Below are 115,343 nucleotides of genomic sequence, written 5' to 3' on the forward strand. Positions count from 1 at the left end.
GACTCCACGACGCCAACAAGCCCAACGGTGTCGCCGAAGGCACCGGCAACGGCATCTTCGCCGGCGCCGCCAGCTACAACGAGGTCGGAGAGGAGCACCTGGCCGAGTCCGGGGACTCCATCGGATCCCAGTACCAGGCATACCGGGCGATGTCCGACCTGGCCGCCGCCAAGGGCGACCAAACCCTGTCCAAGGAGTTCCAGCAGCGGGCCGACAGCCTCAAGGCGTACTTCAACGACACCTGGAGCGGCTCCGGCTCAGGGGCCGCCATGGTCCGCGGCTACACCACCGACGGCAAGGCGCTCACCGGCTGGGGCAAGGAGAACAGCTGGTTCATGCCCATGAAGCAGATCATCAATCCGGGGGCGCGCGCCGACGCCTACCTCGACTATGTCGACGAGCAGGCCAGCGGCAGCGGCAAGCCGTCCAACATCGAGGCGATCAGCTACCTGCCGGACACCTTCTTCGCCTACGAGCACAACGACACGGCCTGGAAGTGGATGCAGTACGTCTACGACAAGCGGAACGACCAGCACCCGGTGTCCAAGCAAGGCCCCAACGGCGACTACCCCGAGGTCTCCTACACCCTGCTGAGCCAGACCGTCGAGGGCCTCATGGGCGTGCAGCCCAACGCCCCGGGGCACGCCCTGAGCACCCAGTCCCGCATGCCTGCCGGAATGGGCTGGCTGCAGATCAAGGACATCAAGATCGGCGGTAACACCTTCACCCTGCGTCATGACGGCGCCACCAAGTCGACCCTGACCAACGCCACGGGTTCGGCCCGCTACAAGTGGGAGGCCCGCTTCCCCGGCAGCCGCTCGACGATCAAGGTCAACGGCGTCCCCCAAGCAGTCAAGACGAAGACCGTCAACGGAAAGACCTGCACCTACGCAAAGGTGTCCGTCGCACCCGGACAGAAGGTCACTGTGCAAGTCTCGTAACGAGAAAGTGTCATGAATTAAGCACTGCAGCAGTGCTTGAGGTGACGAGGTCGCAGTTCATGGGCTGTGGCCTCGTACACCTGGACGATCTGGAGCACCGACGAGCGGGCAAGTGTCTGGGGTGAGAAGCAGGCCTCCGCCGGCGAGTCTGGCGCCCTGTGCGAGCTCGTCCACCGGATGCGGCTGAGTACCGAACACGAGAGGACGCCGAGGTACCGACGCCCCAGACGCCGGGGGCGGCACGACAACTCGCACGAGGGATCGTCAAGCCCTACCGGCGAGCACCGCTTCGAGCTCAATCCCGCGGACGACCTCGGCACTGGCTTCGCCCTGTGGTAGCCGCCCCGCCGACCGGCTGAGCAAGCGCGTGCGCGGTGCCGGAGTCCCGCTTACGCCTCTCACTCTCAGGGTTGTGGGCTGAGTTTTTTTGGGGCCAACCCCACCCGGTTTCGGGGGCTTTCCCGGAGTGTGCCGAGGTGTCCGCCGCCCCTAGGGCGTGTATGTCAACTGCCCTACGCATCAAGGCCTTCGCGGCATGCGTGGCGGTGCTCGCCGTCACCGCGACGACCACCGCCACCGCCACAGCCGCTGACCCGGACCCGTTGGCCCGCTTCCACGGCCAGCATGTCGACTGGCACGCCTGCACCGTCGGCGCCGGCGACGAGCTCGGCCAGAAGCTGGACGCCGCCGGCGCCGACTGCGCCGACATCACCGTGCCGCTCGACTACGCCGACCCCGGCGGTCGCACCATCACCGTCGCCATATCCCGCCTGAAGGCCACCGACACCGCCCACCGTGTCGGCCCGCTGCTGCTCAACGACGGGGGACCGGCCGGCCCCAGCCTCCACATGCCACTGACCAAGTCGGAGGTGATGGGAGAGGTCGCCGACCGCTACGACCTGATCGGCATGGACCCGCGCTTCGTCGGCCGGAGTACCCCGCTGGACTGCGGCTGGGACCTCGGCTCCGCCCTCGTCCGCTCCGCGGGCGCCGACCTGGCGGCGTACCGCGAGGAAGTCGCCGTCGCGCGCGAGCTGGCCCGGCGGTGCAAACGCGCTCACGGCGACGTGCTGCCGTACGTCACCACCCGCAACACCGCCCGCGACATGGACGTCATCCGCGCCGCCCTCGGCGAAAACGCACTCTCCTACCTCGGCTACTCCTACGGAAGCTACCTCGGCGAGGTCTACACCCAGCTCTTCCCCGGCCGCACCGACCGCATGGTGCTCGACGGTGTCAATTCCCCTGAGCACTACAGCCACAGCCTGCTGCACGGCGCCGAGGCGGCCGACGAGGCGGCCCTGCGCGCGTGGGCGTCGTGGGCCGCCGCACGGCACGGCACCTACGGGCTGGGCGCCACGCGCGTCGAGGTCCTGGCGACGGTGGAGCACATCCTCGGCGCCGCTGCGGAGGAGCCGCTGCGGATCGGAAAGGCGTACCTGCTGGACGAGTACGTGCTCCCCTCCGTCTTCTTCGACGGCCTCGGCAGCGACCTCGACGAGCGGCGCGCCGACCTGGCCGGGACCGTACGTCTCCTGGCGCGCGCTGCGGACCGAGAGCCGGTCGAGCCGTCCGAAGAACTCGCCGGGCAGTTGGAGTTCCTGCTGACCGGGGCAAGCTCGGCCTCCTCCAGTCAGATGACCGCGATCGTCTGCGGCGACGTGGCCGAGCGGCGCGGCGTCGGCAGCTACTGGCGCGCAGTCGAGGAGTCCCGCGAGCGGTTCCCCCTCGCCGGGCCGCTGGCCAACAACATCACCCCCTGCGAGTTCTGGGACCGGCCCACCGAGGCGCCGACCGTGCTCGACAACGACGTTCCGGCCCTGCTCGTCAACGCCACCGGCGACCCCCGCACCCTCTACGCCGGCGCCGAGGCCATGCGCGAGCAGTAGCCGAGCTCCCGGCTGCTCACCGTGGAGGGCGCCCGCCAGCACGGCCTGTACGGCGAGTACGGCAACGCCTGCGTCGACGAGCGCGTCAACGCCTACCTGCGCACGGGACGACTCCCCGCACACGGCCTGACCTGCGAGGCGTAGCCCTGGCAGCGGTACCCGGCGACGCGGGCGGTGCCGGCGTCGCCGGGGCGCACACACCGAGACCGGCCGTGGGGAACATCGGCACAGCGGTCTCAGCGACGAAGGTCCGAAACGGCTCGGGCAGCACGATCCCGTGTTCTGCCTCAAAGGCATGGACTGCCTCCCAGCCAAGAGCCAGGTCGCCCCATGATCTCAGCGACGCCAACCGCCCTCTCCGCCCGGAAGCCGATGGGGCGTTTCCCTTTCACCAAGCAGAAAGCCTCTCCGCGCAGGAGCGAGAGAAGTTCAACGAGATCACGCGCTCGCCGCACCTTCCGTAGCGGCGGCGGCCGTAACGTGTCCGGCCCGCAACAACGGGGCGGAAAGGGCTTCTGTGAGGCGGTCCAGCCGCGTGTGGAGGGTCCGCACGAGCCGGGCACGGTTCTGGGCGCAGCAGGCAGTTCCTTCCAGCGGTGCGGACGGGCGCCCGGCGGTTTGGCGAAGGACGATGTCGGCGAGGGCGCCGCGGCCGTCGTTCCTCGGCAGGGAGGCGACGTGGCGCCGGACGTCGTCGGCAACCGCGCGGGCGTGTCCGGTCGACTGAAGAGCGATCTGCTCGTAGTCCCGGGGTGCCAGGTGCGGGTCCTTCCACGCGAGCACGGCGGTGACGAGCGCTTCGTACCGGGCGCGGTCCAGGGGGAGTTCGGCTTCGATCAGGCCGTGGGGGCCGTGGAGCGCGGTGTGGGTGCCGCTCACCTTCGCCTCGCCGTGTCGTCGTGGTCGCCGATGCTGTCGTCCGGGGCCTGGGTGGTGTGGGCAAGGAAGCGGGCGTAGCCGCCTCCGTTGCTGGTGCGCCGGTGTCGTTCGACGCTATGGAGGATGCGGCCTCCCGTTCAACGAGATTGCGAAGAATTGCGGAGGTTTACTCCAGGGCGTCGATCGCGGCCTGGACGAGCGCGCGGGCCGTGTCCCCGTAGACCGCCATCTCCGCGAGGCTGGTGAACGCCTTCGCGTAGTCGGCGAGTTCGCGCGGCTGTTTCACCTTGATCTCTGCCGTGAGGGTCTCCACCACGGCCTCGGTGTCGTCGTGGAGGTGGAACGCCTCCAGCGGCCATACGGTGCGTTGTGCGGTGAACGGGATGATGCCGAGGGAGACGGACGCGAGGGGCATCACGGCCAAGAGGTGGCGCAGCTGGCCTTTCATGGTGTCGGGTCGGCAGTGCGGTAGCGCAGGACGGATTCCTCCATGAGGACGACGTAGCGGTGGCCGCCCTCGTAGAGGAAGCGGGAGCGGGCGATCCGGGCGGCGACCGCTTCGGAGACGTCGTTGGGGGTGCCCTGGAAGCGGGTGAGCTGCTCCATGAGGGCGGTGGCGAAGCCGGGCGTTTGGAAGAAGCCCGGCGGCACGTTGGAGACGTGGACCCGGCGGACGCGGGTGCGCTCGTGGACGGCGTTCCAGTGCTGTTGGACGTTGCGCATGCCGTTGCGGTGCAGGCGGCGCCATTCCAGGTACATGGAGTCGACCGCGCGGACGGTGGCTATGAGGTCGTCGGTGCGCTCCTTGCCGTCCGGGGCCCCGTCGCCGGTGCCGGTGAAGTGGTGGAACGGCACGATGCGGCCGTCCAGGAGCCAGAAGTCGTTGCCTGGCAGCGGGATGTCGCTCGCGTGCCGACGAGACAGCCGGCGCACGTCTTCCCCGACTTGGAGGTTGAGCGGGGTAATGGCGTGCTCGTAGCGGATGTGGTCGGTGACCGGCTCGGACACGATGCGGGCGCGGCGCATGACCACGCCGCGGGCGACCGCGTCCTTGACGAGCGGCATCCACTGCGGCCAGAACGAGCGGGCCGGATCCAGGTTCGGCATGCCGGTGCGCAGAAAGTTCTCGAAGTCCTCCCGCTCGTCGCCGACCGCGTAGACGTCGCGCATCTCCAGATGGACGGCGCTGCGGTGGGTGGCCGCAAGAAGGTCAGCGAACGTCGCGGTGTTCAGCGGCTCGTTCTGCCGCATCGCACGCCTCCGTCAAGAACGGCACCATGCGGGCCGGAATCCGGATCACCCGCTCGTGAGCGGGGACCCCCGTCGTATGGCCGGGCACCCACTGGGTGGAGCCGACCTCGGCCTTGAGGAGTTCATCGGCCGCCGCACCCTGGCGGACCAGATCCGCGCTCTCCTCTTTCACCCACACCGTCGGCACCCCCTCTCCTCCGGTGCTCGGGTAGACGCCGACGAACCGTAACGCCATGATGCTCTCCCCCGTCGAGTCCATTGCGTGTAGTTGCGCAACAACCGTCCCGCGCTGAGGTGTCAAGGCTCAAGGGCACAGACAGCACCGCGACCGGTTCGTGTGACGCCCGGGACCGGTTCGTCGTCGGCCTGTGCGACTCCAGGAACCGGGCCCCGGAGCTGTCGTGGCTGATCCCCAGCGCGCTCACGGTGCCGGTGACGGCGACGGCGCAGATCTGGGAGGCATCCGTGGGGGCCTGGGGTGATGTGGACAGGGGGCGACAGCTGGGGTTGAGCATGGATCCGGGCTCGCCAGTATTCGGGCCGGTGGCATACAAGCTGACACTCTCACAGGTGGCCCCGGCGGGCCGCACGGGGCCTGCCGGGGAAGGTTCGGGGGCAGTTCTTAGCCCGACCGTGTGAGGTGCCCGGCCGAAATACAGCTGCGTTGCGCGCCGGTCTGTCCCGCCTGCGGCGCAGGGTGCTTTCGTCTGGGGCCGGATGTGCGACGGCTCCTGGGTCTGTCCTGGCGGCCGGCCGACGTCTGGCCTTCCCCAGGCGCTCGCCCGTTCCCTGAGTGCGTGCCGTCCGAAACGCCGAGAGGAGAGGAGAGGTCGTGGTGGCAGGAAAAGCCGACGAGAACAGTGGGGCAATGTCCGCGCAGCTGCTCAGGGGCCAGAAGGCGCTGGTGACCGGTGCCAACTCGGGTATCGGCGAGGCGACTGCCATTGCTCTGGGCCGGGCCGGAGCGGACGTGGTGGTGAATTACGTCGTCGGTGCGGACGAGGCCGAGAAGGTCTGTGCGCAGATCGAGGGCTTCGGGGTTCGCGCCTACGCCCACGAGGCCGACGTGTCCAACGAGGACCAGGTGGTCGCCATGGTCGCCCGGATGGTCGAGGAGTTCGGAACCATCGACGTCCTGGTGGCCAACGCCGGCCTCCAGCGGGACTCGGCCGTGACGGAGATGACGCTCGCGCAGTGGCAGAAGGTCATCGACGTCAACCTGACCGGGCAGTTCCTCTGCGCTCGGGAGGCCGCCAAGGAGTTCATGCGACGCGGCGTGGTGGAAGAGGTGTCCCGGTCGGCAGGGAAGATCATCTGCATGAGCTCGGTCCACCAGATCATCCCATGGTCGGGGCACGTGAACTACGCCTCCTCCAAGGGTGGAGTGGGGATGTTGATGCAGACCCTCGCCCAGGAGCTTGCCCCCCCATCGGATCAGGGTCAACGCGATTGCACCCGGCGCCATTCGCACACCGATCAATCGCAACGCCTGGTCAACCCCCGAGGCCGAGGCCGACCTCCTGCGGCTGATTCCGTACCGCCGCGTGGGCGACCCGGACGACATCGCCAACGCCGTCGTCGCCGTGTCCTCGGACCTGCTCGACTACGTCGTCGGCAGCACGCTCTACGTCGACGGTGGGATGACGCTCTTCCCCGGCTTCGCCACCGGAGGCTGATCCTCTGTGCAAGACCATGTGACGCCCGCCGGGTGGTGATCCTCGGCGGGTTTCGCCGGGTTGTTCGCCGCTCGCACGCCGCAGCGGTCACCGGTCGCGGTGGGCGATCCGCGGCGTCGGCCTTCAGCCCAAGGCATTCGACCTGGGCATCAGACCGGTCTCCACACTGATCGACGCCCCCAATGTCTTCTCGGTCGTCGTCGCGGTCCTGGCCGGCATCGTCGGGATCATTTCGCTGACCCAGGCCAGGACTAACGCGCGGCTCGGCGTCTTCATCTCAATCACCACCATCCCCACGGCCGCCGGCAGCGGCGTCTGTGCGTTCTCCTGCTGGAGCGAGGCGCGTGGCTCCCTGGTCCAACTCCTGCTCGATATCGTGCTGCTGGTCGTGGTCGGCGTGCTGATGTCAGATTCCAGCGGGCTGTCCGGCGGTTCATCAGCCGGCGCAGCGGGCGCTCCGGCGGCAGCTGAAGCCGCCGTCCTGTCCGGTAGGGGCACATCCCGTACTCCGAGCAGCCGTCCTCGCAGCCGGGCGGAGCGGTTGCTCCGCCGCCTGCGGCCCCGGTGGGCGAACGTGCCGGGCGATCGGGTCGGCAGGAACGTGTCGCGCTTGACCGGGCCGGTGCGGATCCGCAGGCTCCAACGAGTAGGCCAAGACCGCAGGCCACCATCACGCCCACGTTCGAGGACGTCGGCCGGGCGAACCAAGGAGGCCCCGCGTGCAGGAGAGCCGCACCGGATGGCAGCTGACCCTGCGCCGCGGCGCGCACAGTGTGGTCGTCGTCGAGCTGGGCGCGGCGCTGCGGTCGTACTTGGTCGGTGAACGCGCCGTGATCTACGGATTCACCGCAGAGGACCGGATCACCGCCGGGCGCGGCCAGATCCTGGTGCCGTGGCCCAACCGGGTCCGGGACGGCCGGTACCGGTGGGGCGGGCAGGACCTGCAGTTGCCGCTCACCGAGCCGGCCGGCGGCAACGCCATCCACGGACTGCTCCGGTGGACCTCGTGGCAGGTCGTGGAGGCGAGCAACAGCCGGGCGGTCCTCGACACTTCGCTGTGGCCACAGCCGGGCTACCCTTTCCATCTCCACGTCCGGGTCCAGTACGCCCTGGGTGAGGGCGGGCTCGAGGTCACTGTCACCGCGCGCAACCTCGACGAGAGCGCCGCACCCTACGGCTTCGGCCAGCATCCCTATGTCACGGCGGGCACCGCGGTCGTCGACCAGTCGGTGCTGACCGTCCCCGCCCGGACGTGGCTGCGCACCGATGAGCGCGGCCTGCCGGTGAGCGCCGAGCCGGTTGCCGGGACGCCGTACGACCTGCGTACGCCGCAGGCTGTCGGAGCGCGCCGACTGGACACCCCGTTCGCCGACCTCGACCGGGACACGGACGGGCGGGCCGTGGTTCGCCTGGCCCATCCGTCGGGTTCGTTCGGTACGGACGTGTGGCTCGGTGAGGGAACCGACTACGTGCAGCTCTACACCGGCGACACCCTCCCATCGGGGGAGCGGAGCCGCGCGGTCGCCGTCGAACCGATGACCTGCCCGCCGGACGCGTTCCGCAGCGGCACGGCGCTCGTCCGCCTCGGCCCGGGTGAGCGGCACCGTCCGGTGGGGGATTACGCCGTGGGGGGAATGACGGCGCAGTCATGGCCCTCGACTCATTGGGCCGGGGACCACCTCACCCTTCGACGTGGCCCTCGGAGGGACGCCGCACTCGTACGACCCGGGTAAGGGCTGTCCCGTAATCCCTGGCGGGCGTGCGACGACAGCTACGGCACCTCGCCGCGTTGTCGGAACGCCCGAATACATCCAGTATTCGGGCGTCCCTCCGCCTTGCGATGCACCGCATCTGACGCCGCACGCTGATCCACCAGGGATTACGGGACAGCCCTTATGCCTGATCGCCACAGCTACAGCCGTCATTCGGTAGTCGCACGTCGTTCGGTAAACCTCCTTGCGGGCCCGCATAGGGGGCATGCTCGGCGGTGACCCGCAATTCCAGAGGCCTCCGGCAGTGCTTCCTGGACCGCATTGGGCAGCCCCTTCAGCAGGCCCCATCCGCCCAGCTCAGAGGCATACTTCTCCTATTCGGTCAGCCCTCGGACGCCGGGGAGACGGACGTCCGCACGTCCCTTGTTCCGGGGTGCGGACGTCGTGCGCGCGGGATAGGCTACTCAGGGCAAGGTCAGGTTCTCCGGGTGGTTCTACAGACGCCCGGTCCGCATTCGCGGTGATCAATTCTGCCTGCGGAGACCTTTGATGTGCGTGGTGCACTCCTTCGTATTCGCAGGAGTGAGTAACTGCCGATTCCCTTCTTCGAAGGCGTGCCTCGCGCTTTGGGCGCCGTGGTGGTGCTTCCTCAGGGTCCGCAGCTTTGTGTCCCTGAAATGGAGTTCGGGATGAGAGTTGTCGTTGATCTTTCCCGGTGTCAGGGGTATGCGCAGTGCGCGTTCCTGGCTCCTGACACGTTCCGGATGCACGGTGAAGAAGCGCTGATGTACAACCCGAACCCCGACGATGGTCAGCGCGAGCAGGTGCTGCGTGCCGCGGCAGCCTGCCCGCTCCAGGCGATTCTGGTCGAGCAGTTGGAGGGGCGGGACGCGCCGGTGGGGACGTCGCAGTCATGACCAGCGCCGATACCCTGAAGGGGTTCAAGCGCGACGGCCGCGTCGTGATCGTCGGGGCGTCACTGGCGGGACTGCGAGCCGCGGAGGCTCTGCGCGATGAGGGGTTCACCGGATCCTTGACCATGATCGGTGACGAGTTGGGTGAGCCCTATGACCGGCCCCCGCTGTCCAAGCAGGTGCTGACGGGGTGGGTGCCGGCCGGGGGCACCACGCTGCCGCGACGTCGTGACATCGATGCGGAGTGGCTGCTGGGTGTGCCCGCCGACGGGCTGGACCTGGCGACCAACCATGTGCATCTCGCCGACGGCCGCGAGGTTCCTTTCGACCGAGTTCTGATCTCCACCGGGGTACGGGCCCGGCCTTGGTTCGTCGAGACCGAAGCGGCCCTGGACGGAGTGTTCGTCGTGCGTACGCGCGAGCACGCCGACGGCCTGCAGCGAGCCCTCGCCTCCGGGCCCTCCCGCGTGCTGGTCATCGGCGCGGGCTTCACGGGCTCCGAGATCGCCTCTATCTGCCGCGAGCGGGATATCCCGGTGACCGTCGCCGAGCTCGCGCCGGCCCCGCTGGTCGGGGCGCTCGGCGCCGTGATCGGTGATGTCGCGGCGGACATGCAGCGCGCCCATGGCGTCGACCTGCGCTGCGGTGTCAAAGTCACCCAGCTGGAGGGCGACGCGCAGGGGCGCTTTCACCGCGCCCACTTCGACGACGGCAGCGCCATCGACGCCGACGTGGCGGTGGTGGCGCTCGGCGGCATCCGCAACACCGAGTGGCTGCGCGACTCGGGACTGGCGGCAGGCCCATGGGGTATCGCCTGCGACACGGGCTGCCGCGCCCTCGATCTCAACGGCCTGATCACCGACGACATCTTCGTCGCCGGAGACGTGGCACGTTGCCCGAACCCGATCTACGAGTACCGGCTCATCTCGCTGGAGCACTGGGTCAACGCTGTGGAGCAGGCCCAGGTCGCGGCGCACAACATGGTCAGCGCTCAGGCGGACCGCTGGCCGCACCTGTCCATCCCGACGTTCTGGTCGATCCAGTTCGGCGTCAACATCAAGTCCGTTGGTGTACCGACTTTCGCCGACGAGGTCGTCGTCACCCAGGGGTCGGTGCCCGACCGCCGCTTCGTCGCCGCGTACGGCTACCAGGGCCGCGTCACCGCGGCGGTCAGTTTCAACAACGCGAAGTGGCTGGACCACTACCGGCAGTTGATCGAGACGGCCGCGCCCTTCCCGCCGCCCTGCCCCACGCCCGACGAACCCGTCGACGCGAAGCCGGTGCCTGTCGACTTCCCCGGCCCCAGGCTGCTCGCCCAGGGCGCCACGGTGGTCGTCACCGGCCACGACCCGGGCGAGCGGCGCGTCACGGCCGCGTGGCAGCACCGGTAGGAGGGAAAGCGACATGACCACGACCGAGACGCCCGACATCCTGCGCCGGATCCTCGATTACTCCGCCCGGGCTGACCCGTATCCGCTGTACGCCGAGCTGCGCGAGACGCCGGTGGCCCTGCAGGAGGATGGCAGCTACGTCATCAGTGCCTACCGCGAGCTCACCGGCATACTGCACGACCCGCACCTGAGCTCCGATGTCCGCCACCTGTCGCGGCCGATGGCCGCGGCCGAGGCACGTACCACGCCGTCGTTCATCAACCTCGACCCGCCCGAGCACGACCGCCTGCGGCGCCTGGCGATGCGTCACTTCGGCCCTCCGCACACCCCGGGTCTGGTGACCGGCATGGAACCCGACCTGACCGCCACCGTCAGCGGCCTGATCGACGACTTCGCGGGCAAACAGCAGATCGACATCGTCGACGACTTCGCCTACCCGTTCCCCGTCACCGTGATCTGCCACCTGCTCGGCGTGCCGCGCGAGGACGAACCGCAGTTCCACGTGTGGGTGAACGCCATCATCGACTCGCTCGACTACGACCCCAAGACCGACCCGAAGGAGAAACTGGACAACGGCATGCAGGCCACCACAGACCTGCGCGAGTACCTCGGCGGGCTGCTGGAGCAACGCCACGGCCGGCCCGGCGACGACCTGCTGACACGGCTGGCCAACGATGACGGGCCCGACGGGCGGATGACCGACGACGAAATCGTCAGCACCGCGAACCTACTGCTCATCGCCGGCCACGAGACCACCGTCAACCTCATCGCCAACGGCATGCTGACGCTCCTGCGCCACCCGCGGGTGCTGCAGCGGCTACGCGACGAACCGGACCTGATCGTGCCGCTGGTCGAGGAACTGCTGCGCTACGAACCCCCCGTGCACATCATTCCCTGGCGGGCGGCGTACAGCGACATCACCGTCGCCGACACCGTCATCCCCAAGGGCTCGCAGATCATGCTCATGCTGGCCTCGGGCAGCCGCGACCCGGACCGCTTCCACGATCCCGACCGCTTCGACCCCGATCGCCAGGACAACCAGCACCTGGGCTTCGGCAGCGGCATCCACCTGTGCTTCGGCGGCCCGCTGGCCCGACTGGAAACCCAGATCGCGCTGACCGAACTGGTACGCCGCCTGGACCGGCCGAGGCTGGTCGCCGACCCGCCACCGTACCGGCCCAGCCCCATCCTGCGAGGTCCCATCCATCTGCGCATCGAGCAGAGCTAGTGGTGAACGCGGCAGCCGAGAGCAGCAGCAATGCGCGGCAACGCCTCGCTCACCTCAGTGGTGACCTCTACCTGGAGAAGATCCCTTCCGAGACCTCGGAGCCGCAATGGACCGTTACCCTCCCATCGCCGAACACGGCCTGGTGGGTGACCTGCAGACCGCCGCGCTCGTCTCGTCGCAGGGGGTCGTCGACTGGTTCGCCGCTCCCAGGTTCGATTCGCCCAGCATCTTCGCGGCCCTGCTCGACCACGACCGCGGCGGGTACATGCGGCTGGCCCCCGAGCATTCCGACGGGACCTGCAAGCAGCTCTACTACCCTGACACCGCCATCCTCGTCACCCGATTCCTGTCGCCGGACGGAGTGGGCGAGGGGGTCGACTTCATGTCCCCGGACCGGACCCGCGCCGCCACCGACCGGCACACCCTGGTCCGCGGCATCCGTACCGTGCGGGGGACCGTCGACTTCACCCTTGAGTGCCGGCCGCGCTTCGACTACGGCCGGGCCGAGCACGAGCTCGAACTCGGCGGGAACGGCGCTCTGTTCCGGGCCCCCGGGATCGACGGGCACCTGCAGTCCACCTTTCCGCTGGAGCGGGACGGCCGGGACGTGCGCGGAAGGGTGACACTGAGCGCCGGCGGGTCCGGCGGTGCCGTCTTCACCGTCTGCGCGTCCGACGGCGAGGCGCCCGCACCCCTCACGATCGAAGGGCTCAACGGGCAATTCGATGAAGTCGCCCAGTTCTGGCGGCACTGGCTGAGCCGCTCCCGCTACCGGGGACGGTGGCCCGAGCTGGTGCACCGCTCGGCCATCACCCTCAAACTCCTCACCTACGCCCCCACCGGCGCGCTGATCGCGGCGGCCAACACGGGCCTGCCCGAGCAGGTCGGCGGAGAGCGGAACTGGGACTACCGGTTCACCTGGGTACGCGACGGCTCGCTGTCCGTGCGGGCCATGCTGGACCTCGGCTTCGTCGAGGAGGCCACCGCCTTCGTCCACTGGCTGGTCAACAGGCTGCGGGAGCGCAAGGGCAAGGAGGAGGAGCCGCTCCAGACCATGTACCGGATCGACGGCAGCCCCGACCTGCCGGAAGAGACACTCGATCACTTCGAGGGCTACCGCGGCTCTTACCCCGTCCGCATCGGCAACGGCGCCGCCGACCAGCTCCAGCTGGACATCTACGGCGAAGCCCTCTACCTACGCGGTGTCCCAGGGTGCCGAGATCGCGCAGCAGGCCAGTTTCGAGGGATGGCAGGCGCTCACCAGGACGCTGGACTGGTTCGCAGACGCCTGGGACCGGCCGGACGAGGGCATCTGGGAGACCCGCGGCGGTCGCCAGGACTTCACCTACAGCCGGGTGATGTCGTGGGTTGCCTTCGACCACGGGCTGCGTCTGGCCGAGTCCTTCCGCAGGCCGGCCGCCCTGGAGCGGTGGCGCAAGGCGAGGGACGCCGTATTCGAGCAGATCATGGAACGCGGCTGGAGCGAGAAGGAGCGCGCCTTCGTCCAGCACTACGACGGCAAGGTCCTGGACGCCTCGCTGCTGCTCATGCCCAGGCTTGGCTTCATCGCTCCCCGGGACCCGGCGTGGCTCTCCACGCTCGACGCGATGGACCGCAAGCTTGTCTCCGACAGCCTTGTCTACCGCTACGACCCGGCGGCATCGCCGGACGGGCTGCGCGGCTCGGAGGGCACCTTCAGTCTGTGCACCTTCCTCTACGTCGACGCGCTGGCGCGGGCGGGGCGGCTGGACCAGGCCCGCTACACCTTCGAGAAGATGCAGACCTACGCCAACCACGTAGGGCTGTTCGCCGAGGAGGTCGGCCCGAGCGGGGAGCAACTGGGCAACTTCCCCCAGGCGTTCACCCATCTGTCCCTGATCATGGCCGCCATCACCCTCAACGAGGCGCTCGACGCGGAGAAGGCGCTGAGCTGACCCACGGTCACGCATGCGTGTCCGGCAGGCGGCCCACAGCTGACCGCGGCGGGGTTCGATGTGCTGTACCGGCGACTGCTCTCGCGCGCACCGCGTCGCCCAGGGCAACCGGACAACCAGGTCGCCGCCGAGCCGCCACAGCTAACATCCGCAAACGCGCCGACAAGCTCACCGAACATCGCCGTGCGGATCTGGATGCCCACGACATGCGTTGGTAATACGGGCAGGAGGGGCAGAGGGGTGCTCCGAGACCTGAGAGGGCTCGCATCGACACCGGATCCGTCCCGCTTCGCGTCGTCCCGAACTCGGATGGTCCAATCATCAGGATGTTCTGTGTATCTTTTGCTGTGAACGGCGGCGAACGGACAGGGAGGTGTCGCGGATGGTGCGTCTGACCCGGGCTCAGCAGCAGGAGCGCACGCGCGCGGCCGTACTCGCCGCGGCGAAGGCGGAGTTCACCGAGCGCGGCTACGCGGCGGCAAAGGTGGACGAGATCGCCGAGCGGGCCGAGCTGACGCGTGGCGCGGTGTACTCGAACTTCCCGAGCAAACGCGCTCTCTATCTGGCGGTGCTGGTCGACATGGTCGAGCGTGCCGCCACGGCTGAGCACAGCGGCACCGCGGAGCGGGGCGGCACGACGGAGCAGAACGCCATCGCGGAGTCTGACACCGCCAGCGCGGTCCCGCAGCCTCCGACACCGTCTGCGGGATCCATCGCCGACGCGTTGGGCGCATTCGCCCGGACCTGGCTCGAACGAATGCCCCTGGCCGACGGCACCCCCTCCTTCGGCCAGGTGCATCTCCGCTCGCCGGCCGGGGTTCTCGACGACGGACCGATCCGCGACGCGTTCGTACAGGTGACCCACCTCGAGGCTCTGCTGCTGGCACTCGCGCTCGAGTCGCACGCGCCCGCCGATGCCCCGTCCGTGCGTCAAGTCCGGCGGGCCCAACTGGTCCTGAGACTGCTGGAGGGCCCGGGTGCCTCGGCGGATCCGGCGCTCGGCTTCGGCGACCCCTTCGACATCGTTCAGGCCTGCGCGCATCTGGGCGGGCTCACCCTCGCCGACACCTGGAACCCTCCGCACCTGCCCTACGTCCCGCCGGCCCGAGCCTGCCGGGACCGCTGGTCCCCGCCGCAGGAGCTGCAGGATCTCATCACGCACCGCCCCGTCGGCTTCGCCGAGGACGGGGTGATCACACTTCTCGGCGCCAACCGGCTGAAAGCCGCCGAGGAGGCTGTCCGCGCCGCACGGACCGGCGACCGGATCACCGTGGTCGTCACGACGGCGGACCCGGCCGAGACCGGCCGCCTCGTACAGCTGAGGGCCGGCGGCTTCGCCCGGTGCCTGCGGCGCGTGTTCGAACCCGGCGCCTGGCCACGCCTCCGCCTCGTCCTGGACGAGCGCGGTCTGCTGGCGTCGGCCGTCGGCGTACCCGATGCCGACGACGCCACCGAGTACGCGGTACGCGTGCAGCACGGCACGATCGTCACCCGAGCCCAAGGACCTGGTGCCGCCCATGGAGCGGCCACCTTCGATCTCATGACCGCAGATGTCTCCCACACCACACCCGATGGGGCCGCGCCATGACCCAGCCTGTTTCGTCCCACGCGACCAGCACCGACCTCCTGGTGCTTCACACCCTCCGCTGCATCGGCTTCTCCGGCCTCTCCGGGGTGGCCAGGGCCTCGGGACTCCTCGAGTCCGACATCGAATCGGAACTGATCGACCTCGCCGTGGACGGACTCGTCACCCATGCCGCGGGCGACTTCGGCGGATGGGGCCTTACGGAGGAGGGCCGAGCCGCGGACGCCGGGCGGATCGCCGACGAGTTGGAGGAAGCCGGAACCCGGGCCCGACTGACCGCGGCGTTCGACCGGTTCCTGGTGCTCAACCCCGAGCTGCTAGATATCTGCACGGCGTGGCAGACCCGCACCGTAGACGGCTCCATGACGATGAACGACCACAGCGACCCCTCCTACGACGCCGGGGTGCTCGACCGGTTCACGGAGTTCCACCAGCGTGCCGAGCCCCTCTGCACCGAGCTGTCCGCGGCGCTGCTCCGCTTCCAGCGCTACCCCGTCCGGCTCGCCGACGCACTCGCCCGGGCGAGGGCCGGCGCTCTGGAGTACGTGACGGACAGCACGTCCTCGTATCACACCGTGTGGTTCCAGCTGCACGAGGACCTGCTGGCCACCCTCGGTATCCCGCGCCATTGAATCCGCCGCCCGCCACCCCGCGCACGGCGCAGGACCCGCGGCCGAATCAGCAGAGGCGACGCAGAGATGACCACGCGATGACCTGGATTCACCCTATTTCGGCTGAGGTCGAGGAGACGGCGGAAGTCCTCGGCGGCAAGGCACTCGGTCTCGTCGTGCTCCGCCGTCTGGGACTGCCCGTGCCGCCGGGCTTCGTCATCAGCACGGAGGCGTGCCGCGCCTTCCTCCGTACCGGACGGCTGCCCAGCGGCCTTGACACCGAACTGACAGCCGCCGTCGCCGGCCTCGAAGCCGCCACGCACCGCAGGCTCGGCGGTCCACAGCGGCCGCTTGCGGTGTCCGTCCGCTCCGGCGGCAGCGTGTCGATGCCCGGCATGATGAGCACCGTCCTCAACCTCGGGCTCACCACCGGGGCGACCACCACCCTGGCCGACGAGACGGGCGACCTGCGGTTCGCACTCGACTCGCGGCTGAGGTTTCTGACCAGCTTCGCCTCCCAGGTCGTCGGCGTGGGCCCGGAGAGCCTGGCAGGCATCGACCGTGCGCTCGCCGGACAGAACACCGACACGAGCCGCCTCGCCGAGGCGATCCAGGGCGTCGAGCAGCTCATCGCAGAACGCAGCGGCGACAGCGTGCCCGAGAACGCCACCCGCCAGTTGGAGCTCGCCGTCGAAGCCGTGTTCTCGTCGTGGAACACACCGCGCGCGAAGACCTACCGCGAACTGCACGGCATCCCGCACGACCTCGGCACCGCCGTGACCGTACAGGCGATGGTGTTCGGCAATCGTGACCACCGCAGCGGGACGGGCGTCGCGTTCAGCCGTGATCCCAACACCGGCGAGCATGTCCCCTTCGGTGAGGCCCTGTTCGGCCGCCAAGGCGAAGACGTCGTCTCGGGCTCGTCACTGACCGAGCCCCTGAGCGAACTGGCCGACCGGGAACCCGAGGTGTGGACCCGCCTGCTGTCCGCCCTGACCCGGCTCGAGGAGAACTACCGCGACGCGTGCTATGTCGAGTTCACCTTCGAGGCGGGTGAACTGTGGATCCTGCAGGTGCGCCGCGGTCGGTTCGTCGGGCGCGCCGCAGTCCGGGTCGCGGTCGACCTGGCCGACGCGGGAACGATCGGGCGCGACGAGGCGCTGCTCCGCGTTTCACCGCAGCACCTCACCCACGTACGTACGCCTCGGATCACGGCGATCGACCCCCGCGACCTGTTCACCCGAGGGCTGGGCGCCTCCCCGGGAGTCGCTGTCGGCCAAGTGGCGACCACCGCCGACAGCGCGGCCCGGCTCGCCGCGGGAGGGCCGGTCGTCCTGCTGCGGCCCGAAACCTCCCCGCTCGACATGCACGGCCTGGCCGCCGCCGCCGGGGTGGTCACCGCTCGCGGCGGCCCGACGAGTCATGCGGCCGTGGTGGCGCGGTCGATGGGGAAACCCGCCGTCGTGGGGGCCGCGAACCTCACCGTCGACGCCGCCGACGGCTGCGTCCGGGCAAGCGGACGCACCCTGTCCGAAGGCACCCTCATCGCCGTTGACGGAACGGGCGGAGAGGTCGTCGTCGGCGAGCCCCGCATCGCCGCGTCCTCGACCGACCCACAGCTGCACCGGCTGCTGGGCTGGGCCGACGACGTCGCGGGCGACAGGACCACGGGCCGCAACGAATCCGAACGCCTCACCTCGGCACAGGCCGCCCTCCGGCGGACCGGAGAGCTGACGGCGTAACGAAGAGATCGCGAAGGTAAGCGCCGATCTCAACACGACTACAGCGAGCTGAATACGACTCTCGGACTCGACCACTTCGAGGGCCGCTCATTCACCGGATGGCACCGCCACGTCACCCTCGTCACCGCCGCCCACCTCTTGCTGACCGAACAGCGGACCTGCCCAAAAGTCCCTGCCAGGGCCTGACCGTCTACCAGGCCCTGGGCCTCCCCCAACACCTGATACCAACCTCGACCGGCACCTGCCCCACATGCCGACAACCCACCCCATGGCAGCCCTACGACACCACCCGACAAAGCCGCTACCAGCCTCCGAGTGCGTGACCCGCTCGATCGCGCCGTGCGGCCGATCAGCTTTCCCGTGCCCCGGTCGGACGAAGGGATCAGCGCAGTCCGGCGAAGAGATCGTTCTCGGGTACGGCCGCGCCTGTGGCGTCCTTGACACGTACGAAGGTCTCCATGCCCATCAACTCGCCGAACCTCTCCTTGCCCATCTTGAGGAAGAAGATGTTCTCGCCCTGACTGGCGTGCGCAGCCAGCGCATCGAACTTCTGACCGCTGAATGCGGTGGTGTCCACCCACGTGGTGATCTCATCGTCGGGGAGGCCGATCTCGGCCATCGCGGTGGCCTCGGCAGGATCCGGCTCCGGCATGTCCTCATGAAACTCGCGCATGGTCTCCCCGAACCGCTGCATCATCGAGCGGGGCATCGTGGTCCAGTACACCTTCGGTGTCAGCGCGGTCATCTCCAGCGCCGCCATCGTGATGCGGTTGGCCTGGATGTGGTCGGGGTGGCCGTAGAAGCCGTTCTCGTCATAAGTGACGACCACATCGGGTCGGTAGTGCCGCATGAGTTCCGCAAGTCGGACAGCGCCTTCCTCCACGGGGGTCTGCCAGAAGGATCCGGGGGCATCGTTGCTCGGCCAGCCCGTCATCCCGGAGTCGGCATAGTCCAGCATCTCCAGATCGCTGATCTTCAGGACGTCACAGCTCGCCTTGAGTTCTTGGCGGCGTATCGAGGCGACGACCGCCGGATCGTGCCCGGGATCGCCCGGCTTGACGCCCCCCGTTCCGTCACCGCAACCGCCGTCGGTACATGTCACGAGAACGGTGCGGATGCCTTCCGCCGCGTACCGCGCGAGGACCCCTCCGGTTCCGGTGGCCTCGTCGTCGGGGTGGGCGTGCACTGCCATGAGCGTCAACGGCCGGTCAGTCATGAAACAGTCCTCCTGCAGAAATACGTCTTGGTCCGAGTGCTCGGCGGGCGCGCCGCGATCTTGGAGCCCGGACCCTGGTGGGGCGGCCGGCCCTGTGGTCTCCGTGTTCTCCGCCCGTGCGGCGCCGGTTCCTCGGTCGATGCAACCGTACCGGCCCGACCGGCTGTTCCCGGCGCAGCCCATTGGTCTTCCAGGCATCGGAGTTTCAACGCGAACGAGGTACAGGCGCGATCTGTACGCCTCAGCGCAACGTCGGCCTCTGCGGACCGACATCCTGCGCTGCGAGGTCGGCGACGACTCCCAGGCAGCTGTCTCCGCGGGCAGCGACTAGCTCGGCCCTGATGCGGAGCTGTCCAGCACTGATCGGCACCCCCGCCCATCCACCGCACAAGAGACTGCGCAATCAACGTTTGAAAGCACCGGCACGGTAAAGACGGTCCTTGACACCGCTTTTTATACCACCAGGTAGGAGAGGCGCTATGGGCATCATTGCTTGGATCATCATCGGGTTGCTCGCGGGCCTCATCGCCAAGGCGCTCATGCCGGGCAAGGACCCGGGCGGCATCGTCATCACGATGCTCATCGGTATCGCGGGCGGTCTGCTCGGCGGCTGGCTCGGCAAGGTCATCCTCGGCGTCGACTCCATCGACGGCTTCTTCGACCTCTCCACCTGGATCGCCGTCATCGTCGGCTCGCTCATTCTCCTCGTGCTGTACCGCGTCATCACGGGCAACCGCCGCCACGCCTGACCCGTACGCCCACCACCGCGAGACGGCTCCGCCCTACCTGGGCGGAGCCGTCTCGCGCACCACAAGCATTTTGTCATCGCGGTGGACTGCGGAGAGTGCCGTCGACACCGGACAAGGACCGTAGACACTTCAGCGCAGTACTCATCCTGTTCCTCGCCTTCGTCGTCCTGTCACCCCCATCACCGACGTCAAGATCCTCGCCACGGCACTCGCGTTCGGTTGATCGCTCTGTGATCAAGGCGCGACACGTCGCCGAACGCACAACCGCCGCCGGCACCAGCCAACGGGGGCCGCAGGGGAGGCTGGACCGTTATTGGGCGGGTTCTCAGGCGGTGGTGACCATGGCGGTGCGGAGGCGGGGTGCCTGCATCTGCGAGATGCCCAGTGCCTGACTGCGTGGATCAGCCGGTTCACGACGACCAGGGCCGGCAATTCGCGTTCCGACAAGGGCAGTGAACGCAGCCGTGCCACGGCTCCGCTCAGGCGATCGTCCGGCAGCAGCCGTGCGTACAACAGGACTGCATTCGCTGTGTCTTCCGGCACCAGTTCCAGTACGGCCAGAGCCTCCTCCGTACGGCCCGACACCTCCAGCGTCCACGCCCAGGCGGCTCGGGCCTCAGCCAGACCTGACGCGACGGCTTCTCGGAAGAATGCGTCGGCGTCCGACCAGTCCTCATCCGGCACGGCAGCGTAGGACTCGAAGAGGTGGTTGGTACGCCCGGTGGTGACGGCAGGCTTCAACCACGCCTTGGCCTCGCGCGAGCGGCGGGAGTGGACAGCGTTGACGCAGGCCGATTGGTAGGCATCGAGGTTCCCGTCCTGGACGGCCCTCTCGAAGTAGCGCAGAGCCTCGTCCCACAGGTCCACATCGGCCAGTCGCCAGGCGGATTCCAGGGCGGCTCGGCCGTCCGGGAACCGGTCGATAATCCACACCACGCCTGCGCCCGCTCCGTGTCTCCGCACTCGTAGAGGTGGACGGCGGCATCGACGAGCGGCTGTGCGTCCGCCGCGGCGTCCACTGCCTTGGCGAACCACGCGTCGCCCGCGGCATCTGTCTCCCACCACCGGGAAGCGATCCACCCCAGCGCAGCCGCGCCCCCGGCCCGGGCGGCAGCCTCGGTCCAGGCATCGGCCTCGGGGATACGTTCCTGATACCGCAGGAACTCGGCCGTCTGCCACAACGTAAGTACGGCAACGGGCGCTGTGGTCGAGAGGCGGGCATTGGCCGGTTGCTCGTCCCGTGCCAGGCGTCGCCATGCAAACCATCGGTCGACCGAGAGAATTGCTGGCGCCAGATGGTTCGGAGGGGGCAGGCTCTGGCTCCGTCGAGCCTGCTCTGCCGTACGGACCAGGGCGATGACGACGCGCTCGTTGGGCACGTTCTTGCCTGAACACCAGTCACTCAAGCGCTGCTCCGAGAAACTCGGAGCGTTCCTCGGAGGCTCCGCTAGTCTCCGCTCGACCAGGGCCGCCTGCCGCGCGAACTCGGCTCGTGTCAGCCCCACAGAGTTGATCAACTCGACCATACGCGCGGCGAACTGCCGACGACCCGACGGCGGTGCGTTGTCCGTCAATCCCGCCTCCGGATCTCTCCGGTCCGGATCCGCTCAGGACAAGCCGACCATAGCGGCTACCGGCTGCGGTTCTGGTTCTCGTCGTCACCGATCTGGATGCCCCCACATCCGATCCGGTGACCGACGAGCAGCACACGACAGGATCGTGTACCGGCGCCGGGGTGCTTCCTCAGGCACGCAGAGAAAGACCCCGCCGCTCGGCTGTGGCCGATCAGGTCAGTTCAGCGGTGATCTGCCAGAACGGCAGCAGAACTCTGCCGTGTTGGTCGACAGCCATGGCGTCGTCTCGCTCCGAGGCGCCCGATACGGCGGGCGCCAAGTTCTGCCATGCCTGCAGGGTCAAACCGGTGCTGTAATGGCGGGGCTCCATGCGCCGGATCGTCCAGTCGTCACGGAAAGCCTCCCGCAGGCTGCGTTCGTCCATGCTGGCCGGCATCTTCAGGCGAGCGGCCAACTCGTCGCGGAAGCACAGGGCATGAAGTCTCGCACCGGACGCGCACACCCGACGCAGCCCAGCGAGGTACGCCCGCCGCTGATCGGCGTCCAGGCAGTGCAGCATGGCACTGTCGACGACGGTGCGGAAGCTTCCGGGGAGACCGATGCCGTGCAGTTCCGTCGCGTCGGCGACCGTGAACGTCACCGGGCTGCCGGCGGCGGTGGCCTTGGCCCGGCTGCGCTCGATCGCAGATGGCGAGGCATCGAAGGCGGTCACCTCGTAGCCGCGGCCGGCCAGGAACAGGGCGTTGTCCCCGAGCCCACAGCCGCATTCCAGAACCGGGCCGGTGATCTCGCCCGCCGCTTCCAGCTCGACGACCAGCGGCTGGGGAGCATCCAGTTCCCACGGGATCAGGTCCGACCGGCGGTCGTCCGCTCCGTAGGAGATCTCGCGCCCCTGGTACACCGCCTCGAAATCCAGCGCCGGCTCCCGGCTGCCTTGGTGGTCACGTGCAGGATTCAGATCGGCCATCCAACCCTCACCTCTTCTAGTAGACGGGGTTGTTCACTAAAGTCAGCATAGGCAGGAAGGAACGCCAGCGTCTACTATTGGGTCCATGGCAGAGAGCACAACGCCCGGCCGTCGCCGAGGTGCGGAACTGGAGCAGGCGATCTATGTCGCGACGCTCGACGAGCTTGCCGCTAACGGTTATGGTCGACTCACCATGGAGGGCATCGCCGCCCGCGCCGGCACGGGCAAGGCCGCGCTCTACCGGCGTTGGCCCGGCAAGCAGCCCCTGGTTCTGGACGCCCTGCGCTACGCCCTGCCCCCGCTGCCCGAGCCGGACCCGGAGCGCTCGACGCGGGAAAACCTCGCCGACGCCCTCGCCGCCTTCAGTGGTGTGCTGGCCGGCAGAACTCTCGTACCAGGCATCGAGTTCATCGTCGACCTGCTGCGCGAGCCGGACCTGCGTGCCATGTTCGCCGACAGGGTCATCGCGCCACGTCTTGAGCGCATCGAAGCCATCCTGCATGAGGGCATGCGCAGCGGCGAGTTGGGCCCTGAGATCGAGCACCCGCTGGCCGCTCGCACTGGTCCCGCTCTGATACTGCAGACCTTTCTGCTCACCGGCGAGCCACCGAGTCCGCGCGAGATCGACCTCATCGTCGACACCGTGCTCCATCGGACAGCCACGTCATGAGAAGGAAGTGTGAATAGAACGGTGTGACTCCGATCACGGAGGACTGCATCTGTGACCGGCGAGGACACAGCCAAGGAGGCGTCCGCGACCGTGGTCGTGGAGACGGGTCCGCCAGCTGTCGCGCTGACCGACGTCGGCCCGGTCGAGATCACCTGCCCCGCGACCGCGAGGGCGGCTTCGAGCCGCAGATCGTCAAGAAGCGGCAGCGCCGGCTGACCGGCGTCGACGAGAGGGTCCTGCTGCTGTCCGCGAAGGGCCTCACGCACAGTGAGATCTCGACTCACCTCGCCGAGGTCCATGGGGCGGAGGTGTCCGAGACGGCCCTCTCCACAATCATCGACGCGGTGATGGATGGCATGTCCGAGTGACAGATCCGGCCCCTCGGCCTGTGGGCCGGCGACGGTGGAGAGGACGCCAAGCACTGGCTCCGGGGGCTGACCTGGCTGAAGAACCGCGGCTGGCGTCGTTCCGCTACGCCTCCCGCCAGGACTGGGACGAGATCGCCAAGGCCCTCACGCCTGTCCCCACCGCCCCGACCGAGGGCGCGGCCACCACCCGGTTCCTCGAATTCGCCGAGGACCTGGGGCGAGAAGTACCCGGCGATCGTGCGGCTCCGGGAGAATGCCTGGGCCGCGGTCGTGCCGCTCAGGCAGTTCGACGCCGGGATCCGCCGCATCGTCTGCACCACGAACGCCATCGAGTGCGTGAACCCACGCATCCGCCGGGCCGTCCGGGCCCGCGGCCACTTCCCGTCGGAGGCTGCCGCGCTGAAGTGCGGCCACGTCGCGATCACGAGCCTCGACCGAACCGGGAAGGGCCGCAAACGATGGACCAGCCGCTGGAAGCGCGCCCTCCAGGCGTTCGACCTCGCCTTCGACGGGCGCCTCTCAGCAGCCCGCAGCGGACTCACCCACCACATCAGCTACACCGTTGAGAAGTCCTCTCGATTGGCGGACTCGGAGCGTTGTCGGTCGTGGTGGGGATCGTTGAGCGGCTGGCGCCGGACGAGTTGCAGGAGTAGTTCCAGCGGGTGGTGCCGGAGGCACCGTCGCGGCCTCAGGGCGGTGGCCGGAGTCGGCATGGTGACGGGGAGGTACTGGCTGCGATCGTGTTCGTGGTCACCTCGGGTTGCACGATGCAGCAGTTGCCGTCAGCGTCGTTCGGGCCGTCCGGACCGACAGCTCACCGGCGTTTCGCTGAGCGGCATGGCCGCACCGGCGGAGGCGGAGAGCAGCTTGCCGACGCACCAACGCCGTCGAGGGGCGTGCGACGGACGGGGCCGGCCGGGCCGGGACTTCACATTTCCCGTCCAGTTGTCCAAACGATAGTTGGTACACGGGCGGTTACCGGCCAGCCGCCCCGACTACGGCGCGTGGCGCGGCTGGCCGGAATTTCCTCGGCGACGGGCCGGCTGACGGTACAGCCCGCACAGCCGGGACATGGATTCCCGGTGAAAGTTGGGGTGCGTTCGCGGGGGAGGGCATCGTCAATGGTCAGCCCGCCCTTCAAACGGTCCGGGCGCGCAGGGATAGTCATCTCAGCACTCCGGTGAGGGGTGTGCAGCCGACCCTCGAACACCGCCATCGATGATGACCTTTGGCCACCTGGTGATTGTCCAAATCGTGGAGCGCGTCGAGAAGGTTGGGCGCTCTAGGATGCGAAAGCCCTATCCGGGTGGCGGAACGGTACTCTCGACCGGGTCGACTGCCGGGTTCGGCTCCCGTGGCACTTCCGTTATGCCGTCACGGAGAGATGGGATCCACTCCGGGTTCGTGCACCCTCGCGAATACCACGCTCCTCCCGAAGCGTCGCCAAGACTATTCACAGACCGCGGCCGATCCGGTTGCGGCAACGTCCTGTTCGTCATCCAGATGCACGCAGAACCGGACACCGACCGGGGAACGTGACCGAGAGCTTGACGTTCCGAAGATCGCAGGAGCACCACTGTTCGCCCTGGCAAGGATGGCCGACCCTTGCCGGCAAAGAGACCACCTGCTCACCACTGAACACGAAATCAGAATGGTCAGACTCCAGGAAAAGATCTCCGGATGTGAACTGTGACCGATCACTTGGGCTTCAGTCTTACGCAGTTGCGGTATTTTGTGGTGTCCGCCGAACTGGGCAACATTTCAGAGGCGGCAGAGAAGCTGTGCGCCTCGCAGTCAACAGTATCGGCGGCCGTTATACGGCTGGAGCGCCATCTTGGCGTGCAATTGCTTCTCCGTCATCATGCCCGTGGCGTCTCCCTCACACCCAGCGGCCGGCACTTGCTTCGAGAGGCTCGTGCATTGCTGGGGCACGCCAGAGGATTCAAGGCACGGGGCGACGCCCTGGCGGGCGAAACCGTCGGACAGCTCGACGTCGGATTCCTCTTTACGATCGCCCCTTTTCTCCTGCCTTTGACCTACCGGATGGCCAGAGAACGACATCCGGCGCTACAACTGAACGTCCACGAGGAATCCGCTGATCACCTTTTGGGCTTACTGCAGGACGGCCGCTGCGAATTAGCCGTGACATACGATTTCCTGTCGGGTGATTCCAGGTTTCACCCGCTGGTCGACTTGCCCGTCTACGCCCTCTTGGCAGACGATGACCCGCTGGGCAGGGCCAAGTCGGTAGGTTTGGACGAACTGGCCGATCGACCGCTCATCGCCTTGAACAGCCCGGCCACTCTCCGCCATTTCGACAAATTGCTCGCCAACGCCGGCGTCCGCATGCCGCAGGTGATCACGACGACGAGCCTGGAGACCATGCGCGGTCTCGTGGCTGCTGGTTCCGGGTTCGCGTTGATGTACCAACGCGCGGCTAGCGGGGCGACTTTCGACGGAGGGAGCGTTCGAGAAGTCGAGATCGCCGACGTCCTGCCCCCTTCGTCCCTCGGCGTCGCCAGGATGCCCGACCTGGTCCTGAGCAGCCGCGGTAGAGCCTTCTTGGACATGCTTCGATCGGCGATCTCGATAAGGCATGCCGTGCACTCGACCGCCTGACCGGTACCGGCATTTTGCACGCTTCCACCCATGATTTTCCCGGCACAAGTTATCGCAGTTTGAAGGAGTGTCGTGCTAGCGGTCATGTTCACGGGGCAGGGAAGTCAGAAAAAAGGAATGGGGGCCGAGGTCTTCGGACATTATCCGGGGCTTGTGCAGTTCACTTCGGATGTGCTGGGATACGACATCGTTTCTCTGTGCACGGAAGACCCGGATTCGTTGCTGGCCCGCACGGAGTACACGCAGCCGGCCCTGTACGTCGTCAACGCGCTGCACACGTTCGAGCGGGTACACCAGGAGGACCGGTCGGCGGATTTCTATCTGGGGCACAGTCTGGGCGAGTACAACGCCCTGCTCGCGGCCGGTGTCTTCGACTTTGAAACGGGACTGCGACTGGTCGCCAGGCGCGGGGAACTGATGGCGGCGGCTTCCGACGGCGGCATGACCGCGGTGATGGATGCGCCGGCGGAACAGCTGCAGAAAATCTTCGCCGAGGACGGCGTCGACGGCGTCGATATCGCCGGCTTCAACACCGGATCGCAGTTGACCATCGCGGCCACTGCGCCCGTACTGACCACGGCGCACGCCTCCTTGCAGCAACGGGACATCCGCTTCGTGCCGCTCAGGGTGAGCGCGCCCTTCCACTCCCGGTACATGGAGCCGGCCCGCGTGCAATTCGCCGCATTCCTCGAGCAGTTCAGATTTGCCGAACCCACCGCACCGGTCATCTCCAATGTCACAGCCCGGCCCTACGAGCCGGGACAGGTGGCACACATGCTCACCGAGCAGTTGGTGGCCCCGGTGCGCTGGGCCGACAGCGTCCGCGCGCTCCTCGACGGCGATGAGGGGCTCGAATTCACCGAAATCGGGGGCTTCACCCTTACGCAGATGGTGCACAAAATCAAGGCTGGAGTATGAGACATGGCGACGACGGACAAGATCCGGCAGTACCTCGAGGAACGATTCCTCTTCGAGTTCGACGACGTGATCACACCGGACACCGACCTGTTCAAGGCAGGTGTCATCGATTCATTCGGATACGTCAGGATGATGAGTTTTCTGGAATCCGAGTTCTCGGTCGAGATCAGCGCGGAGGACATACTCGAAAACGTCTTCGTAACGCTCACCACGATCGACGAATTCATACAGAAGAAGATCTCCTCGAAGTAGAAGGACGGGACATGTGCGGGCTGGCCGGCTTCCTTTCGACTTCGCTGCACTCCGGTGCCACCACCGAGGTCATCACCTCGATGCTGTCGAACATCTGTCACCGCGGGCCGGACGAGGCCGGCTACTACCTGGATGACGGCATCGCCATGGGGGCGGTGCGGCTGGCGATCGTGGACCTCGCGGACGGCTCGCAGCCCATGTCCGACCCGTCACAGCGCTACTGGATCTGTTTCAACGGTGAGCTCTACAACCACATCGAGCTCCGCGCGGAACTGGAAGCCCTCGGCCGCCCGTTCCGGACCGACCACTCCGACACCGAAGTGGTACTCCAGGCGTGGATCCAGTGGGGAACGGACTGCTTCAGCCGGTTCAACGGAGCCTTCGCGGTCGCCATCAGGGACGCGGTCAGCGGCGACCTCGTACTGGCCCGCGACCGCTACGGCAAACGCCCGCTGTTCTACGCCGACCACGGCGGCGACTTCCTGTTCGCGTCCGAGATGAAGGCGTTCCGCGCCTTCCCCGGGTTCCGTTTCGCCTTCGATCCGAGGGAACTGGCCACGATCTACGCCACGTGGACGCCGCTGCCCGACCGCACGCCGTACCAGGGAATCCGCCAGCTCCCGATGGGCTCCGTGCTGACCCTCGGCGCGGGTCGCCGCTCGCTGCGCCCTTACGAGGACCTCTCCTTCGACGTGCCCGGCTTCGACGGGTCCGAGGCCGAGGCGATCGAGCTCATCAGGGAGACCCTGCACACCAGCGTGGAGATGCGCCTGCGCTCCGACGTCGAGGTCGGCGTCTACCTCAGCGGCGGCCTGGACTCCTCGGTGGTGACGCGACTGGCCACCCAGCTCTCCCCGCACCAGGTCCGCACGTTCTCCGTGGCGTTCCAGGACAAGACCTTCGACGAGTCCGACAGCCAGCGCCTGGTCGCCGAGCATCTGGGCACCCGGCACTCCAGCGTCGCGATCTCCGGCACGGACATCACCGACAACTTCCGGTCCGCCGTGTACCACGCCGAGGTACCCACCTTTCGTACCTCGTTCGTACCGATGTTCCTGTTGTCCCGGCACGTCCGCGACGCCGGCATCAAGACGATCCTCAGCGGCGAGGGCTCCGACGAGGCGTTCCTCGGCTACTCGCTCTTCCGCGAGACCCTGCTGCGCCGGCAGTGGAACGAACTCCCCGACGACGAGCGCCGTACCCGACTGGCCGGCCTGCACCCGGAGTTGGCGCACTTCGGCCCCGCCCACCAGGCCCACCTGCTCGGGCTTTACCAGCAGTTCTCGGTGGAACGCCTGCCGGGCCTGTTCTCCCACGAGATGCGCTACCAGAACGGCCTGTTCGCCGCGCGCCTGCTCCCCGACGGCCGCGAACCGTTCGGCGACCTGCTTGCCCTCGTCGCCGGGACTCCCGGCTACGCGCAGATGTCCGCGGTGCACAAGGCCCAGTGGCTGGAGTACAAGACGCTGCTGGCCGGATTCCTTTTGTCCACGCAGGGAGAGCGCGCCGCGCTGGCGCACGGCGTCGAGAACCGCTGCCCGTTCCTCGACCCGGCCGTGGTGCGCGCCGCCGCGTCGGTGAATCTGCGCTACGACGACGGTCAGGTCGAGAAGGCCCTGTTGAAGAAGGCATTCCGCGCCGAGCTCCCGGAGTGGACCACGCGGCGCCCCAAGCAGCCCTACCGCGCACCGGGCAGCACCGCGTTCAAGGAAAATCGCCCGGACTACCTGGAACTTCTGCTGTCCGACCACGAGTTGGCCGAGCTCGGCTTCGTGGACCAGCGGTTCGCCCGTCGCCTGGTCAACAAGGTCATGGCGTCGCCGGTGGAGGAGATCAGCACCAAGGAGGACCACGCCTTCCTCTACCTGCTGACGACCGCCGTGCTCCACCGACAATTCGTGCGGGGCGACGGCAGTCGGCCTGGCCGCCCGTCGACCGCCGCGCTGAACCTGCGTGTGACCGTGGACAACCGTCGTGCCGTACAGCAGGCAAAGGAGACCCGATGAGCGCCGACGACATCGCGATCACCGGTCTCGCCCTGCGGTTCCCCGGTGCCGACACGCTGGCCGAGCTGTTCGACCACCTCTCGGCGGGACGCTCGCTGATCACCGAGGTTCCCGCGGAACGGTGGTCGAAGGAACGCTACTTGGGCGATCCGCGCGAGGACGAGGAGAAGACGAGCAGTGTCTGGGCCGGGTTCATCGAGGACGCCGACCGCTTCGACGCCGCCTTCTTCAACATCTCCCCGCGTGAGGCGGAGACGATGGACCCCCAGCAGCGGTTCGCGCTGGAGCTGGCGTGGCAGGCCATCGAGGACGCGGGCTACCGGGCGGGCGAGCTCGCGGGCAGCCGCACGGGCGTGTTCATGGGCGTCTCCCACGCCGACTACGCCGAGCTGATCGAACGCGACGACGTGCCGACCGACGGCTACTTCCCGACCGGCACGGCGTTCTCCGTCGTCGCCAACCGGCTGTCCTACTTCTTCGACTTCCACGGCCCCAGCATCGCCAACGACACCGCCTGCTCCAGCTCCCTGGTCTCGCTCTACGAGGCCGTCACCGCACTGCGCAACGGCGACTGTGAGCTGGCGCTGGCCGGCGGGGTGAACCTGTGCTGGTCGCCGAAGCTGTTCGTGGCGTTCAGCAAGGCCGGCATGCTCTCCCCCACCGGCACCTCGCACGCCTTCGACCAGGGCGCCGACGGGTTCGTCCGCGGCGAGGGCGGCGCGGTCCTGCTGCTGAAACCGCTGGCCAAGGCGGTGGCGGACGGCGACCTGGTGCACGCGGTGGTCAAGGGCGTCGGCACCAACCACGGCGGCAAGACCAACTCGCTGACCGTGACCAACCCGGCCGCGCAGGCCGCACTGATCGAGGAGGTCCACACCCGCGCCGGCGTCGCGCCCGACACCGTGGGCTACATCGAGGCCCACGGGCCGGGCACACCGGTCGGCGACCCGATCGAGGTCGTCGGCCTCAAGCGCGCCTTCCAGAGCCTGCACGACGCCGACGGAACCCGGCCGCGGCCGGGCAGCACGGGCATCGGGTCGATCAAGACCAACATCGGTCACCTGGAATCGGCCGCTGGTGTGGCGGGCGTGGTGAAGGTGATCGGCGCGATGGCCGCCGGAGTACTGCCGGCGACGGTCAACTTCGAGGCCCTGAACCCGTTGATCGACCTGGACGGCAGTCCGTTCTACATCGTCGGTGACACGCGGCCGTGGCCGGCCGGCGAGGGCGTGCCGCGTCGGGCGGGCGTCAGTTCGTTCGGGTTCGGCGGGACCAACGCCCATGTGCTGCTGGAGCAACACGTCGGTGCGCGGCCGGCCGTCGAGAGGCCGGGACCGCACGTCGTCCCGCTCTCGGCGAAGACTCCGGAGCGGCTGCGCGCGCTGGCCGAGCGGCTGCGGGACCACCTGCGGGCACCGGAGCACGCGCTACGGCCGCGCCAGTCGCCGGCCGACATCGCCCACACGCTCCAGTTCGGCCGCGAACCCATGCGGGCCAGGGCCGCGTTCGTCGTCGCGGACCGGGAACAGCTCGTCGCCGCGCTGGAGTCCGTCGCGGACGGTGAGGTGCGCAACCCCGCCGGGGCCGGGCACGAGGTGGTGGCCGCGGCGGAGTCGTGGGTGCGCGGTGGGGCCGCCGACTGGCCCCGGCACCCCGGGGCGCACCGCGTGCGGCTGCCTGCCTACCCGTTCGCCCGGGACCGGCACTGGTACGTGGCGCCGCGGTCCGGGATGCCGGACACCGCGACGCTGCACCCGCTCGTCCACCGGAACACCTCCGATCTGGCGCAGCAGCGCTACACCTCCGTGTTCACCGGCTCCGAGCCCTTCCTCGCCGCGCACCGGGTCCACGGCCGTCGGGTGCTGCCCGCGGCCGCCTACCTGGAGATGGCGCGGGCCGCCGTGGAGTGCGCGGCGCCGCGGGACGGGACGGTCCGGCTGCGCGACGTCGCGTGGCGGCGGCCGCTCGTCGTCGACGAACCGGTCGAGGTGAACATCGGGCTGACGCCGCGCGGTGACGCCATTGACTTCGCGTTCCTCCAGGGTGAGACGACCCACAGCACGGGCTCCGCCGAGGTCGTCCCGGTGCCGGAACCGTCGCCGCTGGACCTGGACGCCCTGCGCGTGTCCTGCCACACCTCGCGCGACACCGGCGAGATCTACGCGCGCCTGCGTGCCCAGCATCTGGAGTACGGGCCGGCCCTGCGCGCGCTGCGCGAGGTCCGGGTGGGGCGCGACGAGGCACTCGTCCGCATCCGCCCGACGGAGGGTGGCGGGTACGTGCTGCCGCCGAGTGTCCTGGATGCCGCCTTCCAGACATCCGTGGTCCTGATGGGCGAGGCGTCCGGCCCGACGCTGGCCTTCGCCCTCGACGAGCTCCAGGTCCACCGGCCCTGCCCGTCCGAGACATGGGCGTGGGTCCGGCGGAGCGGGGGCTCCGGGGCGCTCGCCACGTTCGACATCGACCTGTGCGACCGCGACGGCGTGCTGAGCGCCGGCCTGCGAGGGCTCGCCCAGCGCACCACCGACGCGGGTCCGCGCGTGGTCACGGCGATCCCCCGGTGGATCGACAGGCCGCTGAACGCCGACGGCGGTTCCCGCACCGCGCACACCATGGCCCTGCCGGGGATCACGCCGGCCCGCCCGGCCGACGGCGTCGACGCCGTGACCGACCAGGCGTTCGCCGACGTCCAGCGGCTGCTCGCGGCCGGTCCCAAGGACGAGCACCGGTTCGTGGTAGTGGTCGACGCCCGGGTACCGGCACACTTCCACGCACCTCTGGTGGGCCTGTTCCGCACGGTCGCGCTGGAGAACCCGCTCGTCTCGGGCCGCGTGGTCCGGATCCCCGGCCTTCAGGCGACCTCCCCGGCAGAGGTGGCGCGGATCGTGCGCGAGGAGTGCGCCGACGGCTCCGCCGACACCGACGTCCGCTACACCGCCGACGGCGCCCGGCAGGTACGCGAGCCCGTCGAGACGCCGCTCGGCGCCGGTCCGCAGGTGCCGGAGCTGCGGACCGGCGGCGTGTACTGGGTGACCGGTGGCCTGGGCGGCATCGGCCCGCACCTCGCCCGCTACTTGAGCCGTACGGAGGCGACGGTCGTCCTCAGCGGACGGTCCGCGGACGGCTCCGTGGAGTCCCTGCGCGCCGAGGGGGTCGACGCACACCACCTGCCGGTCGACGTCACCGACGCCCGAGCCGTGCGCGCCGCGGTCGAGACGATCCTGCGGGAGCACGGTGCGCTCCACGGCGTTGTACACGCGGCCGGGGTGCTGCACGACCAGTACCTGCTGCGCAAGGACCTCACCGACGTCCGCCGCGTGACCGCGCCGAAGGTCCGGGGCGCGCTCTGCCTCGACGCCGCCACCCGCCATCTCGACCTGGACTTCTTCGTGCTGTTCTCCTCGGTCGCCGGTGTCTACGGAAACCCGGGGCAGTCCGACTACGCGGCGGCCAACGCCTTCCTGGACGCGTTCGCCGAGCACCGCCAGGCGCTGGTCGACGCGGGCGAGCGCAGCGGCAGGACCGTGGCCGTCAGCTGGCCGCTGTGGGCCGACGGCGGCATGACGGCGGACGAGGTCACCCGCGGGGCGCAGCGCCGCGAGCGCGGGTGGGAGCCGCTGCCCACGGAGGACGGACTGCGCGCCTTCGGCCGGTCCCTGCGCGCCGACGCCCCCGCCCACGTCGTCGTCGCCTACGGCACCGAGGCCTCCCTCGCCGGGCCGCGCCGCCCCGCGCCGGCCCGCCCGGCGTCGTCCGGTGGCGCCGTCGACGGCAACCTGCGGGAGCAGACCGAGGAGCTGCTCACGGGGATCATCGCCGAGGTCCTCCGGCACGCCCCCGAGGACCTCGACACGACCGCCAACCTCATCGACTACGGCATCGACTCGCTGGGCATCCTGGGGGTGACCGCACGGCTGGAGAAGCTGTTCGGGCCGCTGTCCAAGACAATTTTCTTCGAGTACCTGAACATCGCGGACGTGGCGGCGCACTTCGTGGAATCACGGCCCGAGCAGTTGGCGGCCGTGCTGGAAGCGAGCGGGGGCGCCGGCGCGCCGGCCGTCCCGGCAGCGGCTCCGGCCACGCGGTCCGAGGGCCGGGCGGAACCCCGCGCGGTCGAGTCCGGCCGGGCGGAACCCCGCGCGGTCGAGTCCGGCCGGGCGGAATCCGGCGACGTGGCGCCCGAAACAGCAGAGCCCGACAGGGCGGAGTCCGCCGCTCTCGTCGTCCGCGAACCCGAGCGCGACGACCGGCACGACATCGCGATCGTCGGCGTGTCCGGGCGCTACCCCGGTGCCGAGACCCTGGACGAGCTGTGGGAGCTTCTGGAGAGCGGCCGGCACGCGTTCGAGGAGATCCCCGCCGATCGCTGGGACCACGAGGCCGTCTACGACCGCGACCGGGCCGTGCCGGGCAAGACCGTGATCAGGACCGGGACGTTCCTCCGCGACATCGACACGTTCGACCCCCGGTACTTCCGCATCTCCAAGCGCGAGGCCGAGCAGATGTCCCCGGAGGTGCGGCTCTTCCTCCAAGCCGGCGTGCAGGCGTTGGAGGACGCGGGCTACTCACGGGAGACCATCCACCGCCGCTACCAGGGCGACGTCGGCGTGCTCGTGGGGACCATGAGCAACCACTACAACCTGTACGGCTTCCAGAACAGTCTCACCCGCGGCGCCCCGCAGAGCGGCAGCTACACGGGCACGATCCCCAACATGCTTTCCTACTTCTACGGTCTGACCGGGCCATCGATCTTCGTGGACACCATGTGCTCGGCCTCGTCCACGTGCGTGCACCAGGCCGTGCAGATGCTGCGGTCCGGCGAGTGCCGGATGGTGGTCGCCGGCGGCATCAACCTGATGCTGCACCCGTACAACCTCATCACCTCGTCGCAGGAGCATTTCACCACCGGCACCTCCGACGTGATCCGCAGCTACGGCCACGGTGTGGACGGCACCATCCTCGGTGAGGGCGTCGGCGCCGTCGTGCTCAAGCCGCTGGTCGACGCCGAACGCGACGGCGACCAGGTGTACGCAGTGATCCGGGGCACCGCCCTGTCCAACTCCGGTACCCGCAACGGCTTCACCGTGCCGAACCCGGTGATGCAGGCACACGCGATCGAGAAGGCGCTGGACGACGCCGGTGTCGACCCGCGGACGATCAGCTACGTCGAGGGGCACGGCTCGGGCACCGCGCTGGGCGACCCGATCGAGGTCCGGGCGCTGACATCGGCGTACCGGAAGTACACGGCGGACAGGCAGTTCTGCGCGCTCGGCTCCGTCAAGTCCAACATGGGGCACCTGCTCGCGGCGGCCGGCATGATCGGTCTGGCCAAGGTGCTGCTCCAGTTCCGGCACGGCAAGCTGCTGCCGTCCCTGCACAGCGCGGAACTCAACCCGGACATCGACTTCACCGACACGCCGTTCTGGGTACAGCAGTCGGTGGCCGACTGGAGGCCGACGGTCACCTCGGCCGACGGCCGGCAGGTGCCCCTGCCCCGGCGGGCCGGCGTCACCTCGATCGGCGCCGGCGGGATGAACTCGCACATCATCCTGGAGGAATACCCCGAACGTCCGGTGCGCCGGGAGCCGTTCGGCGAGCAGCTGTTCGTGTTCTCGGCGATGAACGAAGCAGCGCTCGGGCGCTACCTGGCCGCCTTCCGCGCCTACCTCGGCGGGGCGCGGGAGACCGACCTGCCCGACATCGCGTTCACCCTGCGGGTGGGCAAGAACGAGCTGCCCCACCGCTGGGCGTTCGTGGCAGCGGACAAACGGTCGGCGCTGGCAGCCGTGGACGGCTATCTCGCCGGCCGACGGGACCTGCCCGCGCACGAGCTCGCCACGGCCTGGGTCGCCGGCAGGAGCGTCGACTGGGGGCGGCTGCCGGCAGCGCGCCGGGTGTCGCTGCCCCCGTACCCGTTCGAGAAGGTGCGCTGCTGGGTCGAGCCGACCGACGGCGCGCCGACCGTGCTGGCCCCGCTGGCGTTGCGGGAGCGGCTGCACCCGTTCCTGGGGCGCAACGAGTCCGATGTCCGCGGCCTGCGCTACGGCGTGGACGTCCGCCTCGCCGACCTGCTCGACTACGGCTACCGCCTGGACAAGGTGTCCGCCATCGCGCCGACCTTCGCCGTGGACCTCGCGCTGGCCACCGCGAAGGTCAGCGGGTTCGCCGAGCCGGCGTCCGTCCACGACCTCCGCGTGCTGCGGCCGGTCGACTGGTCCGCGACCGAGCGGCTGGTCACGGAATTCGCCGACGGTCACGGCACCGTCCGGACCGAGGACGGGTCGGCGGCTGTGGAGTTCACCGTGCGGGCCGCCACGGCACCCTCGGGCCGGATCGAGTTGGCCGGGCTGCGGCCGGTCCGCACACGGGAGGAGTTCCTGGCCGAACTGGCCACCGGCGGGCTGGACTTCAATGCGGCGGCCTGCGCGGTCGACGGCGTGTTCCGTGCCTCGGACGGCCGGACGGTGCTGAGCGTCGCCCGGCCCGCGTTCCAGCAGGACCACGTCCGGCGCAACATCACCGTCGAGCCGTTCGTGCTCGTCGTGATCGCGCAGGGTGTGCAGTGGGAGGCCAAGCGCACCGGGGTGCCGGACTGGCCCCGGGTTGCGCTCAACCACATCGCGGAGATCAACGTGCGGGCCGGGGCGGCGGTCACCCATGTGGTGTTCGGGGACGACCGGATCGAGCTGGTCGGGGAGACGGGTGAGGTGGTCGGCGAGCTGTGCGGGGTGCGGCGCGGCACCGACGGCGCGGAGCCGACCGTACGCCCGGTGCCGCGGACCGCCCCGGCGCCGGCGGCCCGGGGCGCGGCGGGCGCGCGGCCGGCCGCGCCGGGCGGGTCCGCGCCGGGCGGGTCCGCGCTGGTCGAGGTCCTGCGCTCCATCGCCGCCGGCCTCCTCAAGTTCGAGGCGGAGGAGCTCGATCCGCGTACCGGTCTGGACGCGTTCGGTTTTGACTCGATCTCGCTGGTGACCTTCGCGCAGGAGATCCACGAGCGGTTCGGCGTCAAGGTCAGCCCGGCGGTCTTCTTCGATGTCAGGACGTTGGAAGGGCTGGGCGCCCACCTGGCCGACGAACACGGTGTGACGGTGGCGGTCGAGTCCCGGCCGGTCCGGGTAGAGGCAGAGACGTCACCTGTCCGGAACGAGGTCCAGCAGCCGCAGCCAGGACGGGCCGCGTCCGATCCGCGCATGCCGATCGCCGTCATCGGCGCGGCGGGGCGGTTCCCGGGCGCCCGCGACCTGGACGCGTACTGGGCGAACCTGGTGGCGGGCAAGGACTCCGTCACCGCGTTCCCCTGGCACCGGTACGACGCGGACCACCGCAGGGCCGTCGAGGCACAGGACTTCCCCCAGCGGATCGGTGCCCTGGAAGACATCGACGCCTTCGACGCCGAGTTCTTCCGCGTCCTGCCGCGCGAGGCCGAGCTGATGGACCCCCAGCACCGCCTGGCGCTGGAGACGGTGTGGCAGGCGCTGGAGGACAGCGCGTACCGGCCGGCCGACCTGCCGGCCGGTACGGGCGTGTTCATCGGCGTCACGGGCAACGACTACGCGACCCTGCTCACCGCGCTCGGTGTGGCACCGGACGCGTTCACCTCGACCGGGACGACGCACTCGATCCTCGCCAACCGCATCTCGTACCTGCTCGACGTGCGCGGCCCGAGCGAACCGATCGACACGGCCTGCTCCAGCTCGCTGGTGGCGGTGCACCGCGCGATGGAGGCAATCCGTTCCGGCGCGTGCGACATGGCCGTCGCGGGCGGGGTGAACGTGCTGCTCAATACGGACACGTTCGTCAGCGCGCACCGTGCGGGCATGCTCAGCCCGGACGGCCTGTGCAAGACCTTCGACGCCGACGCGAACGGCTATGTGCGGGGCGAAGGGGTGGGAGCGGTCGTGCTCAAGCCCTTGGCGGCGGCGGAGCGCGACGGTGACGCGATCCTCGGAGTGCTCAGGGGAAGCGCGTTCAACCACGGGGGCCGGGCGAACTCGCTGACCGCGCCCAACGCCGATGCCCAGGCCGAGCTTGTGACGACCGCCGTCGGCGACCTCGATCCCGACACCATCGGCTACATCGAGACACACGGCACCGGTACGGCACTCGGCGATCCGGTGGAGGTGCGCGCGCTGCGCACGGCGTTCCGCCGGCTGGGGCGGAGCGACGACGGTGCGTGCGGCCTCGGTTCGGTCAAGACCAACATCGGTCACCTGGAGGCAGCCGCGGGCATCGCCGGGCTGCTCAAGGTGCTGCTCGCGCTCCGGCACGGTGTGCTGCCGGCGACTCAGCACCTCCGGCAGGTCAACCCGTACATCGAACTGGACGGTGGGCCGTTCCACATCGTGCGGGAGAACACGTCCTGGCCGCGGCCCCGCACCCGTGACGGCGGTGTGGCACCGCGGCGCGCCGGGGTGAGCAGCTTCGGTTTCGGTGGCGCCAACGCCCACGTCGTCGTCGAGGAGTACGTGCCCGGCGGCCAGGACACGGAGCACGAGGGGGCCGGCGGGAGTGTGGTGGTGCCGCTTTCGGCACGCACCGCACGGCAGTTGACCGAGCGCGCCCGGGATCTGCTGGCCTACCTGGAGGAGTCGGACGAGGTACCGCTCCGGTCCGTCGCGTGGAGCCTGCAGGTCGGCCGTGAGGAGATGGCGGAGCGGGTCGGCTGGGTCGTCTCCTCGCGCTCCGAACTCGTCGACAGGCTCCGGGCGTTCGTCACCACCGGCGACCGCGGTGACGGCGGCGACCTGATCGGGCGGTGGACCGGCGGCGCCACCGTCGATTGGCGTGCGGTGTCCGACGGCCCGACGCCCGGTCGCGCGCACCTGCCCGGCTATCCCTTCGCCCGCGACCGGTTCTGGTTCCCCGGTATCGACAAGGAGGGCGCGAAGAAGGAGAGCGCGGAGAAGGAGAGCGAGAGGGAAGAGGGCGAAAAAGGGGCGAGCACCGGGAGGGCGAGTGGCACGGTCCTGCTGACTCCGCGGTGGACACCGACGCCCGCCGCCCCGACCGAACGGTACGACCGGCACGTCGTCATCCTGTGCGGAGGTGCGGGTTCGGTACCCGGAGCCATCCGCCTGGAGACAGCCAAGCAGCGGCCGGAGAGCCGGTTCCGTGACCTGTCGTGGCAGGTGGCCAAGGTCCTCCAGGGTCTCGACGACCGGCACGGCACCACACTGGTCCAGGTCGTCACCGACACCCCCGCCCTGGCCGGGCTGCTGCGGACCGTCGCCAAGGAGAACCCGCGGATCGTCGGCCAGGTCATCGTCGTCGACGGTGCCGACGACGGCGGTGTCGACGTGGCCGCTGTCGTGGCGGAGAACGCGACCACCGCGGATGACCTCGTCGTCCACCGCGGCGGTGTCCGGCACACGCTGACCTGGACCCCGGCGCTTCGCGGCACGGACTCCTCGGCACCCTGGCGGGACGGCCGCGTATATCTCATCACGGGCGGTGCCAGTGGCATCGGTGCCCTGACGGCCCGCCGGATTGCCGCCGACGTGCGGCGGCCGACCCTCGTGCTCGCCGGCCGGTCACCGGGCGACGACCGGATCGAGCGCCTGCTCGCCGACCTGCGGCAGGCCGGAGCGGTGGCGCGGTACGTGCGCGCCGACGTCTCCCGCTGGGAGGAGGTACGCCATCTCGTCGCCGAGGCCGGCGAGGTGAACGGGATCGTGCACGCCGCCGGCGTGGTGCGGGATTCGCTGCTCGCGGAGAAGACCGCCGAACAGTGGGACGACGTGCTCGCGGCCAAGGCGGACGGCCTCGTCCACCTCGACCGGGCCGCCGAGCACTGTCCGCTGGACTTCGTGCTCGCGTTCTCCTCGGGCGCCGCGATCACCGGCAACCCCGGGCAGTCCGACTACGCCACCGCCAACGCCTGCCTCGACTCGTTCGCCGCGGTGCGCAACACCTGGGTCACGGACGGACGTCGCCGCGGGCGCACTCTCTCCCTCGCCTGGCCGCTGTGGCAGGACGGCGGCATGCGGGTGAGCGACCGCACGCGGGCGTACCTGCGGGCGGACCGGGGGCTCACGCCGATGCCCACGGAGGAGGGGTTCAGGGCGCTGAGCGACGCCTGGCACACAGGAGCGGACCAGGTGTGGGTGCACCACGGCGATCCGGACCGTGTGCCGACCGGAGCGCCGACTCCGGCGCCCGAGGTGCCCGAGATGCCCGAGGTGCCCGCGGCGCCCACCACCGACGCGACCGTCCTCAACCACCTCCTCACCGTGTTCGCCGAGGTCACCAAGCTCGCGCCGGGGGCGGTGGACCCCGACCGCCCACTCGCCGAGATCGGCCTGGACTCGGTGATGGTCCTCCAGCTCAACCGCGCGCTGGCCGAGACCCGTCCCCACGTCCCGTCAACGCTCTTCTACGAGCAGCCGACCCTGCGGGCGGTGGCCGACCAACTCGCCGGCCACGGCGCGGAGTCGGCGCTTCCACGGCCGGCCGCCACCGGCGAACCGCACGTCCGCACCCGACAGCCGGTTGCCGACACCGCGCAGCGGGCCGTCCGTACCGAGCAGCGCGCCGTCGGCGCCGAGGAGCCGATCGCGGTCATCGGGCTGAGCGGGCGCTACCCGGGCGCCGCCGGCCCGGAACAGTTCTGGGACAACCTCAAGGCGGGCCGCGACGGCATCCGTGAGATCGACCGCTGGCCGCTGGACGACTTCTTCGAACCGGACCGCAACACCGCGGTCGCCACCGGTCGCAGCTACAGCAAGTGGGGCGGTTTCCTCGACGACTTCGCGGCGTTCGACCCCAGGTTCTTCGGCATCGCCCCCCGGGACGCGTACGCCATGGACCCGCAGGAACGGCTCTTCGTGCAGGCCGCGTGGGAGGTGCTGGAGGACGCGGGCTACACCAGGGCACGCCTCGCCGGACGCCACGGCCACCGGGTCGGGGTGTTCGCCGGCGTCACCAAGGTCGGCCACGCCCGGCACGGCGTGGGCCGACTGCCCTCCGGCGAACTCGTGGTGCCCGGCCTGTCGTTCGCCTCGCTGAGCGCCCGCGCCTCCTACCTGCTCGACCTGCGCGGACCGAGTCAGACGATCGACACGATGTGCTCGGCGTCGCTGACCGCGATCCACGAGGCGTGCGAACAACTCCGGCGCGGCGCGTGCGAGGTGGCGCTCGCCGGCGGCGTGAACCTCTACACGCACCCGCTGGACTACGTCGAACTGTGCCGCTCCGGCATGCTCTCGCCCGACCGGAGCTGCCGTAGCTTCGGCGCCGGCGGTCACGGCTTCGTCCCCGGTGAGGGCGTCGGATGTGTGCTGCTCAAGCCGCTGTCGCGCGCGGAGGCCGACGGGGACCGCGTGCTCGCGGTGATCCGAGGCTCCAGCGTCAACCACGGCGGCCGCACCACCGGCTACACCGTGCCGAGTCCGGTCGCCCAGGCCGCCCTGATCCGGCAGGCGTTGGACCGGGCCGGTGTCTCCGCCCGGCAGGTCGGTTACGTCGAGGCACACGGCACCGGCACCGAACTGGGCGACCCGATCGAGATCACGGGCCTGACCAGGGCATTCGAACAGGACACCGCGGACCGGCAGTACTGCGCGATCGGCTCGGTGAAGTCGGGCATCGGTCACCTGGAGGCCGCGGCCGGGGTGGCCGGTCTGACCAAGGTCCTGCTCCAGCTCAGGTACCGGCAGCTCGTGCCGAGCCTGCACGCCGACGAGCCCAACCCGAACATCGACTTCGCGTCGACCCCGTTCCGGCTCCAGCGTGAGCTGAGCCCGTGGCACTCCGACGGCCCGCGGATCGCGGCGGTGTCCTCCTTCGGTGCCGGCGGCTCGAACGCGCACCTGATCGTCGAGGAGTATCCCGTGCAGGCCACTGACGGTGCGACAAGCAGCGCAGCGCAGATCGTCGTCCTCTCGGCGAGGACGCCCGAGCACCTCACCGCGTCCGTCGACAGGCTGGCCTCTTTCCTCGACCGCCACCCAGACACCGGCCTCGCCGACCTGGCCTTCACGCTCCAGGTCGGCCGGGAGGCGATGCCCGAACGGTACGCGCTCGCGGTGTCCTCGACCGCCGAGCTGAGGAGTGGTCTGAGGGCCGGCCGGGGGCACCGCGGCACCGTCGAGGCCGAGGGTGGTCTGCTCGCGGAGCTCACCGGCGACAGCGATCTCCAGGAACTGCTGGTGCAACGGTGGCTCGCCGTCGGCAAGCTCTCCGAGGTCGCGGCGCTGTGGGCGTCGGGCGCCGAGGTGGACTGGGCGCGCCTGCACCAGGGGGTGCCGCGCCGACCGCTGTCCCTGCCGACGTACCCGTTCGCCAAGGAGCGGTTCTGGATCGGTGACCTGACCGCCCCGGGGCCCGCGCCGGTGCCTGCTCCGGTCCCCGAACCCGTGGTCACGCACCGGAGTCCGGACGAACTGGTGCCCGCCGTGGTGCGGGACAAGATCGCCCGCGCGCTGGCGTTGCGGGTCGACGAGATCGACGGCGGGCAGGCGTTCGCCGACTACGGCCTGGACTCGATCCTCGCGATCCGTGTGGTGCACCAGCTCAACGACGCACTGTCGCTGGACCTGCCGACGAGCGTGGTCTTCGACTTCAGCTCGGCCGACCGGCTGGCCGCTCATCTGCTCGCCGAGTACGGGGACACCATCGTCTGTACCGAGGACACCCCGGGCACGGCGTCAGGTCCACGGACCGTCCCGGAACCGGTCGTGGCGCCCGCGTCCGTGAGGAACGAGCATCGGAAAAGCCGTTCGGCGGACGGGGAGCGCGGACCGATCGCGGTGATCGGCATGAGCGGCCGGTTCGCCGGCGCCGACTCGCTCGACGGACTCTGGACGCATCTGGTCAACGGCGACGACCTGGTCACCGAGGCGACCCGGTTCGACCTCGACGGCCTGAGCGCCTGCACCCGGGGCGGCTTCCTGCACCGCATCGACGAGTTCGACGCGATGTTCTTCGGCATCTCCGGCACCGAGGCCGCCGTGATGGACCCCCAGCAGCGGCTGCTGCTCGAAGAGTCCTGGAAGGCGTTGGAGGACGCCGGCTACGCGGGCCGGACGGGCGGGCAGCGCTGCGGCGTCTACGTCGGGGCGTGGGCGGGCGACTACCAGGGTCTCCTCGACCAGGACGCACCGGCGCAGGCCCTGTGGGGCAACATGACGTCGGTCATCCCCAGCCGGGTCTCCTACTTCCTCGACCTCAAGGGGCCGGCGATCGCCGTCGACACCTCGTGCTCCAGCTCGCTCGTGGCGATCGACCTGGCCTGCAAGGACCTCCGGTCCGGTGAGACGTCGATGGCGTTGGCGGGCGGGGTGTTCCTCCAGTCCACACCACGGCTGTACGGGCTCGCCGGCCGCGCCGGGATGCTCTCGCCGACCGGCCGCTGCCACACCTTCGACCACCGCGCCGACGGGTTCGTGCCCGGCGAGGGCGTCGGGGTCGTCGTACTCAAACGCCTGGCGGACGCGCTGGCCGACGGCGACCACATCCACGGCGTGATCAAGGCGAGCGGGGTCAACCAGGACGGCGCCACCAACGGCATCACGGCGCCGAGTTCGGTGTCCCAGGAGACCCTGCTCGGCGAGGTGTACGAGCAGTTCGGCGTCGACGTGGAGCGCATCGGACTCGTCGAGGCGCACGGAACCGGCACCAAGCTCGGCGACCCCATCGAGTTCCAGGCGCTCGACCGGGCCTTCCGCGCCCGCACCGGCAAGTCGGAGTACTGTGCGCTCGGTTCACTGAAGACCAACATCGGCCACACCCAGTTCGCGGCCGGCGTCGCCGGCGTGCTCAAGGTGCTGCTGGCGATGAAGCACGGGCAGATCCCTGCCTCGCTGCACTTCGAGGCCGCCAACGAGGCGATCTCCCTCGCCGGAAGCCCGTTCTACGTGAACACCCGCACCCGGCGCTGGGAGTCGCCCGCCGACGTGCCGCGGTGCGGGGTGGTGAGTTCCTTCGGCGCCAGCGGGACCAACGCGCACCTCGTGCTCGAAGAGGCCCCGCCCGTGGCCCGCGCCATGACGCCGCAGGCCGAACACGTGGTGGTGCTGTCGGCCGGCACCGAGCAGCAACTCGCCGAACAGCGGCGCCGGCTGGCGGCGCACATCCGCGCCGAGGCATCCCTCGACCTCGGCGACCTCGCGTACACGCTGGCTGTCGGGAGGGCGCGTCTCGCGCACCGGTTCGCCTGCGTGGTCCGTGATCCCGGCGAACTGCTCCAGGTCCTCGACGGCACGCTCCCGGCCCGCAGGCCCGACGACGACCGGATGCCCGCCCAGGGCCGGCGCATCCCGCTGCCGACCTACCCCTTCGCCCGCGACCGGCACTGGCCCGCGACCGGTGGCGCGCGGGTGACGCTGACGCGTACGGACGGCCTGCTGCGCGACCACGTGGTGCAGGGCCGCCACATCCTGCCCGCGGTCGCCCATCTCGAACTGGCACGCATGGCAGTGGGCGCCCGCACGGTGCGGATGCGCCATGTGACGTGGGTGCAGCCGCTGGAGGTCACGGACGATCCGGTCGACGTACGGGTCGAGGTGCGCACGGCCGGCAAGGGCGGTCGGCGATTCGTGATCACCACGGGCAACGCCGTCTGCTGTGAGGGCGGCATCGCCCCGTCCGACGCCCCGCGCCCGGCACGGGTCGACCTCGCCGCACTGCGCGCGGACTGCCCGGACACCGTGTCCGCCGACCGGATCCGCGAGGCCCTGGCGGCGAAGGGCATCGAGCACGGGCCGACCCTGCGAGCGATCCGGCAGGCGCACGTCGGCGCCGGGACCGTCCTGGCCGAACTGGTGCTGCCCGGGTCGGCGGAGCCGGGGGTGCTGACGCCCGCGATGCTGGACTCGGCGATCCAAGCGTCGGTCGCGGCCCATCTCACCGCGCTGGAAGACACTGCCGTGCCGTTCGCCCTGGAACAGCTCGACCTGTTCGCGCCGTGCACGCCGACGATGTGGGCAGTGGTGCGGGGCGTCGCGTCCGGGCCGCTCGGCAAGCTGGACGTCGACCTGGTCGACGCCGACGGCGAGGTCTGCGTACGGCTGACCGGGTACTCCGCGCGCCGCACCGCCCCGAGGGCCGGACAGGCCGAGCCCGCGGCGCTGTTCGCGCCCGTGTGGGATCCGGTCAGCGCGTCCGAGGCGCCCGTGCCGCAAGCGGCGGACCGGGTGCTGGTCGTCGGCCGGCCCGGCGCGCTCGAAACCGACCTGCCCTGGCCGTTGCCGCCATCGGCGACCGTCGAGGAGGTGACCGACGCGCTCCGTGACCTCGGGCCGGTCGACCACCTGGTCTGGGCCGCGCCCGAGGCCGCCCTCGGCCCCACCGACGCCGCCGGGTACGCGGCGGCCCAGGACGAGGGCGTCGTCCCGGCCTTCCGCATGATCAAGGCGCTGGTCGGTGCCGGGTACGACGCCCGGCCGCTGGGGATCACCCTGATCACCACGCGTGCGCTCGCCACCCACGCCCTGGACCCCGTCCAGCCGGCGCACGCCGGACTGCACGGCCTGTTCGGGTCGTTGGGACGGGAGTACCCGCAGTGGACCGTGCGCCGCGTCGACCTCGACGGCCCCGAGTGGCCCGCCGACCTCGCGGCCCTGCCCGCCCGGTCACCCGACGACGCGTGGGTCCGACGGGCCGGACAGTGGCTCGCCCGGCGCTGGGCACCGTGTACGGCACCGGCACAGCCGGTGTACCGCGAGGGCGGCGTCTACGTCGTGATCGGCGGTACCGGCGGCCTGGGCACTGCCTGGACCCGGCACATGGTGCAGCGCTACGGCGCACACGTCATGTGGATCGGCCGGAGCCCGCACGACGCGTCCGTGACGGAGAAGCTCCGCTCCGTCACCGGGCGCGGCACGGTCGGCTATCTCAGCGCCGACGCCGGGGACCCGGCCGCGCTGCGCCGTGCCGTCGCGGAGATCAGGCGGCGCCATCCGCAGATCCACGGGGTGGTGCAGGCCGCACTCGTGCTGCGGGACAGCACGTTCGCCAGGATGGACGAGGCCGCGCTCCGCGCTGCGCTGCGGGCCAAGGTCGACGTCACGACCGCGATGGCCGAGGTCTTCGACGGTGCGGGACTGGACTTCGCCGTGCTGCTGTCGTCGATGCAGTCCTTCACCACGGCGGCCGGCCAGGGCAACTACGCGGCCGGGTGCACCTTCAGCGACGCCTATGCGCAGGCGCTCGGCGCGCACTGGGACACACCGGTCAGGGTCATGAACTGGGGCTGGTGGGGCACCTTGGGGAGCGTCACGTCCGCGTTCTACCGGGAGCGGATGGGCCGGGCCGGACTGGTGTCGATCGAGCCGCACGAGGGGCTCGCCGCCATGGACGCGCTGCTCGGCGGGGACCAGCGGCAGCTCGCGTTCGTCAAGACGAACCAGCACAACACGTTGGCCCACTTCGACCGCGCCACCGAGGTCACCGTGCACGGGCCGACGCCGTCACGGGTCAGCGGCGAGCTGCTGACCGCGTCCGACGGCGCGGACGACCGCATGGACGAGGTCGTGCGGTGGCGTCGGACCGAGCGCGATCCGTGGCTGGCCAAGGTCCTTTCGGCGCAGGTGGCGCACCTCGACCCCACGACGGTCCTGCCGTCGTACGCCGCGTGGTGGGAGCACGCCCGGCGCGTCCTGGTGCCGGCCGGTCCGGTGGACGAGGTGCTCGGGCAGTGGGACCGGCAGTGCACGCTGTGGTCGGCCGACCCCCACCGCAGGGCCGAGCTGCGGTTGGCCTCCGCCACGCTCACCGCGCTGCCGGACATCCTCACCGGCCGGACCCGGCCCACCGACGTCATCTTCCCGCGCGGTTCCATGGAACTGGTGGAGGGCTGCTACCGGGCCAATCACGTCGCCGACGTGTTCAACCGTGCCATGGCACGGGCCGCCGTCACCGTCGTCTCGGAGCGGTTGCGCCGGGAACCCGGCGCGCGGCTGCGGATCCTGGAGATCGGTGCCGGTACCGGCGGGACCAGCGCGGGGATGTTCGCCGCGCTCAAGCCGTACCAGGACAGCATCGAGAGCTACCTCTACACGGACCTGTCCAAGGCGTTCCTCAACCACGCGCGTGCCACTTACGGGCCGGACGTGCCGTACCTGGACTGCCGGCTGCTCGACATCGAAAAGCCATTGGCCGGGCAGGACATCGCCGAGGGGCGTTTCGACCTCGTGATCGCCGCCAACGTGCTGCACGCGACCAGGGACACCCGCACCACCCTGCGCAACGCCAAGGCCGCCCTGCGGGCCGGCGGGTGGCTGCTGCTGAACGAGCTGTCGGCGTTCGACCTGTTCAGCCATGTCACGTTCGGACTGCTCGAAGGCTGGTGGCTGTTCGACGACCGGTCGCTGCGCATTCCGGGCTCCCCCGCTCTCTCGCCGGAGAGTTGGCGGGAGGTGCTGGCCGGAGAGGGTTTCCGCACCGTGGTGTTCCCGCTGTCGCGGGCGCTCCCCCTGGGGCAGCAGATCATCGCGGCGGAGAGCGACGGGGTGGCCCGGCAGCGGAGCAGGCCCGTGGCGGAGGGAAGCGCGCGGCGCGCAGCCGGCGGCGCGGAGCGGCCGGCGCCGCAACCGCAGCCCGCACCCGCCGCGACTCCCTCGCCGCATCCCCCGTCCACACGTCCTGCGGCCGCCCCGGTGTCCGGGCCCCGCTCCACGGCCGTGAGCCCCCCGACCGAGCGGACCGGGCCCGCCCCCTCCCCCGCACCGACGACGCGATCCGGCCTGACCACGCTTCTCCTCGACAAGGCCGCCGCCGTCCTGGGTATCCCCGCCGACCGGATCGACCCCGCGGCCCCACTCACCGATTACGGCTTGGACTCCCTCCTCGTCCTCCAACTCACCAGCGCCCTGCGCGAGGACCTCGGCGCGGACATCCCCGCCACCCTGCTCTTCGACATCGCCTCCATCGACGGCCTGACCTCCCACTTCGCGGGCCCGGCAAGCGAACGGTGGAACCTCTCCCGCGGTCAGCTGACCATGTACCAGGGCCAGCGGCGCCAACCGGAGTCGGCCGCCTACAACCTCCCGCTGCTCTTCGAGCTCCACGGCGACCTGGACGAGACGGCCCTGGAACGGGCGGTCCGCGCGCAGACGGAGATCCACCCGGTGCTGAGTGCACTCTTCGGTGAGCGGGACGGCGTGCCGTACATGGACATCGCCCCGACCAGAGCCCCGTCGTTCGACCGGGTCACTCTCACGGCCACCTCGCGCGAGACCCAACTGGCCGCGCTGCGGGACCTGGCCGACGTCCCGTTCGACCTGACGTCCGGTCCGCTGGTCCGGGCCCACCTGGTCTCCCTTCCCGGACGACGACGGCTGCTGCTGCTCACCGCGCACCACATCCTGCTGGACGGCACGTCGACGGCCGTCCTGATCCGTACGCTCAAAGCGGCCTACCGGGGCGAGGGAGGTCCGGACCGCGCCCCCTACGGCGACTTCGTCACCTGGGAAGAAGCGCTGCTCGACGGAGTACGGGCAGCGCGGCACCGGGACTACTGGCTCCGTGAGCTGGCGGGGCCTCGCACGGCGCTCGCGCTGCCCTACGACCGTCCGTACGACCCGGAGCGGCTGCCCCGCGTGGAGGTGATGCGGGAGAAGCTGTCGCCGGGGCTGGCCGCCGCGCTCGCCGGCACGGCACGGGAACACCGGGTCAGTGTCGCCACGGTGCTGTTCACGACGTTCGTGCGGTTCCTGCACCGGCTGACCGGACAGGACGACCTGGTCCTGGGCATGACCGCGGCCGCCCGCTACGAGGAGCGGTTCCGGGACGTGGTCGGCCAGTTCGCGAACTGCCTGCCCCTTCGGTGCACGGCCACCGGGAGCTTCCCCGAGCTGCTCGCGTCCGTGCACCGCACGATGGTGGCCGGTATCGAACACGGCGCCTACCCGCTGCGGGAAATCGCCCGAGCGCTGGGCACGGACGACGAGCCGCTGGTCCTGACGAACTTCCTGTTCCAGAACTTCGAGGGCGCCGAACTGCTCACCGATGAATCACCGGCTGCGGAGGGCGAGTTGGACCTGCGCCCGTTCGATGACCTGCCATATGCCGGAGAGTATGTACTTTCCCTGGAGTTCTATCGGGAGGGTGAAGGCTACAAGGCATTTCTCAAATACGACGCAAACGTATTCACCGAGGCCACGGCGCGACACATGATGGACGAGTGGCATACGACCGTCCAGAATGAGATGGGCATGCAACAAGGGGCTGTCTCTGTCGATGTCACCCGCCGGTGAAGACGAATCCATGAAGATCGGCATCATTGGAGGCGACGCGGCGCCGGGCGCCGTGGTCATCGACACCGGCACCTACTACCCGCAGCAGCGCGACGGCAGGATCGCCGCCATCGACGACGCAGCGACCAAGCGGATCGTGCGCGTCCTCATCGACGAGCTCGGCTTCGACACCGTGGACGCGGACGGGCTGGACGAGTCGTGGCGCCGGCAGCCCGGAACGTCAGCCCACGGAAGCCGGGGCGATGCCGACAACGAAGGACCCTGGGCACCAATAGGAGAAATGAGGACTCGACGTGGAGCAGAACATCGGCGACAAGGCGATTGAGTTTCTGCGGTTTCTGGAGATTTATGACTTCTCCAGCGCCCAGACAATGTGCACCGACACGGCCGCTGTGTGGCAGAACGACGGTAGGGGAGCGCAGGCGATCGGCGAGAGCCTGGAACACTTCAAGTCCTTTGCCGCTACCGTCCGTTCGTTGCGGTACGACATAATCCGCCAGTTCCAAAATTCGAACGAGGTGCTCCAGCAGCAAGTGCTCCGCCTGGACATGGCCGACGGGTCTCACCGCGAGGCGCACGCTACGGTGTATTTCCGGTTCGAGGGCGGCCTCATCGACCGGATCGAGGAGGCCGTCTACACCGTGCCGACGGACAAGGCGTCATGATTTCAGCCTGCCGCCCGAATGCCAGAGAAGAGTGAACTTTCGCGTACACCGCCGTCGAGGAGCTGCTGCGCTGCCTGTCGGTGATCTGATCCGGTTCGGGCTGTTCCGGTACTCCCCCGAGGTTGTTGTCAGGCCAGGGTCGTGAGCACGGCCGGGTCGTAGGGGACGGACCGGGCCAGCTCGCCGCGGAGCGCCAGTGCGGCCCAGTCCGGGTTGGCCAGCAGCGTCCTGCCCAGGGCGACCAGGTCGAACTCGTCGCGCTCCAGTCGGGCCACCAGTTCGTCGATGCCGGTCACCCCGGCCTGCCGGGTGAAGCCCTGGGTGAACTCGCCCTCGCCGTACTGATTGTCCAGGCCGATCGAGCCGACCGTCACGGTGGCCTTGCCGCTGAGCTTGCGCACCCAGCCGGCCAGGTTGAGGGTGCTGCCGTCGAACTCGGGCAGCCAGTAGCGGCGGGTGGAGGCGTGGAACACGTCGACACCCGCGTCGGCCAGCGGCGAAAGCATCTGCGCCAGCTCATCCGGGTTCTCCGCGATGCGTGCCTCGTACGCGTTGAGCTTCCACTGGGAGAGCCGGAAGAAGACCGGGAATCCGGGGCTGACGGCCGCGCGGACGGCCCGTACGATGTCGGCGCCGAAACGGGCCCGGGAGGCCGGTTCGCCGCCGTAGTGGTCGGTGCGCCGGTTGGTGTTCTTCCACAGGAAGCTGTCGATCAAGTAGCCATGAGCGCCGTGCAGTTCGACGCCGTCGAACCCGAGCCGTTCGGCGGCCGCGGCGGCTTCGGCGAAAGCGGCCACCGTGTCGTCGATGTCCTGCTGGGTCATGGCCTTCCCGGCCGGGGCGCCGTCCAGCCCGAGCCCGGACGGGCCCTCGGCGGGCGGTTCGGTCGCGGTACGTACGACTCCGGTGTGCCACAACTGCGGAATGATCCTGCCGCCGGCCTCGTGCACCCGCCGCAGCACGTGGGCCCATCCGGCAAGGGCCCGCTCGCCGTGGAAGTGGGGCACGTTCTCGTACGCGCCGGCCGCGGCGCGGTTGACGTAGGTGCCCTCGGTGATGATCAGCCCGACCTTGTTGGCCGCCCGGCGGGCGTAGTACTCCGCGACATCCGGGCCCGGCACGCCGCCGGGGGACGCCGTTCTGGTCATCGGGGCCATCACGATCCGGTTGGGGACCATGAGATCGCCCACGATGAACGGCTCGCCCAGGCTGGCCATTATTCCTCCCTAGTTTCGGCAGCGCTCATACACAGATCTTCCATGTGCGGCTGTCTTCCGATCCGGCAATGCACTTCGAGGCCGTAAGGAAACCACTGCGGCCGGACATCGACAGCGCACAATCATCGACCTTGCCGATCGAGATGTCCAGCCTTCTGGATCGAATTATGCGATTCAGTGGATCGAAATTATCAGTTTGACCACACCAGCGGGATCACCAAAAGTAGTCCTCAACGGTTCCATGCTGGCGCCAATGATCACTCTGTTGCCGGTTGAGGGTCCATAAACGAGCTCATGACCCAAAAACTGAAGGAAGACGGGTATGCAGACACTGGAACCGTCCGCTCGTCCGAACCGATTGCCATCATTGACCGGTATGCGGTTCGTCGCGGCATTCGCCGTGCTGATCTCCCATCTGGACAGTCAAATCGTAGGAACATTCCATCCTGACCCGCCGTATCGGGTGATCACGACTCTCGGGCCGGTCGGGGTGGCTTTCTTCTTTGTGCTCAGCGGATTCATTCTCACCTGGGTTGCCGATCCGGACGATACCGCGAGGCTGTTCTGGCGTCGACGTCTGGTGAAGTTGTATCCGAACCATTTGGTGACCTTTGTGGCCGCCAGGATCCTGATGGTCGCCGCCGGTGTGCAGATCGTAGCGATCAATACGTTTCCGGCGCTGTTTCTGATCGAGCCCTGGATTCCTTACCTGGAACCCCATGGCGGGTTTACCGGTAGCAACGCGGTGAGCTGGAGCCTCGGCTGTGAGATGGCGTTCTACCTCGCATTCCCTTGGCTGATCCGTCTCATCGGCAGTATCCGCCCCTCACGGTTGTGGCTGTGGGTGGCAGTTGTCGTCACGGCCAGTACCGCCGTCCCCTTTATTTCCCAACTGCTGCCGGCGCAGCCCTTCACTTCGTGGGATCCGACATCTTCGGAGTGGCAGAGCTGGTTCGCCTACCTCTTCCCCCTCCCGAGGATGCTCGAATTCGTCCTCGGCATCCTGATGGCACGCATCGTCATCACCGGGAAATGGATCCGCCTCGGCATGACGCCCGCATTTCTCCTGACGATCACCTGTGTGGTGGTCCAGTCCTACCTGCCCGGCGTGTTCCACCTACGCGCCGGGCCGACCGCGCTTGCCGTCGCCTTCGCGATCGCAGCGAGCGCCAGCGCCGACATACGCGGTGCGCGAACACCTTTCAGTGGCCGAATCATGGTCTGGCTGGGTGAGATCTCGTACGCCCTCTACATGGTGCACTACCTCGTCGTCCAGTACGGCCCGGTCGACGCCCTGCACGCCACGGGCGAAGTGACCGCATCCCTGTCGACGAGACTGATCAATATTCTGCTCACCGTCGTGATCAGCATCTCCCTCGCGGCGGCCCTCTACATGCTGGTCGAACGTCCCGCGGTACGACGCTTCAGTCGTCCAGCCGGCAGACGAAAGGGGCTTGAACCGCTCTCCCCTTCGACCTGACACCATCAACCCCATCATCGTGACCGATATCTTTCGCTCCAAAAGACGTCACTCCGCTGGATCTATTTATGCGATTCAGTGGATCGAAATAATCAGCTTGACCGTGTCAACGGGATCGCCAATAGTGGTTCTGTGCCGACACTGTCGACTGGAGAGAAACTCTCGTTGCGAGCCGCAACGAGAGAGTCGGTTTCCGTTGCCGATCCGCGTCGCGGACGTTGTTGTCGAGGACAAGGCAGGAAGTGGAGTCCGGAGTGAACCAGAGCCGCCTTACCGAACGGATTTCCGATGAGTTGCAGGGCAAGCGAGCCGTGGTCACCGGCGGCAGTCGCGGTATCGGCGCCGCGATCGCGCAGCGCTTGCTCGATGCCGGCGCCACGGTTGTCACCGCTGCCCGTAATCCGACCGCGGACGCCCCCTCCGAAGCCAATTTCGTGAGCGCCGACCTCAGCACGCCCGACGGTGTGCGCGAGTTCGCGGACGCCGCGCTGCAAATTCTCGGTGGCGTGGACATCATCGTCAACAATGCGGGAGGGGTTCGCACCTTTCCGAATGCGCTGGACATTGAGGAAGACTGGCAGTACACGATGGATATAAACTTCCTCGCCGCTGTCCGACTCAATTCCGCACTTGTGCCGTCCATGATCGCGAGCGGAGGTGGGGTGATTGTGCATCTCTCGTCCATTGCCACCCTTTCTTCCCATCCGCTGCTCCTGCACTATGCCGCCGCCAAGTCCGCACTCGCGGTGTACGGCAAGGGGCTTGCGGTCCAGTTGGCGCCGCAAGGTATCCGTGTCGTAGCCGTCTCTCCGGGAAGGGTGGAGACACCGGGGGCGGACGAAGCACTCGAAAAGATGAGTGCGCATCTCGGCGACAGCACGGAGTTGGATTCGGAAACGTGGGTCGGCGATATTCCGCTCGGGCGGATCGGTCAATCACATGACATCGCCGAGGCGGTTGGTTTTCTGGTCTCCCCACGCGCCGCGTGGATCACCGGCAGCACTCTCTCCATTGATGGCGGGCAGAGCGCAGCCCTGTGACCTGTGACCTGTGACGCACGGTGGGCCACGCCGGTCCTTCTCACGCCTGCCCACCGGCAAGATCACGAACTTCTGTTGGATCGGCAGCCAAATTGGTCGGCAACCAAGTTATTCGTCAGGTAACCGCTCGCCCGTACTGGAAGGACTGACGCGATGACCGAAGCAGGGGACAGCGCGCGGGCCTATACATTCGGTCCGGCCGACCGGCTCGACGTCGACCCGCGGCTGGCCGAGATGTGCCGCGAGCAGCCGGTGCTGCGCGTGAACCTGCCCTACGGCGGCGACGGTGACGCCTGGCTGGCCACGCGGCACGCGGACGTCAAGACGGTACTGGGCGATCCCCGGTTCAGCCGTGCCGCCGCCGCGGGCGAGGAGGTGCCCCGCGCGGTCGCTGCCGCGTTGCCCAGTACCACCATGCTGAGCATGGACCCGCCGGAGCACAGCCGGCTGCGGCGCCCGGTGGCCGAGGCCTTCACTCCGCGACGTGTTCAAGCGCTGCGCCCGCGCGCCCAGCAGATTGTGAACGGCCTGCTCGACACCGTGATCGCCGCGGGACCGCCCGCTGACCTGACCAAGGCGCTGACCTGGCCGCTGCCGATCACGATGATGAGCGAACTGCTCGGCGTGCCCACGGCCGACCGCGACCAGTTCACCGTCTGGGTGGACAGTTTGTTGATCCTCTCCGACCCGGACCAGGCCACGCGGGCCCGCGAACACCTCGACAACTACCTCACCGACCTGATCGCATTCCGCCGCACCGACCCCAGCGACGACCTGCTCGGCGCTCTCGTCGCCGCGTCGGACGAGAAGGACGGTCCCGGCGACGAAGACTTGGTGAGCCTTGCGTCCAGCCTGCTGTCCGCAGGCTACGAGGCCACCGCGAGCCAGCTCGGCAACTTCGTCTACACGCTGCTGACCCATCCCGATCACTGGCGGGAGCTCGTCGCCGATCCCGGTCTGGTACCCGGTGCGGTCGAGGAACTCTCCCGGATCATCCCGAGCAGCGCTTCGGCCGGCTTCACCCGTGTCGCCCTTGAGGACGTGGAACTGAGTGGGCGAACCGTTCGCGTCGGCGACGCCGTGGCCGTCGAGTACGCCGTGGCCAACCGGGATCCCGAGGTGTTCGCCCACCCTGAGGAGATCGACTTCCACCGGCCGAGCAACCCGCACCTCACCTTCGGGTACGGCGTGCACTTCTGCCTCGGCGCGCAGCTGGCCAGGATGGTGTTGCGCATCGTGGTCGAAACCCTGGCCCGCCGTCTGCCCGATCTGCGTCTGGCAGTCCCTGCCGACCAGGTGCCCTGGCGGACCGACCGCCTCATCCGCGGGGTGGCAGCACTGCCGGTCAGCTGGTGACGGAGGCAATCAGGTGCTCGGTGCCGGATGAGGCCCGCAGGCAGACGAACTCGCAGTCCTGTGATGCACATATTTCTGCCGGATCAGTAACCAACCGCTTGCCCGTACCGGAAGGACTGACGCGATGACCGAAGCAGGGGACGGGGTGCGGGCCTACCCGTTCGGTCCGGCGCCCGACCGGCTCGACGTGGACCCGAGACTGGTCGAGATCTGCGGCGAACAGCCGGTGCTGCGCGTCACTCTGCCCTTCGGGGGCGACGCCTGGCTGGTCACGCGGCACGCGGACGTCAAGACGGTGCTGGCCGATGCCCGGTTCAGCCGTGCCGCCGCCGTGGGCGACGACGTGCCCCGGACGGTCGCGGTCGGTCTGCCGCGCACCTCCATGCTGAGCATGGACCCGCCGGAGCACAGCAGGCTGCGGCGCCGGGTGGCGAACGCGTTCACCGTGCGCCGCGTGGAGACGCTGCGCCCGCGCATCCAGGAGATCGTGCACGGCCTGCTGGACACCATGGTCGCCGGCGGGCCGCCGGCCGACCTGACGCAGGCCCTGACCTGGCCGCTGCCGATCACGGTGATCTGCGAACTGCTCGGCGTGCCCACGGCCGACCGCGACCGGTTCACCGTCTGGGTGGACGGCCTGCTGATGCTCTCCGACCCGGACCGGGCCGCGCAGGCCCGCGGACACCTCGGCGACTACCTCACCGGTCTGATCGCACTGCGCCGCGCCGACCCCACCGACGACCTGCTCGGTGAACTGGTCGCCGTACGGGACGAGGAGGACAGGCTCCGCGAGGAGGACCTGGTCAGCCTCGGGGTCAGCCTGCTCTCCGCCGGTCAGGAGGCCACCGCCAACCAGATCGGCAACTTCGTCTACACGCTGCTGACCCATCCCGGCCTCTGGCGGGAACTCGCCGCCGATCCGGCGCTCATCCCCGATGCGGTCGAGGAACTCTCCCGGTTCATCCCGATCAGCGCGACCGCCGGCTTCACCCGGATCGCCACCGAGGACCTGGAGCTCAGTGGGCAGCTCATCCGCACCGGCGACGCGGTGGTGGCCGAGTTGGGCCTGGCCAACCGGGATCCCGAGGTCTTCGACCACCCCGACGAAATCGACTTCCATCGCGGGACCGTCCCGCACGTCACCTTCGGGCACGGTGTGCACCACTGCCTGGGCGCGCAGTTGGCCAGGACGGAGTTGCGCGTCGTGCTCGAAACCCTGATCGACCGCCTGCCCGGTCTCCGACTCGCCGTTCCGGCCGACCGGTTGTCCTGGCGGACCGAGCGCCTCATCCGCGGGGTGGCCGCACTTCCGGTCAGCTGGTGATGTGGCCTTAGGACACCAGCGGCACCCCGCCCCTGCACCACTCGCCGACATCACCAGGACGCCATCAGGAGGGCTGACCATGGCCGAACCACGGGAGGCGGGCACCGTGCCGGTGCCCGATCCGGGCACGGGACTTGCCCAGGCCCTGGCGGCCGTCGAGCCGGGCAAGCAACTCGCCGAGGTCATGGCGACCGTCATGGAGGGCCACGGGGACCGGCCGGCTCTCGGCGAACGCGCCAAGGACCCGTCGACGGCGCGCCTGCTCCCGCGGTTCGACACCCTCAGCTACCGCGAGCTGTGGGCGCGCGTCCGTGCGCTCGCCGGCCGCTGGTACCACGACCCCGAGTACCCGTTGAGCGCGGGCGAGCGACTGTGCACCCTGGGCTTCGCCGGCATCGACTACGCCACACTCGACCTTGCGTGCCTGCACACGGGCGTCGTGGCCGTGCCGCTGCAGTACAGCGCGCCGCCGGCCCAACTCGGGCCGATCATCGCGGAGGCCGAGCCGCGCGTGCTCGCCGCGAGCGCCGAGCACCTGGACACCGCCGTCGCAGCTGTTCTCGGGGCACCTTCGATCCGGCGCCTGATCGTGTTCGGCCACCACCCCGAGGACGCCCACCGGAACGACGTCCTGGCGTCCGCCCGGCGGCGCCTGGCCGAGGCCGGCAGCCCGGTGGTCGTCGACTCGTTGGCGGAGCTGATCGACCGCGGGTCCGACCTGCCGTCCCCTCCGCTGTTCACCGCCGCCCCGGGCGACGATCCGCTGGCCCTGCTCATCTACACCTCCGGCAGCACCGGGGCGCCCAAGGGGGCCATGTACACGCAACGGCTGGTCGGCACCGCGTGGTACGGATTCAGCTACGGGACCGATGACGTGCCCGCCGTCAGCGTCCTCTACATGCCGCAGAGCCACCTCGCCGGCCGCTACGCGCTGATGGGCTCGCTGGTCCGCGGCGGTGTCGGATACTTCACCGCCAAGAGCGACTTGTCCACCCTCTTCGAGGACATCGCCCTGGTCCGCCCCACGGAACTGACCATGGTTCCCCGCGTCTGCGACATGCTGTTCCAGCAGTTCCGGAGCGAACTGGACCGGCGGACCGGCGAACCGGGTGACATCGAGACGGCGGTCAAGACGGACCTGCGGGAGAACTTCCTGGGCGGACGCGTCGCCAAGGCGTTCGTCGGCACCGCCCCGTTGTCGGCCGAGCTGACGGTCTTCGTCGAGTCCTGCCTCGGCCTCCATCTGTACACCGGTTACGGCTCCACCGAAGCCGGCGGGGTGCTGCTGGACACGGTGGTCCAGCGTCCGCCGGTGATCGACTACAAGCTGGCGGACGTCCCGGAACTGGGCTACCACCGCACCGATTCGCCGTATCCGCGCGGCGAACTGCTGCTGAAGTCCGAAACCCTCGTCCCCGGGTACTACAAGCGCCCCGAGCTCACGGCCGAGATCTTCGACGAGGACGGCTACTACCGGACCGGCGACGTCATGGCCGAGATCGGACCCGACCGGCTGGTCTACGTCGACCGCACCAAGGACACCCTGAAGCTGTCCCAGGGTGAGTTCGTGGCCGTATCACGCCTGGAGGCCGTCTTTCTCGGCAGTCCTCTCGTCCGGCAGATCTACGTGTACGGCAACAGCGAACGCGCCCACCTGCTCGCGGTGGTGGTGCCCGCCCCGGACGCAACGGCCGGGTGCGGCGGGGCCGTCGACTCGCTCAAGCCGCTGCTCAGCGCGTCGCTCCAGCACGTCGCCAAGGAAGCCGGACTCAACTCGTACGAGATCCCGCGCGACTTCCTGATCGAGACCGAGCCCTTCAGCCCCGAGAACGGCCTGCTCGCCGACAGTCACAAACTGCTGCGCCCCAGGCTCAAGGAACGCTACGGCGAGCCCCTGGAACGGCTCTACGCCGAACTCGCCGAGAGCCAAGCGCAGCAGCTGCGCGTACTGCGGCAAGCCGGTCCGGACCGGCCCGTGGTGGAAACGGTCGGCCGGGCCGCTCAGGCACTGCTGGGCGGCACGCACGCCGACCTGAGCGCCGAGGCGCACTTCACCGACCTGGGCGGGGATTCCCTGTCCGCCCTGTCCTTCTCTCGGATCCTGCAGGAGATCTTCCACGTCGAGGTTCCGGTCGGGGTAATCATCAGCCCGGCCAATGACTTGGCACGGGTGGCGGGGTACATCGCGGCGGAACGGCGTTCCGGGGCGCGGCGTCCCACGTTCGCCTCCGTGCACGGCGAGCACAGCACCGCGGCCCGCGCCGGTGACCTCACCCTGGACAAGTTCCTCGACGCGGCCACGCTCGCCGCCGCCCCGGCACTGCCCCGCCCCGAAGGTGCCGTGCGAACCGTCCTGCTGACCGGAGCCAACGGCTACCTCGGCCGGTTCCTGTGCCTGGAATGGCTGGAGCGCCTGGCGCCCTCGGGCGGCAAGCTGGTCTGTGTCGTCCGCGGCAGCAGCACGGCCGCCGCGACGCGGCGCTTGCACGCAGCCTTCGACAGCGGCGACGGCGAACTGCTCCGGCGCTACCGGGAATTGGCCGATGGGGTCCTGGAAGTGCTCGCGGGGGACATCGGCGAACCGCACCTCGGGCTGGACGAGGACACCTGGCGCGGGCTGGCCGGTTCCGTGGACCTGATCGTCCACCCGGCCGCCCTGGTCAACCACGTGCTGCCCTACCGCCAGTTGTTCGGCCCCAACGTCGCCGGCACGGCCGAACTGATCCGGTTGGCGCTCACCACACGGATGAAGCCCGTCACCTACGTCTCCACCGTCGCCGTGCACCTCGGAGCTGCGCGGGCGGCCCTCGACGAGGACGCCGACATCCGCAGCACCAGCGCGGTGCGGCACCTCGACCAGAGCTACGCCAACGGCTACGCGACCAGCAAGTGGGCCGGCGAGGTCCTGCTCCGGGAGGCACACGACCTGTGCGGCCTGCCGGTCGTCACCTTCCGGCCGAACATGGTCCTCGCGCACAGCAGGTATCCCGGGCAGGTGAACGCTCCCGACATGTTCACCCGCCTGCTGCTCAGCCTGATCGCCACCGGCATCGCGCCGGGCTCGTTCTACCGGACCGGTGGCGCACGCGCCCATTACGACGGTCTGCCGGTCGACTTCACCGCCAAGGCCGTCACCGCGCTGGGCGGGCGGGCCACCGAGGGCTACCGGACCTTCAACGTACTGAACCCGCATGACGACGGGGTCTCGCTGGACACCTTCGTCGACTGGCTCACCGAGGCCGGCCACCCGATCCAGCGGATCCACGACCATGGCGAATGGCTCGCCCGCTTCACGGCCGCACTCCGTGCCCTGCCGGAGAAGCAGCGTCGGCACTCGCTGCTGCCCCTGCTGCACGCCGTGGCGCAACCCGAGGAGGGCGTCCCCGGTCCGGCGCTCCCCGCCGAGCGGTTCCGCGCCGCCGTGCAGGCCGCTGAGGTCGGCCCCGGCACGGACGTTCCCCACCTGTCGGACGGCCTCATCCGCAAGTACGTCACCGACCTACGGCAACTCGGCCTGCTCTAGCGGCGGTTTGCTGACGGGGCAGGGTCGTAGTAGGCCGGCGGCGGTAGCCGATGGGGGGCGACGGCATTGCGCGCGCCGGTCGCCGAAGCAGGGACCGGCTCCACCGCGGCGTCCGGGCGGTGGGACGAAGACCGGCGGGCCGTCAACTCGCACATGAGATGTTCTTCCAACGGGCGATTTCCCGTCACTTAAGGCTCATTTGTGCCGAATTCGTGCAACGCTGCGGCCGTTGCTTCGTGCTCGATTCTCTGAATGCCCGAGTCAGCAGTCCCGGAGATTCAAGCGGCTCGGTCCGCGCCACCCAAGGAGTACAGATGTCCGTATCCCGTCCCGTGTCCCGAACCCGGTCCCGTGTTCTGGCCGTGCTGAGCGCCGCAGCAGTCGCGAGCGGACTGGCGGTCGCCGTTCCGGCAGTGCCTGCCTCTGCGGGCCGGGTCGTTCGTGGTCAGCGAGGCGCAGTTCAACGAGATGTTCCCGAACCGGAACCCCTTCTACACCTACGATGGCCTGGTCAGCGCACTGAGCGCGTACCCGGGCTTCACCACTACCGGCGACGATGCGACGCGCAAGCGGGAGGCGGCGGCCTTCCTTGCCAACGTCAGCCACGAGACCGGCGGCCTGAAGTACGTCGTCGAGCAGAACACCGCCAACTACAGCCACTACTGCGACACCTCGCAGCCGTACGGCTGCCCGGCCGGGCAAAGCGCCTACTACGGGCGCGGGCCGCTGCAGCCCAGCTGGAACTTCAACTACAAGGCGGCCGGGGACGCCCTGCACATCGACCTGCTGAACGACCCGTACCAGGTGGAGCGGGACGCCGCGGTCTCGTGGAAGACCGGCCTGTGGTTCTGGGACACCCAGAGCGGCGCCGGGACGATGCCCCCGCACGACGCGATGGTCAACGGCCAGGGCTTCGGCGAGACGATCCGCAGCATCAACGGCGCCCTGGAGTGCAACGGCCAGAACCCGGACGAGCGCGACGACCGGATCAACCTGTACAAGAATTTCGTCGGCGTTCTCGGCACCGACGTGGGCGGCGGCAACATCTCCTGCTGATCCGGTCGGCCCTGCAACCGGCTCGCGGCACATGGCAGCTCAGGCCGCATTCGCCCGGTTGACGACCTTCCGACGGCGAAGGGAGCGGCCCGAACTCGTCCATCGACGGGCCTCGCTCAGCCGTCGGACTCGGACCCGTACAGATTTCGATGGTCAGGCATGAATAGCTTCATCATCTTCCATTCACCGGGGCGCGGCTGCCAGCATCGGCGCACCGCCACCCCGTGAGGGAGAATCCGATGAATCGTCCCCGTTCTCTGCGCTGTCTGGCAGCCCTGGCCGTGGTGGCTCTCGCGGCCACCGCCTGTGGGCGCTCCGGTCAGGGCGACGCCCCGTCCGGGGCCGCGTCACAGGCCACCTCCGGCCGGACCGCGGCCGAGCTGCTGCCCGCTCAGCACCGGCAGAAGGGTGTGCTCCGGGTGGCCACCGCGGTCGGCTACCCGCCGATGGAGATGTACGAGCCCGGCACCACCCGGCTCACCGGTGTCGACCCCGATCTGGCCAAGGCCCTCGCCGCGCGGCTCAAGCTGAAGCTGGAACTCACCAATGCCGCCTTCGACGGACTGATCCCCGGTCTGGAGTCCGGACGGTTCGACCTGGTCATGTCGTCCATGACCGACAGTGCGCAGCGACGCCAGGCGGTCGACTTCGTCGACTACTTCCGCACCGGCGGCGTCATCATGACGAAGCAGGGCAACCCGCAGGGCATCAAGTCCCTCGCGGACCTCTGCGGAAAGACCGTCGTCCTCGCCAAGGGCAGCTCCAACCTCCACATCGGCGAGGAACAGAACGCCAAGTGCCGGGAGAAGATGCGGATCTCGCAGAGCGAGGACGCACCGACCGGGCTGCTGCAACTGGACAGCGGACGCGCGGTCGCGACCATCGTCGACTATCCCGTCGCCAAGATGTTCACCAAGAAGAGCAGCGCGTACGAGGTCCTGCCGGAGCAGTATGGCACCGCCCCCTGGGGCATCGCGTCCGCGAAGAGCCAGGGTGGACTGCGCGACGCCGTCCACAAGGCCCTGCAGGAACTCATCGACAACGGCGACTACAAGAAGATCCTCGACACCTGGGAAGTCGGCGACAGCGCCGTGCCCGAGGCCACCGTCAACGACGGGCGGTGAGAACAGTCATGAACCACCAGAAAATATCCGGCGCCTCCCTCGGCCGGGCGCCGGATGCCACCCCCGCCGACGGGACGCCGCAGGAGGACTACCTCTCCCTCCAGGTGACCGGACGCCCGCGTCCCGGGCGCTGGCTCGCGGTCCTCACCGCCACCCTGTTCGCGGTGTGGCTCGCCTACACCATCATCGTCAATCCCAATCTGCACTGGGACATCGTCGCCAAGTACCAGTTCGACGGCGTGATCCTCAAGGGCCTCGGGGTGACCATTCAGCTCACCCTCGTCTCGATGGCTCTCGGAATCGCCATCGGGGTCGTCATCGCGGTGATGCAGCTGTCCGACAGCCCCGTCCTGCGTCTCACCGCCGGTGCCTACACCTGGTTCTTCCGGGGCACCCCGCTGCTGGTCCAGCTCATTTTCTGGTTCAACCTGGCCCTGCTGTTCCCCGTGATCAGCATCGGAATCCCGTTCGACGGCCCCAAACTCATCAGCTGGCAGTCCAACCAGGTGATCACCGGATTCGTGGCCGCGCTCCTCGGTCTCTCCATCAACGAGGGCGCCTACATGGCCGAGATCGTGCGGGCCGGCATTCAGAGCGTGGATCCCGGCCAGCGCGAGGCAGGAGCCTCCATCGGGATGTCGAACCGCCAGATCCTGTCCCGGATCATCCTCCCGCAGGCGATGCGAGTCATCATCCCGCCGTTCGGAAACCAGTTCATCTCCATGCTCAAGACGACCTCGCTGGTCTCGGTCATTGCCGGCGCCGATCTGATGACCGTCTCCCAGCACCTCTATCTCGCCAACTTCGAAGTGGTCGCGCTGCTCCTGGTGGCCTCGATCTGGTACCTCGTGCTCACCACGATCGCCAGCATCGGGCAGCACGCCGTCGAGCGACGCTACAGCCCCGGTACCGCTCCCGTGCTGCGGAGCAGGATCCTGGCCAATCTCCTGCCCGGACGCGCCAAGAAGGGAGCAGCGGCATGAACGACGTGATCCTCAGGGCCCGCGGGGTTCGCAAACGATTCGGTGACACCGAGGTGCTGAAGGGCATCGACCTCGACGTACGCAGCGGTGAGGTGCTCTGTGTCATCGGCCCCTCAGGGTCCGGGAAGTCCACGCTGCTGCGCTGCTTCAACCACCTTGAGCGGATCGACGCGGGGCGGGTGTGGATGGACGGTGAGCTGGTCGGCTACGAACAGCACGGCCCGTCCGGCCGGGTGCTGCGCGAGCGGCGCGCCCGGGACGTGCGGCGCCAACGTGAACGGATCGGCATGGTGTTCCAGCGGTTCCACCTGTTCCCGCACCGCACAGCGGTGCAGAACGTGATGGAGGGGCCGGTCGCCGTCAAGGGACGGCCGCGTGCGCAGGCCGAGAAGCAGGCCCGCAAGCTGCTGGCCGACGTCGGTCTCGCGGACCGGGCGGACCACTACCCGGGGCAGCTGTCCGGCGGGCAGCAGCAGCGCGTGGCGATCGCCCGCGCACTGGCCATGGAACCCGCCCTCATGCTCTTCGACGAACCCACCTCCGCCCTCGACCCCGAACTCGTCGGCGAGGTGCTCGGCGTCATGCGCGACCTGGCCCGCAGCGGTATGACGATGGTCGTGGTCACCCACGAGATGGGCTTCGCCCGCGAGGTCGCCGACCGGGTCCTGTTCATGGACCGGGGTGCCGTCGTCGAGGCCGGGAGCCCCGACCTGTTGTTCACCGACCCGCGGCACGACCGCACGCGGGCCTTCCTGTCGACGGTGCTGTGATGGGCCGCCCCCTCGATCTGCTGCTGCGCGGCGGCACGCTCGTGGACGGAACCGGCGCACCCGCCCGGGAAGCGGACATCGCGGTGGTGGACGGGCGGATCGCCGTGCTCCCCGTCGGCGCCCCTGTCCCGGCCGTCGAGACCCTGGACGTGACCGGGCGGGTCGTCGCACCCGGCTTCATCGACGTGCACACGCACTCCGACGCCCTCGCGGCGCCCCGCGGAGCCGGCGGTGCCACGGAGCCGATCGACGTCCTCCGCCTCGCTCCGCTGCTCCAGGGCGTCACCACGGAGATCTGCGGCAACTGCGGGACCAGTCTGTTCCCCTCGCTCCCCGGGCGGCTGCCGGAGCTCGCCGAGCATCTCAGGGTGACGTTCGGGCTCGGACCGGTGCGGCCCGCCGTGGACTTCGACGCGTTCGCCGCCGGACAGGACCCCGCTCTGCGCCACACCCACATCGCCTCGCTGGTCGGGCACGGCACGCTGCGCGCCGGAGTGATGGGCTTCGAGGCCCGGCCGCCCCGGCCCGACGAGCTGGATGCCATGTGCGCGCTGCTGGACCGGGCGCTGGCCCAGGGGGCGGCCGGTCTGTCCACCGGGCTGATCTACCCTCCCGGCACCTATGCCGACACCGAGGAGATCGTCGCGCTGGCCGGGGTCGCCGCCCGGCACGGCAAGCCCTACGTCACTCATCTGCGCGACGAGATGTCACAGGTGGAGTCCGCCCTGGAGGAGGCCCTGGAGATCGCGGTACGCTCCGGCGCCCCGCTGCAGATCTCCCACCACAAGACCGCGGGCCGGCACGCCTGGGGCGCCACACTGCGCACCCTGCCCCGGCTGGAACGGGCCCGCGCCGAAGGCGTGGACGTGCTGTGCGACGTCTATCCGTACACGGCGGGAAGCACCGTCCTGCACGCCATGCTGCCCCCGTGGGCGAGTGAGGGCGGCGTCGGTGCCCTGCTGGAACGGCTGCGCCGCCCCGAGACGCGCGACCGGATCAGGACGGACATCGCCCGGGGCGTCGAGGGGTGGGAGAACACCGTGGGAAACGGCGGCTGGGACCTCATCTCGGTGGCCGCCGCGCAGACGCACCCCGAGGCCGAGGGGCGCAGCATCGCCGACCTCGCGGCCGAGCGCGGCGTCCATCCGGTCGACCAGGCGTGCGATCTCCTGCTGGCCGAGCAGGGCGAAGTGACCATCATCAGCCATTCCATGCGAGAGGACGACGTCCGCCGCGTCATCGCCAGCCCGTTGTCGATGATCGGTTCGGACGGCGTCCCCAAACCTGGTCGGCCGCATCCGCGCTGGGCGGGGAGTTTCGCCCGGGTGCTCGGCCGATACAGCCGCGACGAGCAACTGCTCCCGCTGGAGGGTGCGGTGCACAAGATGACCGGACTGCCTGCCGGGCGGTTCGGCCTCACCGGCCGCGGCGTGGTCCGCGACGGCGCCGTCGCGGATCTGGTCGTACTCGACCCGGCGTCGGTGCGCGACACCGCCGACTTCGACCGCCCCCTGCTGGCACCCGAGGGCATCGATACTGTCGTGGTGTCGGGGCGGATCGCGGCAAGAGACGGCCGCCCGACCTCGGCGCGGGCGGGAGAAGTGGTGAGAATCCGATGAGTCTGGCCCAAGTGGCCGCGGCGGCACGGCGCTCGGCCGCGCTGCCGCTCACCCTGGCCGTCGCCGCCGTCGACATCGACGGCGGCGCCACGGTGGGGGTGAACGAACGCACCGTGCTGCCGGTGGCGTCCGCCTCTAAGTTGCTGCTGCTCGCTGAGGTCGCGCACCGGCTGGACACCGGGGAACTGCCCGCCGACCGTGTCGTGGAGGTCCTCGACGAGGACCTGGCGGAGGGAACCGGTCTGCTGCGCCGACTGAGCGGGCGCGGCTGGACCGTCGAGGACCTGGCCTGGCTGACCGCCTCGGTGAGCGACAACACCGCGACCAACGCGTTGTTGCGCCTGGTGGGGCGCGAGTCCACGGCCCGGCTCGCACAGGAGCTGGGGCTCGATCACCTCACGCTGCACGACAAGGTCCGCGACGTCCGGGGCCCGGATGTGCCGCCCGTCTTCGCCACCGGCACCGCACGGGACCTGGCGCGGCTGGTGACACACGCGGTGCGCGGCACCATGAGCGGCCCGGCGGCCTCCGCCCGGCTGCTGCGCTGGATGCGTGCCAACACCGACCACGGTCTGGTCCCCGCACTGGTCGACCACGACCCGTACGAGCCGGGCTTTCCCGAGCGGCTGCGCGACGGGCTTCTGGTGGCCAACAAGACCGGCACCGACACCGGGGTCCGTGCCGATGCCGGTGTCCTCATCGGCAGGCGTCGGCTGGCGTACGCGGTGGTGGCGCACTGGGACACGGCACTGGGACCGAGCACCGAGCGGGCCGCCGTGCACGCCATTCGGGACGTGGGGCGGACCCTCGCGGCCTGTGCCGGGCGCCGGATCGCCGATTGAGACACGGGCACCGGCCCCGAAGGGGCGTGACCGGTGCGCCGGTCACGCCCACTGCACCTCCAGGAGCGACCTGATCTCCTCGGCGGCCGACCGCAGTTCCGCGAGGAAGATCTGCAGCAGCGGGTTGCGGTTGGTGGACCGGGTGGCGACCCCGATGCGCCGGTGCAGTCGGGGGTGGTCCAGTCGGCAGACATGCACGCCGGTGGTGTCGCCGAGTCCGAGGGCCGGGACGAGTGCGATGCCCATGCCCGCGCGAGCCAGGTTGATCGTGACCTGGTAGTGGTCGCTGCGGCAGCGGACCCGGGGGCGGAAGCCCTCGGCCGCGCACGCACGTTCCAGAACCGGTTCGCCGGTGTGGCCGCCGTGCGTACCGATCCAGCTCTCCCCCTCCAGGGCGGCGAGCCGGACCGTGGCGTGCCGCCCGAGGCGGTGCCGCAGGGGCAGGACCACCAGCTGCGGCTCGTCGAAGAACATCTCCACGTCCACGGTCGCCTGTCGGCACCAGGGGTCCAGCGGATGCTCGAAGACGACCGCGGCGTCGAGCCGGCCCGCCTCCAGGTCGGGCACCAGCTCGTGCGGCTGCCCGAGGATCAGTTCCAGCTCGACCTGGGGCCGGTTCGCCGCGAACCCCGACAGGGCCCGGGGCAGCAGCTCCAGGCCCGAGGACGCGAAGAAGCCCAGCCGCAGGACACCGGCCTCGCCCCCGGAGTGCGCCCGCAGGTCGTCCTGTGCGACGGCCATCAGGTCGGCGACCGCCTGCGCGTGCTCGGCCAGTCGCACCCCGGCCGCGGTCAGCCGCAGGCTCTGCGGCTGACGTTCCACCAACGCCACTCCGAGCTCCTGCTCCAGCCGGGCGAGCTGATGCGAGATCGCGGAGGGGCTCAGATGGAGCGCCTGGGCCGCGGCCACGATGGTGCCGGTACGGGCTATCTCCAGCAGGACGAGCAGTCGGGCACTGTTCAGCATCGGGTCAGGTTAGGCCGTGCCGACGCGCTGCGCCGCTCCGGCGCCGGACCGTACCTTCTCCGTCGGCTCCGGGAACCCGGCGGGCTCGTCCACGTCGAGGCGCAGCAGGTCCTCCTCGGTCTCCCGGCGCACCACGGTACGGGCGCGGCCGTCGCGTACGAAGACGACGGCGGGGCGTGGCAGCTTGTTGTAGTTGGAGGCCATGGCGTATCCGTAGGCGCCGGTGACCGGCGTGGCCAGGAGGTCGTCCACCGCGACGTCGGCGGGCAGGGCGGCGTCGTCGACGATCACGTCACCGCTCTCGCAGTGCTTGCCGACCAGCCGCGCCCGCATGGGCCGGGCGGCGCGCGGGCTGCGCGGCAGGAACACCTCGTAGCGGCTGCCGTACAGGGCGGGGCGCAGGTTGTCACTCATCCCGCCGTCCACGCCGACGTACGTCCGCACGCCCTCGATCCGCTTGATCGTGCCCACCCGGTAGAGGGTCAGCCCGGCACGGGCGGCGATGGAACGGCCGGGCTCCACGGTGACCGAGGAGCCCCAGCCCGCGTCGCGTACCGCGGTCCGTACCCGGGCCGCCCATTCGGCGAACGACGGTGCGGTCTGTCCCGCCTCGTACGCGACACCGAGGCCGCCGCCGACCGTGAGCCGGTGCATCCGTGTGTCGGCGGCGAACCGGGCAACGGCCGCGGCGCCGGCCGCGAGCTCTGCCGTGTCCAGCACCTGCGAGCCCACATGCGCGTGGACGCCTTCCAGGATCATCGCGGGGGAACCGGCGGCCCGGCGCACGGCGGCCGCCGCGGTTCCGCCGGCGAGGCCGAAGCCGAACTTCGAGTCATTGCCGCCGGTCCGGATCGCCTCGTGCGCGCCGGCGGCCACTCCGGGCGCCACCCGCAGCTGGATCCGGGCGGGGGGCAGGTGTTCCTCGGCGTGCAGGCGCTCGATGCGGTCCATCTCGTCGAAGCTGTCGACCACCAGGTGCCGCACCCGGGCGGACATGGCCGTGCGCAGCTCCGTCTCGTCCTTGTTGTTGCCGTGCAGGACGATCCGATCGGCGGGCACCCCGGCGTGCAGCGCGACCCGCAGCTCGCCGCCGGAGGCGACATCGAGCAACAGCCCCTCCTCGTGGGCCAGCCGGGCCATGGCCGTGCACAGGAACGCCTTGGAGGCGTAGGCGACGTTGTCCCGGCCGAAGGCGGCGACCGCGTCCTGGCAGCGCCGGCGCAGATGCTCCTCGTCGTACACGAACAGGGGTGTTCCGAAACGCCGTGCCAGTTCGGTGAGCAGGACGCCACCGACGGCCAGCCCTTCCTGACGTATTTCGGATGTGCCGGGCAGCAGGCCCGATTCGATGGCTGACGTCATGCGTTCCTCCCCGGAAGCCGGCTCGCAGCCATCCTGCGGCCTGCACAGGGGGTCATAAAAGCGCATTCTTCTATGGCTGAGCCTCATGGTTTTCGACGCTCGCGCCGTACACCGGCGCCGGTACACCGGTACCGCCACGAGGGAGTCGGTGCGCATCCGCGTCGGCTCCGCCGGTTCCCGTGGAGGGCGCGATGCCGCACCATGTTCCGGGCAAGCCCCGTATCCCTTCGTCGGACGAGGTCACCCTTGAGAAGCCTCAGATCCTGGATCGTTGTCTGCTCGTCCGCTCTCGCCGTACTGGTCACTGTGCCGAGCCCGGTCACGGCAATGAGCCCCCCTGCCGGTGACGTGGCAGCCGTCTCCCGCGACAGGCCCGTCTTCGACTCCGGGCCGGCCGAGACGGCGCTGCGGCGCCTGCTCCCGCACCACGCCGGGCAGTTCGACCTCGTGCCTGCGGGCCGCCCCGCATCCGGCGACTACTTCACCGTCTCCGGCACGACGGGCCGGGTCCGCATCCGGGGCACCAGCCCCGCCGTGCTGCTCAGCGGCGTCAACCACTACCTCAAGTACACGGCCCGGGTGGACATCGGCTGGCCCGGTGACAGCACCTCGAAGCTTCCGAAGAGGCTCCCGGCGCCCCTCGGCACGGTGCGCCGGGACGCCTCGGTGCCGCACCGGTTCGCCCTCAACGACACGGACGACGGCTATTCGGGGGCGTACCGGGACTGGGCCTCGTACGAGAAGCAGATCGATGTCCTCGCGCTGCACGGCGTCAACGAGGTGTTCGTGCAGATGGGCGTGGATGCCGTGTACTACGACACCTTCCAGGAGTTCGGGTACACGAAGAGGGAGCTCACTTCCTGGATTCCGGGCCCCGCGCACCAACCGTGGTGGCTGATGCAGAACATGTCCGGATTCGGCGGCCCGGTCAGTGAGAAGATGCTGGACCGGCGTGCCGCGCTCGGCCGAAAGATCGCCGATCGGCTGCGCCGGCTCGGCATGACGCCGGTCCTGCCCGGCTACTACGGCACGGTGCCGCCCGGGTTCACCGACAGGAACCCCGCCGGCCCCGTGGTCCCGCAGGGCGACTGGGTCGGCTTCGAACGCCCGGACTGGCTGGATCCGCGCAGCGAACTGTTCCCGAAGGTGGCGGAGGTGTTCTACCGCCGTCAGCACGAGCTGTTCGGTGACTCGGCCATGTACAAGATGGATCTGCTGCACGAGGGCGGCACTCCGGGAGACGTGCCGGTCGAGGACGCCGCCAAGGCCGTCATGGACGCCCTGCAGAGCGCGCATCCTGGCTCGACCTGGGTCCTGCTCGGCTGGCAGAGCAACCCGTCCACGCAGCTCATCGATGCAGTGGACAAGAGCAGGCTGTTCATCGTCGACGGCCTGGCCGACCGCTACAACGGCCTGGACCGCGAGGCCGCATGGCATGGCGCGCCCTACGCCTTCGGGACCATCCCCAACTTCGGCGGCCACACCACGATCGGCGCCAACACCGCTGTCTGGACTGCCCGGTTCGACGAGTGGCGCACGAAGCCGGACAGCGCGCTCCGGGGCATCGCCTATCTCCCGGAAGGCACTGGCGGCAACCCGGCCGCGTACGAGCTCTTCACCGAACTGGCCTGGCGCACAGGACCGTTGGACCACTCCGCCTGGTTCGCCGCCTACGCCGAGCGACGCTACGGCGGCGCCGACCCGCATGCGGCCAGGGCCTGGGAACTCCTGCGCACCGGCCCGTACAGCACCTCGTCCGGCACCTGGAGCGAATCCCAGGACAGCCTCTTCACCGCACGCCCCGGGCTGACCGTCGGTACGTCGGCCAGTTGGAGCCCGTCCGCCATGCGGTACGACGCGTCGACGGTGCGGAAGGCACTGGCGGAGCTGCTCCAAGTCGCCCCCGAGCTGCGGACGTCGGATGCGTACCGCTTCGATGTGGTGGACGTGGCCCGGCAGGCCCTGGCCAACCGCAGCCGTACGCTGCTGCCGCAGATCAAGGCCGCGTACGAGGAGAAGGCTCTCGCCCTCTTCCGGCAGCGGGCCGCGGAGTGGAAGCGGGCCCTCGCCCTGCTGGACCGACTGCTGGCCACCGACCGGCGGTTCATGCTGGGGCCCTGGCTGAAGGACGCCAGGTCCTGGGGCAGCACCGATGCCGAGCGGTCCGCCGCCGAGTTCGACGCCCGTTCGATCCTCACCACCTGGGGTCATCGCTCCGGCAGCGAGTCCGGTGGGCTGCGCGACTACGCGAACCGCGAATGGTCGGGACTGATCCGCGACTTCTACGCCGAGCGGTGGACGCTCTACCTCGACTCCCTCGACACGGCCCTGGCCACCGGGCAGCCGCCGGCCGCCATCGACTGGTTCGAACGGGACAACGCCTGGAACCTGGAGCACAAGAGCTATCCGGTGGAGCCCACGGGCGACCCGGTGGCGCTGGCCGAAACCGTACGGGCATTGCTGCCGGTACCGGAAGCCCGCCCTGCCTGACACGAACGGACAGACCGTTGATGCTCGACGGCGGTCGAGGCCCCGCCGGAGGGCATGCGCGCCGATGCGCTGTACGTCAACCGGCTCGGGCTCCGGGCGAAGTACGAACCGCTGCGCCACGGATCCGATGGTCCCGGCCCCTGAGGGGCCGGGAGCGCAACGACAGGGGCAAGTTCCTGCCCAGGGGCCGCACCGGGCCTGAGGCTCGTGCGCCGCGGGCGCGCGTCCTGCCGGAGCGGCCCGGCGCGGCGTGCGTTGTCATACCCCTGTGCCAGGCTTCTTCGTGAACGCCGGAGAGGGCACCCTCGTCTCGGCGACGACCTCGACCGCACCACTGTCCAAGGAGCACACACCATGTCCGGCACCGACGCTGTCCGAATGTCGATGGAAGCCACGGCATCGCTTCTCGCCCCGGCCCATCCAGATGTGGTCGAGCAGGTGTTGCACGCCCACGACGATCCCGAGAGCTATGTGCGGACGCACGCGGACCGGCTGGCGGATCGCGGCATCGACGAGCCCATCGCGGACCTCGCATGGATAGCGCTCGTGGATGCGCTCTACGACCACCGACTGCTCGCGGAATTCGACTGGAAGGAGGATCCGCAGGAGATCCGGGCCCAGTTGAAGACGCTCGTCTCCCGGCCGTCCGTGGACCCCTGGGTGCTGTTCGACGCCGACGAGATGTCCCTGCCGACCGCCGAGTTCCTGGCGGCCTGCGGTCGACACTATCGCGATGTCGGCGCGGCGCTCGCCGTCCTCGACATCGAATCGGACTGCTACCCGGTGGTGTGTCTGCGCGGGGCGCAGGCCGAGGAGTTGACGGCACTCGCCGGCCGTGCAGGGTTCACCGCTCGGGGTCTGGGCGACTGAAGGCGGTGCCGTAACCCGTAGGGGATGAAAGGACGGCGCTCCGGGCCAGTACGGACTACGCACTCCCCTATCGGGCATGGTCCGATGCCCGCAGAATTTCCTGAGGGACAAGGCCGGTGGAGCCCTGCGTGGTGCAGGCATACGCCCCCGCTACGGGCGCATTCCAGTGGCTCCCGGCCGGTGAGTCTCCCGTACGGGAAGCCACGGACGTACGCGCCCGCCGCGCCGAGGAGGACGAGGTCACAGCGGAGGGCGAACTCCCGGTGCTGGTCTGCCAGTCCGTCCCAGTCGTGCAGGTCCGTCAGGCGGTCCCGTCCGCCCAGGTATGGGCCCATGCCTGGAGTTCCGGATCAGCCAGAGTGCGCAGCCACAGATCGGCCTGGTCAGCCCCCTCTTCGGCCGGTCGAGGTCCCACGCCGAGCACGCGCATGCCTGCTCTCCGGGCCGACTCGACGCCGGTGACCGAGTCCTCCACGGCCAGCGCATCCTCCGGCTGCACGCTGCACAGGCGGACCGCGGTGGCATAGACGTCGGGATGGGGTTTCGGCAGCAGTCCGTCCCCCGCGACGACGACATGGGCGAAGTAGCCGAGCAGGCCGACCCGGGCGAGGCTGGACTCAACCACGTCCAACGGGCAGTTGCTGGCGACCGCGAGCGGGAGATGGCGGGCGGCAAGGCGGACCAGTGCCGCCGCACCCGGCATGGTCACGGGGTCTTCGGCAACGAGCGCCATGAAGTGTCTCAGGAGCGCATGCGTCATGTCGTCGGCGAGTTCCGGCTTCCCGGTCTCTCTGCCCATGAGCGTGCCGCACTCGGTGTAGTGCACGCCCTTCGCTCGCTCGGCGAAGCCAGGGCGGGGCTTCAGCCCGAACTCTCCGAAGACCCGGCTGCGCGCGTCCTGCCAGTGTCGTTCGGTATCCATCAGGGTTCCATCGCAGTCGAAGACGATGGCAGCCGGGGACCAGGTGAAGATGCGACAAGGTGTCATTTGCCTGCCGTTCTCGAAGAGCGCGCCGCCCCGCGTCGTCAGTGCTCGCAGTAAGAAGCAGGGGGACTGCGGAGAGGCCCGCTCGGCCGCAGAAGGTGCGCTGTCGAACAAGCCCCGCTCGACCACGCGTGAAGGCCGATGCTTCGCTTCCGGGTCCTCCAGCGATGGACATCGTCCGGTCTTCTCCGGATGACCCCAGAAACATCGTGATGACTACGTTAATTTCCCAGTCGAGAGGGCGCAATCATCATTTCGAGTGTTTGACTGCACGCTCATTACCAAGTACTCGCGAAGCGCGCGCGATAACCGGCGACGAGTGAAGGAGAACCCTTCACCCCCCAACTCCGTTGGACACAAGGAGACTTGGCGGCCGACGCCGAACCCTGGAGACCGGTGACCGCGCTCGGCAGCACCGGCGAAGCGTGAATTTCTACCATTGGCCGGACCCACGCACAGCCCAAGAACAATAATAATCTCCACGCATTAACGGCACGGAGCGCCGTCAGTGCGCCACGGCGCACGACTTTTCCGGATCAAAAAAATGGGCACTGACGAACGAAGGCGGAACACACATGCAGGAAAGGGCACGCGCGACCCGAAGGTCTCTACTGGAAGCCGCAGCACACCTTTTCATCGAACAAGGGTACGCACGGACAAGCATCAATGAGATCAGCGACCTTTCGGGGCGCACCAGCGGAGCCGTCTACTTTCACTACTCCAGCAAGGAGAAACTCGCCCTGGCGGTCGTGCGCGAACAGTTCGCAGCCTGGCCGTTGTTGGCCGACCGCTATGCCGCCCCCGGGATCCCGCCGCTGGAGAAGCTGGTCGCCCTCAGCTTCGATATCGCCAAGGCACTGCGCGACGACGTCATGGCCCGGGCCGGCGCGCGTCTGTGGGCTGAGCGCCGCACCATCGACGTCGCCATACCCACGCCCTTCGCCGTCTGGACGGCTGCCGTCACGCGCCTTCTGGCCGAGGCGCGCGCCGAGGGCGAACTGGCCGACGAGGTCGAGCCGTCGGGCACCGCCACGACCTTGGTGTGCGCGTTCTTCGGGCTGTACGACCTCACCGAGGAGATGGCGGAGCATGAGGACCTCTCCGACCGGCTGCACCGGTGGTGGCTGCTGATCCTCAAGGCGTTGCAGGCACGCCCCGAGCCCGCGGCCCTGGTGGCGCGGGCACGGGCGCACCACGGGCCGACGCCCCGCGATTCGGCGTAGGGCACGGCACATCCGGGAGTGCCTGCGAGGGCAGGAACCGCGGAGGGGAGGAACCGCGGGGCGCCCGACGCGCGCATCTCACAGGTGACCTGGTTGAGGCCCGGGTTTACTGAGCACGGCGGTGCTCAGCCGCGCGTCCTGCCACTGAGACGAGTGCTTGACGGCAGTGATCTGTCCCGCCACACCGTGAAGGTCCTACGCCGCTCGCCCGACATGACGGCGTGCTCGCCGAGGCCGAGGGCATCCTCGCGCGCTCGCGCCCACGTTCTGCCGAAAGCAGCGGTACCGGCATGGCCGCCGGCCTCGTTTCGGAAGAGTCGGCCATCCGGCGCTCGGCCATCCGGCGCAATGCCGAACCCCAGGCCGAACAGAGGGTGCTTCGCCCACTGCCCGGGGGCCGTGATGACCAGGCGATTACCGTGTCCGCCACGCTCCGAGGCTGCCGAGCACGAAGACACCGGCGTGTGCGATGTGTACCGAGGCCGCCGTGCACGATCGCTTCGCGATACGTCAGCCGCACTATGACACCAGCGGGTGAATGGTCTCGGAGCATGACCACGATCACTCCGCTGGCGCGCGGGCGCACAGCACTGATCGAGTGACATCAGATGCTTGCGGCCGCGCGTGCCACCGCGCCACCACCGAGAAGCGCGCGGATGTCGCTCCGCCGCCTCACAGCTGCGATTCCCCGGATGTCGTCACCGTCCGCGCCCCGGCGCAGCCCCGCCCGGATCAGATACGCACCACTCGCATGCAGTACGTCGAGACGCATGCGCAGCTCATCGCCGTCCCGTCGGGCAGGATCGTGGACGAGGGGTGAACCGGGAGAGCTACTGCCTCGCCAGTGCGACCGAGTTCGAGTGGCAGCCCGACGGTGGACAGCTAAGACTGAGGCAGCGGTTCGGGATCCGGACAACAGATTCCGACCTCGTGAATTCCGGACCGCTCGCTCCGGCCATCGAAAAGCGCGAGTACGGGGCGCCGACCGCAATGGCGGCGACACTCGAAAGTTCCTCAAGGAGCTCGCATGGAGGAGAAACCCCTCGACGTCTTGACACCCGGGCCGGATGAATCCGCAATCGGTATACGCGAGTACACCGGCCCGGAGACCGGCATCGAGAAGAACCTCGCCGATGTGCTGGCTGACGTCATGTGCGTCGAACGGGTGTCGATCGACGGCCATTTCTTCGATGACCTCGGCGCCAACTCATTGGTCATGGCCCACTTCTGTGCACGAGTCAGAAAGCGGGCGGACCTTCCGTCGGCGTCGATGAAGGACATCTACCGGCATCCGACGATCCGCAGCCTGGCGACCGGGCTCGCGCATGCCGCGCCCGTCGAGCCGTCGGTCCCGGCGCCGACCGAGGTGGTGACCCCGGCCGGCACTGTGCGGTACGCCCTCTGCGGGGCCCTGCAGTTCCTGCTTTTCCTGGGGTACTCCTTCCTCGTCGGAATTGTTGCCGACCGAGGCTATACATGGGTCTCCGCCGGGTCGGGTGTGTTCGATATCTACCTGCGGTCGTTCGTCTTCGGAGGCGTCGGCTTCGTCGGTCTGTGCACCTTCCCCATCGCGGCCAAATGGCTCCTCATCGGCCGGTGGAAATCACGCGATTTCCCGGTCTGGGGTCTGACCTATCTGCGCTTCTGGACCGTCAAGGTGCTGATCCACGCCAACCCGATGATCTTCTTCGTCGGCAATCCCTTGTACGTGCTGTACCTGCGAGCGCTGGGCGCACGGATCGGCAAAGGGGTCACGATCCTCTCCCGCAACGTTCCGGTCTGCCCCGACCTGCTCAGCGTCGGCGCCGGCACGGTGATCCGCAAAGACTCGTTCTTCCTCTGCTACCGGGCGCACGCCGGCCGTATCCAGACCGGCCGGGTCACCCTCGGCCGGGATGTGTTCATCGGCGAGAAGACCGTGCTCGACATCGACACGTCGATGGGCGACGGGGCTCAACTCGGCCACACGTCCACGCTGTACAGCGGCCAGGCGGTCCCGGACGGTCAGCGCTGGCACGGGTCCCCGGCACAGCTCACGGAGCACGACTACCTGAGGATCGGGCCGGCCGCCTGCGGCACGCTGCGCCGGGCCGGCTTCGGTCTCGTCACCGTGCTCCAGTTGTTCTTCCTCTTCGTGCCACTGGCTGTCGGGGGCGCGTACATGCTGGTGACCCTGGTCCCGGCGCTGCACAACCGGCTGGGGCCGGGCACGGTGGATTTCACATCACCGGATCTCTACATCGACGCGCTGGTCCTCTCCCTGCTGCTGTTCTTCGGCGTCGTCGTCGTGGGCCTGGCCGTGATGTTCACCGTTCCGCGCCTGCTGAACCTGGTCGTCGAGCCGGACAAGGTCTATCCGCTGTACGGGTTTCATTACTCGGTGCACCGGGCGATCGGACGCATGACCAACATCAAGTTCTTCACATGGCTGTTCGGTGACAGCTCCTACATCGTGCACTACTTGCGCGGCATCGGATACGACTTGTCCCGGGTCGAGCAGACCGGGTCGAACTTCGGCACGGAAGTGCAACACGAGACCCCGTTTCTGTGCTCAGTCGGGAGCGGGACGATGGTCGCCGACGGGCTCTCCATCATCAACGCCGACTATTCGAGCACGTCCTTCCGGGTGTCCCGGGCCTCGATCGGGTCATACAACTTCCTCGGGAACAACATCGCCTATCCCTCGGGAGCCAGGACGGGCGAGAACTGTCTCCTCGCGACGAAGGTGATGGTTCCGCTCGAAGGCGAGCTGCGCGAGGGGGTGGGCCTGCTCGGCTCGCCGTGCTTCGAGATTCCCCGGTCGGTCGAGCGCGATTCCCGGTTCGACCACCTGCGCACCGGCGACGAGTTGCGCCGCAGCCTCGCTGCGAAGAACCACTACAACATCCGCTCGATGGTCCTCTTCCTGCTCGTGCGGTGGCTGCACCTCTTCGTGCTCACGATGCTCGGCCTGGCCAATGCCGAGCTGTACGACTCCTACGGGCATGTGCTGATCGCCGCGTTCCTGGTGTTCAGCCTCGGGTTCACCGCTGTCTACTTCGTACTGGTGGAGCGCGGCATCGCGGCATTCCGCGCGCTGCGACCGCAGGTGTGCTCCATCTACGAGCCGTACTTCTGGTGGCACGAGCGCCTCTGGAAGGTGCCCGACACCTACCTCAACATCTTCAACGGCACCCCTTTCAAGAACGTGATCTGGCGGATGCTGGGGGTTCGGATCGGCAGCAGGGTCTTCGATGACGGCTGCTATATGACGGAGCGGACGCTCGCCACCATCGGGAACGACTGCACGCTCAATGCGGGCAGCAAGATCCAGTGCCACTCGCAGGAGGACGGCACCTTCAAATCCGATCGCAGCACCCTCGGCGCCGGCTGCACCCTCGGTGTGGGAGCCCATGTCCATTACGGCGTGACGATGGGAACCGGCGCGGTGCTCGCACCCGACTCCTTCCTCATGAAAGGCGAAGAGGTCCCCCCGCACGCACGCTGGGGAGGAAACCCCGCCACGGAGATGCGAGACGCACCCAGTCAGCCCGAGGCGCTGGCGCGGAAGGGATAGCAGCTCCGCCCTTGTCAGCGCGGAACAGCACGGTAGCGAAGGCGAATGGAGAGGGACGGCCAGATGGGAATGCAAGCGCAGGCCGACCGGGAATTCTGGCGTGATGTGCTCGTCGCCGGCGGATTCACCGAAATCCCCCGGTGGACGCTCAACCCGGTGAAGGGCGTCGGCGAACACGAGGCGCCGATCCCGGACGACGTCGCGGCGGCGTTGGGCCGGCTGGCCGAGGACCTGGCGGTGCCGCTCGACTCGGTACTGCTGGCAGCGCACGCCAAGGTGATCGCCGCGCTGTCCGGCGAACACGAGGTCGCGACCGGATATGTCAGTGCGGAGGGCGGTCGGCCGCTGCTCTGCCGGCTGACGACCGAGCCCGACTCGTGGCGGACGCTGCTGCTGGACGCCCATCGAGCCGCGTCGGATCTGCTGGCGCACAAGGACTTCCCGGTCGATGAGCTCAGGCGCGAACTGGGCCTGGCCGAGCCGTCGATCGAGGTCGTGTTCGATCCGCATGGCATGGGCGGCGATGTCGCCGGTAACACCAAGTTGTGGGTGGGGTCTTCGCGACGCGGCGGCCACCTTGTGCTGCGGCTGCGGTATCGGACCGACGCGCTCGACGAGGACTGCGCCGTCAGGATCGCCGGATACCACCTCACCGCACTCGCGCTGATCGCCGCCGATCCGGACGCCGAGCACGGGCGGCAGAGCCTGCTCTCCGCCGAGGAACTCGACTTCCAGCTCGAAGAACTCGCCGGTCCACACCGGGAACTTCCGGACCACCGGTTCCACGAACTGTTCGAGCAGCGGGTGGCGTCACACCCGGACGCCGTCGCCGCGGTGCATGGGGAGTTGCAACTGACGTATCGAGAACTCAACGCGCGCGCCAACCGGGTGGGACGAGCCCTGCTGGCGCGGGGGCTGCGCCCCGAGGGTGTCGTCGCGGTGGTGACCGAGCGCAACCTGGACTGGATGGCCGCCGTCCTCGCGGTCTTCAAGGCCGGCGGCGTGTACCTGCCCGTCGAGCCGCATTTCCCGGCCGACCGCCTCGCGACCATGCTCTCCCGTGCCGCATGCGGGCTCGTGCTGACCGAACCCGGCAGCACCTGCACGCTCGACCAGGCCCTCGACTCACTGCCCGGGGTCCGGAAGCTCATCATCGGCGCGGCCTACGAGGAAGACCACACCGACGATGATCTGGGCCTCCACGTCGCACCGGACCAGCTCGCCTACATCTACTTCACCTCCGGCTCCACAGGTGAGCCCAAGGGCGCGATGTGCGAGCACGCGGGCATGCTGAACCACCTCTACGCCAAGATCGACGACCTGGAGATCGGCGAGGGACAGGTGGTCGCCCAGACCGCACCCCAATGCTTCGACATCTCGCTGTGGCAGCTGGTGTCCGGGCTCCTGGTCGGGGGGCGGACCCTGCTGGTGGAGCAGGAGGTGATCCTGAACGTCCAGCGGTTCGTCGACAAGATCGTCGACGGCCGGGTCGCCGTCCTCCAGGTCGTGCCCTCCTACCTGGACGTGGTCGTGTCCTGGCTGGATCAGCACCCCCGTGAGCTGCCGGACCTGCGGTGCGTGTCGGTCACGGGCGAGGCGCTGAAGAAGGAGCTCGTGCAGCGCTGGTTCGCCGCCCAGCCCGGGATCAAGCTGGTCAACGCCTACGGGCTGACCGAGACCTCGGACGACACCAACCACGAGGTCATGGACCGCGTGCCCGACGGAGACCGGGTCCTGCTGGGTCCCGCGGTCAACAACGTGCACGTCTACGTCGTCGACGAGCACCTGATCCCGGTGCCGCTCGGAGCCCCCGGTCTGATCGTCTTCTCCGGCGTCTGCGTCGGCCGCGGATACGTCAACGACCCCGAGCGCACCCGGCAGGCCTACCTGGACGATCCGCATCGTGAGGGCGCCCGGCTCTACCTGGGCGGCGACTACGGCCGCTGGACGCCCGAGGGAAAGCTGGAGTTCCTCGGCCGCCGCGATACCCAGGTGAAGATCCGTGGCTTCCGGATCGAGATCGGCGAGATCGAGAACACCCTGTTGCAGGTGCCCGGTGTTCGCGACGGTGCGGTCGTGGTCGCCGAGCGGGCCGACGGGAGCAAGCACCTGGTGGCGTTCTACTCCGGTCGGCGGCCGCTCGATGTCGACGTCGTGCTGGACCGGCTCGGTGAGTCGCTGCCCGCGTACATGATCCCGTCGGCCTTTCACTGGCGGGCGACTCTGCCGCTGACGGCCAACAGCAAGATCGACAGAAGGACTCTGCAGGCACTCGCCGGAGAACTCGCTGTCGTCCGACACGACTTCCGCGCGCCGGATACGCCGACCGAACGGCGGTTGGCGGCCGCATGGGCGAAGGTGCTCGGCATCCCGCAGAACCAGATCGGACGGCGGGACCACTTCTTCGACCGGGGCGGCACGTCGCTCTCGGCAGTAAAGCTGGCCATCGTCCTCGACCGTGCGGTGTCCCTCAAGGACGTCACCCGCCACCCGGTCCTCGCCGATCTGGCCGGGCTGGTCGACGGCAGGTCCGAGCGGCGTGCCGGGCTGCTTCAGCCGCTGTCGGAATCGGACGGTGCGCAGACCGCAGCCCTGGTGTGCTTCCCCTACGCCGGCGGCAACGCGGTGAACTTCCAGCCGATGGCCAGGGCGCTGCCGGAGGGGGGACCGGCGGTCTACGCCGTCGAGCTGCCCGGTCACGACGTGGCCGCCGAGGACGAGCCGCACGCGCCGATGGCACAGGTGGTCGAGCAGGTCGTCGACGAGATCATCGGGCGTGGCCTGACCAGCGTCCTGCTGTGGGGCCACTCCTCGGGCACCGCGTTGGCCGTGGAGACGGCCAGAGAGCTGCAGGAGCGCGGGGTGGACGTCCAACGGGTGTTCCTCGGCGCGCAACTGCTCGGTGACGCCGACGACCGGCGCACCACCATCACCGAGCTGACCGGGCGGAGCAACGCCGAGATCGCCGCGGACCTGAGCACGGACGGCGGCTGCACCGCGCTCGGTGAGCTGGGTGCGCGGCACGCCGAGCACGTCGGCGCCGCCTACCGGCACGACTGCGTGTCCGCGCACCGCTACTTCGCCGACGCCCTGGAGCGCCCGCCCGCGCAGAAGCTCTCCGCGCCGGTCACCGTGGTCGTTGCCGCGGACGACCCGAGCACGGCGGAGTACCCGCGCCGGTACCGCGACTGGCAACTTCTGGCCGGACAGGTCGACCTGCACGAGCTCGCCGACGGCGGCCACTACTTCCTGCGTACCCGTCCGGCCGAGGCAGCAAAGGCTGTGCTGCAGGCCACCGAATTGTTCGCTTCTTCCTGAGTGTCAGTTGAAAGGAGATCGAGATGTCGTCCACATCCACGGCGTCGCTGGTCGACGTGGAACTGGAATCCGGCAAACCGCCACGGCTGCGGGCCGAGGTCACCGGCGACGCGCCGGCCTGGGCGGCCGAGCACCGGGACGCGCTGCGCGCAGTCGTCGCCGAACACGGGTCGGTCCTGGTCCGCGGCCTCGGGCTGCGTGACGCGGCCGAGACCGGAGCCGTCTTCTCGAAGCTGGCCACCGGTCTGATGACCGAGCAGGAGGCTTTCGCGCCCCGGCAGGCCTACTCCGACGGGGTGTACTCCTCATCGAAGTGGCCGCCGAACCAGCCCATGTGCATGCACCACGAACTGAGCTACACGCTTGAGTTCCCCGGCCTGATGATGTTCGCCTGTCTCAGCGCGCCCACCGAAGGCGGGGCGACCGCGGTGGCCGACTCACCGACCGTGCTCGACGTGCTGCCCACCGAATTGACCGAGCGGTTCGAGCGCGAGGGCTGGCTGCTCACCCGCAGCTACAACGACGAGATCGGCGCGTCCATCGACGAGGCCTTCGGCACCGAGGACCGGGGCGCCGTCGAGCGCTACTGCCGTGCCAACGCGATCACGTTCGGGTGGCAGCCCGACGGTGGACTACGCACCAGACAGCGCCGCAGCGCCGTGGTGCGGCACCCGGTCACCGGCCGACGCTGCTGGTTCAACCAGATCGCGTTCCTCAACGAGTGGACGATGGCCCCCGAGGTGCACGAGTACCTGGTGGACGTCTACGGCGCCGACGGGCTGCCGTTCAACACCCGCTTCGGCAACGGCGACCCGATCGGCGAGGACGTCGTGCAGCTGCTCAACAGCGTCTACGAGGCGAACACCGCACGCGAACCGTGGCAGGCCGGCGACCTGATGGTCGTCGACAACGTCCGCACCGCGCACAGCAGGGAGCCTTTCGAGGGACCGCGCGAGGTGCTCGTCGCCATGGCCGATCCGGTGCGTCTGGACGACTGCTCGCCGACCGTGGAGGTGACCACGCGATGACCACCGTCGATTCCACCGCGAAAAAGCCCGCAAGGGTCGCACCGATCACCGTTCCACCGTTCGCGGTGATCTCCGGTGCCCAGGTCCAGCGCACGCTGCACGGATGCGAGAAGCGGATCACGGAGCTGGTCGAGGCCACCTACCGGGTGCACGACGCCGGTGATTCGGTGAACCCTCCGTCGTACTTCCTGCGTTTCCCGGACCGCCCGTCCTCCCGGATCATCGCGCTGCCCGCCTCGATCGGCGGGAAGACACGGGTGGACGGCCTGAAGTGGATCTCCAGCTTCCCGGAGAACGTGACGGCCGGCATCCCAAGGGCGTCGGCGGTGCTGATCCTCAACGACCACGGCACCGGCTACCCGTTCGCGTGCCTGGAGAGTTCGATCATCAGCGCCACCCGGACGGCCGCGTCGGCGGCGTCGGCGGCCGACTGGCTCAGCCGCGACCGGCCGCGACCGACGCGCGTCGGGTTCTTCGGGGTGGGCTTGATCGCCCGCTACATCCACACCTTCCTGGTCGGCACCGGCTGGTCGTTCGACGAGATCGGCGTACACGACCTGTCCGCCGACAGCGCGGCAGGCTTCCGGTGCTACCTGGAGCAGTCGGACACCCCCGGCCGAATCACCGTGCACGACAGCGCCGAGCAGCTGATCCGCAACAGCGACCTGGTCGTCTTCGCCACGGTCGCCGGTCAACCGCACGTCAGTGACCTGTCATGGTTCGCGCACAATCCGCTGGTGCTGCATGTGTCGCTGCGCGACCTCGCGCCGGAGATCCTGCTCGCCTCGACCAACATCGTCGACGACGTCGAGCACTGCCTCAAGGCCGACACGTCGCCGCATCTGGCCGAGCAACTCACGGGCAACCGGGACTTCCTGCACGGCACGTTGGGCGACGTGATGGCCGGGCGGGTGACGATGCCGACGGACCGGCCGGTGGTGTTCTCGCCCTTCGGCCTCGGGGTGCTCGACCTCGCGGTGGGCAAGTACGTGTACACCGAAGTGGCCCGCTGCGGAGAGTTGCACGTCGTCGACGACTTCTTCCACGAACTCAGCCGGTACGGATGAGCCGGCCGAGAGCGCAGGAGGCTCCGTCGAGGCTGATCCCAGGAGAGACCACCAGCCACGTCGCAGCCGGTCCTGACGCACGAGACAGTGGCCGCTGACACAGGGCCCCGTCCCACCGGTGGGAGACAGGGTCTCGCCCGCACGAGCGAGGAGCCCGCCCACGGCCGGATGGTTCCGAAAGCGCTCTGCTCCAGACAGAGGAGACCATGGTGCCCGTCATATCCACTCCCTACGCCTTCAACCAAGAGGATCTCTATGTCGACCTCCGGTCGATCTTCGGGCACGCGCTCTTCCTGAAGTGTGAGGGCTTCAACTTCGCCGGCTCGATCAAGTTGAAGGCCGCGACCGAGATGGTGGAGGCCGCTGAGCGGGATGGAATCCTGACACCGGAATCGATCCTGGTCGAGTCCTCGTCCGGAAACCTAGGCGTGGCGCTGAGCATGATCGCGGCGAGCAAGGGCTACCGGTTCCTGTGTGTGACGGACTCCCGCGGCAATCTGTCGAACAGAATGATGATGGAGGCGTTGGGCAGCCAGGTGCATGTGATCGCCGAGCAGGAGGCCAGCTCCGGATTTCTCGGTGCGCGGCTCGATTACCTCCGCGCGCTGTGCGCCTCCGACGACCGGTATGTGTGGCTCAGTCAGTACACCAATCCGAGCAACTGGAAGGCGCACTACCGCACGACCGCGCCGGAGGTCGCCCGTCAGTTCCCGCGGCTGGACGTGCTGTTCGTCGGAGCCGGCACCACCGGGACCCTGATGGGCTGTGCGCGCTACTTCCGGGGATGGCACCGGCCGGTGCGGATCATCGCGGTGGACAGCGTCGGCTCGGTGTCCTTCGGCGGTGCGCCGGGCCGCCGGATGATTCCCGGTCTGGGTATGAGCATGCGCCCGCCGCTGCTCGACGAGTCCTATGTCGACGAGGTGATTCGTGTCGAGGAGGCGGACACCATACGTGCCTGCCATCGTCTGGCCAGGCGCGGATTCCTGTTCGGCGGCTCCACCGGCACGGTGATCAGCGGCGCAATGGACTGGTTGGCCCGGCATGACGCGCGCGAGCTCACCGCGGTGGCCGTCGGCCCGGACCTCGGCGAGCGCTACCTCGACACCATCTACCAGACCAACTGGCTGCAGGACCTCTACGGTGAGGACGTGCTCGACCCCGACAAGGAGGCCGCCGATTCCTGGGCGGCCGCTCCCCCGCCGGCGACACGGTAGGGCCGTCGGCCGGACCCTGCGGACCGGCAGCCGCAATGGCAGCCCGCACCAGCTCCAGGTTCGTGAGCCCCGGGCGCTCCGACCGAGAAGCCGGCAGCACCGACCAGGCCCTTCCCGATGTCCGCCTCGGGCCGCTCGGGTCCGATCCGGTCGGGCGCGACGCTCGGGATCCCTGTATCGCCGACGCTTTTGAGGAGCGGTGTTGAGCCATTCGTGTTGTGATCGATGACGGGGGAGGCAACGCTGTCGGAACGGGAGGAAATCATGGCTGAGAAACTGCGAGCGCGAGACATCATGTCCGGCGGCGTGCAGTGCGTCGGTGCGCACCAGTCGCTGTTCGACGTGGCGAAGATGATGCGCGATCTGAACGTCGGTTGCCTACCCATCTGCGGCGACAACAACAAGCTCACAGGCCTGATCACCGACCGTGACATCGTCGTCAAATGCTGCGCCGAGGGCATCGACCCGGCAACCGTGCAGGCCGGATCGCTCAAGGCCAAGGTGCACTGGATCGATGCCGAAGCGGACGCCGGCGATGTACTGACGACCATGGAGGAACACCAGATCAAGCGGTTGCCGGTGATCGACGTCCAGGGCGGCCACCGTCTCGTCGGCATGATCACGGAGGCAAATCTTGCGAAGAATCTGAGCGACGAACAGATCGCCGAGTTCGCGAGCCGTGTATACGCGAGTGCCGGAATGTCCGGCGGGTCCACCGACTGAGGTCCCGCCGAACGCCACAGGAGCCGGCCCAGGGTGTGAACGGTGCTGTCCGACGGGGCGAGAGAGCCCCACCATGTCGGTGCGCCGAGTGGACTCGGTGAGCGCCTCACCTGCGTCTCGCCATGAATCGGATCGGCGAGCCGGGCCGCTCGCCGCGCTCACCGAGCGGGAACGCCCGGTGAGCGTGGCGATGGCCAAGGGCCTTTTGAAGGCGGCGATGGACGGCGGATGATCTCGGCACGCACGCGGCCGTTCAGCCGTTGGCCCTCAGAGCCCGGAGCAGCATCGGTAGCGAGGAGTGCAACTCACGCTGCCAGTACGGCCAGCCGTGGGTCCCCGGTCCGTAGAAGTTGGTGGTCACATGCTTCGCGCCCTTGCGTTCGAGCTCGCTCGCAAGGGCCTGGTTCTGCCTGTTGAAGTCCGCCTCGAGCGCACTCGTGGTGCCCGGCGGGTCCAAGGGGCCGGTGGTGCCGTCACCGCACGACAGGTAGACGGGGATCGGCGTGAGGCGCTTGGCCAGGCGGAACGGGTCGTGGGCCGCCCAGACGTCACGTTGCGCAACCGGGTCGCCCCAGACCCTCAGTGGGTCGTTGCCCTGGCCGGCGAAGAACCCCATGATGCGGTTCGTCGACTCCTCGTTGAGCAGCGGGTGCACGGAACCGGAGTACGCCGCGGCCGCCTTGAACATCCCGGGGTGCCGGGCGGCATACAGCAGGGCGCCCTGGCCGCCCATCGAAAGTCCCGCCACGACGCGGTTCCTGCTCGCCCCCCAGCCGTGCTCGAGGAGCAGGCGCAGTTCCTTGGTGTGGAAGGTCTCCCACGCCGGGTCACCGCCCCGGCCGTCGTTCCACCAGTCGCTGTACCAGCCGTTCCAGCCGGCCTCCGGCATGACCACGAGGACGTCGCGCAGGCTGTCGGTCCGCGCGATGTCGGTCCGAGCGGTCCATGACGTGTAGTCCCCGCAGCAGCCGTGCAGCAGCCAGAGCGTCGGCCAGCGCCGGCTCCGGTCGCCCGGGTCCCAGCCATCGGGCGTGAGCAGGCGTACGTTCACCGTCCGGCCGCCGAGGGCCGGTGAACGGACCGACAAGTCGACCTGCCGGTCGGCGACCTGGGTGACTGCGACGACCTCGGCACCCCGGGACGGGACCCCTGACCCGCCCGCCTCCCAGGCAGGTGGCACGGCCGACGCGGTGGCGAGCGCCGGCGGGGTCGATGCGAGGGCGAGCAGCAGCGCCGCAAGGACGAGCAGGAGGCGGGGTCGGCGGATCGGGACGGCGGTCATGGCGGCTCCCGGCGGTCGGTGGTAGCTGGCTCCGGTGTTCTCGGACCGGCCGGGTCAGCCCCGGTCCGGCAGGATCAGCAGTGCATCTCCGACAGGGCGTTCACCGGCCGCGTCGGACGGGTTGTTGATCACTTCTCCGTCGACCACCATGGTGGTCGACCCGCCGCCGTCGAGATTGACCGCGTCGCGCAGGCCGAGTGCCCTGGCGACGGCGGCGCTCTCGGGGATGCTCAGCCCGAGCGCATCCGTGCTGCGTCCGTCGGCGGTGACGAACACGGTCCTGCCGGCGTTGTCCACCCCGGCCAGCGTGCGCGGGTTGCGCTTGTGCACCCAGCCGTAGTAAAAGCTCGCGTTGCCGGGCTGCACCATTCCGTCGGTGGCAGGCGTAACGTGCAGCCGCCCGTCGCGGACCAGTTCGGGGCCGCCATTGAAGATGCTGGTCGCCGGTGATGGGGAGACCTTGCGACCGCTGCCGTCCCGCAACGTCCCCTCGATGCGCAGGGGGCGGCCGACCTGCGCCAGGGGGGCCAGCTCGGCGACGCGCGTGCCGGTCGCCTGCACGGAGCTGCCGCCGGCCGGCAGCGATCCCCCGCGCGGTGAGCGGATTTCGAGGACCCGACCGCGGGCGTCCAGTACGGCCTCCAGGCCGTCGCCCTGTGGCGTGACCCGTCCGTAGTCCGCCGTGAACGCCACGAGTTCGTCGCGGTCTGTGCAGGTCACGTCGTGCAGGGGCAGCGAGGTCGGTGTGTCGTCGGCGGTGCCGCCGCAGTTCCTGATCAAGCCCGGTACGCGGTCGACGCCGTCCAGGGGTTGCGACGCGTCCCGGCCTACGACCCGTCCCTTCCAGGTGAGCCGGGCGACCCCGCTGTGCCGGCCGGAGTCACGCATCACCAGGCCGGGGCGCCCGTTCACCGGCTCGCTCAGCAGCCGGCCGCCGTAGACGCCGACGCCGGCCGGATCGCCCGGTGCTCCGGCGCTCGGGTCGAGGACGAAGAACCCGCCGTTGACCGCCGCAGTCGCGCCGGCGGCGGCTGCCAGCTCGCTGGTCTTCTCGCGGTTCTCCAGATCGGAACCGTACGATGCCCTGAGCCCGCCGCGGAACCGGTCCGGGTCGATGGTGAGCACGTCGATCCGCCACGGGCCGCGGTCCGCCGGGTTCCCGTCCCAGCCGGTGTACACGACGGACCCTGCGTACCCGGACCCTCTCAGCCGGGTGCGCTCCGCCGTCCCGGTGGACTGCGAGTCGAACTGCCCGACCCGGACCCGCCATCCAAGCGTTCCACCGGCGTAGTCGGCGACCGCCGGAGTCGCGACCTCCTCGACCCGGGCGTCAAAGCCGTCGTCCTGCAAACCGGCAGCCAGTTCGTCGGCGCTCGCCCGGTCCTTCAGCGCCGTCGGCGGCGCGTCGGGGTCCGGCGAGGTGGCGCCGCCGGGTATGGAGACCTCGACCGTCCACGCAAGCGCCGGGGCGTCGGCACCGCGCACGATCCGCGTGAGGGTGACACCCGGCTGCAACGTCCGCGTGCTGCGGGTCTCGGTCAAGCCGACGGCGCCCAGCGGCAGGGCACGCGTCGGCCCCGGCCGCGGCTCGGAGGAGGCGGGCGCCGGCAAGGCGCCCACCACGGCGAAGAGTGCCAGACCCGTACACGCACCGAGCCACTTGCTGTTCACGTACCCCCCTTGGAAAGATCGACCCAGCAACGGTGCGTGCGGCAGCGGCCACCAGTCAAGACGTGTGCATGCCCATCGCCTCGCCCGCTCGGACCGCCGCGCCTACCCTGGCACGTATGACCACGGGGGATGAACTGCTTCTGCTCGCGATGGTTCCGGGCAGACGGCGCATACGGATACGGGGCGAGGACCGGCTCCGGTTCGCCCTGCGGGCCTCGGAGTTGGCGGATCTGGGCCGGGCCGGACGGATCGCCGTCGGGCGCCGGCGGATCGAGGTGTTGGACACCCGGCCCGTCGAGGACCGCCGCCTGAGCAATGTCCTGCACAGTCTCGGCGTGGCTGCTCCCCCGCCCGGCCTCAAGGACTGGCTGCGCCGGACACCGCGCTCCCTGACCGTCGAGTACCTCTCCCGGTTGCAGGACCAGAAGGCGGTCCGTGTCCGTCGGTGGCGCGATTCCAGCGGCCGTACCCGCCACGACGTTCTCTCCGTGGACCTGCCGCGCCGCCGGGCGCTGCTGACCCGCCTCGACAGCGTGGTCCGCTCCGGATCCGCAAGGTCCACCGCCGACCGCGACCTCACCCTTGCCGTGCTCGCCCAGGCCGCGCGCCTCGCCCCTGCCGCCTACCCTGGACTGCGCGGCATCACCGACCGCCGCCGTATGGCCGCCCTCGCCGCAACGCACCGTCTCGCCCCCGCAACCGCCGGAGCGGCCCCGGTCGCCGACGAGGAACTCGCTGCGGCACTGACCACCGGCGCGGATGTCCTCACCCGCCAACTCATCGGCGAACTCGGTGACCTCTATGCCGACTTCACCACCGGTGGCCACGGTCTCGGCCACGACCTGGACTCGGGCAGTTGGTCCGAGGGCGGCGCAGGCGGCCCCGGCCACCACGGCGGCGGGCACGTCGGCTGGTGACTCCGACAGCCGGAAGCCGCGCGGCTCCTGACCGAGCCCGGGGCCCATCGCACCCCTTGAACCGGGGTGTGGGGCTCGTGGAGGGGACGTTGGCCTCCAGGCACTGTGCCGGGCATACGAGCCCGCTGGAACGCGGCGCGCGAGTCGTGCGGGCATCCCGCCACCGATCACATGACACGGTGTCAGGGGCTTCGCTAGCATGACGGGATGGTGAGTTCGGGAAGCTTTGTGCGGCTTCCCGGATGAGGGCGGGCAAGGGGGCGATGTGATCACGGCTGAGCGGTTGCACCAGTGGAGAGTGGCCGAGCAGCCCTATTCGGACATCCTTGTGGTGCGCCGCTCGCAGGCGCCGGCCGAAGCCAGTGGCAACCCACACACCGAGCGCCGGGCCAGCGTGCCGCCCGAGGCGGTCTCCGCCGCCGGCACCATCGACGCCCCGCCCGGTATGGACAACCTGCCACTGAGCATGACCGAGACCTTCGTGGGCCGGACCGGCGACGTGGCGGGCATCCGGCGGGCCCTCGCCTTCGGCGAGGGGATCATCACTCAGCCGCAGACGCTGCACGGCCTGGGCGGAGTGGGTAAGACGTCGCTCGCACTGCGGTACGCCCGTGAGCATCGTTCCGACTACACCCTTGTCTGGTGGATCGTTGCCCAGAGCTGCGAGCAGGTGGACGCGGCCCTCGCTGATCTCGCGGTCTTCCTCCACCCGAGCTGGGCCCTCGGCGCGTTACCGGACCAGCAGACCGAGTGGGCGATCCTCTGGCTCCAGTCCCACGACGGCTGGCTCCTCGTCTTCGACAACGCCGAGAGCCCCGCGGACCTCAACCCCTACCTCGGACGACTCCACGGCCACGGACACCAACTCGTCACCAGCCGCCGCGCGGACGGTTGGCGCCCCAGTGCACAGCCGCTGCGCATCGACGTGCTGGCCGCGGGGCCTTCGGTGAGCCTGCTGTGCCGTCTGGCCATGCCCCGAAGGGAGCCGACCGGGGACGAGATCCGGGAGGCCGAGGCCCTGGCCACGGAGCTCGGCCACCTGCCTCTGGCACTCGCGCAGGCAGGTGCCTATCTCCGGCAGACCGGCATGTCCTTCGCCACGTACCGAGCCCTTCTCGCACAGACGCCCACGGCGGTGCTGGACGCCGCCGGCGCCGGTCACGACGCCGACCGGACCATCGCCCGCATCTGGCGTACGACGCTCCGGACCTTGGAGCGGTGCGCACCCCTGGCCGCAAGGCTGCTCCACACTCTTGCCTGGTACGCGCCCGAGGCCGTACCGCGTGCCGCTCTCTCGGTGCCGAAGGAGACGGAGCCGGCGGCCATCGGACCGTCGGCGATCGACGGAGCTCTGAGCCTGCTCGCCGGATACAACCTGATCACGCTCACCGATCAGGACATCACCGTGCACCGGCTCGTCCAGACCACACTGCGCAGCCCGCTCCTGTCCGGCCCGACGCACGAATCCGACCGCTCCCTGCTGGAGACGGGCCGTGACTGGGCGGAGGCGGCCCTCCTGCGGTCCGTACCCGACGGCCCGCGCACCGAGCGGACGGTACAGGCACGCTGGCAGGAGATCCTCCCGCACATCCAGGCACTGGCCGCCAACCGGCCGACCGGCCGGCGACCTCGCGAGAGCACCGTTCAGCTCTACGAGCGGGCGGCACGGGAGCTGATCGAGCGCGATCAGAAGATGCTTTCCGTCACGCTGATGGAGGCCGTCGTCGACGGCCTCACCCAGTTGCGGGGACCCGATGCCCGAGCGACCCTCGACAGCCGGGACACCCTCGCCGACGTACAGAGCGCGGACGGCGATCCCCAGAAGGCGGTGCTGCTGTGCCGTGGCCTGATCGCCGATCGGGTCCGCCTGTTCGGCCTCGACGATCCGGCGACCCTCGCCAGCCGTCACACCTACGCGTACGCACTTCGCAAGGCCGGCGACCACCAGACGGCGGTCCGGGAGTTCGAGGCGGTCGTCGCCGACCGCACCCGTGTCCTCGGCCGGGAGCACACCGACACGCTCGACAGCCGTGACGGACTCGCCTATGCCCGTCAGATGGCGGGCGACCACCGGCGTGCGGTCATGGACTACGAAGCCGTGGTCGAGGACCGAACGGCCTTCTTCGGCGCCGACCACGCATCGACGCTCGACAGCCGAAACAGCCTTGCCTACGCGTGTTCGGACGCCGGCGACCATCCTCGGGCCATCCTGCTGTACAAGGAAGCGATCACCGACCGGGCCCGTGTGCTCGGGGCCGACCACCCGGACACCCTGACCAGCCGTGGCTGGCTCGCGCATGCGCAGCGGGGGGCGAAGGACTACCGGTCGGCCATCGCCGACCTCGAATCCATCGCGGCGGACCGCACCCGGCTCCTGGGCGCCGATCACCCCGACACGATCGGGACCCGGGCCGATCTCGCCGTCACACGGCAAAGGGCCGGCGATGCCGGCCGGGCGGTGCGGGAGCTCGAAGGCGTCGTCGCGGACCGGACGCGTGTCCAGGGCCCGGACCACCCGGCGACACTCGACGACCGCAGGAAACTCGCCTCCGCGTACCGGGCCCAGGGCGATCACAAGCGTGCGATCAGCGCGTACCGCAGCCTCGTGGCCGACGGCTCCCGTGTCCAGGGGTCGAGCCATCCGGCCACCCTGGACACGCGCGACAGCCTCGCCTTCGCGCACGTGGAGGCCGGGGAGTACGACCAGGCCGCGCGGCTGTTCAAGGCGCTGGTGTCGCACCGCACACGTACGCAGGGGGCCGACCACCCCGCCACCCTCGAAGCGCGTGACAGCGTGGCGTACACGTACCGGAAGGCGGGTGATCAAGCCGAAGCCATGGCCTGGTGCGAGACGGTCATCGCGGACCGCGTCCGGGTGCTCGGCGCGGACCACCCCGACACTCTGGAGAGCCGCAGCTCACTGGCGTACACCCTGCGGCTCGCAGGACGGTTCGACGCCGCCGTTGCCGAGTTCGCCGCCCTCGTGGCGGACCGCGCCCGTGTCCTGGGCCCCGACCACGCGGACACGCTCGGCGCACGGATCGGCCTCAGCCACGCGCGCGACCTGGCCGGAGACACGACCGGCGCCGTCACCGGCTTCGAGGAACTGCTCTCGGACTACGCCCGTGTACTGGGTCCTGACCACCCCGACGTACTGAACATCCGCGCCTGGCTCGCCCTCTCCTACCGACGCGCCGGCGACCACAGGCGGGCGGCCGCCCTGGACGAGAGGCTCATAGGGGACCGGATCCGTGTCCAGGGCCCTCATCATCCCGACGTGCTCAGTGCCCGGGAGTCCCTGGCGCTGACGTGGTACGACGAAGGGGACGCCCGCCGTGCCGCGGAACTGCTCGGCGAGCTGGCCGAAGAGCACAAGCGGGTCCTGGGGCAGGACCACTCACGCACGCTCCAGACTCGCGGATTCCTCGCTGTGGCCTACCGGAAAGCGGGTGACCACCGCCAGGCCGTCAGCATGTTCGAGGGGCTCGTCGAGGACTCCGTCCGGGTGCGGGGCGCCGACCACATCGACACCTTGTCGTGCCGCAACGAGCTCGGCTTCTCCCTTCAGAAGGCGGGTCGCTACGGGGCGGCGGTACGGGAGATGGAGGCCCTGGTCGCGGACCGCACCCGGATCCACGGCGCCGATCACCCGGCGACACTGACGAGCCGCGCGAACCTCGCCTACGCGTGCCGGGACGCCGGTGACCACGCCCGTGCGGTCGCGCTCTACGAGGAGCTGGCCGCCGACTCCCACCGGGTGCACGGCCCCGACCACCCCACCACACTCCGGATGCGGCAGGACCTGGCTCTCTCCTGCGGGACAGCCGAGGATCACGCACGTGCGGCCCGCCTCCTGGAGGAGTTGCTGCGTGACCAGCTCCGCGTGGCGCACCCGGATCACGCCGAAACGGTGCTCACCCGGGAGCTTCTGGCCGGGGCATGGCTGTCTGCGCGACGGTACGCCGAAGCCCTTCGTGCGTACGAGGCGCTGGTCGCCGACCGGACGCGGATCCAGGGCGCGGACCATCCGAGCACTCTGCTCAGCCGCTCCAACTTCGCCTACACCTGCCGGCGTGCGGACGCGCCCCGCAGCGCGGTCGCCGAGTACCGACGACTCGCCACCGATCTGACACGGATTCATGGGCCTCTGCACCCGAAGGTGCTCAACACACGCAGGGATATGGCCGGTGCCGTCAACGCGGCCGGTGACCATCGGCGGGCGGTGGAGCTCTGGCAGGAGGTGTTGGCGGACCTCGTACGGGTGCAGGGCGAGGATCACTTCGATACCTTGCTCTGCCGCAATGGGCTGGGCTTCTCCCTGCAGAGGGCGGGGCGCCATGGGGCGGCGGTGCGGGAGATGGAGGCCCTGGTCGCGGACCGCACGCGGATCCAGGGCGCCGATCACCCGGCGACACTGGCGAGCCGCGCGAATCTCGCCTATGCGTGCCGGGACGCCGGTGACCACGCCCGTGCGGTCGCGCTCTACGAGGAGCTGGTCGCCGACTCCCACCGGGTGTGCGGCCCCGACCACCCCGCCACGTTCGCACGGCGGGAACTGCTGGCGGACGCCCACCGCCTGGCCGGCGCCCACCACCGTTGTCTGGCCCTGTACGAGGACCTGGTGGCGGATCGCCGCAGGGTCCTCGGCGCGGACCACCCCGACACGCTCGCCACGCGGAAGTGGCTCGCCTTCTCTCACCGCCGTGCCGGTCACCGTCCGCGGGCCCTCAAGTCGTACGTGGAGCTGCTGGCGGACGTCGAACGGGTGCAGGGCGCGGACCATGTCGACACACTGGGGTGCCGGCGTGGACTGGCGATCACGCGTCGGCTGGTGGGTCAGTACGCGACAGCGGTGCGGGAGATGGAGGTCCTGGTCTCGGACCGTACCCGGCTGCAGGGGGAGGACCACCCGGAGACCCTGACGGGACGCGCCGACCTCGCTCTTGCCTGCCGGGACGCCGGTGACCACGCCCGTGCGGCCGCACTGTACGAGGAGCTGGTCGAGGACTCCCACCGGGTGCACGGCCCCGACCACCACTGCACCCTGCACGCCCGCGGCGCTCTTGCCCTGATCCTGGTTTCGCTGCCCGGCAGTTCCCCGGACCACGCCATCTCCTTGTGCGAGCAGCTGGTCGCCGACCATGTCCGGGCCCTCGGCGTCGACCACGACAGGACCCTCGCCAGCCGCGAACGGCTCGCCTACGTCCGTCTGCTGGCCGGCGACACCGGTCGCGCGATCGCCCTCTTCGAGGCCGTGATCGCCGACCGTTCAAGGGTCCTCGGCCTCGGGTATCCAGATACACCGGACGGTGTCTCTCACGCCCACTCGATGGGCCGGGACGCGCTGCCGACCGTGATCGCCTGCCGGGAGCCCATGCAGGATGCCGGCCACCCCACCGCCATCGACGCGCTCGCCAGGGCATATGGAGAGGCGGGAGACTGGGAGCGGGCGGCAGTGCTCCTCTCCGCGGTCTCCTCCGGGCGTGCGCAGGTCCTCGGGCAGATCCATCCCGATACCCTCGAAAGTCGCACCGGCGCCTACTTCGCCCGTGTCGCCGCCGGTGCCGGCGACGGCCCCGTCGCCGGTACGCGCCTCACGGCCGACTGGGAGCGGGTACTGGGACACGGCCACCCCAGGGTCCAGGAGGTACGGGAACGGCTGGCCGCGGCCTACCCTTCGTGGACGATCAAACTGAGGCTCCTGGCCGGTGAGGTGAACGTCGGAGAAGCGGTCGATGTGGAGGTCCGTCTGGAACGTACCGGCGAGACGGACATCGAGCAGCCAGGATCCGGCGAGGCGGACGTCCAGCGGTCCGAGGAGCCTTCGGAGCAGGAAGAGCCGTCATCGGCACAGCCGCTGCCTCTGCTGCTCCTGGTGGCCGCGACGCGCTCGGCCGCCACGGTGGAGCCCGCGATCGCCGAGTACGTGTCCGGAGGCCGGCCCGCCGTCTTCGTGTTCACCGCGTCCGAACCCGGCGAGCACCGTCTGCGCCTCACCGTCTACGACCGCGACATGGGCGTCGTGCTCCAGGACGTCGAGACCGGCATCGACGTGACGGGCGACCCACGTTCTCGCTCCGCTTCCGACGTCCCTGGTACCAGGAGGAATTGAGCAGGTGGTCAAGGAACTCACGGTGGACGTCCTCCACAATCCTTCGCTCGATTTCACGGCGCTGCCCCCGCGACAGCGGCGTCCTGGCAGCCCGGTCCGTGCCAAGCAGCCCCTCGACCTCGTGGTGATGCTCCGTCAGCACAGTCCCGAGCGGCTGCATCTGTCGGCTCTCCTCACCAACAGCCGTACGCCACAACGCGGGACCCCGAATGCCTACCTCAACATCTCCGCCAGCGAGCTCCTCCAGGCAGCGGCCCGGCTCCGCACCGTGTGGAGCAGTCGGCTGGTGCACTACCAGCCCCGGGACGCGGACGGCATGCCCCTGGGCGGGCACCTCTTCAGCGACGAGGTGGACCTCTCCGCGCACACCGCGCTCTCCCACGGCCTGACGGAAGATCTCGCCGATGAAGGGCAGCATCTGCTGGAACGCCTGCTGGAGGGAGCGGACCATCGGATGACCGAGCTGCGTGCCTTCCTGCTGGACACACTCGCGGGACAGGAGGGCCTGCGCGTCTCGTTCGACTCGGACCTGCACCTGCCCTGGCCGATGCTGGCCGTCGAACCGCCCGACGGCGCCCCGCTCCTGCACGGATTCCTCGGCTACCGGCACCAGATCGAACAGACCGGTGCGCAGGCATTCCCCAGCACCCAGCGGGAGGCCCTGGCACGTCCCCTTCCCGTCACCAGCCTCAACACCGACGTCGCGCTCGACACCGTCGGCCGAGCACCGGAAGTGCGCAAGCTGCTGGAGGAACGCTCCCAGCTCACCGTACGGACCGACTCGGAGGAGCTGCTGGGCGATCTCGCCGCCCCGGTGCTGCACGACGACGTCATGTACTTCTGGTGCCACGGCGCATTCGTGGAGAACGGATCACCGCACCCTCATCTGGCAGTCAAGCTCACCGACAGCCAGCCCATCGACGCCGATCTCGTCCTGAGGAAACGTCGCCGGCACACAAGCTCCGGCGATGCACTCTTCCGCCCCTTCGTACTGCTCAACGCCTGCTACACGGGACAGACGGCGCCGGAGCCCGGGATCAAGCACCTGGGAGCGGCGCTGGTCAACCTGGGAGCGGACGGGGTGATCGGGCCACAGTTCGACATACCCCAGCTCTTCGCGTCCGAGTACGCCCTGGAGTTCCTGGGCCGGTATCTCAGCGGGGACAGCACGGCGGGCGAGATCGCGATGGGACTGGTCCGCTGGTACGCCAACCGGTTCCACAATCCACTGGGCCTGGCGTACTCGGTGTACTGCGGCATCGACAGCAGACTGGAGAAGACCCGGTGAAACGGTCCCGACAAGCAGCCGGCGGGCTCGGCCACAGCGGCGGACCGGTGGTGGCGCCGGCTGTCGTCCACCTGGACGAGAAGGGCAGACTTCGCTCGTCCGCTTCCTCGGCACCCATCCGCCCCGACCGGCTGGCGGAGTATCTCGCCCGCGAGTTGCGCGTCCCGGAGCAGGCGACGGATCTGTACGTGTACGCGCACGGCTGGCAGACCTCTCCGAGCGTGGCCGTGCGCAGCGCGAGCCGGCTGCTCCGGCAGGCCCAGGAGCTGACCAGCGCACGTCCCGACCTGTATGCCGGGCTGGCGGGCGGGTACCGGCCTTGGTGCGTGGTCATCTGCTGGCCGTCCTCCAGCCTGCCAGGCCCCGCCGGCTACCGTCGCATCCGTGAACGCGCGCACGCGATGAGCGCCCCGGGAACCGGACAGGCCGCCCATGTCCTGGGGCACCTGCTGGGCTACCTGGACACCCATCGGACGGACCCCGGCGAGCCGGCGGTGCTGAGAAACCGCAACGGGCAGTATCTGCACCTGCTCGGACATTCCTTCGGCGGGCGGTTCCTGTGCGAGGCGGTCCAGTGGGCGGCCGAGGCGCCGGAACGCCCTCGCGTCCTCGGCTGGTCCCACCCGGCCGACCCGCGTCGGCCGTTCACGGTGGACAGCGCCCTGGTCTTCCAGATGGCCGCGCCGCGCAACAGCCTCGACACGATGTTCCCCACACTCTTCGCAACTCGCGACCGGCCCGCCGCTCCCCTGCAGGGCCCGCTTGCCCTGACCCACTCCCGTTGGGACCGCGCCACCGGTTTCTGGCATCTGCGGGCGGAGGGGGCTCCCGGCATCGGCCACTCCGGGGTGGGCACGACACCGGTGCCCCACTTCCCCACCCGGATGCTCACCGTCGACGAGCCGTACACGCGCGAACTGCTCGACCACCGCATCGTCGACATCGACGCGGGCTGGCGCTTCCGGGGCGGTCGGGTGAGCCGGCTTTCTCCGGCGGGGGCCCACTCCGACTTCCACCACCCCGAATCCGCCCACCTGCTGGCGAGCCTCGCATCCCTCTCCCGTTAAAGCCCGCGCATCAAGCGGCCGAACGCGCTGCCGACGGGCCCACGTCGAAGGCCGCCGGCCCGCGTCCGAGCGGTCCGGCGGAACTCAGGTGGCGGACCGACCGGCCAGGTACTCGGTCATGCCCTCGCCGGTGAGCGGGTAGTAGTCGGAGAGGCGTCCGCCCTCGTCGAGGCGGCGGCGCGCGAACGCCTCGCGGTCCTGGTGCCGCAGGGAGTCCTCGGCGAGCGGGATCGCGTTCCGCTGCGGTACGACGACGGCGCCGTCCTCGTCGGCGACGATCAGGTCGCCGGGCGTCACCAGGGAGCCGCCGACGCCGACGGGCACGTTGAACGCGGACGGGAACAGCTCGGTCTGCGAGGCGTAGTGCGGGGTGACGCCGGTGCACCAGATGGGCACGCCGAGCGCGCGGACCCGGGCCGCGTCCCGTATCCGTCCGTCCACCACGATCCCGGCGCCGCCGCGCAGCTTGAAGTAACGCACCAGCATGTCGCCGAGGCAGCCGGTGAAGTGGCTGCCGTGGGCCGAGACGACGAGCACGTCGCCGGGTTGGATGGATTCCAGGACGCCCCACAGCGCGGTCTTGCGCTCGATGTCCTCCTGCTCCGCCCCGTTGAAGACGTCCTCGCGCTGCGGCAGGAACTGCAGCGTCACGGCACCGCCGGTGATCTTGACGTCCGGTTCGCGGTGCAGCGGCACGGGACCGTCGATGAACGTGCGGGTGATGCCCAGCTGATGCAGCTTCGCGCAGGCCGTCGCCGCGCTCACGTCCTTGAGGGCTCCCACCATCTGTGAAGTGGGCCGTACGTAGGACGAGGTGTGGACCGGCGCTCGCATCGATTCATAGGTACGGGCCTCCTCCGTCCCACTGATGCGGGTCTCCCCCGTCGACGGCGTTTCCTGATCCCCTGTCGGGTGCATGCACTTGCCTCTCCGCGCGCTCGTCGCGCGCCACGCCAGTGACATCATCGCCTATCGATGGTAGGTAACAGCTAATCGATTAGTGATGTCAATGCGTCAGGAGCCTTCCGTGACCGATGCTCCCACCAACTCCGCTGATTCCACCGGGTGGTTCGAGGCAGCGCGCGTCGGGTTCTCCACGTACCCGGAGAAGGGCCTCGAGGAGTGGGGTGCGGAGCAACTCCTCTCCGTCGTGCGGACGTTGCAGCCGGACACCCTCGTCAACGACCGGCTGGGCATACCCGGCGACTACGTGACGCCCGAGCAGTACCAGCCCGACCGGCCGCTGGAGCGCGGCAGCGAGCGGGTGATGTGGGAGGCCTGCCACACGCTCAACGGCTCGTGAGAGTACGACCGCGACAACCACGACTACAAGGACCCTGCACTGCTGGTCCGCATGCTGCTGCAGTCCGTCGCCTGTGGCGGCAACCTCATGAGCGTCGGGGACCGGTGGGAAGGACACATGGAGAGCGTGGCCGCGCATCACGTGCCGGCCGGACACGTCGAGCACGGGTCCGGCTGGACCACGGTCACCGCCCCTGGCGGGGAGTGGCTGGTGATGCACTGGGATCCCCGCGTCGCGGTCGCCTCCGTCGTACACAGGGAGCTCGACGACCCCCAGCTGACCAGGAGTTGGGGAGACCACCTCACCCGACTGACGCTGACGGTCCGCACCCCCGGCGACCAAGGCAGCGTAGCCGTGCGGTGGTTGCTCGCCGACATGGCCGACCGGCACCCGGAAGAAGGAACTCAGAGGTTTGCCGCAGCACTCTTGAAGAAGCGAGATGCCACCCCGAGCATCAGCAATCGATAGACGATAGTCACGAAGGCGAGGGCCCGCCCCGCCTCCACCGCATCGCACCACCCCCGCGAGCGATCCGCACGATGACCGTCCGCGGCCCCCTCCCGCCGCTGATCCACCGGGGACGCTGCGGCCGAACATCAGCTATCGATTATTCACGACTACGCAACGGAGCGTGTCCCATGAGAACAATGTGGCGCCGTGCCTGCGGGCTCGCCGTGGCTCCCCTGGTGATGGCGTCGGCCGTCGCCTGCGGCGGCGGGTCCGACCAGGCCGCGGAGGGCACGACCCTCCGCGTCATCGTGAACATCACGCCGAACCTGACGGAGAAGTACTGGAACGACCTTTTCGACACGTACGAGAAAGCTCACCCCGGCGTGACGGTCAAGCTCGAACTCACCGGCACGATCTCGGCTGACGCCAAACTCAGGCAGGACCTGGCCGCGGGCGATCCGCCGGATGTCGCCCAGCAGATCACGCCCAATGCCGACACCGCGTCGCTCTTCGCCGACCTGTCCGACCAGCCCTGGACCGCCAAGACCCCGCTGGCCGACCAGTACGCCGTCGACGGCAAGCACTACGTGGTCGGTGTGGGTGAGCAGATCCAGTCGCTCGTCTTCTACAACAAGGCGGCCTTCAAGAAGGCGCAGATCGACCCCGCCCAGATCCGTACGATGGATCAGTTCACCGTGGCCATGGGCAGCTTGAAGGACGCGGGGTACAAGCCGCTGCAGGCCGCCGGCCAGTGGGTCACCGGCTCCCAGTTCTCGATAATGGCCGACGCGGGTGTGCTCACCGCCGACCCCCGGTGGACGGCCGAGCGCAACGACGGCAAGGCCTCCTTCGCCCGGAGCGGCTACCTGTCCTACCTCCAGCACTACAAGAGCTGGATCGACAAGGGCTACCTGGACAAGAGCGCGCTCGGCCTCACCTACGCGGACGGCCAGACGGCCTTCCTGAACGGCAAGTCCGCGATGTACATCATGGGTTCGTTCTTCGTGCCCGCCGCGGATGCCGCGAAGAAGAGCGACGACATCGGTGTGTTCACCATGCCGACCGACGGGGCTTACCCCTCCGGCCAGTTCGGCAACATCTCCAACCCGTACGTCGTGGTGAACAAGTCGCGCCACAAGGCCGAGGCGATCGAGTTCGTGAAGTGGGCGACCACCGACCCGAAGGCCATCAGGAGCCAGCTCGCCTCCGACGGCAATCTGCGCGAAGGCTTCACCTACCCGATGTCCGGCCTCGGTTCGTCCGTGCAGCAGATCCTGGACAAGGCACCGTCGGTGCTCGTGAAGTCCGGGAAGAGCCAGCCGATCGCCGGCTTCAGCGACGAGCTCAACAAGCAGATCCAGTCCCTGTACACGGGCTCGTCCCCCGAGGGCGCCGCCGACGGATTGGACAAGTGGTGGAACTCGCAGGGCTGAACGAAGGGCTGAAGCAGCGGCGCCGGGCACGGCTGCGGGACTCGGCCGTCTCCCTCGGGATGATGGGCCCGGCCGTCCTGCTGTACACGGTGATGACCGTCGTGCCGGTGGGTGTCGCGGTGTATCTCAGCCTGACCGACTGGGACGGCTTCTCCACCGCCACGTTCACCGGGCTCGACAACTACAAGCATCTGTTCGACGATCCGAGTTCTTCGGATGCCTGGTACGTGACAGCGCTGATCGCCGTGGCCGGCACCGTCCTCATGGTGGGCCTGGGGCTCGTGTACGCGCTTGCCCTCAAGGGCCGATCGCGCACGAACTCCTTCTTCCGGGCCGTCGCCTACTTCCCGCACGTCATCAGCGCGCTGATCCTCGGATACCTGTGGGCGGCGATCCTCGGCACCAACGGTGCCATCAACAACACACTCGCCAAGTTCGGCATCGAACCGCTCGGCTTCCTCTTCGACGAGCAGTTCGCGCTGATCTCGCTGATCGCCGTGATCGTGTGGGCCGGATTCGGCTTCAACGTCGTCCTGTTCGTGGCCGCCCTGCAGACGGTGCCCGCCGAGCTGCTGGAGGCCGCGGCGATCGACGGCGCGTCCAAGCGGCAGATCAATCTGCGGATCGTGATCCCCATGATCGCGCCCGTGGTGACCGTGGCGACGGTACTGAACCTGGTGGGGCTCATCCGGGCGTACGACATCGTGGTCAGCCTCACCGGCGGCGGTCCGGCCGGCTCGACACAGACCTTCACGTACCTCATTCTCGCCCGGTCCTTCGAGGGCACCAAGGTCGGTTACGCGACCGCGCAGGCGGTGTTCCTGATGGTGGTGTCCGCCGTGCTCGCCCTCCTCGTGACGGCGCTGCGCAACCGTCAAGACCAAGCCGCGACAGGTTAGTTAGGAGCCGTTGGTGGTCGTACTAGAGGCAGAGGTCCGCGACAGGCCGAAGGCTTTGCCGGCCAAGGGTGACGACACGCGGCGCACGGAACGCAAGGAGCCCCGCTCGCCCGTGCGGTGGGGCCTGCTCGGTGTGCTCGTCGTCGTCATGATCGTGCCGATCTACCTGCTCGTGGTGAACGCTTTCAAGTCGCAGCAGGACATCCTCGACAACCCGTTCTCGATCCCGCTGAGCGGGCTGACCTTCGAGCACATGTCGGCCGCGATCAACAGTCCGCAGTTCAACGTCATCGGCGGTTACGGCTTCACGCTGTTCCTCGTCGTGGTCGTGGACGTGCTGTGCATCCTGCTCGCGGGCCCCGCCGCGTACGCGATAGCGCGCAGCCTCAAGCGGCGTACGCAGCTGGTACTGCTGTACTTCCTGGCCGGGACGTTCATTCCGGGCGCCGCCGTGATCATCCCGGTGATCTATGTGCTGCGCGAGGTCGGCCTGGCCAACACCGTGACCGGTCTGGTCGCGCACGACGTGGCGTCCACACTGCCGGTGAGCATCTTCTTGTTCGTCGGCTTCATCCGCACCATCCCGGTGGACATCGATCACGCGGCGACGATCGACGGCGCGGGCCGGTACCGGACGTTCTGGGCCATCGTCTTCCCGCTGATGCGTCCCGCGGTCGTCACGGTGCTGATCCTCAACTCGATCGGGATCTGGAACGACTTCGTCTCCCCGCAGATCCTGCTCAGCCCGTCCTCCGGGCACTACACGGTCACGACGGCGATCTACGCCGGCATCAGCCAGTACTCGACCGACCTGACGAAGATGTTCCCCAACCTTCTGCTCGCCGTCGCGCCCGTCGTCATCTTCTTCATCTACATGCAGCGCCACATCATCAGCGGTCTCACCGTCGGCGCGGTGAAGGGATGAGCCGTGAAGGGACGTCCGGGCCCGACGTACCCCGTCCGAGGAAGAGCCGAGAGAAAAGAAAGGAACTCCGAGTGCTGAGGAGATGGATGCCACGGTCCCGCAGAGGACCGTGGTCCGCAGCCGCCCTGCTCGCTTCCCTGACCGTGGTGGCGGCCGGCCAACCTGCCACCGCCCATCCGGTCAGGCCCCAGGCGGGACAGACCTATTACGTCGCGGTATCCGGCCAGGACGCTGCCGGCGGCAGGAGCGACAGGACCCCGTTCCGGCACATCCAGAAGTGCGCCGACGTGATGGTGCCGGGCGATACGTGCCTGGTCCTGTCCGGCACGTACGAGGAGACCGTCGTGCCCGCCCGGTCCGGCACCGCCGGGCTGCCGATCACCTATCGCGCCGCCCCGGGCGCGAAGGTGACGGTGAGCGGTGCCTCCGGGATCGGCGGCTTCGAGCCGGTCACCGCCGCCGATGTCACCGAGATCGCCAAGACCGACCCGTTCGCCGCGGGCTCGCGGTTCGCCGACGCGGTGGCGGCCGGACACGTCTACAGCACGGACGTCGACCTCGGCTCCGACGTGAGCACCGTGCAGGTGTTCACCGACAAGAAGATGGGCATCGAGGCCCAGTGGCCGTATCCCGGCCTCGATCTGCTCGACCCCTCGCTCCAGTACGCCGGTGAGGGCAGCGCGGACGCCACCGTCGCCGATGCGGACCTGACCCGCCCGGCGGGGTACTGGGACGGCGCGCGCGCCCTCACCGGTTATTGGTACGTCTCGGCCACCACCACGGTGAAGAGCTCCGCCGTCGGCTCGGTGACACTGGACGCGGCGCCGCCATGCGTCCACAAGGTCGTACCCAAGGAGACCCGGTACGCACTCTCCGGGAAGATCGGTGAACTCGCGCATCCCGGCGAGTGGTTCTACGACCCGACCGCGAAGCGCCTGTACGTGTACGGCACCGACGACCCGGACACCCACACCGTCGAGGCCAAGCGCCGCACCCTCGGCTTCGACCTGACGAACACCAGTCACACGACGATCGACGGCATCGGCCTGTTCGCCACGACGATCAGGACGGGCGCCACCAGCACCGGCGTCACCCTGGACGGCATCGACGGCCAGTACCTGTCGCACTACACGGACATCACCCGGGGCGCGACGGACTGCGGCAGCACGGTGACGCGGGGCGTCGGCGACAGCGGCATCGTCCTCGACGGCACCCAGAACGAGATCGTGAACAGCGATCTGTCGCTGAGCGCCGGGAACGGCATCGCGCTGCGCGGGCAGAACAACACCGCCACGGACAATGTGATCCACGACGTCGACTACATGGGCACCTACGCGGCGGGGATCGCCGTGCAGGGCAACAGTCAGACGATCACGCACAACACGATCTACCGCGTCGGCCGCAGCGGTATCAACCTCCAGTGGAACGAAGTGGCCGGCCTCACCCCGGGCAAGGACCTGATCGCGTACAACGACATCTCCGGGTACGCCCGGCTGAGCCTCGATGTGGCCGCGATCTACACCTGCTGCAGCGCCTGGATGATGGGCACGAACGTCGACCACAACGTGCTGCACGATCCGGCGCCGACCACGACCTCCACCACGTTCGGGATCTCGGGAATCTATGCGGACAACGGACAGAGCGATCTCGTGATCGCGAACAATGTGGGCTGGGGCAACCGGGAGGGCACGGTGATGCTCAACGGTCTGGGCACCGGATCGCACGACAACGGCGTCTACAACAACACCGGCGGAATGACGCTGTTCTATGTGAAGGAGCCGGGGCAGTCGACCGGCACCAAGATCTACAACAACGTCGGTACAATCCGGGGCCTGGACGGTGCCACCGACGGCGGGCTCGTTCTCTCCAACAACCTTCCCTCGGACATCGATCCGCTGTTCGTCGATGCGGCGAACCGTGACTATCGGCTGACCACCGATTCCCCGGCGCGCAATCAGGCGATTCCGCTTCCGGGGATCAATGACGGTTCCACGGATGTGACGCCGAGTCTGGGTGCCTATCAGTACGGGGCGCCCAGGTGGACTGCGGGCGCCCGTCGGTAGCCCGCTCGCGACATGGACATGGGCCCGACCCGGAATTCCGGATCGGGCCCATGGCCATGCGACTAATTCGGCTTCGCTGCGGTCTTTCCGGCCGCCGTCCTCTTCGTCGCGGCTGCCTTTTTGCGGGGCTTCTTCGCCTCCCGCGCGTCCGGCACGGGCCCGCGGCCGGCGGCGTGGTCGGCGAATGCCTCGGCCGCCTTCTCGGGGTCCCCGGACCGCAAGAGGCCGACGAGACGGCCGTGTTCGTCGGCCATCGCGCACCGGTCGCCGTCGAAGAGCGGGTCGGAGATGGCCCGCAGGGTGCGCAGGCTCGGTTCGATGACCTCCCACATCCGCGCCAGGAACGGATTGCCCGCGAACTGGCTGACCAGGGTGTGGAACTCTATGTCGGCGTCGCGGAAGCCGCTGACGTCGCCCGCGGCGACCGCCTCGTGCATCCGCTCGACCAGCGCGTCGAGCTCGGTGAGCTGGTCCTTGGTGATGTGCTCGGTGGCGAGCCGGGCGGCGAGGCCCTCCAGCGGCTCGCGTACCTGACGGGCGTACTCCGCGTCCTGCGAGGAGATCTCGACGACGAAGTGGCCGCGGCGCGGCACGTGCGTGAACAGGCCCTCCCGCGCGAGCCGCTTGACCGCCTCGCGCACCGGGGCCTGGCTCACGCCGAGCCGCCGCGCGATCTCCGATTCGACCACGCGGTCGTTCGGCGCGAGATCGCCCTCGACAACGGCCTGGCGGAGCAGTTCGTACACCTGGTCCGAGATCAGGGTCTTGCGGAACCGGTCCTTGTTGGTGGCCAGCGTGGAGACGAATCCACCCGACGCATTAGATGCCATGAATTCCCAATCCTGGACTGGGGCACGTCAGTTGCGACATAATACGCACCCATCTTCTCTCGATGGAATCACACCGAGGTTTCCAACCGCTTGGCCGGCCATTCCGATTGACGACCTCGCGGGCGGGCCCGCCGCCTTCGTGATCATTGAACGGATAGACCCGTATCTGCTTGTCGGCCTGATCCACATTCCGTTGGGCGCCGCAATGGTTGTACGCCGCGTACACCCTGGAGGGCGGGCAGATATGGTCCATCAGGCCGACCGAGAACAGCATCGACACATTCCCCCTGCGGCCAGGGTGGCGCCGTCGAAGTAGGACATGGTACGGGTAAGCGGCGCGGATCGGGCACGCCGCGGGTGAGGAGGCCGGGAGCGGCGATGTCGCCGCCGGCCGGGTCGGGGTCGGAGGTCTCGGCGCCCTGGCCGCTGGTGTCCATGACGAGGTGCGCGTAGGCGGCGTCCGCCCACAGCCGCTTCTCGTGCGGGGCGCCCCGCCCGCTGCCCGGGGAAGGTCGAACTGTGCCATGGGGCATCTCCGCGGAGGTCGGGGCCGACTCTCGGTGAGGCGGAGCCGGTCACTGTTCATCGCCTATCGATCATCGAGGGAATCGAAGCAGGGGCATTCGAGCACTGTCAACCACGCGGACGGTCAGCCACCGAGTCCGTACACGCGGACGGCGGTCGTGTGCAGTACGCGATGTCGATGATCGGCCGTCAGATGGGCGAGTCCGAGCCGGGACGTGGCGAGCGAGTCGGCCCGTGAGCCGCGGGGCAGGCAGATCGGCCAGTCGGAGCCGAGGAGGCAGCGATCGGGGCCGAGCGCGTCCACGACGTGTCGCACCATGTGCGCGATGCGCCGCGGCGGCACCCCGTGCTGCTGGGTGAGCAGCCCGGAGATCTTCACCACCACGTTCGGGCTCGCGGCGGCGCGCTCGACGTCGCGATACCACTCCCCCGCCGCCGGCGTGCGCGGGTCCGGCGCGTTGCCCAGGTGGTCGACGACGACGGTCAGCTCGGGATGCTGTGCGGCGACTTCGGCCGCCGCCTTCAACGCCCCTTGATGCAGGTTGAGTTCGAGCGTCGATCCCGCCTCGGCCAGTACCGGGACGAGCGCGCGGGCCGACTCGGGGGTGCCCGTCCACGAGGCGCCGCCGAGCCGCATCCCGTTGGGGCGGGAGTCGCCCAGCTCGTCCAGGAGGGCACGGAACAGGTCCGGGCCGCCCGCGCCGTGGACGCGCAGGTTGGCCACGTACCCGATGACCAGATCCGGTCGGCGCAGGCGCAGTCCACGCAGGGCGAGCGTCTCTCCCGCATCACCGCGCGACGCCTCGACCAGTACCGCCCCGGTCAGGTCGAGGCCCGCCCCCGACTGCTCCAGGTCGTCCTCGCCGAACGCTCGGTGGTGCTCGTCGCCCGGCCGGATCCAGGGGAATCCCTCGGCCGGATCCCACAGGTGGACATGGCAGTCGATCACGGTGCGCCTCCTCCTCCTCGGGTTCGTCGGGGGTGCTCCGGAGTATTGACACGTCGGCTCCCCGCCCGTGAGTCTAACTATCGGCTATCGATGGACGATTGTTCAATCCGTACGTGACGAGGGTGCAGGTGTTCTCGATGCTCAGGCCTGAACGAACCGGCGGTGCGCGCGCCACGGGCGAGGCGCACGGACCTCTGCTGACCGCGACCCGGCGTGTCACCGGGGTCCCCGAATGGGCTTATCTGGAAAGGGAGTTGTTCGCCACACAGGACAAGGCCTGGCGGCTCTTCGCCGACCGCTACACCGAAGGTGACGGCCGCCTCGTCTTCCGCGACACGCTCGGACAGGGAATGGACGGCCGGGACGGCGTGGACGACTTCTACGAACCGTTCTTCAACTGGCCGACGCTCTATCTGCTCGGGGGCAGCGCGGAGTTGCTGACCGCCGCGCGGCGGCACTGGCGCGGAGTCACCGCACAGCTCACCGGGATGGGCATGCTCGCCGACGGTCTGGAGCGCGGCTACGACTGGTTCCACCAGGGCGAGGGCCTGCTCCTCTTCTACGGCCTGTGCCTCGCGGACCCGGACGATGCGGAGCTGCGTGAACTGGCATGCCGTTTCGCCGACTTCTACCTTCCCGGGGGCCCCAACTACGACCCCGCCCACCGGGTCGTACGTGCTCCGCACAACGGCTCGGCGGGACCGCGCTTCGGCTTCAGCGACGAGGAGGCGTACTTCCCGTGGAGCCTGGCCCTGCGCCCGTACGGTCTGCCGCTGGACGGGATCGACGACGTCATGTCCTTCGACGACCTGGCCGCTTCGCCCGAGCGCGCCCGCGCGTACGGCCGCGCGATGTGGGACCGGATGGGCCGCGGTGACACCATCGTGAACCTGGCCGCCACCGGCCTCGCCACCAACGCCTTCCTGCTCAGTGGAGAGCAGCGCTACGCGGACTGGGTGGCCGAGTACGTCGGCGTGTGGCAGGAGCGGCTGGCGGGTCGCGACGTCGTGCCCGACAACGTGGGCCTGAACGGAGTGGTGGGCGAATACCTGGACGGCCGCTGGTACGGCGGCCACTACGGATGGTCGTGGCCGCACGGCCTGTCCCCCGTCGGCAGCGCCACCGTCATAGGTGCGGCCAACGCGACACTCCTCACCGGGGACCGGGGCTTCCTGGACCTCGCCCGCAATCCCCTCGATGTGGTGCTGCGCCAGGCCGAACAGCGCGGCGCCGACGGGATGGGCACGCTCGGCGAGCGCTGGGAGCCGCATCTGCGCGCGATGCCGGCCGAGCGCACCCTCATGGTGCCCCAGCGGCACAATGACTCCGGCTGGTTCGACTTCACCGTCATGCCGGGCCAGCTCCCGCTCGCACTGTGGCACTTCAGCCGCGAGGAGGCCGACCGGGACCGGATCGAGCACCTGCGCACCGAGTCCCGCTGGGACTGGACCACCGTGCACACTCAGCGCATCAAGGACGAGGCCGGGCACGAGGAGCCCTGGTACGAGTTCCTGCACGGGCGGAACCCTCACTTCCCCGAGCGGATGCTGCGCAGCGCCCTGGCGAGTTGCGCCGAGCGGGTGGAGGCCATCGAGAACGACACCGTCGACCCGGCCGTCGGCCCCGACGCCCTGGACATCCACCACTGGCAGCACCTCAACCCCGTGGTGACGGAAGCCCTGCTGCAGCTGACCACGGGCTCCCCGCAGGTGCTCTACAACGGCGGCCTTCACCAACTGCACGTGCGCTACCACGACGCGGACGCCCGCCGTCCCGGCCTTCCGCCGGACGTCGCCGCGCTCGTGTCCGACATCCGCCCGGACCACACGGTGGTGGAGCTGGTCAACCTCGGCGGCGCGGCGCGCACCCTGCTGGTGCAGGCGGGTTCGTTCGCCGAGCACCACGTCGCCACCGTCCGCGCGGACGACGGCCCCGAGCAGCCGGTCGACGGACCGTACTGCCGCGTCGGCCTCCCCGGAAACGCACGGATCCGGCTGACCCTGACCATGACGCTGCGCGCGGGCCGCACGGCCGGTGCCTCCCCGTGGGAGACGGAATGACCGACACCGCCGCAGCGAACCGGCTGCCCTTCGCCCTGCCCCGCCTCGGCATCGGCACCGCTCCCCTGGGCGGGCTCTTCGAAGCGGTCACCGAGCAGGACGCCGCCGCGACCGTCGAGGCCGCGGCCGAGGCCGGGATCACGTACTTCGACACCGCGCCCCGCTACGGACACGGCCTCGCCGAACAGCGCCTGGGCCGCCTGCTGGCCCCGTCCGGGGTCACCGATCCGGTGCTCTCCACAAAGACGGGCTGGCTGCTGCGCCCCCGGCCGGACGGCTCTCCCGGTGAGGTGATCACCGACTGGACGGAGCGCGGCATCCGCGAGTCCCTGGAGGCGAGCCTGACCCGCCTGGGCCGGTCCAGCGTCGACATCCTGTATCTGCACGACCCGGACGACTACCCGGACGAGATACGCCGCACGGCCTATCCGGCGGTGCGCAAGCTGCGTGACGAGGGGCTGGTCCGGGCTATCGGATTCGGCATGAACCACAGCGGTCCGCTCGCCTCGTACGTGGCGGAGTTCGAGGTCGACGTCGTGCTCGTCGCCGGCCGTTTCTCGCTCCTCGACCACGAGGCGCTCACCACCCTGTTGCCGCTGTGCGCCAGGACGGGTACCGCGGTGGTCGTCGGCGGTGTCTTCAACACCGGCCTGCTGGCCGACCCGTCTCCCGGCGCCATGTTCAACTACCGGCCGGTTCCCACGGAGGCCCTGGAGCGGGCGCGGCAGTGCCGGGCGCTGTGCGAGGCGTACGCCGTGCCGCTCCCCGCGGCCGCGATCCAGTTCCCGCTGCTGCACGCCGCGGTCACCTCGGTCGTCCTCGGCTGCCGTTCAGCGGCCGAGGTGACCGCGAACGCGGCGGCCGCCCGCTTCCCTGTCCCGGACGAGCTCTGGCATCGGCTGGCGGAGGCCGGGTTCGTGCCCGAGCAACTGCTGGATGGGCACGCGGGGTAGCCACGGACGGCAGGCTGCGGCTGCGCCCCGACGGCGGCGAGCGGGTTGCCGCGGACCGGAGGGGCGCTGCCCGGCCTGTCACCGGGTTGTGTCCGGCCTCAGGTGCGCTTGAAGAACTCGACCTCGCCGACCGCGATCGGCCGCCCCTCGCCCTGGCCGGACGCGGCCTTCAGCACGAGCCGGACGGAGACGACGTCGCTGATGCCGGTCCGTACCGTCTGCTTGCCGGGTTTGTCGGTGAGCGTCACCGTCTTCTCCTGGATCTCGCCGTCCGCCTTGGTGATGATCAGATCGGCCCGGGTGGGCCTGGCCCCCTGCCGGAATTCTTCGGGCTCCGTCGACACCCCGGGGTACACCACGACGCCGACCAGCCGGAACGGCTTGTCGAAGGTGCACGTCAGCGACGAGCCGAGCGTGGGTGCCGCCCAGTACTTGTTGGTCAGTCCGTCGGTGGCCGCGGACGCCGGATGGCCCGGCGCGTGGGCGCTCGCGGTGACGTCGGACGGGCTGATCTCCGCCGTGCCGCCGAGCTTGTCCCGTACGTCCTCGAAGACATAGCGCCCGGCGGGCAGGAGCAGGAAGCCCGCGCACAGCAGCCCGACGACCGCCAGCACCAGCAGGGTACGCCGCAGTGCCCGGCCCGATCCGCTCCTCACCCGGCGGCGGAACGGCCACACCGTGCGCCACCACGGCAGCGGCGCCGGCTGTTCCCTGGTCTGCAACGGCGCTGCGCAGCGGCGGCAGAACCGGCGTCCCGGCAGGTTCGGGGTGCCACATGCCGGGCACGGTGGCCCGTCCGGCTCCTCGTCCGCCGCCACGGGCCTCACGACGGGCCGCCGGGCGATCGGCTTGGCCGGCTGCACCGCGACCACGGGCGCCTCCGGTGCCGGTGGTTCCGGCCGTACGGGGGCAGGCTGTGCCGGTGGTTCCGGCCGTACGGGGGCAGGCTGCTCCGGTGCTGGTGCCGGTGCGGGCGCCACCGGCGGCGCGGCAGGTTCCGGTGCGGGCGACCGCACCGGTTCCGCCGGCGGTTCGGGGCGCGGGGCGGGCGGGGCGGGCGGGGCCCCGGCCGAGGAAGCTTCGGTCTCCGGGGCGGGACCGGTCGCCGGCTCGGCCGGAGTTCCGGTCGCGGGCTCGGCTGCCGGTGCCGCCGGTTCCGCGGGGCCGACCGGTTCCGCGGCGGCGGGAGCGTTCCGCGATGCCCGGGAGGACCAGCCCAGGTAGGAACCGCAGTTCCCGCAGAATTCGTCGTCCTCGCGGTTGGCCGTACCGCACGCCGGACACGAGCGCATCGCGTCAGTCTCCTGTCTCGTCTGGCGGGCCCGGCAGGATCTCCACCCGGCACGTGAGGTGTACGGGGCACGAGGCCGCGACGACGTCCCGGACGCGGCTCGCGTCCACCGGTCCTCCGTGCAACGCCCAGACGCGCACCAGCAGTTCCCCGGTCGGCGGCCGAGGCAGCGCCGCGCCCGGCTCGGACGACCACGTGGCGCCGCCGCCGTCCTGGATGTCGGCATGCACGCCGAAGCAGAGCCGGAGGTGTTCGATCAGGCCGCGGCGGGTGCCGCGCCACCGGTGCAGTTCGACGGCGCGGGCGACCACGGCCCGCCGCAGCTCCTCGGGCCACGCCGGATCGACATCGGCCGCCACCCAGGACGACAGCCAGGGCAGGAAGTCGGCCGGAGCCAGCGACGGATCGAAATAGGCGGGAAGGTTGTCCAGGGTGGACAGGACGGGCGCCAGGACGGTGTCGAGGCCCGCCGTGAACCGCTGGGCCAGGTCGTCGTCCGCGTACAGCGCGGGCAGCAGCCCGCCGATCGGGTAGCGGCTGGGGAGCCCGGGTACCGCGGCTCTGGTCATGAGCCGTCACCGGCCACGCTCGCGGTGACCTCGACCTGGTGCTGGTGCGAGAAGACCAGGGCGCCCGGGGCGACGTCGATCCGCTGCACCGCCGCCCCGCGCCTGCCGGTGATCGGGTCCGCGGGGAACATCCGTACCTCCTCCACCAGGCCCACCCCCCGCACGCCCTGGAGCACGGCGAAGATCTCGCCGTACTGCACCGGCCTGCCGAACGGCCACCCGGTGCCCTCCGCTCCGCCCCGCAGCGGGTCGATGTGGCGGAACAGCGCGGCGACCGCCTCCGCGCGGACCCGGTCCACGTCACCACCGGCCGTCACGAGCCGGGCGACCACGGTGACGCCCTGGTACGCGGGCGGTTCCACCAACAGCCTGGTGCCGACCAGGCGGCGTTCGTCGAGTCGCGCCGTGACCGTCGAGAGCACGGAGTCCGACGGGATCAGCTGCTCGAACCGCAGTTGGCCCCCCTCGTCGGCGACCGCGTCGGGCACCACCAGGACCCGTACCGCTCCGCCCTCGCCCGCGACGGCCGGCAGGCACCGGACCCTGCGCAGGGAAGGTGCGGCCTCGCGGGCGATGGCCTCGTAGTCCCCGGCCGTGACCGCCCGCTCCTGCACCCGCAGGATGTTGGGCGCCCGGACCTTCGCGTTCTCCACGGTCTCGCCGTCGACCCCGCCCCGGGCCGCCTCGCGGTTGTCCACGCCCGCCACGTACGGCACCGAGCTGCGCAGCACGCAGATGGCACCCCGGGCGACGTTGCCGGCCGCCCCGCCGCCCGTCCGGTAGCGGGGAACCCGCAGCTGCGCGCCCTTCTCGGGCACCGCACCGTAGGCGCGCATCGTCCCGTCCGGCTCGCGCACCTCAGGCGGGAACGCGAACTCGCCGGAGACGGCGTCGATCCGCACATGCCGGTCGTGCGGGGCGGAGGCGCCGAAATGCTCCACCGCGGTCCAGACCTGCCAGCCCTCCGCGGAGGACACCTGGACGACCGGCGGCTCCCCGTCCAGCAGCAGCGGCACCCTGCTCACGGAGAACCTCTGCCCGGCGACGCCCTCGGAGCTGCCGAGCGGAACATCGAGGACGGTCTCCGCGTGTTCGACGTCCATCGTGCCGCCGACGGTGAACACCTCGGCCTCCCGGATCGTCGGCGACTCCGAGTAGAACGGCTGCCCCGGTTCCGGCGCGGTGACCCGGCAGCGCAGCCATCCCGCCCGGGTCCCCGCGGTCACCGACACGGTGTGTCCGGCGGGGACGAACACGATCACCTCGCCGGGCCTGTTCAGCCCGCCGGTGCTGTCGGTGCCGGTCTGGCAGGTGACCCAGCGGGCACCGTCCCAGGCCTCCCACACCAGTGGCGGCTGCCGCGGGTCGACGCCCACGCCCTCCACCCGGCTGTCCAGGCGTACGGCGACGATGCACCGGGGCACGGCGGTGGGCAGCCCGAACAGCAGGGCGTCTCCGGGCTCCGGCCGGGACTGGAAGCACGGGATGTCCTTGCCGGCGCCGAGCGGTGCGGTGCGGTCGGTCTGGTCGCCCGACACCGGTGCGGTGACCAGCCGGACCAGCGAACTCGGCACGATCGACAGGTCGTCGGAGGTGGAGAACACCACTGCCTCCTCGGCCTCGCCGCGCGAGGTGGCGACCTCCGTGCCCGCCGGGAGCCGCACGGTCTCCGGCTGCGGAGCGGACAGCCAGAAGTCGACCTCCGCCCGTGCCACCGACGGCGGGAACAACGTGACGCCCAGCAGGTCGAGGAAGGCCGAGTAGTTCTTGTCCGGTACCCGGTTCAGCCGGTACAGCAGCTGGTCGACCATGTACGCGAACGTCTCGATGAGCGTGACCCCGGGGTCCGACACGTTGTGGTCGGTCCACTCGGGAGAGCGCTGCTGAACATACCGCTTGGCCTCGTCGACGAGTTGCTGGAAGCGCCGGTCGTCCAGGTTGGGTGAGGGCAGGGCCATCAGCGCACTCCCGGTTCTTCGGATCCCTCGGATGACGGGATGGTGTAGAAGGGGAAGACGAGATTGCGCAGGTCGTTGGTGGCCCGCACGGTGTAGTGCACGTCGATGTACAGGGTGCCCTCCTCGATGGCGTCGAACGCGATCACCACGTCGGTCACCTCGATGCGCGGCTCCCACCGCTCCAGCGAGGTGCGGACCTCGTGCGCGATGCGCCCGGCGGTGGCGCCGTCACCGGGTGCGAAGACGTAGTCGTGAATGCCGCAGCCGAACTCCGGGCGCATCGGCCGCTCGCCCGGCGCCGTGCCGAGCACCAGCCCGATCGCCTCCTCGATCTCCCGGTCCCGCTCGACCATGCCGATGCCGCCCGTGGCGCCGACCCGCAGCGGGAAGCCCCAGCCGCGTCCGATGAATCCGCCGCCGCTCACACCGGGCCCCCGATCAGTACGTTCAGCGCTCCGCTGATGATGGGTGCGCCACAGGAGGTGTTGTCCCGCATCCGGGCGGCGGGCAGCCCGCCGATCAGGACCTGTCCGGTGACCGCGGCGGCCGGGTTGGGCATGATCACGTTCCCCGGCCCGAGTGCGGCGTGCGGGGGGACGACGCACACGTGCAGGCTCCCGGTGACGGCCGCGGGCCGGCCGCCGATCAGCACGGTGGCGACGGCCACCGCGCCCGGGGGCGGGGTACCGATGAGGCCGCCGTGGGCGGTGCTGTCGCCCGTGCGGGCTGCGGGGGGCATGGCCGGGGTTCTCCTTGCTGGGAAAGGGACTTCTGGAGGCATCGGATGGATGGCGAACCGTCAGTTGATCTTGATGAGTCTGGCCTTGAGCACCCCGAGCAGCCCGCCGTCGATGGTGACCCCCGTCTTGCCGTTGACGGTCACCGAGCTGCCCTTGATGTTCACGTCGCCCGTTCCGGCGTCGAGGGTGATCCCGGACGCGGAGAGCTTCACGGAACTCAGTGCCCGGTTGCCGCCGAGGGCGTACACCGTCAGCGCGATCTCGTTCCGCCGCTCGTCCAGGGTGACTTCGAGCCGTTTGTCGCCGGTGGCCAGCCGGACACCGGACGGTCCGCGCGGGGCGTCCAGAAGCTCCATCCGGTTGCCCGAACGGGACACCAGGGAACGGCGGTTGACCTTGCCGCTGGTCGGGTCGACCAGCGGGACGTCGTGGGGCGAGGGCTTGTCCACCCCGTTGTAGAGGCCGCCCAGCACATAGGGGCTGTCCAGCAGCCCCTGCTCGAACCCGACCAGCACCTCGTCGTTGACCTCGGGACTGAATACCCCGCCGCCGCCCTGACCGCCCCACTGCACCGTGCGGACCCAGTCGGTCACATAGGTGTCGTCGAGCCAGGGGAACTTGAGCCGGACCCAGCCGCGTTCGGCCTTGCCCTCGCGGATGTCGGTGACCACGCCGATCGCCAGACCCGGCATGCGCGGGCCGCGCGAGGGTGCGTTCGAGCCGCTGGTCAGTCCCGCCAGCGAGCGGTCGGGCGCCGCGCTGACCAGCACGGTGGTGCGGTAGCCGCCGTTCGGTTCGAGTACGTGGTGCGCGGCCGTCGCCGTGTAGCGCCCGGCGAACGCCGGTCCGACGTTGCCGAGGGCCACCGGCTCCCCCGCCCGCAGCTGGGGATTGCCCTCGGCGACCGCCTCGATCTCACCGAACCCGGAGCTCACCGAGGCGGCCACCGAACCGGCCACGGCCCTGGCCTCGGCCTGGGTCCGGTACGGGGTGTCGGTGACCGTCATCCGGGCGTTCGGGCCGAACGCCCCGGCCGCCAGCGACGGGCTCATCCCGGGGGACACCGTGTCGCTGCGGATGGACTGCTCGCGGGCCACCAGCCGTGTCTTGGTGTCGACGTTCCAGCCGCGCACCTCCACACTGTCCGCCCCGTCCGCACCGGTCAGCACGGCCCGCAGGGCCAGCAGGTTGCGCCCGTACTCCAGGACCATCGGGTGGCGGGTGGCGGAGGTGGCCGGCGAGGGGGCCGACGCGGCGGGTTTGGGCTTCACGAACTGCAACAGGCCCTTGTCGTCCACCCGCACGTGCGCACCGCTCTCGCCCGCGAGGTACTGGAGGAACTCCCAGTCCGAGACATTGGGCTGGGTCAGCTGCTTGTACGTGATGGGCGCGGCCTCGATCCTTCCGCAGGCCAGCCCGGCGCCCGCGGCGACCTTGCGGACGATGTCCGCGGTCTTCATGTTGCGGAACGCCACCACCTTCCGTCCGCGCTGGAGCCGGTGGGCCTTGGAGAAGGCGCGGACCACCGTGAACGAACCGGTGGTGTCGCTGTCCAGCTCGACCGCGGTGACCTCACCGGTGAACAGCCGCTCGCGCACCCGCTCCTGCACGGTGACCACGGATATCTTCAGCGGGGTGCCGATGGTCATCCCGGTGGCGGTGAGCAGCTTGTGATCGGGGTCCCGGTACGTCAGCACGGCGGTGTCCGGCAGGCCGACGTTCTCGTCCACCACGCAGCTCACCAGCTGGGCCGCCCAGGCCGGTGGCAGCTCACCGGGGGCCTCGACGATCGGATCCGCGGCGAAGGAGCGGCCGGCGGCGGTCATCGGCCGCCCTCCGGAGCGTGATCTTCCAGTCCGGGCACGACCAGCTCCCTGCCGGGGATCAACTGCATCGGGTCGTCCACGTCGTTGGCCTCCGCGATCGTGCGCCAGGCGGTGGCGTCGCCGTACTCCCGCCAGGCGAGCAG

General features: G+C 69.6%; 73 protein-coding genes and 10 pseudogenes (2 of these 83 only partly in view). 56 read left to right on the forward strand and 27 right to left on the reverse strand.

Features of this window, described 5'->3' with window-relative positions; genetic code table 11:
• Positions 1-941 carry the final stretch of a hypothetical protein gene (locus OG520_RS02490; protein WP_406011998.1) on the forward strand. The gene continues 1,015 nt to the left of window position 1, outside the view, so only the last 941 of its 1,956 coding nucleotides appear in the window; the start codon falls outside the window, past its left edge; the stop codon is at positions 939-941.
• 500 nt (positions 942-1,441) lie between these two features.
• Positions 1,442-2,974 (forward strand): annotated as a pseudogene (locus OG520_RS02495) (alpha/beta hydrolase).
• A gap of 294 nt (positions 2,975-3,268) precedes the next feature.
• Here the strand turns inward: OG520_RS02495 and OG520_RS02500 are convergent.
• The 4 genes and pseudogenes from OG520_RS02500 to OG520_RS02515 all read right to left on the reverse strand — a co-directional run bounded on the left by OG520_RS02500 (position 3,269) and on the right by OG520_RS02515 (position 5,195).
• Positions 3,269-3,709: a restriction endonuclease gene (locus OG520_RS02500; protein ID WP_406011999.1), complete on the reverse strand. Its 441-nt coding sequence runs from the start codon at positions 3,707-3,709 to the stop codon at positions 3,269-3,271.
• A gap of 166 nt (positions 3,710-3,875) precedes the next feature.
• Positions 3,876-4,513: pseudogene (locus tag OG520_RS02505) on the reverse strand (DUF5753 domain-containing protein); the annotation flags it as partial.
• Between the two features lie 42 nt (positions 4,514-4,555).
• Positions 4,556-4,960 (reverse strand): annotated as a pseudogene (locus tag OG520_RS02510) (DUF6879 family protein); the annotation flags it as partial.
• Positions 4,920-5,195 (reverse strand): hypothetical protein, encoded by a 276-nt coding sequence (locus OG520_RS02515; RefSeq protein ID WP_406012000.1) that lies wholly within the window; start codon positions 5,193-5,195, stop codon positions 4,920-4,922. The gene OG520_RS02515 and the pseudogene OG520_RS02510, both read right to left, overlap by 41 nt.
• A gap of 633 nt (positions 5,196-5,828) precedes the next feature.
• On the opposite strand from OG520_RS02515, the pseudogene OG520_RS02520 reads away from it, so the two are divergent.
• From OG520_RS02520 to OG520_RS02570, 11 genes and pseudogenes are all read left to right on the forward strand, one after another.
• Positions 5,829-6,636: pseudogene (locus OG520_RS02520) on the forward strand (SDR family oxidoreductase).
• Positions 6,637-6,871: 235 nt separating this feature from the next.
• Positions 6,872-7,459, forward strand: a complete 588-nt coding sequence (locus OG520_RS02525) for a hypothetical protein (RefSeq protein WP_406016406.1) — start codon at positions 6,872-6,874, stop codon at positions 7,457-7,459.
• Positions 7,356-8,369: an aldose 1-epimerase family protein gene (locus tag OG520_RS02530; protein WP_406012001.1), complete on the forward strand. Its 1,014-nt coding sequence runs from the start codon at positions 7,356-7,358 to the stop codon at positions 8,367-8,369. The genes OG520_RS02525 and OG520_RS02530 overlap by 104 nt, the downstream gene beginning before the upstream one ends.
• A 668-nt stretch (positions 8,370-9,037) precedes the next feature.
• Complete coding sequence (locus tag OG520_RS02535) at positions 9,038-9,265, forward strand: ferredoxin (RefSeq protein WP_266430922.1); 228 nt, start codon at positions 9,038-9,040, stop codon at positions 9,263-9,265.
• Positions 9,262-10,653 (forward strand): NAD(P)/FAD-dependent oxidoreductase, encoded by a 1,392-nt coding sequence (locus OG520_RS02540; protein WP_399331062.1) that lies wholly within the window; start codon positions 9,262-9,264, stop codon positions 10,651-10,653. Before OG520_RS02535 ends, OG520_RS02540 begins: the two co-directional genes overlap by 4 nt.
• A gap of 13 nt (positions 10,654-10,666) precedes the next feature.
• Positions 10,667-11,881 carry a cytochrome P450 gene (locus tag OG520_RS02545; RefSeq protein ID WP_399331060.1) on the forward strand — a complete coding sequence of 405 codons (1,215 nt, stop codon included), beginning with the start codon at positions 10,667-10,669 and terminating at the stop codon, positions 11,879-11,881.
• Between the two features lie 106 nt (positions 11,882-11,987).
• A pseudogene (locus OG520_RS02550) lies at positions 11,988-13,815 on the forward strand (glycoside hydrolase family 15 protein).
• 382 nt (positions 13,816-14,197) lie between these two features.
• The gene (locus OG520_RS02555) at positions 14,198-15,403 is read left to right on the forward strand and encodes a helix-turn-helix domain-containing protein (RefSeq protein WP_406012002.1); all 1,206 of its coding nucleotides are present in this window, start codon (positions 14,198-14,200) and stop codon (positions 15,401-15,403) included.
• Positions 15,400-16,032, forward strand: coding sequence for a transcriptional regulator (locus tag OG520_RS02560; RefSeq protein WP_406012003.1), 633 nt, complete (start codon positions 15,400-15,402; stop codon positions 16,030-16,032). Before OG520_RS02555 ends, OG520_RS02560 begins: the two co-directional genes overlap by 4 nt.
• A gap of 77 nt (positions 16,033-16,109) precedes the next feature.
• Positions 16,110-17,753 carry a pyruvate, phosphate dikinase gene (locus tag OG520_RS02565; protein WP_406012004.1) on the forward strand — a complete coding sequence of 548 codons (1,644 nt, stop codon included), beginning with the start codon at positions 16,110-16,112 and terminating at the stop codon, positions 17,751-17,753.
• A gap of 24 nt (positions 17,754-17,777) precedes the next feature.
• Positions 17,778-17,939: pseudogene (locus tag OG520_RS02570) on the forward strand (IS701 family transposase); the annotation flags it as partial.
• A 196-nt stretch (positions 17,940-18,135) separates the two neighbouring features.
• On the opposite strand, the gene OG520_RS02575 reads toward OG520_RS02570, so the two are convergent.
• Positions 18,136-18,969, reverse strand: a complete 834-nt coding sequence (locus OG520_RS02575) for a PIG-L family deacetylase (protein WP_266430904.1) — start codon at positions 18,967-18,969, stop codon at positions 18,136-18,138.
• 479 nt (positions 18,970-19,448) lie between these two features.
• On the opposite strand from OG520_RS02575, the gene OG520_RS02580 reads away from it, so the two are divergent.
• Entirely contained in the window at positions 19,449-19,718 is a 270-nt protein-coding gene (locus OG520_RS02580) for a GlsB/YeaQ/YmgE family stress response membrane protein (RefSeq protein WP_406012005.1), read from the forward strand.
• 234 nt (positions 19,719-19,952) lie between these two features.
• Here OG520_RS02580 and OG520_RS02585 read toward each other — a convergent pair whose 3' ends face one another.
• The gene (locus OG520_RS02585) at positions 19,953-20,585 is read right to left on the reverse strand and encodes a hypothetical protein (RefSeq protein ID WP_406012006.1); all 633 of its coding nucleotides are present in this window, start codon (positions 20,583-20,585) and stop codon (positions 19,953-19,955) included.
• A 918-nt stretch (positions 20,586-21,503) separates the two neighbouring features.
• Positions 21,504-22,259 (reverse strand): class I SAM-dependent methyltransferase, encoded by a 756-nt coding sequence (locus OG520_RS02590; RefSeq protein WP_406012007.1) that lies wholly within the window; start codon positions 22,257-22,259, stop codon positions 21,504-21,506.
• A gap of 85 nt (positions 22,260-22,344) precedes the next feature.
• Here OG520_RS02590 and OG520_RS02595 point away from each other — a divergent pair, with 85 nt between their 5' ends.
• The 10 genes and pseudogenes from OG520_RS02595 to OG520_RS02640 all read left to right on the forward strand — a co-directional run bounded on the left by OG520_RS02595 (position 22,345) and on the right by OG520_RS02640 (position 48,950).
• On the forward strand, positions 22,345-22,929 hold the full coding sequence (locus OG520_RS02595) for a TetR/AcrR family transcriptional regulator (RefSeq protein WP_406012008.1): 585 nt from the start codon (positions 22,345-22,347) through the stop codon (positions 22,927-22,929).
• Positions 22,930-23,052: 123 nt separating this feature from the next.
• Positions 23,053-23,831 (forward strand): annotated as a pseudogene (locus OG520_RS02600) (transposase); the annotation flags it as partial.
• A gap of 128 nt (positions 23,832-23,959) precedes the next feature.
• Positions 23,960-24,130: pseudogene (locus OG520_RS02605) on the forward strand (transposase); the annotation flags it as partial.
• Positions 24,131-24,986: 856 nt separating this feature from the next.
• Positions 24,987-25,916, forward strand: coding sequence for a LysR family transcriptional regulator (locus OG520_RS02610; RefSeq protein WP_406012009.1), 930 nt, complete (start codon positions 24,987-24,989; stop codon positions 25,914-25,916).
• A gap of 84 nt (positions 25,917-26,000) precedes the next feature.
• Positions 26,001-26,834, forward strand: a complete 834-nt coding sequence (gene fabD, locus OG520_RS02615; RefSeq protein WP_406012010.1) for an ACP S-malonyltransferase — start codon at positions 26,001-26,003, stop codon at positions 26,832-26,834.
• A 3-nt stretch (positions 26,835-26,837) separates the two neighbouring features.
• Positions 26,838-27,086 carry an acyl carrier protein gene (locus OG520_RS02620; RefSeq protein WP_406012011.1) on the forward strand — a complete coding sequence of 83 codons (249 nt, stop codon included), beginning with the start codon at positions 26,838-26,840 and terminating at the stop codon, positions 27,084-27,086.
• An 11-nt stretch (positions 27,087-27,097) separates the two neighbouring features.
• A complete protein-coding gene (gene asnB, locus OG520_RS02625; RefSeq protein ID WP_406012012.1) occupies positions 27,098-29,092 on the forward strand; it encodes an asparagine synthase (glutamine-hydrolyzing) in 1,995 nt (664 codons plus the stop codon).
• Complete coding sequence (locus OG520_RS02630) at positions 29,089-48,285, forward strand: SDR family NAD(P)-dependent oxidoreductase (RefSeq protein WP_406012013.1); 19,197 nt, start codon at positions 29,089-29,091, stop codon at positions 48,283-48,285. Before asnB ends, OG520_RS02630 begins: the two co-directional genes overlap by 4 nt.
• A gap of 19 nt (positions 48,286-48,304) precedes the next feature.
• Positions 48,305-48,610: pseudogene (locus OG520_RS02635) on the forward strand (hypothetical protein); the annotation flags it as partial.
• Positions 48,579-48,950, forward strand: coding sequence for a nuclear transport factor 2 family protein (locus OG520_RS02640; RefSeq protein WP_406012014.1), 372 nt, complete (start codon positions 48,579-48,581; stop codon positions 48,948-48,950). The pseudogene OG520_RS02635 and the gene OG520_RS02640, both read left to right, overlap by 32 nt.
• Before the next feature lie 128 nt (positions 48,951-49,078).
• On the opposite strand, the gene OG520_RS02645 is transcribed toward OG520_RS02640, so the two are convergent.
• Positions 49,079-50,167, reverse strand: coding sequence for an NADH:flavin oxidoreductase (locus OG520_RS02645; protein ID WP_406012015.1), 1,089 nt, complete (start codon positions 50,165-50,167; stop codon positions 49,079-49,081).
• Positions 50,168-50,489: 322 nt separating this feature from the next.
• Between OG520_RS02645 and OG520_RS02650 the strand changes: the two genes are divergently transcribed.
• From OG520_RS02650 to OG520_RS02700, 11 genes are all read left to right on the forward strand, one after another.
• Positions 50,490-51,647 (forward strand): acyltransferase family protein, encoded by a 1,158-nt coding sequence (locus OG520_RS02650; protein WP_399331028.1) that lies wholly within the window; start codon positions 50,490-50,492, stop codon positions 51,645-51,647.
• A 254-nt stretch (positions 51,648-51,901) separates the two neighbouring features.
• Entirely contained in the window at positions 51,902-52,687 is a 786-nt protein-coding gene (locus OG520_RS02655) for an SDR family oxidoreductase (protein WP_399331026.1), read from the forward strand.
• Between the two features lie 153 nt (positions 52,688-52,840).
• Positions 52,841-54,043 carry a cytochrome P450 gene (locus OG520_RS02660; RefSeq protein WP_406012016.1) on the forward strand — a complete coding sequence of 401 codons (1,203 nt, stop codon included), beginning with the start codon at positions 52,841-52,843 and terminating at the stop codon, positions 54,041-54,043.
• A gap of 124 nt (positions 54,044-54,167) precedes the next feature.
• The gene (locus OG520_RS02665; protein ID WP_399331022.1) at positions 54,168-55,367 is read left to right on the forward strand and encodes a cytochrome P450; all 1,200 of its coding nucleotides are present in this window, start codon (positions 54,168-54,170) and stop codon (positions 55,365-55,367) included.
• Positions 55,368-55,446: 79 nt separating this feature from the next.
• Positions 55,447-58,890, forward strand: a complete 3,444-nt coding sequence (gene car, locus OG520_RS02670) for a carboxylic acid reductase (protein WP_406012017.1) — start codon at positions 55,447-55,449, stop codon at positions 58,888-58,890.
• A gap of 441 nt (positions 58,891-59,331) precedes the next feature.
• A complete protein-coding gene (locus OG520_RS02675; RefSeq protein ID WP_406012018.1) occupies positions 59,332-59,946 on the forward strand; it encodes a chitinase in 615 nt (204 codons plus the stop codon).
• Between the two features lie 239 nt (positions 59,947-60,185).
• The gene (locus tag OG520_RS02680) at positions 60,186-61,070 is read left to right on the forward strand and encodes an ABC transporter substrate-binding protein (RefSeq protein WP_399331016.1); all 885 of its coding nucleotides are present in this window, start codon (positions 60,186-60,188) and stop codon (positions 61,068-61,070) included.
• Between the two features lie 8 nt (positions 61,071-61,078).
• The gene (locus OG520_RS02685) at positions 61,079-62,053 is read left to right on the forward strand and encodes an amino acid ABC transporter permease (protein ID WP_406012019.1); all 975 of its coding nucleotides are present in this window, start codon (positions 61,079-61,081) and stop codon (positions 62,051-62,053) included.
• A complete protein-coding gene (locus OG520_RS02690) occupies positions 62,050-62,823 on the forward strand; it encodes an amino acid ABC transporter ATP-binding protein (protein WP_266430867.1) in 774 nt (257 codons plus the stop codon). The genes OG520_RS02685 and OG520_RS02690 overlap by 4 nt, the downstream gene beginning before the upstream one ends.
• Positions 62,823-64,442 (forward strand): amidohydrolase family protein, encoded by a 1,620-nt coding sequence (locus tag OG520_RS02695; RefSeq protein WP_399331014.1) that lies wholly within the window; start codon positions 62,823-62,825, stop codon positions 64,440-64,442. The genes OG520_RS02690 and OG520_RS02695 overlap by 1 nt, the downstream gene beginning before the upstream one ends.
• Positions 64,439-65,284: a serine hydrolase gene (locus OG520_RS02700; protein WP_399331012.1), complete on the forward strand. Its 846-nt coding sequence runs from the start codon at positions 64,439-64,441 to the stop codon at positions 65,282-65,284. Before OG520_RS02695 ends, OG520_RS02700 begins: the two co-directional genes overlap by 4 nt.
• A 42-nt stretch (positions 65,285-65,326) precedes the next feature.
• Here the strand turns inward: OG520_RS02700 and OG520_RS02705 are convergent, their stop codons facing one another.
• Positions 65,327-66,250: a LysR family transcriptional regulator gene (locus OG520_RS02705; protein WP_399331010.1), complete on the reverse strand. Its 924-nt coding sequence runs from the start codon at positions 66,248-66,250 to the stop codon at positions 65,327-65,329.
• Between the two features lie 9 nt (positions 66,251-66,259).
• Positions 66,260-67,612 carry a diaminopimelate decarboxylase gene (lysA, locus tag OG520_RS02710; protein WP_406012020.1) on the reverse strand — a complete coding sequence of 451 codons (1,353 nt, stop codon included), beginning with the start codon at positions 67,610-67,612 and terminating at the stop codon, positions 66,260-66,262.
• A 327-nt stretch (positions 67,613-67,939) separates the two neighbouring features.
• Between lysA and OG520_RS02715 the strand changes: the two genes are divergently transcribed.
• Together OG520_RS02715 and OG520_RS02720 are read left to right on the forward strand one after the other, a co-directional pair.
• Positions 67,940-70,102, forward strand: coding sequence for an alpha-N-acetylglucosaminidase (locus OG520_RS02715; protein ID WP_406012021.1), 2,163 nt, complete (start codon positions 67,940-67,942; stop codon positions 70,100-70,102).
• Positions 70,103-70,456: 354 nt separating this feature from the next.
• A complete protein-coding gene (locus OG520_RS02720) occupies positions 70,457-70,972 on the forward strand; it encodes a DUF6630 family protein (RefSeq protein ID WP_406012022.1) in 516 nt (171 codons plus the stop codon).
• Between the two features lie 301 nt (positions 70,973-71,273).
• Here OG520_RS02720 and OG520_RS02725 read toward each other — a convergent pair whose 3' ends face one another.
• Entirely contained in the window at positions 71,274-71,960 is a 687-nt protein-coding gene (locus tag OG520_RS02725) for an HAD family hydrolase (protein WP_406016407.1), read from the reverse strand.
• Between the two features lie 572 nt (positions 71,961-72,532).
• Here OG520_RS02725 and OG520_RS02730 point away from each other — a divergent pair.
• Positions 72,533-73,180, forward strand: coding sequence for a ScbR family autoregulator-binding transcription factor (locus tag OG520_RS02730; protein WP_406012023.1), 648 nt, complete (start codon positions 72,533-72,535; stop codon positions 73,178-73,180).
• Positions 73,181-73,784: 604 nt separating this feature from the next.
• On the opposite strand, the gene OG520_RS02735 is transcribed toward OG520_RS02730, so the two are convergent.
• Positions 73,785-73,952: a hypothetical protein gene (locus tag OG520_RS02735; protein ID WP_399330998.1), complete on the reverse strand. Its 168-nt coding sequence runs from the start codon at positions 73,950-73,952 to the stop codon at positions 73,785-73,787.
• A gap of 255 nt (positions 73,953-74,207) precedes the next feature.
• Between OG520_RS02735 and OG520_RS02740 the strand changes: the two genes are divergently transcribed.
• From OG520_RS02740 to OG520_RS02765, 6 genes are all read left to right on the forward strand, one after another.
• Positions 74,208-76,736 (forward strand): Pls/PosA family non-ribosomal peptide synthetase, encoded by a 2,529-nt coding sequence (locus tag OG520_RS02740; protein WP_406012024.1) that lies wholly within the window; start codon positions 74,208-74,210, stop codon positions 76,734-76,736.
• A 63-nt stretch (positions 76,737-76,799) separates the two neighbouring features.
• Positions 76,800-80,054, forward strand: coding sequence for a non-ribosomal peptide synthetase (locus tag OG520_RS02745; protein WP_406012025.1), 3,255 nt, complete (start codon positions 76,800-76,802; stop codon positions 80,052-80,054).
• Between the two features lie 23 nt (positions 80,055-80,077).
• Positions 80,078-81,082, forward strand: coding sequence for a TauD/TfdA family dioxygenase (locus OG520_RS02750; protein WP_406012026.1), 1,005 nt, complete (start codon positions 80,078-80,080; stop codon positions 81,080-81,082).
• Complete coding sequence (gene sbnB, locus OG520_RS02755) at positions 81,079-82,149, forward strand: 2,3-diaminopropionate biosynthesis protein SbnB (protein WP_406012027.1); 1,071 nt, start codon at positions 81,079-81,081, stop codon at positions 82,147-82,149. The genes OG520_RS02750 and sbnB overlap by 4 nt, the downstream gene beginning before the upstream one ends.
• 209 nt (positions 82,150-82,358) lie before the next feature.
• Positions 82,359-83,366 carry a 2,3-diaminopropionate biosynthesis protein SbnA gene (sbnA, locus tag OG520_RS02760; RefSeq protein WP_406016408.1) on the forward strand — a complete coding sequence of 336 codons (1,008 nt, stop codon included), beginning with the start codon at positions 82,359-82,361 and terminating at the stop codon, positions 83,364-83,366.
• 264 nt (positions 83,367-83,630) lie between these two features.
• Positions 83,631-84,089, forward strand: a complete 459-nt coding sequence (locus OG520_RS02765) for a CBS domain-containing protein (RefSeq protein ID WP_266430847.1) — start codon at positions 83,631-83,633, stop codon at positions 84,087-84,089.
• Positions 84,090-84,342: 253 nt separating this feature from the next.
• On the opposite strand, the gene OG520_RS02770 is transcribed toward OG520_RS02765, so the two are convergent.
• Positions 84,343-85,371 carry an alpha/beta hydrolase gene (locus tag OG520_RS02770; protein WP_406012028.1) on the reverse strand — a complete coding sequence of 343 codons (1,029 nt, stop codon included), beginning with the start codon at positions 85,369-85,371 and terminating at the stop codon, positions 84,343-84,345.
• 54 nt (positions 85,372-85,425) lie between these two features.
• Positions 85,426-87,042 carry a phosphodiester glycosidase family protein gene (locus OG520_RS02775; protein WP_406012029.1) on the reverse strand — a complete coding sequence of 539 codons (1,617 nt, stop codon included), beginning with the start codon at positions 87,040-87,042 and terminating at the stop codon, positions 85,426-85,428.
• 116 nt (positions 87,043-87,158) lie between these two features.
• Between OG520_RS02775 and OG520_RS02780 the strand changes: the two genes are divergently transcribed.
• The 4 genes from OG520_RS02780 to OG520_RS02795 all read left to right on the forward strand — a co-directional run bounded on the left by OG520_RS02780 (position 87,159) and on the right by OG520_RS02795 (position 96,426).
• Positions 87,159-87,959: a GPP34 family phosphoprotein gene (locus OG520_RS02780; RefSeq protein WP_406012030.1), complete on the forward strand. Its 801-nt coding sequence runs from the start codon at positions 87,159-87,161 to the stop codon at positions 87,957-87,959.
• A 265-nt stretch (positions 87,960-88,224) separates the two neighbouring features.
• Positions 88,225-94,071, forward strand: coding sequence for an FxSxx-COOH system tetratricopeptide repeat protein (fxsT, locus tag OG520_RS02785; RefSeq protein WP_406012031.1), 5,847 nt, complete (start codon positions 88,225-88,227; stop codon positions 94,069-94,071).
• 4 nt (positions 94,072-94,075) lie between these two features.
• On the forward strand, positions 94,076-95,359 hold the full coding sequence (locus OG520_RS02790; protein ID WP_406012032.1) for a hypothetical protein: 1,284 nt from the start codon (positions 94,076-94,078) through the stop codon (positions 95,357-95,359).
• Positions 95,356-96,426: a hypothetical protein gene (locus tag OG520_RS02795; RefSeq protein WP_406012033.1), complete on the forward strand. Its 1,071-nt coding sequence runs from the start codon at positions 95,356-95,358 to the stop codon at positions 96,424-96,426. The genes OG520_RS02790 and OG520_RS02795 overlap by 4 nt, the downstream gene beginning before the upstream one ends.
• An 84-nt stretch (positions 96,427-96,510) precedes the next feature.
• On the opposite strand, the gene OG520_RS02800 is transcribed toward OG520_RS02795, so the two are convergent.
• Positions 96,511-97,260 carry a ribonuclease activity regulator RraA gene (locus OG520_RS02800; RefSeq protein WP_406012034.1) on the reverse strand — a complete coding sequence of 250 codons (750 nt, stop codon included), beginning with the start codon at positions 97,258-97,260 and terminating at the stop codon, positions 96,511-96,513.
• Positions 97,261-97,453: 193 nt separating this feature from the next.
• Here OG520_RS02800 and OG520_RS02805 point away from each other — a divergent pair, with 193 nt between their 5' ends.
• The 6 genes from OG520_RS02805 to OG520_RS02830 all read left to right on the forward strand — a co-directional run bounded on the left by OG520_RS02805 (position 97,454) and on the right by OG520_RS02830 (position 103,499).
• Positions 97,454-97,729 (forward strand): hypothetical protein, encoded by a 276-nt coding sequence (locus OG520_RS02805; protein WP_406012035.1) that lies wholly within the window; start codon positions 97,454-97,456, stop codon positions 97,727-97,729.
• Between the two features lie 51 nt (positions 97,730-97,780).
• Complete coding sequence (locus OG520_RS02810) at positions 97,781-98,197, forward strand: hypothetical protein (protein ID WP_406012036.1); 417 nt, start codon at positions 97,781-97,783, stop codon at positions 98,195-98,197.
• A 170-nt stretch (positions 98,198-98,367) separates the two neighbouring features.
• Positions 98,368-99,612, forward strand: coding sequence for an ABC transporter substrate-binding protein (locus OG520_RS02815; RefSeq protein WP_406012037.1), 1,245 nt, complete (start codon positions 98,368-98,370; stop codon positions 99,610-99,612).
• Positions 99,591-100,511: a carbohydrate ABC transporter permease gene (locus OG520_RS02820; RefSeq protein WP_406012038.1), complete on the forward strand. Its 921-nt coding sequence runs from the start codon at positions 99,591-99,593 to the stop codon at positions 100,509-100,511. The genes OG520_RS02815 and OG520_RS02820 overlap by 22 nt, the downstream gene beginning before the upstream one ends.
• 13 nt (positions 100,512-100,524) lie before the next feature.
• Positions 100,525-101,436: a carbohydrate ABC transporter permease gene (locus OG520_RS02825; RefSeq protein ID WP_406012039.1), complete on the forward strand. Its 912-nt coding sequence runs from the start codon at positions 100,525-100,527 to the stop codon at positions 101,434-101,436.
• An 86-nt stretch (positions 101,437-101,522) separates the two neighbouring features.
• Positions 101,523-103,499: a right-handed parallel beta-helix repeat-containing protein gene (locus OG520_RS02830; RefSeq protein WP_406012040.1), complete on the forward strand. Its 1,977-nt coding sequence runs from the start codon at positions 101,523-101,525 to the stop codon at positions 103,497-103,499.
• A 62-nt stretch (positions 103,500-103,561) separates the two neighbouring features.
• Here the strand turns inward: OG520_RS02830 and OG520_RS02835 are convergent, their stop codons facing one another.
• The 4 genes from OG520_RS02835 to OG520_RS02850 form a co-directional block, all read right to left on the reverse strand.
• Positions 103,562-104,329 carry a GntR family transcriptional regulator gene (locus tag OG520_RS02835; RefSeq protein ID WP_406012041.1) on the reverse strand — a complete coding sequence of 256 codons (768 nt, stop codon included), beginning with the start codon at positions 104,327-104,329 and terminating at the stop codon, positions 103,562-103,564.
• Positions 104,319-104,582: an acetylxylan esterase gene (locus tag OG520_RS02840; protein ID WP_406012042.1), complete on the reverse strand. Its 264-nt coding sequence runs from the start codon at positions 104,580-104,582 to the stop codon at positions 104,319-104,321. Before OG520_RS02840 ends, OG520_RS02835 begins: the two co-directional genes overlap by 11 nt.
• A complete protein-coding gene (locus tag OG520_RS02845; protein WP_406012043.1) occupies positions 104,473-104,862 on the reverse strand; it encodes an acetylxylan esterase in 390 nt (129 codons plus the stop codon). Before OG520_RS02845 ends, OG520_RS02840 begins: the two co-directional genes overlap by 110 nt.
• A 116-nt stretch (positions 104,863-104,978) precedes the next feature.
• Positions 104,979-105,803 carry an amidohydrolase family protein gene (locus OG520_RS02850; RefSeq protein ID WP_406012044.1) on the reverse strand — a complete coding sequence of 275 codons (825 nt, stop codon included), beginning with the start codon at positions 105,801-105,803 and terminating at the stop codon, positions 104,979-104,981.
• A gap of 113 nt (positions 105,804-105,916) precedes the next feature.
• On the opposite strand from OG520_RS02850, the gene OG520_RS02855 reads away from it, so the two are divergent.
• Together OG520_RS02855 and OG520_RS02860 are read left to right on the forward strand one after the other, a co-directional pair.
• A complete protein-coding gene (locus tag OG520_RS02855) occupies positions 105,917-107,863 on the forward strand; it encodes a hypothetical protein (protein WP_406012045.1) in 1,947 nt (648 codons plus the stop codon).
• The gene (locus OG520_RS02860; protein WP_406012046.1) at positions 107,860-108,816 is read left to right on the forward strand and encodes an aldo/keto reductase; all 957 of its coding nucleotides are present in this window, start codon (positions 107,860-107,862) and stop codon (positions 108,814-108,816) included. Before OG520_RS02855 ends, OG520_RS02860 begins: the two co-directional genes overlap by 4 nt.
• A gap of 98 nt (positions 108,817-108,914) precedes the next feature.
• Here OG520_RS02860 and OG520_RS02865 read toward each other — a convergent pair whose 3' ends face one another.
• The 8 genes and pseudogenes from OG520_RS02865 to OG520_RS02900 all read right to left on the reverse strand — a co-directional run.
• Positions 108,915-109,688, reverse strand: a complete 774-nt coding sequence (locus OG520_RS02865; protein ID WP_406016409.1) for an NADase-type glycan-binding domain-containing protein — start codon at positions 109,686-109,688, stop codon at positions 108,915-108,917.
• A gap of 357 nt (positions 109,689-110,045) precedes the next feature.
• A pseudogene (locus OG520_RS02870) lies at positions 110,046-110,108 on the reverse strand (zinc ribbon domain-containing protein); the annotation flags it as partial.
• A gap of 4 nt (positions 110,109-110,112) precedes the next feature.
• On the reverse strand, positions 110,113-110,676 hold the full coding sequence (locus tag OG520_RS02875) for a phage tail protein I (protein ID WP_406012047.1): 564 nt from the start codon (positions 110,674-110,676) through the stop codon (positions 110,113-110,115).
• On the reverse strand, positions 110,673-112,634 hold the full coding sequence (locus OG520_RS02880) for a putative baseplate assembly protein (protein WP_406012048.1): 1,962 nt from the start codon (positions 112,632-112,634) through the stop codon (positions 110,673-110,675). Before OG520_RS02880 ends, OG520_RS02875 begins: the two co-directional genes overlap by 4 nt.
• Positions 112,634-113,059: a GPW/gp25 family protein gene (locus tag OG520_RS02885; protein ID WP_385333057.1), complete on the reverse strand. Its 426-nt coding sequence runs from the start codon at positions 113,057-113,059 to the stop codon at positions 112,634-112,636. The genes OG520_RS02880 and OG520_RS02885 overlap by 1 nt, the downstream gene beginning before the upstream one ends.
• Positions 113,056-113,373: a PAAR domain-containing protein gene (locus OG520_RS02890; protein ID WP_266430811.1), complete on the reverse strand. Its 318-nt coding sequence runs from the start codon at positions 113,371-113,373 to the stop codon at positions 113,056-113,058. Before OG520_RS02890 ends, OG520_RS02885 begins: the two co-directional genes overlap by 4 nt.
• Before the next feature lie 60 nt (positions 113,374-113,433).
• Positions 113,434-115,200: a VgrG-related protein gene (locus OG520_RS02895; protein WP_406012049.1), complete on the reverse strand. Its 1,767-nt coding sequence runs from the start codon at positions 115,198-115,200 to the stop codon at positions 113,434-113,436.
• A protein-coding gene (locus OG520_RS02900) for a LysM peptidoglycan-binding domain-containing protein (RefSeq protein WP_266430806.1) crosses the window boundary here: on the reverse strand, positions 115,197-115,343 show its end. It continues 576 nt past the right edge of the window; the window shows 147 of its 723 coding nt (coding positions 577-723); its start codon lies off the right edge, out of view — the gene reads right to left on this strand; it ends in the stop codon at positions 115,197-115,199. Before OG520_RS02900 ends, OG520_RS02895 begins: the two co-directional genes overlap by 4 nt.

The sequence above is a fragment of the Streptomyces sp. NBC_00984 genome, from assembly GCF_045162475.1.
In the GTDB taxonomy this organism is placed as follows: domain Bacteria; phylum Actinomycetota; class Actinomycetes; order Streptomycetales; family Streptomycetaceae; genus Streptomyces.

Excerpts from the sequence above, each read along its gene's own strand:
- OG520_RS02515 (WP_406012000.1), bottom strand. The coding sequence starts at position 5,195 with ATGGCGTTACGGTTCGTCGGCGTCTACCCGAGCACCGGAGGAGAGGGG.
- OG520_RS02535 (WP_266430922.1), top strand. The coding sequence starts at position 9,038 with ATGAGAGTTGTCGTTGATCTTTCCCGGTGTCAGGGGTATGCGCAGTGC.
- OG520_RS02540 (WP_399331062.1), top strand. The coding sequence starts at position 9,262 with ATGACCAGCGCCGATACCCTGAAGGGGTTCAAGCGCGACGGCCGCGTC.
- OG520_RS02545 (WP_399331060.1), top strand. The coding sequence starts at position 10,667 with ATGACCACGACCGAGACGCCCGACATCCTGCGCCGGATCCTCGATTAC.
- OG520_RS02555 (WP_406012002.1), top strand. The coding sequence starts at position 14,198 with ATGGTGCGTCTGACCCGGGCTCAGCAGCAGGAGCGCACGCGCGCGGCC.
- OG520_RS02560 (WP_406012003.1), top strand. The coding sequence starts at position 15,400 with ATGACCCAGCCTGTTTCGTCCCACGCGACCAGCACCGACCTCCTGGTG.
- OG520_RS02565 (WP_406012004.1), top strand. The coding sequence starts at position 16,110 with ATGACCTGGATTCACCCTATTTCGGCTGAGGTCGAGGAGACGGCGGAA.
- OG520_RS02575 (WP_266430904.1), bottom strand. The coding sequence starts at position 18,969 with ATGACTGACCGGCCGTTGACGCTCATGGCAGTGCACGCCCACCCCGAC.
- OG520_RS02580 (WP_406012005.1), top strand. The coding sequence starts at position 19,449 with ATGGGCATCATTGCTTGGATCATCATCGGGTTGCTCGCGGGCCTCATC.
- OG520_RS02590 (WP_406012007.1), bottom strand. The coding sequence starts at position 22,259 with ATGGCCGATCTGAATCCTGCACGTGACCACCAAGGCAGCCGGGAGCCG.
- OG520_RS02595 (WP_406012008.1), top strand. The coding sequence starts at position 22,345 with ATGGCAGAGAGCACAACGCCCGGCCGTCGCCGAGGTGCGGAACTGGAG.
- fabD (WP_406012010.1), top strand. The coding sequence starts at position 26,001 with ATGTTCACGGGGCAGGGAAGTCAGAAAAAAGGAATGGGGGCCGAGGTC.
- OG520_RS02620 (WP_406012011.1), top strand. The coding sequence starts at position 26,838 with ATGGCGACGACGGACAAGATCCGGCAGTACCTCGAGGAACGATTCCTC.
- asnB (WP_406012012.1), top strand. The coding sequence starts at position 27,098 with ATGTGCGGGCTGGCCGGCTTCCTTTCGACTTCGCTGCACTCCGGTGCC.
- OG520_RS02630 (WP_406012013.1), top strand. The coding sequence starts at position 29,089 with ATGAGCGCCGACGACATCGCGATCACCGGTCTCGCCCTGCGGTTCCCC.
- OG520_RS02645 (WP_406012015.1), bottom strand. The coding sequence starts at position 50,167 with ATGGCCAGCCTGGGCGAGCCGTTCATCGTGGGCGATCTCATGGTCCCC.
- OG520_RS02650 (WP_399331028.1), top strand. The coding sequence starts at position 50,490 with ATGCAGACACTGGAACCGTCCGCTCGTCCGAACCGATTGCCATCATTG.
- OG520_RS02660 (WP_406012016.1), top strand. The coding sequence starts at position 52,841 with ATGACCGAAGCAGGGGACAGCGCGCGGGCCTATACATTCGGTCCGGCC.
- OG520_RS02665 (WP_399331022.1), top strand. The coding sequence starts at position 54,168 with ATGACCGAAGCAGGGGACGGGGTGCGGGCCTACCCGTTCGGTCCGGCG.
- car (WP_406012017.1), top strand. The coding sequence starts at position 55,447 with ATGGCCGAACCACGGGAGGCGGGCACCGTGCCGGTGCCCGATCCGGGC.
- OG520_RS02680 (WP_399331016.1), top strand. The coding sequence starts at position 60,186 with ATGAATCGTCCCCGTTCTCTGCGCTGTCTGGCAGCCCTGGCCGTGGTG.
- OG520_RS02685 (WP_406012019.1), top strand. The coding sequence starts at position 61,079 with ATGAACCACCAGAAAATATCCGGCGCCTCCCTCGGCCGGGCGCCGGAT.
- OG520_RS02690 (WP_266430867.1), top strand. The coding sequence starts at position 62,050 with ATGAACGACGTGATCCTCAGGGCCCGCGGGGTTCGCAAACGATTCGGT.
- OG520_RS02695 (WP_399331014.1), top strand. The coding sequence starts at position 62,823 with ATGGGCCGCCCCCTCGATCTGCTGCTGCGCGGCGGCACGCTCGTGGAC.
- OG520_RS02700 (WP_399331012.1), top strand. The coding sequence starts at position 64,439 with ATGAGTCTGGCCCAAGTGGCCGCGGCGGCACGGCGCTCGGCCGCGCTG.
- OG520_RS02705 (WP_399331010.1), bottom strand. The coding sequence starts at position 66,250 with ATGCTGAACAGTGCCCGACTGCTCGTCCTGCTGGAGATAGCCCGTACC.
- lysA (WP_406012020.1), bottom strand. The coding sequence starts at position 67,612 with ATGACGTCAGCCATCGAATCGGGCCTGCTGCCCGGCACATCCGAAATA.
- OG520_RS02715 (WP_406012021.1), top strand. The coding sequence starts at position 67,940 with ATGAGCCCCCCTGCCGGTGACGTGGCAGCCGTCTCCCGCGACAGGCCC.
- OG520_RS02720 (WP_406012022.1), top strand. The coding sequence starts at position 70,457 with ATGTCCGGCACCGACGCTGTCCGAATGTCGATGGAAGCCACGGCATCG.
- OG520_RS02725 (WP_406016407.1), bottom strand. The coding sequence starts at position 71,960 with ATGACACCTTGTCGCATCTTCACCTGGTCCCCGGCTGCCATCGTCTTC.
- OG520_RS02730 (WP_406012023.1), top strand. The coding sequence starts at position 72,533 with ATGCAGGAAAGGGCACGCGCGACCCGAAGGTCTCTACTGGAAGCCGCA.
- OG520_RS02735 (WP_399330998.1), bottom strand. The coding sequence starts at position 73,952 with ATGCGTCTCGACGTACTGCATGCGAGTGGTGCGTATCTGATCCGGGCG.
- OG520_RS02740 (WP_406012024.1), top strand. The coding sequence starts at position 74,208 with ATGGAGGAGAAACCCCTCGACGTCTTGACACCCGGGCCGGATGAATCC.
- OG520_RS02745 (WP_406012025.1), top strand. The coding sequence starts at position 76,800 with ATGGGAATGCAAGCGCAGGCCGACCGGGAATTCTGGCGTGATGTGCTC.
- OG520_RS02750 (WP_406012026.1), top strand. The coding sequence starts at position 80,078 with ATGTCGTCCACATCCACGGCGTCGCTGGTCGACGTGGAACTGGAATCC.
- sbnB (WP_406012027.1), top strand. The coding sequence starts at position 81,079 with ATGACCACCGTCGATTCCACCGCGAAAAAGCCCGCAAGGGTCGCACCG.
- OG520_RS02765 (WP_266430847.1), top strand. The coding sequence starts at position 83,631 with ATGGCTGAGAAACTGCGAGCGCGAGACATCATGTCCGGCGGCGTGCAG.
- OG520_RS02770 (WP_406012028.1), bottom strand. The coding sequence starts at position 85,371 with ATGACCGCCGTCCCGATCCGCCGACCCCGCCTCCTGCTCGTCCTTGCG.
- OG520_RS02780 (WP_406012030.1), top strand. The coding sequence starts at position 87,159 with ATGACCACGGGGGATGAACTGCTTCTGCTCGCGATGGTTCCGGGCAGA.
- OG520_RS02800 (WP_406012034.1), bottom strand. The coding sequence starts at position 97,260 with ATGCGAGCGCCGGTCCACACCTCGTCCTACGTACGGCCCACTTCACAG.
- OG520_RS02810 (WP_406012036.1), top strand. The coding sequence starts at position 97,781 with ATGCTGCTGCAGTCCGTCGCCTGTGGCGGCAACCTCATGAGCGTCGGG.
- OG520_RS02815 (WP_406012037.1), top strand. The coding sequence starts at position 98,368 with ATGAGAACAATGTGGCGCCGTGCCTGCGGGCTCGCCGTGGCTCCCCTG.
- OG520_RS02830 (WP_406012040.1), top strand. The coding sequence starts at position 101,523 with ATGCCACGGTCCCGCAGAGGACCGTGGTCCGCAGCCGCCCTGCTCGCT.
- OG520_RS02835 (WP_406012041.1), bottom strand. The coding sequence starts at position 104,329 with ATGGCATCTAATGCGTCGGGTGGATTCGTCTCCACGCTGGCCACCAAC.
- OG520_RS02840 (WP_406012042.1), bottom strand. The coding sequence starts at position 104,582 with ATGGACCATATCTGCCCGCCCTCCAGGGTGTACGCGGCGTACAACCAT.
- OG520_RS02845 (WP_406012043.1), bottom strand. The coding sequence starts at position 104,862 with ATGCCCCATGGCACAGTTCGACCTTCCCCGGGCAGCGGGCGGGGCGCC.
- OG520_RS02860 (WP_406012046.1), top strand. The coding sequence starts at position 107,860 with ATGACCGACACCGCCGCAGCGAACCGGCTGCCCTTCGCCCTGCCCCGC.
- OG520_RS02875 (WP_406012047.1), bottom strand. The coding sequence starts at position 110,676 with ATGACCAGAGCCGCGGTACCCGGGCTCCCCAGCCGCTACCCGATCGGC.
- OG520_RS02880 (WP_406012048.1), bottom strand. The coding sequence starts at position 112,634 with ATGGCCCTGCCCTCACCCAACCTGGACGACCGGCGCTTCCAGCAACTC.
- OG520_RS02890 (WP_266430811.1), bottom strand. The coding sequence starts at position 113,373 with ATGCCCCCCGCAGCCCGCACGGGCGACAGCACCGCCCACGGCGGCCTC.
- OG520_RS02895 (WP_406012049.1), bottom strand. The coding sequence starts at position 115,200 with ATGACCGCCGCCGGCCGCTCCTTCGCCGCGGATCCGATCGTCGAGGCC.